The sequence below is a fragment of the Nitrobacter sp. CN101 genome (genome assembly GCF_055390255.1).
Window position 1 is genome coordinate 2751025 of record NZ_AP038833.1, and the last position, 112937, is coordinate 2863961.

General features: G+C 58.6%; 111 protein-coding genes, 3 tRNA genes and 1 pseudogene (2 of these 115 only partly in view). 53 read left to right on the forward strand and 62 right to left on the reverse strand.

Features of this window, described 5'->3' with window-relative positions:
* From ACZ5IL_RS13905 to ACZ5IL_RS13915, 3 genes are all read right to left on the reverse strand, one after another.
* Positions 1-1433, reverse strand: the beginning of a protein-coding gene (locus ACZ5IL_RS13905) for an efflux RND transporter permease subunit (protein WP_464592299.1). Its footprint begins 1690 nt before the window's first position; 1433 of the gene's 3123 nt are visible here — the first part of the coding sequence; it begins with the start codon at positions 1431-1433; the stop codon falls past the left edge of the window.
* A gap of 65 nt (positions 1434-1498) precedes the next feature.
* Positions 1499-2824, reverse strand: coding sequence for an efflux RND transporter periplasmic adaptor subunit (locus ACZ5IL_RS13910; RefSeq protein ID WP_464592301.1), 1326 nt, complete (start codon positions 2822-2824; stop codon positions 1499-1501).
* Entirely contained in the window at positions 2814-4229 is a 1416-nt protein-coding gene (locus tag ACZ5IL_RS13915; RefSeq protein WP_464592302.1) for an efflux transporter outer membrane subunit, read from the reverse strand. The genes ACZ5IL_RS13910 and ACZ5IL_RS13915 overlap by 11 nt, the downstream gene beginning before the upstream one ends.
* 517 nt (positions 4230-4746) lie before the next feature.
* Between ACZ5IL_RS13915 and ACZ5IL_RS13920 the strand changes: the two genes are divergently transcribed.
* Positions 4747-5787 carry a cysteine synthase A gene (locus ACZ5IL_RS13920; RefSeq protein ID WP_464592303.1) on the forward strand — a complete coding sequence of 347 codons (1041 nt, stop codon included), beginning with the start codon at positions 4747-4749 and terminating at the stop codon, positions 5785-5787.
* Positions 5788-5832: 45 nt separating this feature from the next.
* Here ACZ5IL_RS13920 and ACZ5IL_RS13925 read toward each other — a convergent pair whose 3' ends face one another.
* From ACZ5IL_RS13925 to ACZ5IL_RS13945, 5 genes are all read right to left on the reverse strand, one after another.
* On the reverse strand, positions 5833-6252 hold the full coding sequence (locus tag ACZ5IL_RS13925) for a hypothetical protein (RefSeq protein WP_464592305.1): 420 nt from the start codon (positions 6250-6252) through the stop codon (positions 5833-5835).
* 208 nt (positions 6253-6460) lie between these two features.
* Positions 6461-7204 carry an amino acid ABC transporter ATP-binding protein gene (locus tag ACZ5IL_RS13930; RefSeq protein ID WP_464592307.1) on the reverse strand — a complete coding sequence of 248 codons (744 nt, stop codon included), beginning with the start codon at positions 7202-7204 and terminating at the stop codon, positions 6461-6463.
* 15 nt (positions 7205-7219) lie between these two features.
* Positions 7220-8740, reverse strand: coding sequence for an amino acid ABC transporter permease (locus ACZ5IL_RS13935; protein ID WP_464592309.1), 1521 nt, complete (start codon positions 8738-8740; stop codon positions 7220-7222).
* Positions 8737-9942 carry an amino acid ABC transporter permease gene (locus ACZ5IL_RS13940; RefSeq protein WP_464592311.1) on the reverse strand — a complete coding sequence of 402 codons (1206 nt, stop codon included), beginning with the start codon at positions 9940-9942 and terminating at the stop codon, positions 8737-8739. The genes ACZ5IL_RS13935 and ACZ5IL_RS13940 overlap by 4 nt, the downstream gene beginning before the upstream one ends.
* Before the next feature lie 14 nt (positions 9943-9956).
* A complete protein-coding gene (locus ACZ5IL_RS13945) occupies positions 9957-10991 on the reverse strand; it encodes an amino acid ABC transporter substrate-binding protein (protein WP_464592313.1) in 1035 nt (344 codons plus the stop codon).
* A 422-nt stretch (positions 10992-11413) separates the two neighbouring features.
* Between ACZ5IL_RS13945 and metC the strand changes: the two genes are divergently transcribed.
* Positions 11414-12610: a cystathionine beta-lyase gene (gene metC, locus ACZ5IL_RS13950; RefSeq protein ID WP_464592315.1), complete on the forward strand. Its 1197-nt coding sequence runs from the start codon at positions 11414-11416 to the stop codon at positions 12608-12610.
* A 33-nt stretch (positions 12611-12643) separates the two neighbouring features.
* On the opposite strand, the gene ACZ5IL_RS13955 is transcribed toward metC, so the two are convergent.
* The 5 genes from ACZ5IL_RS13955 to ACZ5IL_RS13975 all read right to left on the reverse strand — a co-directional run bounded on the left by ACZ5IL_RS13955 (position 12644) and on the right by ACZ5IL_RS13975 (position 23143).
* Positions 12644-12967 carry a lipid-A-disaccharide synthase N-terminal domain-containing protein gene (locus tag ACZ5IL_RS13955; protein ID WP_464592317.1) on the reverse strand — a complete coding sequence of 108 codons (324 nt, stop codon included), beginning with the start codon at positions 12965-12967 and terminating at the stop codon, positions 12644-12646.
* Entirely contained in the window at positions 12960-13721 is a 762-nt protein-coding gene (locus ACZ5IL_RS13960) for a glycosyltransferase family 2 protein (RefSeq protein WP_464592318.1), read from the reverse strand. Before ACZ5IL_RS13960 ends, ACZ5IL_RS13955 begins: the two co-directional genes overlap by 8 nt.
* 287 nt (positions 13722-14008) lie before the next feature.
* The gene (locus ACZ5IL_RS13965; protein ID WP_464592320.1) at positions 14009-15751 is read right to left on the reverse strand and encodes an ArnT family glycosyltransferase; all 1743 of its coding nucleotides are present in this window, start codon (positions 15749-15751) and stop codon (positions 14009-14011) included.
* 52 nt (positions 15752-15803) lie between these two features.
* The gene (gene pbpC, locus ACZ5IL_RS13970) at positions 15804-17927 is read right to left on the reverse strand and encodes a penicillin-binding protein 1C (protein WP_464592322.1); all 2124 of its coding nucleotides are present in this window, start codon (positions 17925-17927) and stop codon (positions 15804-15806) included.
* Complete coding sequence (locus ACZ5IL_RS13975; protein ID WP_464592324.1) at positions 17924-23143, reverse strand: alpha-2-macroglobulin family protein; 5220 nt, start codon at positions 23141-23143, stop codon at positions 17924-17926. Before ACZ5IL_RS13975 ends, pbpC begins: the two co-directional genes overlap by 4 nt.
* 465 nt (positions 23144-23608) lie before the next feature.
* Here ACZ5IL_RS13975 and ACZ5IL_RS13980 point away from each other — a divergent pair.
* Positions 23609-23685: transfer RNA gene (locus tag ACZ5IL_RS13980), tRNA-Arg, on the forward strand.
* Here the strand turns inward: ACZ5IL_RS13980 and ACZ5IL_RS13985 are convergent.
* Positions 23644-24432 carry a tyrosine-type recombinase/integrase gene (locus ACZ5IL_RS13985; RefSeq protein WP_464596908.1) on the reverse strand — a complete coding sequence of 263 codons (789 nt, stop codon included), beginning with the start codon at positions 24430-24432 and terminating at the stop codon, positions 23644-23646. The two genes, ACZ5IL_RS13980 and ACZ5IL_RS13985, sit on opposite strands and share 42 nt — an antisense overlap.
* A gap of 21 nt (positions 24433-24453) precedes the next feature.
* Between ACZ5IL_RS13985 and ACZ5IL_RS13990 the strand changes: the two genes are divergently transcribed.
* From ACZ5IL_RS13990 to ACZ5IL_RS14005, 4 genes are read left to right on the forward strand one after another with little or no spacing between them, the layout of a single operon-like run.
* The gene (locus ACZ5IL_RS13990) at positions 24454-25074 is read left to right on the forward strand and encodes a terminase gpA endonuclease subunit (RefSeq protein ID WP_464592326.1); all 621 of its coding nucleotides are present in this window, start codon (positions 24454-24456) and stop codon (positions 25072-25074) included.
* A 35-nt stretch (positions 25075-25109) separates the two neighbouring features.
* Positions 25110-25277 carry a terminase gpA endonuclease subunit gene (locus tag ACZ5IL_RS13995; RefSeq protein ID WP_464592328.1) on the forward strand — a complete coding sequence of 56 codons (168 nt, stop codon included), beginning with the start codon at positions 25110-25112 and terminating at the stop codon, positions 25275-25277.
* The gene (locus ACZ5IL_RS14000; RefSeq protein WP_464592330.1) at positions 25261-25722 is read left to right on the forward strand and encodes a terminase gpA endonuclease subunit; all 462 of its coding nucleotides are present in this window, start codon (positions 25261-25263) and stop codon (positions 25720-25722) included. The genes ACZ5IL_RS13995 and ACZ5IL_RS14000 overlap by 17 nt, the downstream gene beginning before the upstream one ends.
* Before the next feature lie 5 nt (positions 25723-25727).
* The gene (locus ACZ5IL_RS14005; RefSeq protein ID WP_464592332.1) at positions 25728-26138 is read left to right on the forward strand and encodes a hypothetical protein; all 411 of its coding nucleotides are present in this window, start codon (positions 25728-25730) and stop codon (positions 26136-26138) included.
* Positions 26139-26154: 16 nt separating this feature from the next.
* On the opposite strand, the gene ACZ5IL_RS14010 is transcribed toward ACZ5IL_RS14005, so the two are convergent.
* From ACZ5IL_RS14010 to ACZ5IL_RS14020, 3 genes are all read right to left on the reverse strand, one after another.
* A complete protein-coding gene (locus tag ACZ5IL_RS14010) occupies positions 26155-26319 on the reverse strand; it encodes a hypothetical protein (RefSeq protein WP_464592334.1) in 165 nt (54 codons plus the stop codon).
* A 382-nt stretch (positions 26320-26701) separates the two neighbouring features.
* Positions 26702-26824: a hypothetical protein gene (locus ACZ5IL_RS14015; RefSeq protein ID WP_464592336.1), complete on the reverse strand. Its 123-nt coding sequence runs from the start codon at positions 26822-26824 to the stop codon at positions 26702-26704.
* A 93-nt stretch (positions 26825-26917) separates the two neighbouring features.
* A complete protein-coding gene (locus tag ACZ5IL_RS14020; protein ID WP_464592338.1) occupies positions 26918-27073 on the reverse strand; it encodes a LuxR C-terminal-related transcriptional regulator in 156 nt (51 codons plus the stop codon).
* Between the two features lie 398 nt (positions 27074-27471).
* Between ACZ5IL_RS14020 and ACZ5IL_RS14025 the strand changes: the two genes are divergently transcribed.
* Positions 27472-28640 (forward strand): IS3 family transposase gene (locus tag ACZ5IL_RS14025; RefSeq protein ID WP_464592339.1). Its coding sequence is split into 2 segments (ribosomal slippage): positions 27472-27736 and positions 27736-28640, totalling 1170 coding nucleotides; the frame shifts between segments, so codons are not numbered across the junction.
* A 166-nt stretch (positions 28641-28806) separates the two neighbouring features.
* Here ACZ5IL_RS14025 and ACZ5IL_RS14030 read toward each other — a convergent pair.
* Both ACZ5IL_RS14030 and ACZ5IL_RS14035 read right to left on the reverse strand, forming a co-directional pair.
* Positions 28807-29067 (reverse strand): hypothetical protein, encoded by a 261-nt coding sequence (locus ACZ5IL_RS14030; RefSeq protein WP_464592341.1) that lies wholly within the window; start codon positions 29065-29067, stop codon positions 28807-28809.
* A gap of 81 nt (positions 29068-29148) precedes the next feature.
* A complete protein-coding gene (locus ACZ5IL_RS14035; RefSeq protein WP_464592343.1) occupies positions 29149-29415 on the reverse strand; it encodes a hypothetical protein in 267 nt (88 codons plus the stop codon).
* Between the two features lie 190 nt (positions 29416-29605).
* On the opposite strand from ACZ5IL_RS14035, the gene ACZ5IL_RS14040 reads away from it, so the two are divergent.
* A protein-coding gene (locus ACZ5IL_RS14040; RefSeq protein WP_464592345.1) for an IS5 family transposase occupies positions 29606-30360 on the forward strand; the annotation gives its coding sequence in 2 pieces (ribosomal slippage) (positions 29606-29924 and positions 29924-30360; 756 coding nt in all).
* Between the two features lie 354 nt (positions 30361-30714).
* On the opposite strand, the gene ACZ5IL_RS14045 is transcribed toward ACZ5IL_RS14040, so the two are convergent.
* From ACZ5IL_RS14045 to ACZ5IL_RS14060, 4 genes are all read right to left on the reverse strand, one after another.
* Positions 30715-30915: a hypothetical protein gene (locus ACZ5IL_RS14045; RefSeq protein ID WP_464592347.1), complete on the reverse strand. Its 201-nt coding sequence runs from the start codon at positions 30913-30915 to the stop codon at positions 30715-30717.
* 89 nt (positions 30916-31004) lie between these two features.
* On the reverse strand, positions 31005-31199 hold the full coding sequence (locus ACZ5IL_RS14050; protein WP_464592349.1) for a hypothetical protein: 195 nt from the start codon (positions 31197-31199) through the stop codon (positions 31005-31007).
* 106 nt (positions 31200-31305) lie between these two features.
* Positions 31306-31521: a helix-turn-helix transcriptional regulator gene (locus tag ACZ5IL_RS14055; RefSeq protein WP_464592351.1), complete on the reverse strand. Its 216-nt coding sequence runs from the start codon at positions 31519-31521 to the stop codon at positions 31306-31308.
* A 334-nt stretch (positions 31522-31855) separates the two neighbouring features.
* Entirely contained in the window at positions 31856-32350 is a 495-nt protein-coding gene (locus ACZ5IL_RS14060; RefSeq protein ID WP_464592353.1) for a single-stranded DNA-binding protein, read from the reverse strand.
* A 389-nt stretch (positions 32351-32739) separates the two neighbouring features.
* On the opposite strand from ACZ5IL_RS14060, the gene ACZ5IL_RS14065 reads away from it, so the two are divergent.
* From ACZ5IL_RS14065 to ACZ5IL_RS14095, 7 genes are all read left to right on the forward strand, one after another.
* Positions 32740-33510 (forward strand): outer membrane protein, encoded by a 771-nt coding sequence (locus ACZ5IL_RS14065; protein WP_464592355.1) that lies wholly within the window; start codon positions 32740-32742, stop codon positions 33508-33510.
* A 288-nt stretch (positions 33511-33798) separates the two neighbouring features.
* Positions 33799-36774, forward strand: a complete 2976-nt coding sequence (uvrA, locus tag ACZ5IL_RS14070) for an excinuclease ABC subunit UvrA (protein WP_464592357.1) — start codon at positions 33799-33801, stop codon at positions 36772-36774.
* A 218-nt stretch (positions 36775-36992) separates the two neighbouring features.
* Entirely contained in the window at positions 36993-37544 is a 552-nt protein-coding gene (locus ACZ5IL_RS14075) for a BA14K family protein (protein ID WP_464592359.1), read from the forward strand.
* A 710-nt stretch (positions 37545-38254) separates the two neighbouring features.
* Positions 38255-41995: a vitamin B12-dependent ribonucleotide reductase gene (locus tag ACZ5IL_RS14080; RefSeq protein WP_464592361.1), complete on the forward strand. Its 3741-nt coding sequence runs from the start codon at positions 38255-38257 to the stop codon at positions 41993-41995.
* A 67-nt stretch (positions 41996-42062) separates the two neighbouring features.
* Positions 42063-42278, forward strand: coding sequence for a DUF2442 domain-containing protein (locus ACZ5IL_RS14085; RefSeq protein WP_464592363.1), 216 nt, complete (start codon positions 42063-42065; stop codon positions 42276-42278).
* A 377-nt stretch (positions 42279-42655) separates the two neighbouring features.
* Positions 42656-43609 (forward strand): AlbA family DNA-binding domain-containing protein, encoded by a 954-nt coding sequence (locus ACZ5IL_RS14090; RefSeq protein WP_464592365.1) that lies wholly within the window; start codon positions 42656-42658, stop codon positions 43607-43609.
* The gene (locus ACZ5IL_RS14095) at positions 43606-44178 is read left to right on the forward strand and encodes a hypothetical protein (RefSeq protein WP_464592367.1); all 573 of its coding nucleotides are present in this window, start codon (positions 43606-43608) and stop codon (positions 44176-44178) included. Before ACZ5IL_RS14090 ends, ACZ5IL_RS14095 begins: the two co-directional genes overlap by 4 nt.
* 121 nt (positions 44179-44299) lie before the next feature.
* On the opposite strand, the gene ACZ5IL_RS14100 is transcribed toward ACZ5IL_RS14095, so the two are convergent.
* The 3 genes and pseudogenes from ACZ5IL_RS14100 to ACZ5IL_RS14110 form a co-directional block, all read right to left on the reverse strand.
* Positions 44300-44455 (reverse strand): hypothetical protein, encoded by a 156-nt coding sequence (locus tag ACZ5IL_RS14100; protein WP_464592369.1) that lies wholly within the window; start codon positions 44453-44455, stop codon positions 44300-44302.
* Positions 44456-44614: 159 nt separating this feature from the next.
* A complete protein-coding gene (locus tag ACZ5IL_RS14105) occupies positions 44615-44974 on the reverse strand; it encodes a hypothetical protein (RefSeq protein ID WP_464592371.1) in 360 nt (119 codons plus the stop codon).
* A gap of 189 nt (positions 44975-45163) precedes the next feature.
* Positions 45164-45835, reverse strand: a pseudogene (locus ACZ5IL_RS14110) (ROK family protein); the annotation flags it as partial.
* A gap of 172 nt (positions 45836-46007) precedes the next feature.
* On the opposite strand from ACZ5IL_RS14110, the gene yghU reads away from it, so the two are divergent.
* From yghU to ACZ5IL_RS14140, 6 genes are all read left to right on the forward strand, one after another.
* Positions 46008-46880 (forward strand): glutathione-dependent disulfide-bond oxidoreductase, encoded by an 873-nt coding sequence (yghU, locus tag ACZ5IL_RS14115; protein WP_464592373.1) that lies wholly within the window; start codon positions 46008-46010, stop codon positions 46878-46880.
* A 48-nt stretch (positions 46881-46928) separates the two neighbouring features.
* Positions 46929-47609 (forward strand): 3-oxoacyl-ACP reductase FabG, encoded by a 681-nt coding sequence (gene fabG, locus ACZ5IL_RS14120; protein ID WP_464592374.1) that lies wholly within the window; start codon positions 46929-46931, stop codon positions 47607-47609.
* A gap of 164 nt (positions 47610-47773) precedes the next feature.
* Positions 47774-48301 (forward strand): bifunctional 3-hydroxydecanoyl-ACP dehydratase/trans-2-decenoyl-ACP isomerase, encoded by a 528-nt coding sequence (gene fabA, locus ACZ5IL_RS14125; protein WP_464592376.1) that lies wholly within the window; start codon positions 47774-47776, stop codon positions 48299-48301.
* Positions 48302-48350: 49 nt separating this feature from the next.
* Positions 48351-49028, forward strand: coding sequence for a DUF2161 domain-containing phosphodiesterase (locus ACZ5IL_RS14130; protein WP_464592378.1), 678 nt, complete (start codon positions 48351-48353; stop codon positions 49026-49028).
* A gap of 339 nt (positions 49029-49367) precedes the next feature.
* The gene (locus tag ACZ5IL_RS14135; protein WP_464592380.1) at positions 49368-49667 is read left to right on the forward strand and encodes a hypothetical protein; all 300 of its coding nucleotides are present in this window, start codon (positions 49368-49370) and stop codon (positions 49665-49667) included.
* 127 nt (positions 49668-49794) lie between these two features.
* Entirely contained in the window at positions 49795-50040 is a 246-nt protein-coding gene (locus ACZ5IL_RS14140; protein WP_464592381.1) for a DUF6719 family protein, read from the forward strand.
* 42 nt (positions 50041-50082) lie between these two features.
* Here ACZ5IL_RS14140 and ACZ5IL_RS14145 read toward each other — a convergent pair whose 3' ends face one another.
* Positions 50083-50604 (reverse strand): CreA family protein, encoded by a 522-nt coding sequence (locus ACZ5IL_RS14145; protein WP_464596909.1) that lies wholly within the window; start codon positions 50602-50604, stop codon positions 50083-50085.
* Between the two features lie 240 nt (positions 50605-50844).
* Between ACZ5IL_RS14145 and ACZ5IL_RS14150 the strand changes: the two genes are divergently transcribed.
* From ACZ5IL_RS14150 to ACZ5IL_RS14160, 3 genes are all read left to right on the forward strand, one after another.
* Entirely contained in the window at positions 50845-52293 is a 1449-nt protein-coding gene (locus tag ACZ5IL_RS14150) for a L,D-transpeptidase (protein ID WP_464592383.1), read from the forward strand.
* A gap of 180 nt (positions 52294-52473) precedes the next feature.
* Positions 52474-53403 carry a polysaccharide deacetylase family protein gene (locus ACZ5IL_RS14155; RefSeq protein ID WP_464592385.1) on the forward strand — a complete coding sequence of 310 codons (930 nt, stop codon included), beginning with the start codon at positions 52474-52476 and terminating at the stop codon, positions 53401-53403.
* Between the two features lie 23 nt (positions 53404-53426).
* On the forward strand, positions 53427-53978 hold the full coding sequence (locus ACZ5IL_RS14160) for a dihydrofolate reductase (protein WP_464592387.1): 552 nt from the start codon (positions 53427-53429) through the stop codon (positions 53976-53978).
* 113 nt (positions 53979-54091) lie between these two features.
* On the opposite strand, the gene ACZ5IL_RS14165 is transcribed toward ACZ5IL_RS14160, so the two are convergent.
* Both ACZ5IL_RS14165 and aspS read right to left on the reverse strand, forming a co-directional pair.
* The gene (locus tag ACZ5IL_RS14165) at positions 54092-56374 is read right to left on the reverse strand and encodes an NADP-dependent malic enzyme (protein ID WP_464592388.1); all 2283 of its coding nucleotides are present in this window, start codon (positions 56372-56374) and stop codon (positions 54092-54094) included.
* A 188-nt stretch (positions 56375-56562) separates the two neighbouring features.
* A complete protein-coding gene (aspS, locus tag ACZ5IL_RS14170) occupies positions 56563-58335 on the reverse strand; it encodes an aspartate--tRNA ligase (protein WP_464592390.1) in 1773 nt (590 codons plus the stop codon).
* A 388-nt stretch (positions 58336-58723) separates the two neighbouring features.
* On the opposite strand from aspS, the gene rnd reads away from it, so the two are divergent.
* Positions 58724-59872, forward strand: a complete 1149-nt coding sequence (gene rnd, locus ACZ5IL_RS14175) for a ribonuclease D (RefSeq protein ID WP_464592392.1) — start codon at positions 58724-58726, stop codon at positions 59870-59872.
* A gap of 40 nt (positions 59873-59912) precedes the next feature.
* Here rnd and ACZ5IL_RS14180 read toward each other — a convergent pair whose 3' ends face one another.
* The 5 genes from ACZ5IL_RS14180 to ACZ5IL_RS14200 all read right to left on the reverse strand — a co-directional run bounded on the left by ACZ5IL_RS14180 (position 59913) and on the right by ACZ5IL_RS14200 (position 66483).
* Positions 59913-61223: a hemolysin family protein gene (locus tag ACZ5IL_RS14180; RefSeq protein ID WP_464592394.1), complete on the reverse strand. Its 1311-nt coding sequence runs from the start codon at positions 61221-61223 to the stop codon at positions 59913-59915.
* Between the two features lie 99 nt (positions 61224-61322).
* The gene (gene ppx, locus ACZ5IL_RS14185; RefSeq protein WP_464592396.1) at positions 61323-62834 is read right to left on the reverse strand and encodes an exopolyphosphatase; all 1512 of its coding nucleotides are present in this window, start codon (positions 62832-62834) and stop codon (positions 61323-61325) included.
* A gap of 7 nt (positions 62835-62841) precedes the next feature.
* Positions 62842-65043, reverse strand: a complete 2202-nt coding sequence (locus ACZ5IL_RS14190; RefSeq protein ID WP_464592398.1) for an RNA degradosome polyphosphate kinase — start codon at positions 65041-65043, stop codon at positions 62842-62844.
* A gap of 151 nt (positions 65044-65194) precedes the next feature.
* Entirely contained in the window at positions 65195-65875 is a 681-nt protein-coding gene (locus ACZ5IL_RS14195; RefSeq protein WP_464592400.1) for a P-loop NTPase family protein, read from the reverse strand.
* Positions 65876-65940: 65 nt separating this feature from the next.
* Complete coding sequence (locus tag ACZ5IL_RS14200; protein WP_464592402.1) at positions 65941-66483, reverse strand: CDP-alcohol phosphatidyltransferase family protein; 543 nt, start codon at positions 66481-66483, stop codon at positions 65941-65943.
* A 170-nt stretch (positions 66484-66653) separates the two neighbouring features.
* On the opposite strand from ACZ5IL_RS14200, the gene purM reads away from it, so the two are divergent.
* Together purM and purN are read left to right on the forward strand one after the other, a co-directional pair.
* Positions 66654-67727: a phosphoribosylformylglycinamidine cyclo-ligase gene (gene purM, locus ACZ5IL_RS14205; protein ID WP_464592404.1), complete on the forward strand. Its 1074-nt coding sequence runs from the start codon at positions 66654-66656 to the stop codon at positions 67725-67727.
* A 26-nt stretch (positions 67728-67753) separates the two neighbouring features.
* A complete protein-coding gene (gene purN, locus ACZ5IL_RS14210) occupies positions 67754-68407 on the forward strand; it encodes a phosphoribosylglycinamide formyltransferase (protein ID WP_464592405.1) in 654 nt (217 codons plus the stop codon).
* A gap of 133 nt (positions 68408-68540) precedes the next feature.
* On the opposite strand, the gene ACZ5IL_RS14215 is transcribed toward purN, so the two are convergent.
* Positions 68541-69368 (reverse strand): YjbE family putative metal transport protein, encoded by an 828-nt coding sequence (locus tag ACZ5IL_RS14215; protein WP_464592407.1) that lies wholly within the window; start codon positions 69366-69368, stop codon positions 68541-68543.
* Positions 69369-69406: 38 nt separating this feature from the next.
* Positions 69407-69829, reverse strand: a complete 423-nt coding sequence (gene ndk / locus ACZ5IL_RS14220; RefSeq protein ID WP_425909393.1) for a nucleoside-diphosphate kinase — start codon at positions 69827-69829, stop codon at positions 69407-69409.
* A 276-nt stretch (positions 69830-70105) separates the two neighbouring features.
* Here ndk and ACZ5IL_RS14225 point away from each other — a divergent pair, with 276 nt between their 5' ends.
* Positions 70106-70453 (forward strand): DUF6481 family protein, encoded by a 348-nt coding sequence (locus ACZ5IL_RS14225; RefSeq protein WP_464592409.1) that lies wholly within the window; start codon positions 70106-70108, stop codon positions 70451-70453.
* Between the two features lie 158 nt (positions 70454-70611).
* On the opposite strand, the gene ACZ5IL_RS14230 is transcribed toward ACZ5IL_RS14225, so the two are convergent.
* The 4 genes from ACZ5IL_RS14230 to ACZ5IL_RS14245 all read right to left on the reverse strand — a co-directional run bounded on the left by ACZ5IL_RS14230 (position 70612) and on the right by ACZ5IL_RS14245 (position 76562).
* Positions 70612-72612 (reverse strand): acetyl/propionyl/methylcrotonyl-CoA carboxylase subunit alpha, encoded by a 2001-nt coding sequence (locus tag ACZ5IL_RS14230; protein ID WP_464592411.1) that lies wholly within the window; start codon positions 72610-72612, stop codon positions 70612-70614.
* A gap of 2 nt (positions 72613-72614) precedes the next feature.
* Positions 72615-74219, reverse strand: a complete 1605-nt coding sequence (locus tag ACZ5IL_RS14235) for a carboxyl transferase domain-containing protein (RefSeq protein ID WP_464592412.1) — start codon at positions 74217-74219, stop codon at positions 72615-72617.
* Between the two features lie 103 nt (positions 74220-74322).
* Positions 74323-74628: an ETC complex I subunit gene (locus ACZ5IL_RS14240; RefSeq protein WP_309773156.1), complete on the reverse strand. Its 306-nt coding sequence runs from the start codon at positions 74626-74628 to the stop codon at positions 74323-74325.
* 122 nt (positions 74629-74750) lie between these two features.
* Positions 74751-76562, reverse strand: a complete 1812-nt coding sequence (locus tag ACZ5IL_RS14245; RefSeq protein WP_464592414.1) for a carbamoyltransferase family protein — start codon at positions 76560-76562, stop codon at positions 74751-74753.
* Positions 76563-77026: 464 nt separating this feature from the next.
* Here ACZ5IL_RS14245 and ACZ5IL_RS14250 point away from each other — a divergent pair, with 464 nt between their 5' ends.
* Positions 77027-77386 carry a hypothetical protein gene (locus tag ACZ5IL_RS14250; protein WP_464592416.1) on the forward strand — a complete coding sequence of 120 codons (360 nt, stop codon included), beginning with the start codon at positions 77027-77029 and terminating at the stop codon, positions 77384-77386.
* A gap of 268 nt (positions 77387-77654) precedes the next feature.
* Here the strand turns inward: ACZ5IL_RS14250 and ACZ5IL_RS14255 are convergent, their stop codons facing one another.
* Positions 77655-78005, reverse strand: a complete 351-nt coding sequence (locus ACZ5IL_RS14255; RefSeq protein ID WP_079446617.1) for a hypothetical protein — start codon at positions 78003-78005, stop codon at positions 77655-77657.
* 486 nt (positions 78006-78491) lie between these two features.
* Here ACZ5IL_RS14255 and ACZ5IL_RS14260 point away from each other — a divergent pair, with 486 nt between their 5' ends.
* Positions 78492-78824 carry a hypothetical protein gene (locus tag ACZ5IL_RS14260; RefSeq protein WP_425909402.1) on the forward strand — a complete coding sequence of 111 codons (333 nt, stop codon included), beginning with the start codon at positions 78492-78494 and terminating at the stop codon, positions 78822-78824.
* A gap of 493 nt (positions 78825-79317) precedes the next feature.
* Here the strand turns inward: ACZ5IL_RS14260 and ACZ5IL_RS14265 are convergent, their stop codons facing one another.
* Positions 79318-79641 carry a hypothetical protein gene (locus ACZ5IL_RS14265; protein ID WP_464592419.1) on the reverse strand — a complete coding sequence of 108 codons (324 nt, stop codon included), beginning with the start codon at positions 79639-79641 and terminating at the stop codon, positions 79318-79320.
* 576 nt (positions 79642-80217) lie between these two features.
* Between ACZ5IL_RS14265 and ACZ5IL_RS14270 the strand changes: the two genes are divergently transcribed.
* The 5 genes from ACZ5IL_RS14270 to ACZ5IL_RS14290 all read left to right on the forward strand — a co-directional run bounded on the left by ACZ5IL_RS14270 (position 80218) and on the right by ACZ5IL_RS14290 (position 85187).
* Positions 80218-81492, forward strand: coding sequence for a tyrosine-type recombinase/integrase (locus ACZ5IL_RS14270; protein ID WP_464592421.1), 1275 nt, complete (start codon positions 80218-80220; stop codon positions 81490-81492).
* Between the two features lie 273 nt (positions 81493-81765).
* Positions 81766-81894 carry a hypothetical protein gene (locus ACZ5IL_RS14275; RefSeq protein ID WP_464596910.1) on the forward strand — a complete coding sequence of 43 codons (129 nt, stop codon included), beginning with the start codon at positions 81766-81768 and terminating at the stop codon, positions 81892-81894.
* Between the two features lie 136 nt (positions 81895-82030).
* Positions 82031-83026 carry a bifunctional DNA primase/polymerase gene (locus ACZ5IL_RS14280; RefSeq protein ID WP_464592423.1) on the forward strand — a complete coding sequence of 332 codons (996 nt, stop codon included), beginning with the start codon at positions 82031-82033 and terminating at the stop codon, positions 83024-83026.
* On the forward strand, positions 82947-84590 hold the full coding sequence (locus tag ACZ5IL_RS14285) for a DUF3987 domain-containing protein (protein WP_464592425.1): 1644 nt from the start codon (positions 82947-82949) through the stop codon (positions 84588-84590). Before ACZ5IL_RS14280 ends, ACZ5IL_RS14285 begins: the two co-directional genes overlap by 80 nt.
* Before the next feature lie 189 nt (positions 84591-84779).
* Positions 84780-85187, forward strand: a complete 408-nt coding sequence (locus tag ACZ5IL_RS14290; protein ID WP_464592427.1) for a hypothetical protein — start codon at positions 84780-84782, stop codon at positions 85185-85187.
* A gap of 674 nt (positions 85188-85861) precedes the next feature.
* On the opposite strand, the gene ACZ5IL_RS14295 is transcribed toward ACZ5IL_RS14290, so the two are convergent.
* Positions 85862-86380, reverse strand: coding sequence for a hypothetical protein (locus tag ACZ5IL_RS14295; RefSeq protein ID WP_464592429.1), 519 nt, complete (start codon positions 86378-86380; stop codon positions 85862-85864).
* A 253-nt stretch (positions 86381-86633) separates the two neighbouring features.
* On the opposite strand from ACZ5IL_RS14295, the gene ACZ5IL_RS14300 reads away from it, so the two are divergent.
* Entirely contained in the window at positions 86634-87716 is a 1083-nt protein-coding gene (locus tag ACZ5IL_RS14300) for a tyrosine-type recombinase/integrase (protein WP_464592431.1), read from the forward strand.
* Positions 87717-87793: 77 nt separating this feature from the next.
* On the opposite strand, the gene ACZ5IL_RS14305 is transcribed toward ACZ5IL_RS14300, so the two are convergent.
* Positions 87794-88354 carry a hypothetical protein gene (locus ACZ5IL_RS14305; protein ID WP_464592433.1) on the reverse strand — a complete coding sequence of 187 codons (561 nt, stop codon included), beginning with the start codon at positions 88352-88354 and terminating at the stop codon, positions 87794-87796.
* 315 nt (positions 88355-88669) lie between these two features.
* Between ACZ5IL_RS14305 and ACZ5IL_RS14310 the strand changes: the two genes are divergently transcribed.
* The 4 genes from ACZ5IL_RS14310 (at position 88670) to ACZ5IL_RS14325 (ending at position 91853) form a co-directional block, all read left to right on the forward strand.
* The gene (locus tag ACZ5IL_RS14310) at positions 88670-89470 is read left to right on the forward strand and encodes a thermonuclease family protein (protein ID WP_464592435.1); all 801 of its coding nucleotides are present in this window, start codon (positions 88670-88672) and stop codon (positions 89468-89470) included.
* An 18-nt stretch (positions 89471-89488) separates the two neighbouring features.
* Entirely contained in the window at positions 89489-89977 is a 489-nt protein-coding gene (locus tag ACZ5IL_RS14315) for a hypothetical protein (RefSeq protein WP_464592437.1), read from the forward strand.
* A gap of 259 nt (positions 89978-90236) precedes the next feature.
* Complete coding sequence (locus tag ACZ5IL_RS14320; RefSeq protein ID WP_464592439.1) at positions 90237-90407, forward strand: hypothetical protein; 171 nt, start codon at positions 90237-90239, stop codon at positions 90405-90407.
* Between the two features lie 277 nt (positions 90408-90684).
* Positions 90685-91853, forward strand: a protein-coding gene (locus ACZ5IL_RS14325; protein ID WP_464592339.1) for an IS3 family transposase whose coding sequence is annotated in 2 segments (ribosomal slippage) — positions 90685-90949 and positions 90949-91853 — 1170 coding nt in all. Because the reading frame shifts where the segments join, the coding sequence is not laid out codon by codon here.
* Here ACZ5IL_RS14325 and ACZ5IL_RS14330 read toward each other — a convergent pair.
* Positions 91850-92206 carry a LysE family translocator gene (locus tag ACZ5IL_RS14330; RefSeq protein WP_464592441.1) on the reverse strand — a complete coding sequence of 119 codons (357 nt, stop codon included), beginning with the start codon at positions 92204-92206 and terminating at the stop codon, positions 91850-91852. The genes ACZ5IL_RS14325 and ACZ5IL_RS14330 overlap by 4 nt on opposite strands.
* A 59-nt stretch (positions 92207-92265) precedes the next feature.
* Here ACZ5IL_RS14330 and ACZ5IL_RS14335 point away from each other — a divergent pair, with 59 nt between their 5' ends.
* Both ACZ5IL_RS14335 and ACZ5IL_RS14340 read left to right on the forward strand, forming a co-directional pair.
* On the forward strand, positions 92266-92583 hold the full coding sequence (locus ACZ5IL_RS14335; protein WP_464592443.1) for a hypothetical protein: 318 nt from the start codon (positions 92266-92268) through the stop codon (positions 92581-92583).
* Positions 92576-92812: a hypothetical protein gene (locus tag ACZ5IL_RS14340; protein WP_464592445.1), complete on the forward strand. Its 237-nt coding sequence runs from the start codon at positions 92576-92578 to the stop codon at positions 92810-92812. The genes ACZ5IL_RS14335 and ACZ5IL_RS14340 overlap by 8 nt, the downstream gene beginning before the upstream one ends.
* A gap of 133 nt (positions 92813-92945) precedes the next feature.
* Here the strand turns inward: ACZ5IL_RS14340 and ACZ5IL_RS14345 are convergent, their stop codons facing one another.
* The gene (locus tag ACZ5IL_RS14345; protein WP_464592446.1) at positions 92946-93872 is read right to left on the reverse strand and encodes a DUF2189 domain-containing protein; all 927 of its coding nucleotides are present in this window, start codon (positions 93870-93872) and stop codon (positions 92946-92948) included.
* Between the two features lie 583 nt (positions 93873-94455).
* Between ACZ5IL_RS14345 and ACZ5IL_RS14350 the strand changes: the two genes are divergently transcribed.
* Positions 94456-94872 carry a WbuC family cupin fold metalloprotein gene (locus ACZ5IL_RS14350; protein WP_464596911.1) on the forward strand — a complete coding sequence of 139 codons (417 nt, stop codon included), beginning with the start codon at positions 94456-94458 and terminating at the stop codon, positions 94870-94872.
* A gap of 161 nt (positions 94873-95033) precedes the next feature.
* On the opposite strand, the gene ACZ5IL_RS14355 is transcribed toward ACZ5IL_RS14350, so the two are convergent.
* Positions 95034-96509, reverse strand: coding sequence for a glycine-rich domain-containing protein (locus tag ACZ5IL_RS14355; RefSeq protein WP_464592448.1), 1476 nt, complete (start codon positions 96507-96509; stop codon positions 95034-95036).
* Positions 96510-97181: 672 nt separating this feature from the next.
* Between ACZ5IL_RS14355 and ACZ5IL_RS14360 the strand changes: the two genes are divergently transcribed.
* Complete coding sequence (locus tag ACZ5IL_RS14360; RefSeq protein ID WP_464592450.1) at positions 97182-97472, forward strand: hypothetical protein; 291 nt, start codon at positions 97182-97184, stop codon at positions 97470-97472.
* Positions 97473-97594: 122 nt separating this feature from the next.
* Here the strand turns inward: ACZ5IL_RS14360 and ACZ5IL_RS14365 are convergent.
* The 4 genes from ACZ5IL_RS14365 to ACZ5IL_RS14380 form a co-directional block, all read right to left on the reverse strand.
* Positions 97595-97671, reverse strand: a tRNA-Pro gene (locus tag ACZ5IL_RS14365).
* A 78-nt stretch (positions 97672-97749) separates the two neighbouring features.
* Positions 97750-98241 carry a DUF192 domain-containing protein gene (locus tag ACZ5IL_RS14370; RefSeq protein ID WP_464592452.1) on the reverse strand — a complete coding sequence of 164 codons (492 nt, stop codon included), beginning with the start codon at positions 98239-98241 and terminating at the stop codon, positions 97750-97752.
* Between the two features lie 129 nt (positions 98242-98370).
* Entirely contained in the window at positions 98371-99024 is a 654-nt protein-coding gene (locus ACZ5IL_RS14375; RefSeq protein ID WP_425909407.1) for a cold-shock protein, read from the reverse strand.
* Between the two features lie 657 nt (positions 99025-99681).
* Entirely contained in the window at positions 99682-100071 is a 390-nt protein-coding gene (locus ACZ5IL_RS14380) for a hypothetical protein (protein ID WP_464592454.1), read from the reverse strand.
* Between the two features lie 329 nt (positions 100072-100400).
* Between ACZ5IL_RS14380 and ACZ5IL_RS14385 the strand changes: the two genes are divergently transcribed.
* Both ACZ5IL_RS14385 and ACZ5IL_RS14390 read left to right on the forward strand, forming a co-directional pair.
* Positions 100401-100850, forward strand: a complete 450-nt coding sequence (locus tag ACZ5IL_RS14385) for a VOC family protein (protein WP_464592456.1) — start codon at positions 100401-100403, stop codon at positions 100848-100850.
* An 828-nt stretch (positions 100851-101678) separates the two neighbouring features.
* Positions 101679-101753, forward strand: a tRNA-Glu gene (locus tag ACZ5IL_RS14390).
* Here the strand turns inward: ACZ5IL_RS14390 and ACZ5IL_RS14395 are convergent.
* The 3 genes from ACZ5IL_RS14395 to ACZ5IL_RS14405 form a co-directional block, all read right to left on the reverse strand.
* Positions 101713-102867, reverse strand: coding sequence for a tyrosine-type recombinase/integrase (locus ACZ5IL_RS14395; protein WP_464596912.1), 1155 nt, complete (start codon positions 102865-102867; stop codon positions 101713-101715). The genes ACZ5IL_RS14390 and ACZ5IL_RS14395 overlap by 41 nt on opposite strands.
* The gene (locus ACZ5IL_RS14400; RefSeq protein ID WP_464592458.1) at positions 102797-103084 is read right to left on the reverse strand and encodes a helix-turn-helix transcriptional regulator; all 288 of its coding nucleotides are present in this window, start codon (positions 103082-103084) and stop codon (positions 102797-102799) included. Before ACZ5IL_RS14400 ends, ACZ5IL_RS14395 begins: the two co-directional genes overlap by 71 nt.
* A 121-nt stretch (positions 103085-103205) precedes the next feature.
* Positions 103206-103502: a hypothetical protein gene (locus ACZ5IL_RS14405; protein WP_464592460.1), complete on the reverse strand. Its 297-nt coding sequence runs from the start codon at positions 103500-103502 to the stop codon at positions 103206-103208.
* 281 nt (positions 103503-103783) lie between these two features.
* On the opposite strand from ACZ5IL_RS14405, the gene ACZ5IL_RS14410 reads away from it, so the two are divergent.
* From ACZ5IL_RS14410 to ACZ5IL_RS14420, 3 genes are all read left to right on the forward strand, one after another.
* On the forward strand, positions 103784-104041 hold the full coding sequence (locus ACZ5IL_RS14410) for a hypothetical protein (RefSeq protein ID WP_464592462.1): 258 nt from the start codon (positions 103784-103786) through the stop codon (positions 104039-104041).
* Positions 104042-104612: 571 nt separating this feature from the next.
* Positions 104613-104960 (forward strand): hypothetical protein, encoded by a 348-nt coding sequence (locus tag ACZ5IL_RS14415; RefSeq protein WP_464592464.1) that lies wholly within the window; start codon positions 104613-104615, stop codon positions 104958-104960.
* A 170-nt stretch (positions 104961-105130) separates the two neighbouring features.
* Complete coding sequence (locus ACZ5IL_RS14420) at positions 105131-105415, forward strand: hypothetical protein (protein ID WP_464592466.1); 285 nt, start codon at positions 105131-105133, stop codon at positions 105413-105415.
* Positions 105416-105734: 319 nt separating this feature from the next.
* Here ACZ5IL_RS14420 and ACZ5IL_RS14425 read toward each other — a convergent pair whose 3' ends face one another.
* Entirely contained in the window at positions 105735-105935 is a 201-nt protein-coding gene (locus ACZ5IL_RS14425; protein ID WP_464592468.1) for a hypothetical protein, read from the reverse strand.
* A 580-nt stretch (positions 105936-106515) separates the two neighbouring features.
* On the opposite strand from ACZ5IL_RS14425, the gene ACZ5IL_RS14430 reads away from it, so the two are divergent.
* The 3 genes from ACZ5IL_RS14430 to ACZ5IL_RS14440 all read left to right on the forward strand — a co-directional run bounded on the left by ACZ5IL_RS14430 (position 106516) and on the right by ACZ5IL_RS14440 (position 107379).
* Positions 106516-106680 carry a hypothetical protein gene (locus ACZ5IL_RS14430; RefSeq protein ID WP_464592470.1) on the forward strand — a complete coding sequence of 55 codons (165 nt, stop codon included), beginning with the start codon at positions 106516-106518 and terminating at the stop codon, positions 106678-106680.
* Between the two features lie 151 nt (positions 106681-106831).
* Entirely contained in the window at positions 106832-107008 is a 177-nt protein-coding gene (locus ACZ5IL_RS14435; RefSeq protein WP_464592472.1) for a hypothetical protein, read from the forward strand.
* Between the two features lie 104 nt (positions 107009-107112).
* Positions 107113-107379 carry a hypothetical protein gene (locus tag ACZ5IL_RS14440; protein ID WP_464592473.1) on the forward strand — a complete coding sequence of 89 codons (267 nt, stop codon included), beginning with the start codon at positions 107113-107115 and terminating at the stop codon, positions 107377-107379.
* A gap of 67 nt (positions 107380-107446) precedes the next feature.
* Here ACZ5IL_RS14440 and ACZ5IL_RS14445 read toward each other — a convergent pair whose 3' ends face one another.
* The 7 genes from ACZ5IL_RS14445 to ACZ5IL_RS14475 all read right to left on the reverse strand — a co-directional run.
* Entirely contained in the window at positions 107447-108049 is a 603-nt protein-coding gene (locus tag ACZ5IL_RS14445; protein WP_464592475.1) for a hypothetical protein, read from the reverse strand.
* A gap of 14 nt (positions 108050-108063) precedes the next feature.
* Entirely contained in the window at positions 108064-108702 is a 639-nt protein-coding gene (locus tag ACZ5IL_RS14450; protein ID WP_464592477.1) for an HK97 family phage prohead protease, read from the reverse strand.
* On the reverse strand, positions 108699-110180 hold the full coding sequence (locus ACZ5IL_RS14455) for a phage portal protein (protein ID WP_464592479.1): 1482 nt from the start codon (positions 110178-110180) through the stop codon (positions 108699-108701). Before ACZ5IL_RS14455 ends, ACZ5IL_RS14450 begins: the two co-directional genes overlap by 4 nt.
* Complete coding sequence (locus tag ACZ5IL_RS14460) at positions 110180-110386, reverse strand: hypothetical protein (protein ID WP_464592481.1); 207 nt, start codon at positions 110384-110386, stop codon at positions 110180-110182. The genes ACZ5IL_RS14455 and ACZ5IL_RS14460 overlap by 1 nt, the downstream gene beginning before the upstream one ends.
* Before the next feature lie 9 nt (positions 110387-110395).
* Positions 110396-112120 carry a phage terminase large subunit family protein gene (locus ACZ5IL_RS14465; RefSeq protein ID WP_464592483.1) on the reverse strand — a complete coding sequence of 575 codons (1725 nt, stop codon included), beginning with the start codon at positions 112118-112120 and terminating at the stop codon, positions 110396-110398.
* Entirely contained in the window at positions 112095-112670 is a 576-nt protein-coding gene (locus ACZ5IL_RS14470) for a hypothetical protein (RefSeq protein ID WP_464592485.1), read from the reverse strand. The genes ACZ5IL_RS14465 and ACZ5IL_RS14470 overlap by 26 nt, the downstream gene beginning before the upstream one ends.
* A gap of 171 nt (positions 112671-112841) precedes the next feature.
* Positions 112842-112937, reverse strand: the 3' end of a protein-coding gene (locus tag ACZ5IL_RS14475; protein ID WP_464592487.1) for a phage tail tape measure protein. It continues 2046 nt past the right edge of the window; only the last 96 of its 2142 coding nucleotides appear in the window; its start codon lies beyond the right edge, outside the window; the stop codon is at positions 112842-112844.

Below are 112937 nucleotides of genomic sequence, written 5' to 3' on the forward strand. Positions count from 1 at the left end.
GACACCACGGCGGACGTGACGACCGCGATTGTCAGTGTCAGAGCGAACTCGCGGAACATTCTTCCGACCAGCCCGGACATGAACAAAAGCGGGATAAACACCGCGATTAGCGAAACCGTCAGCGAAATCACCGTGAAGGCAATCTCACTCGCGCCCCGGAGCGAGGCCTCCATGACGCTCTCGCCGTTCTCGATGTGTCGGACGATGTTTTCGATCATCACGATGGCGTCGTCGACCACGAATCCGGTGCCGATCGTCAGCGCCATCAGCGACAGGTTGTCGAGGCTGAATCCGGCGAAATACATGATGCCGAAACTGGTAATCAGCGACAACGGCAGCGCCACGCCCGCAATCAACGTCGCCCGGAGCGAGCGCAAGAAAAGCAGCACGACAAGCGTAACGAGGACGATGCTGAGAATGAGCGTGAACTGCACGTCGTGGACCGATGCGCGGATTGTCACGGTCCGGTCGCTGACGACGGTCAGTTTGACACCGGCCGGAATTGCTTTCTGGACCTTCGGAATCTCCTCCCGGATCTGGCGGACGACCTCGATAACATTGGCGCCGGGCTGGCGCTGGATATCGATGATGACCGCCGGCGTTCCGTTATACCAGCCGCCGGTGCGCTCGTTCTCCAGTCCGTCGACGATCCGGGCGACATCGCCAATCGTGACCGGAGAGCCGTTGCGATAGGCGATAATGATCGGCCTGTACGCGTCGGCCGTTGTGATCTGGTCGTTCGCTGCGATCGTATAAGCTTGCTGTGCGCCGTCCAGCGCCCCCTTGGGGCCAGAAACGTTGGCGTTGGCGATCGCGGTCCGCAAATCCTCCATTGAAATGCCGTAGGCGGCCAGCCGCGAGAGATCGGCCTGGACGCGCACCGCAGGCTTCAAGCCTCCAAGCACGGAAACGCGGCCAACGCCTGAAATCTGACTGAGGCGCTGGCTCAGGATGGTGTCCCCAATATCGCTCAAGGTACGCAGCGAGACCGTGTCGGACGTCAGGGCGAGCGTTATCACCGGCGCATCGGCAGGATTCACCTTGGCATAAACGGGCGGGTACGGCAGGTTTTTCGGCAGTACTCCCGCGGCAGCGTTGATGGCCGCCTGCACGTCCTGTGTCGCGCCGTCGATGTCCCGATTCAGGTTGAACTGTAAGGAAATCTGACTGAGCCCGAACGAGCTTGTCGATGTCATCGACGACAGCGACGGGATCTGCCCGAGTTGACGTTCCAGCGGCGCTGTCAGTAATGACGCGACCACATCGGGACTGGCGCCTGGGAGCTGAGTCCTCACCTGCACTGACGGGAAATCGACTTGCGGCAGCGCAGAGACCGGCAACGCCCAATAGCCGAGCGCGCCTCCGATCATCAGCGCGATCCCGAGCAAGGAGGTTGCAATCGGACGACGAATAAACGGTTCCGAGACACCCATGTCTAAATCAACTCGTCTGGCAGCGCACTGCCGTGGGTTCGCTTCTCAGTGCCGTGCCTCCGGAATCATGGCCGAGCCTTCGATCCGCCGCCAGAACTCCGCTTGCCGCGACGCTCACTGTTGTCGCCGCCTCGGCGAGCGCCGTGCTCATCGTGCCGCTTCTGTGGCGCGAGATCGGCCGTCGGCGCCTGATCGTTCTGACTGATCGTCACCTTTGCTCCGTCGGAGAGATTGGTAAATCCAGCCGTGACCACGCGATCAGTAGGACCAACTCCCTTGGCGATCACAGCGTCCTTTTCGTCCTGCTGCTGCACCGTCACTGGTTTGGCCGTTACGATGTCGTCGTCTCCGATCACGTAGCTGAAGGTTCCGAGCGGACCGCGCTGCACCGCCGACGTCGGTATCACCGTCGCCTGTAATAGCGTTTCAACCTTGATCCGCACGTTTACGAATTGGCCTGGCCAGAGCTGAAAATGCTCATTTGGAAATTTGGCTCTCAGCCTCAACGTGCCGGTCGTCGGATCGACCTGATTATCAATACCGATCAGCTCACCCGTGTCGGCTACTGTTGTGCCGTCGTTTCCGAATACATCGACTTCGATGGCACCCTTGGCTGCTGCTGCATTCACCCGTGTAATTTGCTGTTGCGGAAGGCTAAACTGGACGGAGATAGGCTGAAGCTGCGTAATAACGACGAGTCCGGTCGTATCCGTGGTGTTGATGATGTTGCCACGATCGACCTGGCGCAAGCCGACGCGACCGGAAATCGGCGCGACGATCTTGGTGAAGCCGAGCATCGCTCCCGCGTTGTCGATCGCGGCCTGATCGGCCTTGACCAGCGCCTCCTGCTGAGCAACGACCGCCTTCTGGGTATCTGCCTGCTGCTTCGAACCGGCATTGGAGACGGCCAGCTGCTGGTAGCGTTTCAGATCGAGGAGCATATTGGCAAGTTGCGCTTCGTCCTGGGCCTTCTTCGCGACTGTCTGATCGTACTGGGCCTGGTAGATCACGGGATCGATTTCGCCCAGCACATCGCCCTTCTGAACATCCTGGCCTTCGGTAAAATTGACGGCGATCAGCTTGCCGTTGACCTGTGAGCGTACAGTAACGGTGTTCAGAGCCCGCACCGTTCCGACGCCGTCGAGGTAGACCGGCACGTCCTGGATCCGCGGCGTTGCAGCCAGTACGGGAATTGCACGATCGGAATGTTCTCGACCTTCATCACGCTTCGTTTGCTCAAACGCGATCCAGCCAAGATAGGCGAGTCCTCCGAGGATCAGAAGCGTAATGACGATCCACACCGGCCGCCGCCGGCCGCCGGCCGCCGCCTGGCCAGGTATCCTTTCGCCGGCTGCTTTCGCGGTTTCGTCGAGACCCGGTTTAAAGAGCATTGCCAGCCCTTTCGATCCTCGGCTCCCAACCGCCGCCCAGGGCTTGATAAAGGCTCACGATTGCCTGTAACCGCGCAAGCTGCGCTTGCGATAGGACGTCTGCCGCCTGAAACATTGTCAACTGCGTGTTCAGCACGATGATGATATCGGCGGTGCCAGCCTGAAGCTGCTGCTCGGAGAGCTCAAACGCCCTGCGCGAAGCTGCCACGACCTCCCGCTGCAGGCGCAGTCTTTCGGTGGTCTGACGCACAGCAGTCAGCGCAGTGTCGACATCGGCGAACGCCGAAACCACCGTCTTGCGGTAAGTCTGAAGCAGCTCGTCCTGTTTTGCCCTCGTGGTTTCGAAATTGCCGAGGATTCTGCCGCCGTCGAAGATCGGCTGCGTCAATCCGCCGGCGAGGTTGAAAAATGCCGCCTGGGGCTGGAACAACGCGACAAGCGCCGGGCTCTGGTAGCCGCCCTGCGCGGTCAACTGAATGCTCGGAAAAAACTGCGCCCGCGCACTGCCGACATTCGCGGTAGCCGACGCGAGTTGCGCCTCCTGACGGCGGATGTCCGGGCGCTGGGTCAACAATTCGGACGGCAGTCCCGGAGTCACACGTGGCGCGGTGATCTGGTTGAGCGAACCGCCCTTGACCTGCACGCTTTCCGGTGGGCGAGCCACCAGTGTTGCGAGCGCGTTGATGTTCTGTGCAAGCGTCTGCCGAAGCGGCGGAACGGTCGCGCGCTGATTCGCCAACACGCTTTCCTGCTGCGCCACGTCGAGGTCGGTTCCGGTACCGGCACTCAGCCGCTGTTTGAGTGCATCCAGGATACGCACGGCGCTGGCGATATTGCGCTCGGCGACGCGAATCCGGTCTTGTGAGGCAAGGACCTGAAAATAGGCATTCGCGACGCTGGCGAGCGTCGTCAGCGCGACCACATCGCGGTCAAAGTGGCTGGCGCTGGCCGTCTCGACCGCGGCCAACGCGGCATCGCGGTTTTTGCCCCAGAAATCGATTTCGTAGCTGGCGGCGCTCAACGTGCCTGAGTAGTTTACGATCTCCCGGCCCCGATTTGTCAGGCCGCTTAAGCTCGACCCCGACGTACGGAAATAGGATTCCTGTCCCCCGATGCTGACGCTCGGTAATAGCGCCGCACTCGCTATCCGGGCTTGCTCGTCGGCCTGGACGATCCTTGCCGCCGCCGCTGCGATATCGAGATTGACGGTCTGGGCTTCCTCCATCAGGCCGGTCAATTCAGGAGAACGAAAACCACGCCACCAGTCGAGCTTCGGCAGTGCGTCGGCCCTGGTCGTCTGCGCAGCCTTATACCCGCTAGGGATCTCCAGCGCCGGATCCGGAATATCCGCCGTCAGAATGCAGCCAGCCGACAACGCGGCCGCCGCCAACACAGGGAGAAGCATAGCGGAACGCCAAATCCACACCGCGCATCTCTGAGGATGGCTAAAGGCCGTAGCAGGCGAAAAAGTCACACCGGCCCCCTGGGGGAAGACAGAAACGGCGACAGGTATTGACATGATATCACTGCGCCGCAGTACCAACCTTTTCTGGAATAAAGCGACGCGGCCACCGGCAATCATACTTTCTCTGAGATCGTCCTTATTCTAGCTGTACGAACAGGCGACGGACAGTCCCGCCCAGCCAAGAACATTAGATGCGTTCCATAGGCGTCACTGCTCTGATTTATCAGAAAAGGCCCGATTTAAGGGCCTTTCTCGAAGTTCAGGCTACATACGTGTCCAACAATCTTACGAAGATTTCATGCGGCGTTGCGAGGGGCCGCCCGTTGGCGGCAGGGATTTTTCGGTCCGAGACCGTCTCTCTGTCGAGATGCGATTCTACGCTCCCTTGTACCTCCCTCGCCCCTCAACTAGGGTTGTCTTGAAATCCTCCAACAGCCCAATGAGAATTTTGCATCTCATGAGAATCGATAACGACGTCGTAGAAGCGATCGGCAATACTCCTCTTATCAAGTTAAAGCACGCCTCAAATGCGACCGGATGCACCGTTCTCGGCAAGGCCGAGTTCATGAATCCGGGCCAATCTGTCAAGGATCGCGCCGGCAAACAGATGATCCTGGAAGCTGAAAGGCGCGGCGATCTCAAGCCCGGCGGCCTCGTGGTCGAGGGCACGGCCGGCAATACCGGCATTGGTCTTGCCATTGTCGCCAGCGCGCGCGGGTATCGCACGATGATCGTGATCCCGGAGACACAAAGCCGCGAAAAGAAGGATATGCTGCGGCTGTGCGGAGCCGAGCTGGTCGAAGTTCCGGCGCTCCCCTACAGCAATCCGAATAATTATCAGCACATCGCAAAGCGACTCGCTGACGAACTGCGTAAGTCCGAACCCAACGGCGTCCTGTTTGCCGATCAATGGAATAACCTCGACAATCCCAAGGCGCACTACGTTTCAACGGGCCCCGAAATCTGGGAGCAGACCGGTGGCAAGGTCGATGGCTTCATCTGTTCGATCGGCACAGGCGGCACGCTGGCCGGAGTGAGCGCTTTCCTGCGGGAAAAAAAGAAGGATATCGTCATCGGTGTTGCGGACCCTCGCGGGGCGGCCATGTATGAGTTGTTCAAGAACGGCGTAGCCAAGCCGACAGCGGGAGGTTCGATTACCGAGGGAATCGGGCTCGGGCGGGTGACGCCGGTGATTGCCGACGCTAAAGTTGACGAAGCTTACCTCATCCCGGACGAGGAGGCCGTGCCCGTCATCTACGATTTGCTTGAACATGAGGGGCTTTGCCTTGGCGGCTCGACTGGTGTCAACGTCGCCGGCGCGATTCGTCTCGCGCGCCAATTGGGACCCGGTCACACCGTCGTGACGATCCTGTGCGACTCCGGCAACCGTTACCAATCGAAACTTTTCAACCCGGACTTTATGCGCTCCAAGGGCCTTCCCGTGCCGCAATGGCTCGAGAGACAAAGCACCGTAAAAATTCCCCTCGCACCGGGTTAGGCTGGGAGCGAATGTTCGTGCGACCAATACAATCCGAATAGACGACTATTCTTTCCCGGAGGCCGTCTGTCTTCTGAATATCGCTTTAACGTTGAGGAGTTCGCCATTACGGCCCGGCACCGTCATAAGCATAAGAAGTTCGTCTTCTTTCATCCCAAGATTGAGGAAGAACGCTTTTCCTCCATAGACGCCGCCGTAGTTTGGGGGCCAACTTCCTTCCCCCGCCACGAACGGCTTACCTTGAAAACTTGGTCGAACAATAGCTGACCATCCATTGTTCGCCTTCACGGTGAAATCCTCTCCGTTTCTTTCAATCAGAATGCGGCAATCAGCACATTTTCCGGCGTTTGAAGCTATCTGATACCATTCACCCGGTAGATATCTCAACGAAGAGGATTCGGCTTGAAGCAGGCTGGAGCAAATTGACAAGATAGCGAGAAGGAAAACGAAAACTGCGGTACGCATACTGGACCCCATGTCTTACAGCAGGGCATTGACCGCAGCCGATATGTCATCGCTACTTTAACAATCTCGCATCATTCTACGAAGACTCTTGCTCGCAACGGTTAGGAATTCATAATCTTGTCTAACACTCATGAGCACGGCAGTTCGAGTGTCCGTCGTCAGGGGTTTTGCGACAATCGACACGCTGATGAGATCACTCTCCTCAGATTTATCGCAAAATCTGGCTTAGAAAGAGCTGGCTTCGCGGGTGTCGCGGGTTGGCGAAGAAACTTGCCGGGGTATCGGACTCGATGATCTGTCCCTCATCCATGAACACGACGCGGTTAGCTACTTCTTTGGCGAATCCCATTTCGTGCGTGACCACAAGCATGGTCATGCCTTCTCTAGCCAGATCCACCATCGTGTCGAGAACCTCCTTGACCATTTCGGGATCCAAGGCGGACGTCGGCTCATCGAACAGCATGACCTTGGGGTTCATCGTGAGCGCGCGCGCGATCGCCACACGCTGCTGCTGGCCTCCGGACATCTGTCCAGGATATTTATTGGCCTGATCAGGTATCTTGACGCGTTCCAGAAACTTCATTGCCGCAGCCTCGGCATCTTTCTTCGGAGTATTGCGGACCCAGATGGGAGCGAGCGTGCAGTTTTCGAGCACTGTGAGGTGCGGAAACAGATTGAAACTCTGGAAGACCATTCCGACTTCGCGCCGCACCTCGTCGACGTGCCGCAAATTGGGGCCCAGCTCAATTCCATCGACGACGACACGACCCTCCTGAAACTCCTCAAGAGCGTTGATGCAGCGGATCAGCGTCGACTTTCCGGAGCCTGACGGCCCGCAAATGACGATGCGTTCGCCACGGGCCACGTCGAGATCGATGTCCCGCAGCACGTGGAAACTGCCGAACCACTTGTTGAGACCGATGATGGAAACGATGGCGTTCGCATCTGTCATTGATATTTCCAAAGCTTAGGTTCGTCGATGCGCGTTCAGTCGATGCTCCACGAATAGGGAATATCGCGACATGCTGAAGCAGAATGCGAAGTAGATGAGTCCGGTGAACGCGAACCCGGTGAACAGCGTGGTTGGCGTCGCCCACGCGGGATCTGCAAACGAAGCTCGCAAGCTCCCGAGCAGATCGAACAATGCGACGATCGAGACCAGCGAGGTATCCTTGAACAACGCGATAAAGCTGTTGACCAATCCTGGAATGACGTGCCGCACCGCCTGCGGCATTACGATCAGCCCGGTGGTCTTCCAATAGGATAGTCCAAGCGCATGGGCGGCTTCTGCCTGTCCGTTCGGGATCGCCGCGAGACCGCCGCGAATAACCTCGGCATTATACGCCCCGGCGAACAGCGCTATGCCGATTAGGACTCGAACCAGCCCATCGACGGTGAAGTTTCCGGGAAGGAAGAGCGGCAGCATGTAGGTCGCAAAAAACAATACGGTGATCAGGGGAACGCCGCGCCAGAATTCGATGAAAGCGATTGAGAACATCCGGATCAGCGGAAGGGTCGAACGCCGTCCTAGAGCCAGTGCAATTCCGATAGGTATCGACGATACGATGCCTGTCACCGACACCACCAGCGTTACCAACAGGCCACCCCAGAGACGGGTATCGACGACCGGAAGTCCGCCGCGATCGAGACGCATTGCCGCGATAACCAGGCCAATGCCGACAAATGTTGTCAGGCTCGCGAGTAACGCTCCCGAGCCTGCACGGAGGCCGCCGCTCAAAAGGAAGAGCAGCAGCGAAACGATCGCAGCAGTGCAACCGAAATCGTACCAGACCGGCTGATCAGAGCTCTGCAGCCAATCCCGGAGCGAGATCAGCGGTGACACCAGCCAGTTCAGTGCATCGCCAATCGATGCAACGGTATTTCCCAACAGTCGCAAGATCGAACCGAATTCGCCTACTTCCCCTGACGCGGCGAGCTGCCGCCCGGCATTACCAACGCTATCAGCCAAGCTGGACAGAATCCCCGCGGTCCAGCTCACGCCAAATCCCGTGATGCCTCCACCGTGGAGAAGAAAAAAAGCTGCGACCGGGAAAGCGATGAAGAACAGGCTGGCATTGAGACGTTTGGCCGGCAACCGAGGAATGAGAAGCGGCAGCAACAAGATGGCCGCCAGCAGAAACGTCAGATTTACCCGCCATCGTTCGGGTTCTGGATAAAAGCCGTAAATGAATTGGGTGATCTTCGCGTGGACGAACGGCCAGCACGCCCCGATTGATTGACTTGCATCGGTAACCAGACAAGACGTTCGATTCTGACCTTCCCAGACCGCATCAATGAAGAAAAACCGAACTGCTGGAACAAGGAAAAGCCATAGCAGCGCAGCTCCAGCTAACGTAAGTAGCGCGTTGCTCGGGGAGCTGAACAGACGGATCCAGAGAACGCGGGCTAGGCTCGTAGTCCTGATGGGTGCGTGTCGTTCCGGAACGAGAGCGGCGCGTACGAACGATGGTGCGGGCCGAACGCTCATGCACCCCCGCTCCGTGCAACGCGCCTGGAGTAGACGCTCATGATCCCGCTGCTCACCAGCGAAATCAACAGATACACGCCCATCGTGATCGCGAGGATCTCGATGGCTTGTCCGGTCTGGCTGAGCGTTGTTCCGGCGAACACTGAGAACAGTTCCGGATAGCCGATGGCGACAGCCAACGAGGAATTTTTGGTGAGGTTGAGGTACTGATTAGTCAGTGGCGGCAGAATGACCCTCATGGCTTGCGGGACCACGATTAATCGCAGCGTCGATCTGCGCGAAAGCCCGAGCGCGGCGCCTGCTTCCATCTGTCCCCTATGCACCGAAAGAATCCCGGCGCGCACGACTTCCGCGATGAAGGCGGCCGTATATGTCGAGAGCGCAACCGCTAGCGCGACAAACTCCGGGATCAGGCGCGCGCCGCCAGAGAAATTGAATCCCTGGAGAGTCGGCATTTCGAATGTGAAGGGAGTACCGAAAACGACCATCGCGGCGGCGGGAAGACCGAGCAGCAGACCAAGGGCGTATGGCCATACGACCAAAGCTCGCCCGCTCCGAAACAACTTGCGACGGGAATGGCTTCGCAGCAGCATGCCGCCGATGATCGCAACCACCACTGCGACGGCAAACGCGATTAGCCCCTCCTGCCCGACAGGCTTGGGAACCACAAGACCACGATTGCTGAGGAAGATGCCGTTGATGACCGAAATGCTTTGCTTTGGACTGGGAAGCGTCCTCAGCACCGCGAGATACCAGAACAGAATCTGAAACAGTAAGGGCAGGTTTCGAACCAGTTCGACATAGCCGCCGGAAATGCGGGATATCAACCAGTTCGGCGACAACCGGCCGAGCGCCACCATGAAGCCGATAATCGTTGCGAAGAAAATGCCGACTGCGGCGACCACGAGCGAATTCACAAGGCCGACAAGAAAAACGCGCGTATAACTGTCGGTCTCGGAGTATGGGATCAGGGTCTGGCTAACGCCGAATCCCGCGGTATTCGACATGAAGCCAAGCCCGGATGCGACATTCTGCGCTTCCAGATTTGCTTTTGCGTTGGCCACGATCTCATAGCCGATCCACATAAGGACGGCAACGAATAGAGCCTGCAATGCAAGCGCACCCCAACCGGCTCGTCCGCCAAGCGCACGTCGTAGCCTGAGAAAAAATTGCAGCGGCGGTTTCCGGGGGGCGACGGCCATTCCTGACGCTGACGCTAGCGGATCGGTGGCGCGTACTGAATGCCGCCCTGCGTCCAGAGCCTATTGAGTCCTCGTGTGATGCCAAGCGGGGATCCGGCGCCGACGTTACGATCAAACGCTTCGCCATAGTTGCCGACGGCCTTGATAATGCGCGAGACCCAATCTTTGGTTACGCCGAGCTGCTCGCCGAAATTGCCGTCGGTCCCGAAAATGCGCTTGAGTTCCGGATTCTCCGATTTTGCCATCTCGCCAACATTCTTCTGCGTGATACCGAGCTCTTCCGCGTTGATCATCGCAAACAGCGTCCACTTCACGAGATCGAACCACTGATCATCGCCTTGACGCACCATCGGCCCGAGCGGCTCCTTCGAGATCACCTCCGGCAGAACCGCATGATCGGCGGGATTAAGGAGTTTCAGCCTCTGGGCATAGAGCTGTGAAATATCCGACGTAAACACATCGCATCGACCGGTTTCGTAGGCCTTTATGGTTTCGTCGGCCGTGCTGAACGCGATAACCTCGTATTTCATCTTATTGCTTTTGAAGTAATCGGCGAGATTCTGTTCGCTCGTGGTGCCGGTCTGAACGCAGACGGATGCGCTATTCAATTCTAGCGCCGAATTAACCTTGAGAGATTTCCTGACCAGAAAGCCCTGCCCGTCGTAGTAAGTCACGCCGGTGAAATTTCCTCCAAGCGAGGTATCGCGTGAGAGCGTCCATGACGTATCGCGCGACAGCACATCTATGTCGCCCCACTGTAGAGCGATAAACCGGTCTTTGGCGGATAGTGGGACGAACTTGACCTTGCTCGGATCGTTGAGCACGACTGCCGCGATTGCGCGGCAGATGTCCACGTCAAGACCGGTCCAGTTTCCTTTGTCGTCAGGGGTGGAGAACCCTGGCAACCCCTGAGTCACGCCACACGACAGCACGCCTCGTTCCTTGACTACCTCGAGCGTGGTCTTCGCCTTCGCGGATTCCTGTGCGGATGCCGATTGTAATGAAATACCAGCGGCGATGGTGAAAATGGCAGCAAGTATGCATTTCATGGCAATGCCTTTCAAGAACGTCAATGGAATGTCAGTTCGTGCCGTTTAGTCGCTCGGTTGAGTGCGGCCAATCGATTCGTTTCTCCCACCAGAATCGGGCCAAAGACGGACTGCGTCGATCAACCGATGAGAGCAGATGGAAACTCGCAGCGGCTCTCCACCCTCGGTCGGCAGTGATTGAATTCCATCACGGAACGACTAGCGGTGGACTCTAGCGTCCGCATCCGTTCCGCGATCCGCCTTGCGAAGGTTGGAATCAAGGAGCCACTAGCAAATATATGTTGCTAGTGGGGTTTTAAATTTGACGTACAGCTCCGCGACACGTGGGGGTTGACGGGGGTCTTTCCCTTCCTGTTACTACCCGACCACTCCGGAACGGCCATCCGGAAAGCGCAAAATGCCTGGTTCAGCAGCGGGAAGATATGACCTTGTCGAAGGGCGACAAACCCACGGATTCGCTTCGAGCGGAAACCAGACTGGTCGTTTCCGGTCGAGACACGGCGTCCCAAAAAGGGTTCGTCAATCCTCCCATTGTTCGTGGCTCGACCGTGCTCTACCCGACTGCCAGCGATCTTTACGCCCACCGCGGAGAATTCCAGTACGGACGGCACGGCACCCCTTCAACCCGCGCGTTACAGGATGCGTTGGCGGCGTTGGAAGGCCCGCAATGCGCAGGCATAGGCCTCGTTCCTTCGGGGGTGTCTGCGATTTCTACGGCGCTATTGTCCGTGCTGAAGGCTGGCGATCATGTTCTGGTCTGCGATAACATTTATCGTCCTACGCGACAATTCTGCGATGGGATTCTGACGCGCTATGGAGTCGAGACCACCTATTTCGACCCACTGATCGGTTCGGGGATCGCCGCGCTGTTCAGGCCGGAAACCCGCGCGGTAATGGTGGAGGCTCCAGGCTCTCAGTCTTTGGAGATGCCCGACGTTCCGGCGATCGCTGCCGCCGCGCACGCCCGCGGCGCGCTTGTGATCGACGACAATACGTGGGCAACCCCCCTCTTCCGCCGCGCGCTCGAGCAAGGCGTGGACATAAGCATCCAGGCGGCGACCAAGTACATCGGTGGGCACTCCGACGTCATGTTCGGAACCATTGCCGCCAATGCCAAAGCCTGGCCGGCGATCGCCGAAACCATTCGCCTGCTCGGCCTATGCGTTGGGCCCGACGACGTGTTTCTGACCCTGCGAGGATTACGCACCCTTGCGGTGAGGCTCCATCATCATCAACAGGCCGCGATGAACATGGCGCAGTGGCTTGCACGGCGGCCGGAAGTTACGAGGATTCTGTATCCCGCATGGCCGGACGATCCCGGTCATGCGATCTGGAAACGGGACTTCACCGGCGCACCGGGGTTGTTCAGCATCGTCCTCAAGCCCGCGCCGCAGCAAGCGGTCAGTGCGCTGCTCGATACGCTGAAGCTGTTCGGCATGGGTTACTCGTGGGGCGGCTTTGAGAGCCTTATCATTCCCTTCGATTGCGCGTCGTATCGGACTGCGACAAAGTGGGCGCCGGGCGGACCCACGCTGCGACTACAGATCGGGCTTGAGAACGTGGACGATCTCAAGGCCGATCTCGATCGGGGTTTCGAGGCCTTCAACGCGAGGCAATGACGGAGGCTTCTGCCTCGCGCTTTTTGTTGTTTCTCACGTCGATGATTGGCGTCCATTGAGAATGATGAAGTACACGTTGCGAAAATAAACAATGAGACCGAGAGCCTGGCCGGCGATGAACACCGGATCTCGCCGGTAAAGGGCGTAAACCAAAAGAAGAATCCCGCCTCCTATCGAGAAGAACCAGAACGCCACGGGGATCACGCTCTTTCGTGCGCGTTCAGATGCAATCCATTGCACGACGAACCGCATGGTAAAGAAACCCTGCGCAACAAAACCGAGAACGACCCAGCCGTCGAAATTGGTTACGAACACGTCGTAGAAATAGCTCGTCAGCATCTCGAAGATGTCAGTCATGACGCATTACCTCGGTTGCAACGGGCGTCGATTTCTTGCGGCGGATCAGCCACCACACACCGGCGAGGTCAATGATTCCGATCCACAGGCGATCGAAGAATCCATAATTCGACACGCCTGAACGTCGCAGCCGGTCGATCACGTCGACATAGGTGATGTCATAGCCCTCTCGCCGCACCAGCGCCGGGAGGAAACGGTGCAGGCCGTCGAAATAAGGGAGGGACAGAAACACCTCCCGCCGAAAGGCCTTCAGCCCGCAACCGGTGTCGCGCGTTCCGTCGCTCAGCACTCGGCTTCGCACCTTGTTGGCGACTCGCGACTGGAGTTTCTTGAATCCGGTATCCTTGCGGCCGACGCGTTGGCCGGCGGCGAGACCGATGCGGCCCTCACCCTTCTCGATCGCCATTATGAGTTCCGGTAGAAATTCCGGATTGTTCTGACCGTCGCCATCCAGCGTCACAACGATCGAACCGCGCGCGGCCCGTACCCCGGTCCGAACCGCCGCCGATTGGCCCGATGACTTTTCGTGACGAATCTGGCGCACATTCTTCCGCCGCGTCATGATCGTAGCCAAACGCTGGGCGGTTGCATCGGCGGAGCCGTCGTCGACATAGACAATCTCGTAGTCCCACCGGCCGTCGAGCGCGGCAGAGATCTCGTCGATCAAGGGTGCGATATTGTCCGCCTCGTTGCGCACAGGCACAACTATGGAAATCGTCGGCGCAGTCGTGCTGGTGGACATGTCGTCGTTCATTGTCCGATTGGTCCGCTAATCAGAGCCCGCGAGAACTGGCCTATAGCGTTTTCGAGCGAAGTGAAATCCGGTTCGCGTGAAAAAGCGCGTCATCAAAAAGACAGAGTCTTTCACCGTTTCCGTGACGCGGTGAAGGACTCTAGCTGCGTCCGTTTCTTATGGCGCGTAAGCGTTGCGGGCAACACTTTTGAGATGAGAAGTTTCGGCGCGCGAAATTTTATGAACAATATCCGGCATATAAAAAGGCGAAGGTAGCTTATCGCCACGTCGTGTGGCCACCCCGATATCTAACGCGTTCCCTCAGAGCGGAAGATGGCGATCGAAATCGCCTTACCCCGTGAGAAATTGAAACCGTCGATGCGCGTTGCAACGTTATAGCGCAGGCCGATCGCCTCGGCGCGTTGCGCGAAGGCTCTTTCGGAACGGGATTCGACAAGCGCGAACCGGCAGCTTCCATAGCTGAGAAAATCGGCGGCCCCGGAGCCATCGGTCAGCAGCGTCGACGTCCCCGTCATGAACACCAGACTTGGCTCATGGTAGCCAGCCGCCGCTGCTTTCGGTCCAACACATTCGACATTTCGCAGCGCGCGCGCGACTTCGGGACTCGGGAATAATGGCGTCAGCGCAGCGACTATGATCCCGTAAACGGAAGTGCTCAGGAATAGCGCTGCCAAAATCGCATTCAGCAGGGAGCGTTCCGCGTTATAGTCATCGTAGAGCCACCAGGCGAACAGGCCGGAAATCAAAGCCGCCGCGGCGAACGGCCACGCCAGGAAGACCGGCTGACGCGTTAAGGTAATGGTCGCGACGATTGCGAGCACGAGGGTCATCGCAGGGATGACAAACCACCACGCCGTGCCTTTCGTCAGCCATGATCGGGACAGGACGTGGCGCTCCAGTGCCCAAACCGACAGGATTGCGACCGCGGGATACAGCGGCAGCACATAGTGCGGCAGCTTCGTCAAAACGAGTTCAAACACGATCCATGACGGAACCAGCCACGCAAGCAGAAACCGCACCTCCGGCTCTCGCCGCGTACGCCAGACCGCGGGCGCTGCCAGTCCTGCGAGCGGTGCGCCGGGCCAGAAGGTAATCCAGAACAGCAGGAAGTATATGCCTGGCGGCGCTCCATGTGATTCTTGAGCCGCAAATTTGCTCAGCATGTCGCCGCCGATCGACTGCGTGAAAAACGTGTCGCCTGCGCGGAGAAAAATCGCAACGAACCACGGCATGACGAGGACAAGCATCCACATTAGTCCCCAGACTGACCGTAGCCGCCAAAGCCATGACGCAGAGCGATCGAGTATGGCGAGGGTCCCGATGGTCAATCCCACGAACATCAGGATCAACGGGCCCTTGAGCAGGATTCCTCCGGCGAGCGCGGTCCAGAAGATCGCCGGATGTATCCAGGACGGATGCTCGGGGTTCTCGCGCCGTTGAGATGACAGATAGATTCGCGCAAGCGCACCCATCGCTGCAACGATTGTCAGCAACAGCATGGCATCAGTCTTAGCGAGCCGCGCTTCCACTCCGAGCAGGACCGAACTGCACATGATCAGTCCGGCCAAAACAGCGCCCCGTCGCGTTACGAAAGCGAACGCTGCCCAATAGGTCAGAAGCACCGCGCCAATCGCGCCGATCAGGGAGGGCACGCGATAGAGCCAGATGCGGATCTGCGCGCGCGGCAGGCCGAGAGATGACGCCGTCTCGACGGCTGCTGCCTGCAGCCAGTAAATGCCGACCGGCTTCTTGTAACGCACCTCGTCCTGAAAGCGGATGTCGACGAAATCGCCGGTCTCCACCATCTGTTTGGTCGCTTGGGCGAAACGGGCCTCGTCGCGATCGATTGGCGGGATGTTGAAGAAACCAGGCAGAAAGAACAGCAGGCCAACAATCGCCAGAAATAATACCGATCTGCCCTGACTGGCGGCGACAGAGTCGAGCACGTTCGCCAGCCCCCGTCCCCTACCCACCGGGGTCTTCGGCTCGCGCGGTTGTCCAAACTGGGGGTGGGGAAGGGTCTTGGCCATGGGATTTCCGCATACGCTGAACCCGAGGCAGGGACAACCGCTGAGCCGGCTGCTATTGAATTCTGACCGTAACTGTGTCCGCGGTGCCAGCCGCGTCCATCACGGTCAGCCGGACGAAGCCCGGCCCAGGAGGGTCGATCATCCGCTGGCGACGGCTGTCGATCGCTCCGACCGCTTTCCCGTTGACCAGCATGGTCATCGGCAGGCTGCCGCCCGTCACTTTCACCGGCAGCGGAGACAGCGTTCCCTGCCCTGCCCCGGCATCGATCCGCGAGCCATTCAACGGAAACTGGATATGGAGCCGGCGCTCATTGTTTTCCGGCCGGATGAGTTCATCAACAGAACGAAACCGGCGCAATGGAAGTGGAAGCTTTGCATTATTGGCGATGGTCAGAGTTCCGTGCGGAGCCTTGGGGAGCGGGGCAAGCAAGCTGCCGGTGCGAGCGAATGCATCGAACAGAATGGGCGCGGCCGCGACACGTCCGATAAGGCCGGGAACCGGGGCGCCGTCAGGGCGTCCGACCCAAACGCCGATCGTCATGCGGCCGTCGAAGCCGACAGACCAAGCATCGCGATAGCCGTAACTCGTGCCGGTCTTGAAAGCGATCCGGTTCCGGACTGCGTTTTCCGGTGGGGGTGTTCCCAGCAGGACATTGCCGACCTGCCAGGCGGCAACGGGGTCCAGCAGTCGCAAAGGCTCACGGACACCAGAGTCGCCGCGCTCGAACTCGCGCAAAGGCATTACATTGCCCAGCCGGGGAATGCCGGAATAGACTTGCACCAAGTCATGGAGCGTGACGCCGACCCCGCCCAGTCCCATCGCCAGACCCGGAGCTTCGTCCTTGGGGAGCACCAGACTGGCGCCCGCCTGTTTCAGTCGCGACGACAGGCGGCTGGCGCCGACACGATCGAGCAGTTCGATTGCCGGAACGTTGAGCGATAATTGCAGAGCCCGGCGCACCGGAACGGTGCCCTGAAACGTCATATCGAAGTTTTCCGGCGCGTAGCTGCCAAATCGGACCGGATGATCGTCGATCAGGCTATCCGGATGAACAAGCCCGTCTTCGAACGCTAGTCCATAGATAAATGGCTTCAGGGTCGATCCCGGCGAGCGCACCGCCCGCGTCATGTCCACCTGCCCGGCAAGCCGCTCGTCGAAATAGTCCGCAGAGCCGACATGGGCCATCACATCGCCGGTGGCGTTGTCCACTGCGACGATGCCGACCGAAATTTCCGGCCCGAGTGCAGCCGCGCGGTCGTGCGCCAGTGCTTCGAGCTGCCGCTGTAATCCGGACTCCAGCGTCAGCCTGATGAGGTTCGAATTCTTGTTCGTGGCCATCGCCTGATCCGCCGAATGCGGCGCCAGCATTGGAAACGGCTGGCGCATCCGCATGACAGGCACCGCCATCGCCCGCTTGGCATCGTCCGCATCGATGCGGGCATCCTCAACCATACGCACGAGCACGCGGTCGCGGGCCGCACGCGCTGCAGCAGGATGTCTGTCCAGGCGTCGCCGTTCCGGCGATTGGGGCAAGGCCACCAGCAGAGCCGACTCCGCCAGCGACAGCCGCTTCGGCTCCTTGCCGAAATAAGCAAAGGATGCCGCGCGAATACCTTCGAGATTGCCTCCGAACGGCGCGAGCGTCAGATACAGGTCGAGTATTTGGCTTTTGGGGAGTTCGTATTCGAGTTGGAGCGCACGGACCATCTGATGCAGCTTGGCGTATATCGAGCGCTGCCGGCGAGGCTCGATCAGTCTGGCAAGCTGCATGGTGATGGTCGACCCGCCCGAAATAATGTGGCCACGGGTCAAGAGTTGCAGCGCCGCGCGGCCAAGCGCGAGCGGGTCGACGCCAATGTGTGAATAGAACCGCTGATCTTCATAACCTAGCAGCAGGTTGAGATATCCGGGATCGACATCAGTGGTGGCATCGACCGGCAATCGCCACCGGCCGTCGGCCATTGCGAACGCGCGCAGCAATTTGCCGTTGCGGTCGAGCACCGTCGTCGAAACCTCGCGTGCGTTCGCCAGCGGCAGAGGTCCCAACGAGACGATCCAGCTCGCGACAGCGCCGGTGATGACCATAGCGACGATGGCGAGGGCTGACGCCGCCAGCTTCACCCGCCGCCAGCGACGCGACTGTACCTCCGTTGCTGGGATGTCAGGCGCGGTCATTTCGCGGAACGCACCTCCACACGGCTAGTGCCGGTGCGGCCGTAGCGCGATGGATTGTACATGTCTTCCACATACGCTTGCGGCAAAACGTATTTGCCCGGTGATACAGCGCGCACGACATAGGCCACGGTGAACACCGCCTTGTCATTTGCAGCGCGATCGATGGCTGCGGTGAACCGGTCGTCGCGGAATTCAGTGCTGACCGGTTCCTTGCCGTCCTCGATCCAGTCGAGCGTACCGGTGTCGCCGGACGAAACCAGATGAGGATTGTCGATTTCGAATCCAGCCGGAAGATAGTCGGCCACCATGATGTGGCCGTATTCCGGCTTGGCTTCGGTGATCCTGAGAACGACGGCGAACCGTTCGTTTTGCGTGGCCTGCGCCGGATCCGCGGGCGTTCCGTCGAGATTGAAATAGTTGCGCTCAATCACGAAGCCATTCGAAGCAGCCGGTTCGGGAGTGGCGGGCGCGCCGGCCACGGAAATCACCGCCTGCACCGGCGCCTCGCCCGTGTTGGTGATCTTGATCGGCTTGTCGGCCATCTCGGCTGCCTTGTAGCTGCGATAAAGCGCGGCATTAACAGGCGCGCCGCCGACATCGAGCGACATTGATTCTTTCGCAAGCGCTCGCGCCGCCAGGACCAGCCACGCGTTCTCTTGCGTTGAGATTGAGGGCGTCAACCCCCGCGCCGCCTCCACCCGTTGCACCGCTTGCGTGACCGTGGCTCGCGGCGCATTGCCCTCACTTGCGAGCGATACCAGCGCGGCAGCATCGCGCAGCGCCGAGCCGTAGTCCGTCCGGCCGAATTCGATAGCCGGTTTGAGCGCCAGACTTTGTACCGCCGCGGCATAAACGCGTTCCGCTCGCGCCCGGTCACCGACCAGCGCAAGCGCCGCGGCGAGTTGCGCCTTGGCGATGGGTGTCGCCAGATTGGTCAGTTTGGTATCGGCCAGATAACGCAAATCTCCGATCGGGGCAGCACCGTTCCTGGCGAGAACGTAAAGTCCGTAAGCCAGGTCGCGACCGCCGTCCTTCTCCGGCTCGGCTGCATTTACAACCGAGTTGCGGATGCGGTCGAGCGCGCTCTTGAACGGGACGTCAGGCACGGAGAAGCCTTTTTCCCGAGCGCGGGTCATGAAGTCCATGACGTAAGCGTCGAGCCAGGAATCCTCGCCGCCGGACGACCATAAGCCGAACGAACCATTGGAGCCTTGCCGGGCCAGCAGGCGCTCGATCGAGCTCTTGATGCGATCGTCGACATTGGTATCCATCGCGAGGTGTGCGTTGGCGGCGAGATCGTTGACATAGAGCAACGGCATCGCCCGGCTTGCGATCTGCTCGGAGCAGCCGAAGGGATAGCGATCGAGCGCCTTCAGGACACTCGCCGCATCCAGCGCCGAGGACAGTCCGACGGACACCGATACTCCTCCCGTCCCCGCCACGAGGTCGGAGAACATGTCCGAGGTCAGCGTCAGGCTCTCGCCTTTTGCCAGCGTCCGGACAGAGCGGCGCGCCAGGATTTGGGTCGCCGGCTTGACCTCGACATCATAGTGCCGCGCGACCGTCAGGCCGTTCGGCCCCTTGATATCGATGTCGAATTGGGCGGCGCCGGAAGAGCCGCCGGCACCAAGCGTCAGCGCCATCGATCTGCGCTGCTTGGCCGCCAGCTTGATCGTGGTTGTGGCGTTGCCCGCTACCTTCACGGGCCCCGAGGCCTTGACGTTGACGGTGTAGTCGCCGGGTGGTCCTTCGACATTGTCGAGGTCGAAAGTCAGGGTGCCCTGATCGCCGGTCAACAGAAAGCGCGGCAGCGTCGCCGTCAACACCACCGGATCACGCACCGTGACATCGACCGTCGCACGGCCGAGCTTGGTTGCACTCCAGGCGACCGCCATTAGTCGCGCAGTGCCAGCGAATTCCGGAATGTCAAAGCTGACTTCAGCCGTGCCGTCTGCTGCCACCGTGACGATGCCGGAATAGAGCGCGAGCGGCTTCTGCGTCGGCGGGCTGCCTTGCAACTCCGCTCCGGCCGAATCGCCGCCGGTCCTGAGTTGGCCGCGCGTCCCCTGCATGCCGTCGATCAGTTGTCCGTAAAGGTCTCGGATTTCAGACGTCATACGACGCTGACCGAGATAGTAGTCGTCGGGCGCGGGAGGCTTGTAGTTGGTGAGATTGAGAATACCGACGTCAACCGCGGCAACGACGATCTTGGCATCTTCGCCAGGGCTTAGGCCGCCGATCTTCACAGGTAGCCTTAGCGTCGTCGACGGCCGCACCAATGTCGGCGGCGAGAGATTGACCGAAAGGGTGCGCGCGGTCCTGTCGATGCCGAACCATTTGATGCCGATCGCGCGTCCGGGCATCCGCTGTGCTGCGACGTCGAGTGGCCGCCGAAGCGTTGCCACCACATAGGCCCCGGTGCCCCAGTCCTTGCCGATCGGAATTTTGACCTGCGACGTGCCTTCCTTGACGTCGGCGGTTTGGGTGGTCAACAGCCGGTCGCCGAGAACATTGATCGTAAGTTTGCCGGCGGTCCGGGCGTTGACCGAAACGACCATGGTGTCGCCGGACTGGTGATCTGGCTTGTCGATCGAGGTTTCCAGCAGGTCAGGCGTGTCGGCGCTGCCGTCGGAATACCAGCCGACGTCAAATTGAATGGATGTCAGCGGACCATCGGGATCGGACGATTTGACGTCGAGCCGGTAGCGTCCCGACTGTGGAGAGAGTTCGATCCGCGCAGGCTTGTCGGCGGCAATCGTCAGATCTCCGTCGGCCACCCGTCTGGTCGACTTCACCGGCTCGTATTCCCAATACGAATTCTGACGATACCACTGATAGCGACTATCCAGCTTGAGCAATTCGTAGCGGAGACCCTTGCGGGCAAGCGATGTTCCGTCTGGTGCAACAAAGACAACATCGAAGCTGGCCTTGTCTCCCTCTGCGACGTTCTTGTCGGCAAACAGCGGTTTGACGCCGATCATGGCGCTGGACGGTTTCACCGGAAGCACGATTTTCCGTTCGACCGCGCGTCCACCGGCCTCCGCCATGCGAACGAAAATCTGTGCTTCCTGCTGTCGGCTCGACGAGGATGGTGTTGCGAGGCTGACAGGGAACGTGGCGGCGCCGTTTGCATCGGCTTCGGGCAGGTTCTCGATCGGCGTGCGCTCGTTACTGGTCGCCTCGTCGCCGGGCACGCCGAATTGATATCCGGCATATCCTGGACGGCTTTCGGCAGGTGCCACCAGCAAATCGCCTTCGATCTGCAAGCCGGATGCGGGAGCACCATAAAGGAAATGGCCGTCGACCTTGAGTTCTACCGGAGCATCAGCGGCAATCTGTTTCGCCTTGGTTGTTAAGTCGAATTCAATCCGGTCTGGGACGTAGTCCTCGACCATGAAGGTGGTTTCGCCGACTGACGGTCCTTTCGGGTCCGTAAATGCGCGAACCCGCCATGTCCCGGTCGGGACAGCTGAATTGAGCGGCAGCGTCAGGCTTCGCCCGCCCGCGCCTTGATCGGCCAGGACGGCGCGGCGGAACTCGACGCCGTCGGGCCGTTCAACCACCAGCGTCAACGGTCCGCCGGTTACCGCGTTACCCTGCCCGTCCCGCACCAACGCCGTAAGATACACAGTCTCCCCTGAGCGATAGACGCCCCGCTCGGCATAAACGAAGGCATCTGCCCCAGATGGCACGGCGCGGCCCGAAACGCCGCGATCGGTTAAATCGAACGCATTCGACTTCAGGTTGAGGAACGCATAATCGGCCTTGTCGGTGCTGACTGTCAGCAGCGCAGGCGACTGCCCTCCTTCGCCTCGAGCCAACCCAGGCTCAAACAACGCGTGACCCGATTCATCCGTCTTTCGGGTTGCAAGAATTTCATTGTTGCGTGCGACCAGGCGGACTTCCGCTTTGTCCACAGCATCGGTTGTCGCCAGCGAATTGACGAACACGTGGATGCCGTCATTGCCTGAATAGGCGGTTAGGCCAAGGTCCGAGACGATGAACCATTGAGTCGCTAGCGAGCCGGACTCTTCGTCCTCCATCGAGGACGGCCCCTTTGGCGCGGCCGTCATCACATAAACGCCGGGTTGGAGGTTTCCGAGCGCTTCATCGACCGGAAACGCGGTCGTCACATCGGCGTTCAGCGTGGAGGCCGTCGCAACCTCGCCCGACCAGACCTTGATCCCGCGTTCGTTGCCGAGATTAAATAACTGATAGCCGCTGAGCGTCTTCTGAAAATCACTGTCGACAACGGCATTGATGAGATTGCGGTCGCCGATCCGGAACACCTTGACGGTCACCGTCTGGGTGTTGACGCTGACCAGCGGGATGCCGCGTTGGCCGACGCGCGGCAGCACGTAGGCCCGTCCGGTGAAGCGGACGAAGGGCTTACGGTCGCGCACATAGACGTTGAATTCAGCGGATTTCGGCAGACCCTCCTTCACGGTCGATGGCAGCCCGGAGCGCAGATGGATGTTGTATCGCTCACCGTGCTTGAGGCCCTCGACACAGAGCTGTCTGTCTTCCGAGGACAGCGCTGGCCGGTCGGCCCCGGCCAGCGTCACGAATGGTGAAAAGTCCGTCCTCTTGGCAAGATCCTCAGAGAACTGGAAACAGACTCGGGGCGATGCCGAGTCCGAATCCACGGTGTAATCGAGCAGCCGAAAGCCATGGTCGTCTCGCATTTTTTCGTACTGCGCGCGAACATCGGCGACCTCGCGCAGATCAAGCGAAAGCCGCAACGTGTCGAGGGCTGGCCGCCACAGCTTTCGATCCGAAAATGCGCGTCCGAGGACCGCTAATGCATCAGCCTCGACAGCAGAATCGTTCGTCCGCTGGTAGGCGAGATAGGCGGCGGTGGACGCTCGCTCGAGCAGGAAGGTCTGTTCCTGACTTGTGGTGGGTCTGATCTGGAAGATTGTCCGTGCCAGGCGCAGCCAGTTGCCGCTGTCGGTTGGTACGACCGTTGCGATCTGGCCGAGTATCTGAAGACCGCTGCGAAAATCGGCGCGTTTGAAGGCTGCGTCGGCATCGGCGCGCAAAGTTGGGGCCGATTTGGTGATAGTGCCCGCTTCGCTCTTGATCTGAGCCTCGAGCTTGATTGCCGCGTCGGCAAGATCATCCCGCTTGAAGGCTTTATCTGCCGCCAGGGCAACTGATCCAAGCCCGATTAGTAAGGTCGCACAGAGGGTTACGGCGCGAACCATCCTGGTCATAAAAAGCTCCTGCGCGCACAAATGTCGCTGGGGTGTTCCCGGGTCAGAGTTCTGCGTTGTGCGGGATCGAAATCGAATTTGACACTTGCGATCCATGGGCCGCGAGTCCGAAACACGATCACGGCCAAAACTCCACTAACAGGTTATACTTGCTGTTGGTCGTTCGTTTTTAACTTCGCGACACCGGCCTGAACGGGATGCGAATGTCAGAATCGAACCACTCGCGCCAGAAAATGCAGCAAGTTCATTGCCTTATCCCGTGTTGCTACAGTATAGGTCCAGCGCTAAGGAATTCCGATTCATCGTTCTCGGACTGCCCGTACGAGGCGTCTGTACGCACTCGAGACGAACGGATCGCACGTGTTTGTCGCCCGCCCGATCGAAATGGTTCGGATCGGACTTGGCGCGAAGGCGGTTTTTTCATATTGCGGTGAGATGAAGCTTCTGGGAGATGAAGCTTTAAACGGTCCCGTAGCTCAACTGGATAGAGTAGCGGATTTCTACTCCGCGGGTTGCAGGTTCGAATCCTGCCGGGATCGCCAATCGCTTATTGCTACCAATGATTTCAATAAGTTGTCGTCACTTTTGCCTAACTCCTCGGATGGGTTAGGCAATTTGACATCGAAGCCGCTCTGCAACTTTGCCATGGCGGAGGCCGCCAAACGCTTCCGCGCAGCGGCACGACAATACCGCTCAATCTCCCGAATATCGGTGTGGCCGGTGATAGACATAATTTCCAGCGCACTGCATTGAGTCTCGGCAAGCCGTCGGCAGGCCGCCTTCCGAAGACCGTGCGGTGACGATTTAGGAGGAAGGCCAGCCTCCTGAGCGGCCTCACTTATCCACGACGAAAATGCCTTTTCGCTGCGAGCGCGGCCATGCTTGGTTTCAATGAAGGCCGGTCCATTTTTCGGGCAATCGGCAATGTAGTGGGCCAAGTCGGTGTGCACCGGAATGCATAACTCGACATGGCCTTGGCTCTTTTGAGTCGAGATGACGAAGCCATCCTCTGTCAGGTGCTTCCACCCCAACCGCACGGCGTCGCTGCGACGAAGGCCGGTATGAAGCAGCAATTCCATGGCAAGGCGTAGGGGTGAGCCGACAGGCCAGCGCTTGCAAAATGCGGCGATATCTTCCTCTGTCCACGTGCGGTGGCCGGTGGTTTTAAGTTTCACACGTTTGGCCACGACCACCGGATTATCGGCGCGCATCCCAGCCGATACGGCGTAATCCATGATTGCCTTAAAGCGCTTGCGGAAGTTGCTGGCCGCAGATGGCGTATCGGCCATCTCATCAATTAGCTTGTTGACGTGCTTGGCTTGAATTCCAGCAATTGGCCCGTCGCCGTGCTTGAGGGACGCACCACCCAGTTCGATGACCGGAAGATTATCATCGGATCCACGCCGGTATTTGAGGAATCCTCCCTTGTGCTGGCCGCGTATTCAAAATCCGATCAGCGCATTTTTGAGGTGCCTTGCCCCGATCGCGGAGAACATCACGAGGTAAGGTGGAAAGACATACAGTGGCCTGAAGGCCAGCCTGATAAGGCGGCCTGGTGCTGTCCTGGCTGCGGATCGGTCGTGGAGGAAAGCCACAGGCCCGCGATGGTTGCTGCGGGCAGATGGCGTGCAACCAAGCCTGAAGTGAAGGGACACGCCGGGTTTCGCATTAACTCGTTGGTCAGTCCGCTGGCAAATGCGGCATGGGGGAAACTTGCCGCCGAATTCGTGGCAGCAAAAGACAAACCTGAGGAGTTGCAGACGTTTGTCAACTTGGTGTTGGGCGAAGGCTGGAAAGAGCACGGCGATGCGCTGGACGACGCGGCGCTAGCGGCTAAAGCAGAAGCGTTCAGCCTCGATATGCTTCCCGAGCCAGTGCTCGCCATTACTGCCGGCTGCGATGTTCAGCGCAAGGATCGTTTGGAGAGGTAACGTTCATCGGTTGGGCCGAGGATGGCACCGCCTATGTGCTTGGCCACCGCGTCATTTGGGGCGCTCCTTCGGACGATGAAACCTGGCGCGAGCTGGACGAATTACTGAAGCAGCGTTTCCAACATCCGTTCGGCGGCAAGCTCGGCGTCGATGCCGTTGCGATCCGACTCCGGCGACGGCGAAACGATGGAGGATGTTTATAAGTTTTGCTTCCCTCGGTATCGCCGTCGAATCTTCGCGATAAAGAGCGCGCCTGGCAAGCGTCCGTGGATCGAACGCTCTAAGCAGAAGACAAAAGGCGGGTGGCTGATGATCGTCGGCGTCGACGGAATCAAGTCTTCGCTGATGAATAGGCTCCGGCGCGGAAACACGATCCGGTTTTCGAACAGTTTGCCGGCTAGTTGGTACGAGCAGTTGGCAAGCGAGCAAGCCGTTGTTCGTTATAGCCGGGGCCAACCCGTACGAATGTTCGAGCGCATCAAAGGCAGGCAGGCCGAGGCGTTGGATTGCGTGGTGTATGCAATGGCCGTGCGCGATCTTGTGCATGTGAATTGGTCGGCGCGTGAGGAGCAGTTGAGGAATCCGACGATGGTGGCGCCGGTTGTGGCAAGGCCGCGCGTGATTGAGAGTGAGTGGTTGCGGAGGTGAGGATTATGGAAGACGAAGTTGCCAAGGTCGATCCTAAAAACTTAGAGATTCGGCTTGCTCGATTTGAGACGTTTCGCCCGAAGGACGGTTATGGAACGATTGCGATGTTCGATGTTGTGGTCGTCGACATTATTGAAATCCGGAATTTCAAGCTGCGAAGAGTTCCCGATCGCCGGTTTGTTCTCTCGACCGCGAGGCTAGAGAGAAACGGCGGATTTTCCGTTGAACTGCGCAATTGGTTGAATAGAAAAATTCGAAAAATGGCGATGGAGAGGCTGCGCGAGATCGCGCGTAATGATTTAGCGTTTTTGGAGGAAGCGGACGTCGACGATACGGAGACTGACGTACCGCCGCACGTTCCAGGTTTGGACGTGGCGTCCCTGCCGGCGCAATTATTGAGGGCGGTTCGGGTTTAGGAGATCTATGCACGAGTCATGCATACGTCGTTTTTCGAAACAGCATCGCGTTGCGGAGCTGAAGGCGCATCTCTCGGATATTTGCCATTTCAAGATCGAGTTTGTGCTGTTGAATGGCGAGTTGGGCGAGTGAAAGAGAAAGAAGGACCTGTCGTGCCTGGTCGATTGAGGGAATACTCATGCATTGCTCACTTCCGGCCCCCCGTTGGTGAGATTTACAAGCGCGCCAGGAAAGCACGGGGCTTCTGAATGTCGCCTGAATGCTCGCGGCGGTGAGACGGAAGCGGGCCGAGGTAAAGGCGGGAGCGCTGAGGCTTGCAAAAAGGCCCGCTGGACGGAGGGTCACAGCGGACCAATTTGGGTTCGGGTATCACGGGGGCTGTGGAGGCCCGTTCCGATGATTCAATGCGGATGGAGGGGAGTTTGTTCCGGAAAAGAAGCTAGCCGAGGATGGCGGGCTAGTCGGAGTGATGCGATAGACGGCACCCGCCCAGGGGATCGTCTGGGCTCTATAATGCGAGGGGTGGGGGCAGGTTTCCTAGCGTGGACGCCAGGTAGTTAGTCTAAAGAGTGACCGCCGCCACAATAAATCCGGCCCCGATGAATAATGCTAAAAATCCGAAACTGCCTAAGAAAAAGATTAGGTTGTCACTGGTTTCCTGAGGCACTGGATCATCTTCGTTCATGATAAGCACCTATTTCTAGGGTTTAGTTAACACCGACAATGTTCCTGGCGGCAGTTTAGCAGGACAAGTACGCGAGTCCGTACGTTGAACGAACTATCGGATAAGGTTCTGTCTAAGCGCAGTCGCGACGGTCTGGGTGCGGTTTGTGGCGTTCAGCTTGGAGCGAAGTTGACGCGCGATCTTGTCGACGAAATGTTCTGAAACATTCAAAATAACACCGATCTCCCAGTCACTTTTTCCTTCCGCCATCCACCGCAGGATATCCATTTCTCGCGGAGTCAAACTCACTGGAGCTAGGTGATATCTTTGCGCGAGGACTCGCGCGAAAGCGTGGTTAAGTGTCCTTCCCGACATCGCCCGTCCGCCGTCCCGTCATCGCGGGAACCATAGGTGCGCAGGTTCCGTTCCATGGATTCAATGACGTTGTTTGGAAAGTCGTTCCAGCAAGACAAGCGCGCAAGAAGCGAAGAAGCTACTTCCCAGATATGAAAACCAATCCGTTACTGCGCATTGTTTGAATCAATTTAATATGGTCGCCGAAATTACGATAAATCTCCGCAATCGCTGCTACTGTTTCCGCGCTGGTCTGCCCCCTGAAAAGTGGTCCTCCCTGAATTAGGCTATTAGCCGTTAGAGAGGACATTGGAATGCCCCAGAAGAAGCACAAGGCGGAAGAGATCGTCGCGAAGCTGCGCCAGGTCGATGTTTTGCTTTCACAAGGCAGATCGGTTGGCGAAGCGGTTCGTTCGATCGGCGTGACGCAGTTCACGTATTACCGGTGGCGCAAGGAGTTTGGTGGCCTGAAGGGCGATCAGGTAAAGCGCTTGAAAGAGCTTGAGAAAGAGAACGACCGGCTGCGCAAGGCAGTGTCGGACCTGACGCTCGAGAAGCTGATCCTGAAAGAGGCTGCCTCGGGAAACTTCTGAGCCCTTCCCGCCGTCGCCGCTGCGTCGACCATGTCATGGTGAAGTTCTCCGTCTCGGAGCGCTTTGCCTGCAAGGTTCTGGGCCAGCATCGCTCGACCCAGCGCAAGAAGCCGCAAAGCCGACCGGATGAAGAGGCATTGACGACCGACATCATCAGTCTGGCCTTACGCTACGGCCGCTATGGCTATCGCAGGATCACGGCGATGCTGCGGTCCGAGGGTTGGACGGTGAATGCCAAGCGTGTCGAGCGTATCTGGCGGCGGGAGGGGCTGAAGGTTCCTCAGAAACAACCGAAGAGAGGCAGACTCTGGCTGAATGACGGATCGTGCGTCCGGCTTCGGCCCGAGCATCCAAACCATGTTTGGTCCTATGACTTCGTCGAGGGCCGGACCCACAATGGCAGGAAGTTCCGCATGCTCAACATCATCGACGAGTTCACCAGAGAATGTCTGGCGATCCGGATTGATCGCAAGCTCAACTCGACCGACGTCATCGACGTCTTGTCGGACCTGTTCATCCTACGCGGCGTGCCCGGCCACGTTCGTTCTGATAACGGGCCGGAGTTCATCGCCAAGGCAGTGCGAGAGTGGATTGCAGCTGTCGGCGCCAAGACCGCGTTCATCGAGCCCGGAAGCCCTTGGGAGAACGGCTACTGCGAGAGCTTCAACTCGAAGCTTCGCGACGAACTGCTCAACAGTGAGATCTTCTACAGCCTCGCCGAGGCCAAGGTCATCATCGAGGCATGGCGGCGCTACTACAACACCGAGCGACCACACTCATCGCTCGGATATAAACCGCCGGCGCCAGAGGCCATCGCCTGGCCTTCAAAGCCAGCCGGATCGCTTCCGCCAGCAGCGCAAGCAATGGCCGAAAAGCCGATTATGCATTAAGACTGAAACCGGACCACCTCATAGGGGCAGGCCAGCGCCAGCTTTCACTTCCCCCACCTATGGCCCTTCTTGCCTTCCGGCAGAGGCGGGGCTTACTGTTTGCGATACGGCAACGCGCTCCTAACAGAGCACTATGCGGTCTCTCGGGTAAACCAGCCGCTTAGAATTACGCTCCGAAGATCGTTTCGGAGGGGTTTTCTGGCCCGCTCGGCAAAGCCTTATCCACGAGTATCAGGATCATCTCCATGTGCTTCCGCAGCAGGGTTGCGTCGTCGTTGTCCTGCGCAGCCCGAGCCAGTGTTCGGATGTGGAGTAGAGCTTTCTTGGGATCGAGGGGAGGCTCTTTATCCCCCTGTCGGGAGGGGACTTTCTGTCCACGCGACTTTATCAGTGTTCGGATGTGAGCCAAGTCCTTACGCTTGTTCATCAAACCCTCCTGAGCCGTGGTGGTTAAAAGCGGCTTTAGCTGAGCAGGCGATGAGTAGGCACATTGCTCGTCGTCAGTAGTTTAGTGTTTTTTCGATTCAGGCTGATCTCCTAGAAACGACCGGATGCCATCGGTTTCGAGCGTCCGACAAAATTCGGCGTATGCCTCTTTGTCGGTAGCAAACCGATCATCCCACACAGTCGATCCGCCTTCGTGGTCGATCACCTCAAGGGTCCAGCTCTCGTCTCCTTCGACGAGCCGATAAATTTCGACGCGAACGGTCATACCCTCACGAGTTACGATGCCGCCCAGCGGCGATTCTTCAATCTCGGGGTCTTCGTCGATCATTCTTTAAACTCTATTGCTAGCGCGCCTTCAATTCCAGCTTCGCGAAAAGGCAGGACCTGGGAAGCCACTCACTTACCTTACACTAAGGCTCCTATTTATGGGCTGCCCATCATCTAGGCCCAGGACCCATTAAATCTGTTGCGAGAGGACTGGCGGGTTGATTCAATGGCGATGTTTGGGGGACATCGCCATGGCCGATTTGTTGTTGCTGTCGGAGGCTCAGATGCGCCGGATTGAGCCGTATTTTCCGCTGTCGCACGGGATTGCGAGGGTTGACGATCGACGGGTGATCAGCGGCATCGTCTTCGTCATCAGAAACGGTCTGCGCTGGCGCGATGCGCCGCCCGGCTATGGTCCGCATAAGACGATCTATAACCGGTTCGTGCGCTGGAGCCGGCTCGGCGTGTTCAACAATATCTTTGCCGAGCTGGCACGCAAAGGTGGCAAGCCCTCTCTCCTGATGATCGATGCGACGCATCTGAAGGCGCATCGCACCGCCGCCAGCCTTTTAAAAAAGGACCTGTTCCCCGATGTATCGGGCGCACGAAGGGCGGCTTGAACTCCAAGCTGCACGCCGTCTGCGACGGTCAGGGACGCCCTGTCATCATGCTGCTCAGCGAAGGCCAGATGAGCGATTATAAGGGGGCGGCCTTGATGATCGATGCGCTGCCGCCCGGGAAGCAGTTGCTTGGCGACAAGGGCTACGACGCCAACTGGTTCCGCCAGCCGCTCGCGGCCCGCGGCATCACGGCCTGCATCCCATCGAAGGCCAGCCGCGCAAAGCCGATCGAACATGACCGCATGCTCTATCGCCAACGACACAAGATCGAAAATGCGTTCGGCAGGCTCAAGGACTGGCGCCGCATCCACACCCGCTACGATCGATGCTCACATACCTTCATGTCTGCCATCTGCATCGCTGCAGCCGTCATCTTTTGGCTCTGATCAATGAGTCCTGAGCCTAGGTTCATCACGGTTAGAGGTGTCGCCAGCAATACCGCTAGACGGAAAATCGAAATTCAGAGCGTATTCAGTCGGCCGAGTGCCCTGACCCTGGCGCACCATAGTGATTGCGCCGTTATCGGCTAAGCGCCTCAGTGAGGCGATGATATTCGGCCGCAATGCGCCGGTTGCTTGTTCAAGGTATCGCAGGCTGGCGCGACCGTTTCCATGTTTGGGATAATACCTGTCGATGACATGACGCGCGACTTTATGGTCAAGGCGGGGTTGCCCAAGGCGTGTCGATAATCGCGCCCAACAGCTTGTACTGGTCTAATAGACCTCCGGGAGTTGCGGCCTTCATACGCTTGCACCAAATTGGAATAGCGGATTCGGTACGTAGGTTGGTTCGCCTCCCGCGCCGCGCTGTTCAATCAGAGCGCCGTGGCGCACAAGCCGGTCCACAGATTGACGGATGGCTCGTTCAGAAGCGTGAGTTGATCGGGCTAGTTCGGCAAAGTTGATCGCGACGCCGCCATCATCGAAATTGGCATCGTTCATTGAGGGTCCAGATATTAGGCAATGGGAATATCTCGCTTCGGCACGTTGCCGGAGCGCTCAGGCAGTTTGGCGCCGCATGCCTGCGGCGCCTATTTCACCAGCGTGAGCTTGCCGTATCCAACCTGGACCCGCTCTGCGATTTCCACCGCCCGGGCTTCCATCAGGATCGTCAAGATTTTCTCTAAGGCACGATGTGGATCTTCCGTGCGGTATGGCTGGATGTGATCGGCTAAAACGCAGTCGATATCTAAAATAGCTTTGGCTAAAATTTCAGTGTTGGTCACCGGAGCCTCCTATCAGCACCGAGCCTCAAAGCCGGACTGCCCAAGAATTTGATTCAATTTCGCCGGATTAGATTGGTTCCAGCTCTGGCCGTGTGGTCGCGAAGACTCACGCCACCTCGCCGGCAGGCCGGTTATCGTTCGCGACCCAAGTGCTCGTGCGGCGGCGAGACGTAATCCAAGATTCGACGTCGGTGCGGTCGTATTTCACGGCCTTGCCTATTTTAAAATACACCGGCCCGGTGCCCGTGCACCGCCGCTTAGCGAGGGTTGACCGGCTGAGCCCGGTGAGCGCGGCTACGTCATCAATGGATAGGAAATTCACGTAATACTCCCGTTTTGGGAGGGAAGTTGCGCCCCGGCCAAGGCCAGTCGGCGGCCATCGGAATCCGGCGTTGCCGCTGAATTCCGAACGGTGCCGTTAGATAACGTTAGATAAGACGTGACCCGCGGAAAAGCTGGAAAAAAAACGAAAAAATTTACGGCCGCCAAAATGAAGTCCAGCCCGCGCTGTTAGGCAATCGCCAAAATTCCCTATGGAATACAATGCGACTGAAATTGCCTAACCTGGGCGTTAAGTGCCGATAATCATTGAAATCAATCAATCCTGCCGGGATCGCCAAAAACCGGCGCAGTAAACACCAGGTTATTTTCACTCGCTAAAACGGAATGTCGTCGTCCATGTCGCCGCGGTGGCTACTGGCGGCCGCGGTGCGGCGCGGCGTTCCGCCGCCTGACGGACTCCCGGACCCGAAGTCGCCGCCGGAATCGTCAGATCCGAAGTTGCCGCCACCGCCGCTGTTGCGGCCATCGAGCATTGTCAGAGTCGAATTGAAATTCTGTAGCACCACTTCGGTGGAGTATTTTTCGACACCGCTTTGGTCGGTCCATTTTCGGGTCTGCAACTGACCCTCGATGTAGACCTTCGAGCCTTTCTTCAGATACTGCTCAACAACCTTGCAGAGGCCTTCGTTGAAAATCACGACGCGATGCCACTCTGTCTTTTCCTTGCGCTCGCCGCTGGTCCTGTCGCGCCAGGTTTCAGAGGTTGCGATCCGCAGGTTGGCAATCGGCCGTCCGTCCTGGGTTCGCTTGATTTCCGGGTCGGCTCCGAGATTGCCGATCAGAATAACTTTGTTCACGCTACCCGCCATCGCCGTTCTCCATGTCCCCAATCCCCGATTGCTAGCTCAAAACCGGTGCTAACCCAACGGGCGTTGCCGCTTCAAAATCGAGCCGTGACGGCGTTCAAGCAGCCTACACTTCCCGCGCCGCGCCGAGAGGCTAATCGCCGGGTTATCCACGGATCGAGTGTGGGGTGGTACAATGTACTTTATTTGTTCTCAACAAATAAAACCGAAAGTCCGCGCGGACCTCTCACCGAGATACCTCCGCCCGCTGGACAAACAATTTGACCCAGAGTGTTGCATTTGAGAGACGGCAATTTGCTGCGCCGGAAGGTATACTGAATTCACAGATTTCGGGGTAACTACCAGCGCTCGCGCTTAGTTGTTGAAACTAAAGCAAAAATCCGGGGATTGAAATGAACAAGTTTCTGATTGGGGCCGTCGGTGCTCTCGCCATTGGCCTTGGTACCGCGCCCGCCACTGCGGCTGACCTCGCCCCGCGTCCATATACGAAGGCTCCTCCGATGGTGGCCGCGATTTACGACTGGAGCGGCTTTTACATCGGCGCGAACGGCGGCTGGGGATCGAGCAGGAATTGCTGGAACTTCACAACGCCCGCAGGTGCTGCCGTGGCAAGTGAAGGTTGCCATGACGCAACCGGCGGCACGGCTGGTGGCCAGATCGGCTATCGCTGGCAGACCAGCAATTGGGTGTTCGGCCTGGAAGCTCAGGGTAACTGGGCTGATATCAGTGGCCGCCGTGCCAGCCTCGCCTTCCCCGCCTTCACCAACGACAGCCATCTGGGTGCATTCGGCCTGTTCACCGGCCAGATCGGTTACGCCTGGGATGCCACGTTGCTTTACGTGAAGGGCGGCGCTGCCGTGACGTCTAACCGATACCGGAGCCTTGCTACCGCAACCGGCGTTCAAGTGACCAACAACGTCAACAACACCGACTGGGGCGCTACGGTCGGCGTCGGCCTCGAATATGGGTTTGCGCCAAACTGGTCGCTCGGATTCGAGTACGACCACATCTTTATGGGCGGCAATAGACTTACCTTCATCAACAATGGCGTTGCCGGGGCCGCCGGTACGCTGTTTGGAACCGACAATATCAGCCAGGACGTGGACCTCGTCACGGCGCGCATCAACTACCGCTGGGGTGGCCCAGCCATCGCACGGTACTGATCGCATCTGATCCGACGTTCTTGGAAAACTTGAAAGGCCGGCTTTTGCCGGCCTTTTTGTTTGAGGTACGGGCCGCAGGCAACCCCGCGAACGGCAGCATACTGAGCAGCATACTGATAAGCCGTCCTGCTTCTCCCGACGAAATCGGGGATGATCGCTGACGCCCTCTGGAAATTGCCCGCTGTTCTATCTACGTTCCATAGACTGCCACAGATAGCGCCTCTCCGGGGATTGGCCGGCGCGGCGCGCCTAAACGCGGTGCGGCTTCTGCACCCGGAAAAGCCTGTCATGGATGAAGTCATCAAGGCGAAGCGGCAACAATTGAGTCCCGCGAGTCGCGCCCTCACGATTCGCGGCGCTCGCGAACACAACCTCAAGAATGTGGATCTGGAAATCCCACGCGACAAGCTCGTGGTGTTCACCGGCCTCTCCGGCTCTGGCAAGTCTTCGCTGGCGTTCGACACCATCTATGCCGAGGGTCAGCGCCGCTATGTCGAGTCCCTGTCGGCTTACGCGCGTCAGTTTCTGGAGATGATGCAGAAGCCCGACGTCGATCAGATCGACGGGCTGTCGCCGGCGATCTCCATCGAGCAGAAAACGACTTCGAAGAATCCGCGCTCGACCGTGGGGACCGTGACCGAGATCTACGATTACATGCGGCTATTGTGGGCGCGCGTCGGCGTGCCCTATTCGCCCGCAACCGGCCTGCCGATCGAAAGCCAGACGGTGTCGCAGATGGTAGACCGGGTATTGGCGCTGCCCGATGGCACGCGGCTCTATCTGCTGGCGCCGGTCGTTCGCGGCCGAAAGGGCGAGTATCGAAAAGAACTGGCAGAGTATCTCAAAAAGGGTTTTCAGCGCGTCAAGATCGATGGCGCTTTTTACGAACTCGCCGATGCTCCCACTCTGGATAAAAAGTTTCCGCACGATATCGACGTGGTGGTCGACCGCATCGTTGTAAGGCCGGACCTGGGCCAGCGGCTGGCTGAGTCATTCGAGACTGCCTTGAAGCTCGCAGAGGGGCTGGCGGTGATCGAATATGCGGACGCGCCTCCTTCACCTCTCGCCGGAGAGGGCGAAAAGAAGAAAATCGCGAAGATCCACGACAAGAGCGGTCCTGAACGCATCCTGTTCTCGGAAAAGTTCGCGTGCCCCGTGTCCGGCTTCACACTCCCTGAGATCGAGCCGCGGCTGTTCTCGTTCAATAATCCCTACGGCGCCTGCCCGAAATGCGGTGGTCTCGGTATCGAGCAGCACGTCGATGAAGATCTCGTCATCCCGAACAGGGAATTGACGCTGCGCAAAGGCGCGATCGCACCGTGGGCAAAATCGTCGTCACCATATTACTTGCAGACCCTCACCGCGCTCGGCAAATTTTACAAATTCGCCCTGGATACCAAATGGAAGGACTTGCCGAAGAAGACGCAGGCCGCGCTTTTGCATGGCTCGGGCGACAGTGAGATCAAGTTCTCCTATGAAGACGGCGTGCGCTCCTACGAAACCAGGAAACCATTCGAAGGCATCATCCCCAACATCGATCGTCGTTATCGCGAAACCGAAAGCGAATGGGCGCGCGAGGAGCTTGGAAAATATTTCTCCGACGTGCCGTGCGATTCCTGCAAGGGCTATCGGCTCAAGCAGGAGGCACTGTGCGTCAAAATCGGGGGCAAGCACATCGGCGAGATCAGCGAACTGTCTGTTCGTCTTGCCGGCGAATGGTTCGAGACCGTTCCGATAATGCTCTCGGCGCAACAGAACGAAATTGCCGGCCGCGTACTCAAGGAGATTCGCGAGCGGCTGTCGTTTCTGCTCGACGTTGGCCTTAGTTACCTTACGCTGTCACGCGCTTCCGGCACGCTGTCCGGCGGCGAGAGCCAGCGCATTCGGCTTGCTTCGCAGATCGGTTCAGGCCTGACCGGCGTACTGTATGTGCTGGACGAGCCTTCCATCGGCTTGCACCAGCGCGACAACGCCCGCCTGCTTGAAACTCTGAAGCGGCTTCGCAATCTTGGCAATACGGTGATCGTCGTAGAGCACGATGAGGATGCCATCCGCCTCGCCGACCATGTGCTCGATATCGGACCCGGCGCCGGCGTTCACGGCGGCCATATCGTCGCGCAGGGCACGCCGGCCGATATCATGCGCAACCCGAAGTCGCTGACCGGCAAGTATCTTACTGGCGAACTGGCGGTCGAGGTGCCGGATCGGCGGCCGCCGAACCATCGCCGCACCATCAAGGTGGTCAACGCACGCGGCAATAACCTCAAGAACGTCACGGCGGAAGTTCCGCTCGGTCTGTTCACCTGCATCACGGGTGTTTCCGGTGGCGGGAAGTCGACACTGCTGATCGACACGCTTTACAAGGCGATCGCGCGGAAACTGAACAATGCGAGCGATCCCCCCGCACCCCACGACCGTATCGAGGGCCTGGAGCACATCGACAAGATCATCGACATCGACCAGTCGCCGATCGGACGCACGCCACGCTCGAATCCTGCGACCTACACCGGGGCCTTTACGCCGATCCGTGAGTGGTTCGCCGGTCTGCCCGAAGCCAAGGCCCGTGGTTATGCGCCAGGCCGTTTCTCCTTCAACGTCAAAGGTGGGCGTTGCGAGGCTTGCCAGGGCGATGGAGTCATCAAGATCGAGATGCACTTCCTGCCCGATGTTTACGTCACCTGCGATACCTGCAAGGGCAAGCGCTACAATCGCGAGACGCTCGAGGTGGTTTTCAAGGGCAAGTCGATCTCCGACGTGCTCGACATGACCGTCGAGGAAGCGGCCGAATTTTTCAAGGCGGTACCGCGTGTTCGCGAAACCTTCAAGACGCTGCATCGCGTCGGCCTCGACTACATTCATGTGGGGCAACAGGCCACCACATTGTCTGGCGGCGAGGCGCAGCGCGTCAAACTCGCCAAGGAACTGTCGAAACGCGCAACCGGCCGCACACTCTACATTCTGGACGAGCCGACAACTGGCTTGCACTTCCATGACGTAAAGAAGCTTCTTGAAGTGCTGCACGAGCTGGTCGCGCAGGGCAATACAGTTGTGGTGATCGAACACAATCTTGAAGTCATCAAGACCGCGGATTGGGTGATCGACCTTGGCCCCGATGGTGGGGACGGTGGCGGCGAGATCGTTGCCTGGGGACCACCGGAAGACATTGTGAAAGCGCCGCGCAGTCATACCGGAAATTTTTTGAAGCCGGTGCTGAAGAAGGCAGGAAAGCCGAAGCGACATAACGCGAGCGAAGCGGCTGAATGACGCACGAGACGCAAACTTGTGAACGATAAACTCATCTATAAGGATTTATTCTTATAAATATGATCTGAAACGATAATTTTTAAGTCATTTTTGTTGTGATGGATACCAGTTCCAGAGATGGAACATTTCCAAAAGCCCCGTTGCGGAACTCGCCACCTATCGCCACGTTTTGTTCGTGAGTGACAGCCTAAATTCGAATCCGACATGGAGTTCCGAATATGTTTAGTTTCAAACCAGTACTGGTGGCGGCCGTTCTGGCGGTTGCAGCCCCACTGGCCATTGCGTCGCCAAGCTGTGCACAGGAATTGGGAACAAAGGCCCAAGGATTCGCCGGCGGTGGCGGACACATTGGCATGGGCGGAGGTGGTGGCCGACACATGGGCGGTAGCGGCTGGCACGGCGGGCATATGGGCATGGGTGGGGGCTGGCACGGCGGCGGTGTTGGCTGGGCCGGCCGCGGCTGGCGTGGAGGTTGGGGTGGCGGGTTTTATCCCGGCTTTGTTGGTGGCGGCTTGTTGGGCGGCCCGTGGGGTTGGGGTGGAGGTTGGGGTTGGGGCGGCGGTTGGGGATCGCCTTATTACTCGTACTCTTCCCCCTACTACGGCTCCCCTTACTACGGGGATGACGGGTATTACGATGATGGCCCCACCGCGGTCCAAAGCAACGGCAGTGGCAGGGACGCTTCTTACTGCCAGCAGCGGTTCAAATCATACGATGTGCGTTCCGGAACCTATTTGGGTCGCGATGGCAAACGCCATCGCTGTCCGTAACTAGCTTGCCCCTTCATGGGCCTTATCGAGGAGCGGTGCCAAAGCGCCGCTCCTTTTTCTTTTTATCCTCTCCGCTTTGCCGCTCCCGGCACGCCGTAGCTATTTATCTGCTGAACGGTTGGGTCGCGCGTAGCGAGTCGCGCCTCTGAAGCAATCCCTCGCGTGCAATAAATAGCTGTCTTGTGAACAGCGGGCGAAATTCGTCGGTGGGACGACATCAAAGACTTTTTCCGTTTCGGAATCCGTGAACACTCACCGATACTTGAAGTCATCCAAGGCGCGATTCGACCCTTGGTTTTCCCTTCTTTCCACCATATTTAGTATTTGATTCAAGAATCTGCACTAGTCCTTGACGTGCGCAAGGGAGTCGTCCTAGCTTAGATTTCGGTTGGCGCGAGTATGTTTTGGGTTCCGCCGGTCGCTCCTGAAAGGTTCCAGAATGGGCACTTCGTCCGCCGGTTTGGGCAGCGGAGCGTGGATGTGTCTGCTCTGAGCCAAGGTATCAGGAACACCAAAAACCAGATCGAAACTGGCGCAAATGGGGATGTGAGGCGTTGAGTCCGAGATAGCCACGGGCCGCAGGTCCTCTGGTCGGAATCGGACTTCCAAACAGGGCCGGAACCACTGGCCGAACTGCGGGCGCAAGAGTCCGCGAATGGAAACCGCCAACGCCGCCGAAGCGGTGACGGACAGTTATGGGGCACGAAACAATGCGATTCGAACGGCGCTATACCAGGGACGGTCAATCACCCTATGCTGGGATCGATTTCCGGCTGACCACGAGCGAGATCCGTAATCCGGATGGCTCCGTGGTGTTTCGCCTCGAGAATGTGGAGGTGCCGGAACCATGGTCGCAGGTCGCTTCCGATGTGTTGGCGCAGAAATATTTCAGGAAAGCCGGCGTCGCGGCGCGCCTCAAGAAGGTCGAGGAGGAAACGGTCCCCTCGTGGTTGTGGCGTTCGGTCCCTGATACCGACGCGCTCGCCGCCCTCCCCGAGAACGAACGCATCGTCGGTGAAACCTCGGCCAAGCAGGTGTTCGATCGGCTCAGTGGATGCTGGACCTATTGGGGCTGGAAGGGCGGTTACTTCACCTCTGAAGAGGACGCGCGGGCTTTCAACGACGAACTGCGCTACATGCTGGCGTGCCAGATGGTGGCGCCAAACTCGCCGCAGTGGTTCAACACCGGCCTGCACTGGGCGTATGGCATCGACGGCCCCGGCCAGGGCCACTACTACGTCGACTTCAAGACCGGCAAGCTGACCAAGTCGAAGTCGTCATATGAGCATCCGCAGCCGCATGCCTGCTTCATCCAGGGCATCGAGGACGACCTCGTCAACGAAGGCGGCATTATGGACCTGTGGGTGCGCGAGGCGCGCCTGTTCAAATACGGCTCCGGCACCGGCTCCAACTTCTCGCGCCTGCGCGGCGAAGGCGAACGTCTCTCGGGCGGCGGCCGCTCCAGCGGCCTGATGAGTTTCCTCAAGATCGGCGACCGCGCTGCGGGCGCCATCAAGAGCGGCGGCACCACGCGCCGCGCCGCCAAGATGGTGGTGGTCGATGCCGATCATCCGGACATCGAGCAGTATATTGATTGGAAGGTGAAGGAGGAGCAGAAGGTCGCCGCTCTCGTCACCGGCTCCAGGATCAACCAAAAGCACCTCAAGGCGGTGATGCGCGCCTGCGTCAACTGCGAGGGCTCGGGCGATGACTGCTTCGTGCCGGAGAAGAACCCGGCGCTGCGCCGTGAGATCAAGCTCGCCCGCCGCGCGTTGGTCCCTGACAACTACATCAAGCGCGTTATTCAGTTCGCGCGACAAGGCTATAAGGAGATCGACTTCCCGGTCTTTGACACCGACTGGGATTCGGAAGCCTATCTCACTGTCTCCGGCCAGAATTCCAACAACTCGGTGTCGCTGAAGGACAACTTCCTGCGCGCGGTCGAGACCGACGGCGACTGGAATCTGATCGGCCGCACCACCGGAAAAGTGACGAAGACGCTGAAGGCGCGCGAGCTCTGGGAGAAGATCGGCTTCGCCGCATGGGCGTCGGCCGATCCCGGCTTGCACTTCAACACCACGATGAACGACTGGCACACCTGCAAGGCGTCCGGCGATATCCGTGCATCGAATCCGTGCTCGGAATACATGTTTCTCGACGATACCGCCTGCAATCTCGCCTCCGCCAACCTAATGACGTTTCACGACACCGCCTCGAAGCAGTTCGATGTCGATGCCTATGAGCACACCGTTCGTCTCTGGACCGTCGTGCTGGAAATCTCGGTGCTGATGGCGCAGTTCCCGTCCAAGGCGATCGCGGAGCTGTCTTACGAATTCCGCACGCTGGGTCTCGGCTTCGCCAATATCGGCGGCCTCCTCATGACGATGGGCCTGTCCTACGACTCGAAGGAAGGCCGCTCGCTGTGCGGCGCGCTGACCGCGATCATGACCGGAATCGCCTACAAGACGTCCGCCGAGATGGCCGGCGAGCTCGGCGTCTTTCCCGGCCACAAGAAGAATGCTGGCCACATGCTGCGCGTGATCCGCAATCATCGCCGCGCCGCGCACGGTCAATCCAACGGCTATGAAGCGCTCGCGGTCAATCCGGTGCCGCTCGACCATGCCTCCTGCCCGCAGCCCGATCTCATCGCCCACGCGACCAGGGCGTGGGACGACGCGCTCGCGCTCGGCGAACAGCACGGCTACCGCAATGCGCAGGTCACCGTGGTAGCGCCGACCGGCACCATCGGTCTGGTCATGGACTGCGATACCACCGGCATCGAGCCCGACTTCGCGCTGGTGAAATTCAAGAAGCTCGCGGGCGGTGGTTACTGGAAGATCATCAACCGCGCCGTGCCGGAAGCCTTGCGCGCGCTCGGCTATCGCGAGAGCGAGATCGCCGAGATCGAGGCCTATGCGGTCGGTCACGGCTCGCTGTCCAACGCGCCGGGCATCAACGTTTCCACCCTGAAGGCCAAGGGTTTCACTGACGAAGCCATTGCGAAGGTGGAGAAGGCGCTGCCGACCGCGTTCGACATCAAGTTCGCCTTTAATAAATGGACGTTTGGCGAAGACTTCATTCGTGACACGCTCGGCGTCGATACCGACGCCCTCGCCTCGCCGGCCTTCGACCTGCTCACGGCGATTGGTTTTAGCAGGCGCGAAATTGAAGCCGCCAACGTGCACATCTGCGGCGCGATGACGGTGGAAGGCGCGCCGCACCTCAGGGCCGAACACTATCCGGTGTTCGACTGCGCTAACCCCTGCGGCAAGATCGGCAAGCGTTATCTCTCGGTCGAAAGCCACATCCGCATGATGGCGGCCTCGCAACCGTTCATCTCGGGCGCGATCTCGAAAACCATCAACATGCCGAACGACGCCACGGTGGAAGACTGCAAGTCGGCCTACCTGCTGTCGTGGAAGCTCGCGCTGAAGGCCAATGCGCTCTATCGCGACGGGTCGAAACTGTCCCAGCCGCTCAACTCGCAGCTCATCGCCGACGACGACAGTGACGACGACGCGATCGAGGCGCTGATGGACAAGCCGATGGCCGCGCGCGCCACGCAGGTGGCGGAGAAGGTCGTCGAGAAATTGGTGGAGCGCATCGTGGTGCTGCGCGAGCGCGAGAAGATGCCGGACCGCCGCAAGGGCTACACCCAGAAGGCTGTCGTCGGTGGGCATAAGGTCTATTTGCGCACCGGCGAATACGACGACGGCCGCCTGGGCGAAATCTTCATCGACATGCACAAGGAAGGTGCGGCGCTACGCTCCTTCATCAACAACTTCGCCATCGCGGTTTCGCTCGGCCTGCAATACGGCGTGCCGCTGGAGGAATATGTCGACGCCTTCACGTTCACTCGCTTCGAGCCGGCAGGACCGGTGCAGGGCAACGACTCGATCAAGTACGCGACCTCGATCCTCGATTATGTGTTCCGCGAACTCGCGGTCAGCTACATGAGCCGCTACGACCTCGCCCATGTCGATCCGTCGGAGACCGGCTTTGACGCACTCGGCAAGGGCGTGGCCGAAGGCAAGACGCCGGAAGGCCAGCATGCCACGCGCTACGTGTCGAAGGGCCTTACCCGCTCGCGCACCGATAATCTTGTCGTTATGCGCGGCGGTTCACCCTCCTCCATCGCGGGAGAGAGTCGGAGCGCAGCGGCCAATGTCACTGCCCTCTCCTCCTCGCGCGTGGGCGACACGCTCGAAGGCGCAACCGCGCTGAAGCAGGAGACCGAGCACGACCTCTCGCCGACTGAGCGGCTGGAACAGCAGCAAAGAAGCAAGGTCGCTGCGCATGCAGCCGCACCGACCAAAGCCGAGCGCCGCGCGGAAGCGAAAGCAAGAGGCTATGAGGGCGAGATGTGCTCCGAGTGCGGCAACTTCACCTTGGTGCGAAACGGCACCTGCATGAAGTGCGATACGTGCGGAAGCACGACGGGGTGTAGCTAAAACAAATGGGGCGGACGCCATGACACAACCACCACCGGGAGAAGCCCGGCTATGATGGATGGATACGATGAGCGTTTCGCCGTCTAGTGTTCGTTTTGACGAAAAAACCATGTGGGTCGAATTATCCGACGGCCGCACGCTTGGTGTGCCGCTTGCTTGGTTTCCGCGCCTTCTGAAGGCCACCCCGGAGCAACGCGCCAACGTTGAGATCAGCCTCGTCGGTTTGCATTGGGACGAACTTGACGAAGCCGTTTCACTTGTTGGGCTTCTGGCCGGACGGTGACATCAGCATCGCGCGGACAAAGCGGCGTGATGCGTTGTGACGATCATGATGAGCGCCGCGCCGAAGCGAAAGCAAGGGGCTATGAGGGCGAGATGTGCTCCGAGTGCGGCAACTTCACCTTGGTGCGCAACGGCACCTGCATGAAGTGCGATACGTGCGGAAGCACGACGGGGGGCTCGTGATCTAGAGCGAACATCGTGGTGTGAATGCTCGCATAGGATGGGCAGATTCGGTCAAATTGCGCCGCAAATCCCCCTAAAGTTTAGTCGCACCCGATGCGGTGACGAAAAACCGCCGGAAACGGCGGTTTTTTACGATCAATAGTGCGTCAGGTGCAGCGCTAAATTCGGGAATATGGCTCGGTACCGAGGAGCGACATGGCCAAGCAACGAAATTTGTCCGATGCCGAAATCAGCATCGTAAAGGCGATGCTCCGAAAGGGCTGGCGAAATGACGTTATCCATTACTACTTCAACAAGCCGGATCGACTGATCAGCTCCGGACGCATTACGCAGATTAAGAACAGTAAGTACGGCGCGTCAGTAGAAGAAGCTCAACCGGAGGAACTCGAGGCTTTCCTATCCGCTTGGCAGGATCACAAGGCCAAAGCGCCTCCAGCGCCTTCTGCGGTCGACATGCGTATCCTTCGCTCCATGTTCGTCCGCGAAACCGGCACGTGGCGGCTGACCGGTGGCGAGACCGACCGCATCGAGTGCAAGGCAGGTTTCCGGCTTCAGCCCGAGGATCGGTTCTCGAAGGCGCTCCGCGCAATCGCTGGCCTGGCCAACAATAAGGGGGGCTACCTTCTATTCGGCGTCACGGACGCGACCTACCAGGCGGATGGGCTTGCCGACGACATCTTCACGAGGTCGGACATCTCGCTCGTCAATCGAATCCTTGCGGGCTCCTTGGATCCCGTGCCTCACATCACGAAAGCCCTCATCGAACTCGGTGGCAAGCAGGTGGGCGTGCTCTACGTGGAAAAGCACGATCATAGTCCCGTCATCGCCATCAAGAACGTCGGCCAAGACGTGAAGGAAGGAGGAATCTATTTCCGGTACGTCGGGGAGACCCGCTTGATCAAGCCAGGAGAGCTTAGGCAGATTATCGCCGCGCGCGAGCAGCGGGCGGTTGCCGAGTTCAGCGCTCGCATGAACCGCGTCGCAATCGGCAAGGAAGCCACGATCGATTTGGACTCCGGCGAAGTCGCCGGCACCAGCGGAAAATTCCTAATCGACAAATCCTTACTCTCGAGCATCCAGTTCGTGCGCGAGGGCGAATTCGACGAAAAGAAGGGGGCACCCGGCTCTCAAGCTGATCGGCGACGTTGAGCCAGTTTCGGAAGTGGAGGGAGCGAACGAAAGTCATCCGCGAGAACGTCACACCCGATGCAGTCGTCCGCAACTTCCTGAGGGACGAAAAGGTCGTAGAGCCGATGCAGTACATCCACTTCCAGGCTCACGCCCAGCGGAAGTGGTTTCCCGTATGGTTCTACATTGACCAGGTGCAGTCGACTGCCGCCGAGGTCGCCGACGATCTCCGCAAACAGGTCGCCACCTATCCGTCGTCCCGCAACGCTCTAGTCGACCGTCTCGCGGGGAAAGACGCGGCCTTCCGCCAATCGACCGGGAAGGCCGAAGCACTGCGCGGCAAACTCGCGCGAGGTGAGATCAAGACGCCGACCAACATCGAAGAAGACGTCGTTTTCGCTGGTGCAATCCAAGCTTTGCCTACAACGGTGAAGCCTAAGGATCTCGAGCGCATCCGGACGGTCCTTCTGGAGTGTCTCGATCGGGCTTTCGGATCAGACCCGCGGAGCAGCAACCGTCGGGGCGCCATCTATCGAGCGGCATGTCGGCTCGACGAACTACTCTACTCGAAGAAGAGTAGCCAAGCCTAGGCTGTTTCGGTGTCGACACCCTGAAACTGCGCCTTCTCACCCGGCCCCATCGTCTACAATCAGCTGCGTCCAATTTGGGCACGAGCCTGTAGCGCGAATTCCAACAGACCCAGCAGCCTCATCAAATGCCGAGCTGCTTGATAACCACCAACCCGGCGAAGAAAGCAACCAGCAGTAATGCGCCGCCGATCACGTAGATGTTCTTGCGGCGTTTGCTCATATTCGGCGCCCCGTTGTATTCTCGCGTCGAGCTGCGCCATTCCCGAAAATCATTCATTGTTCGTACCTTTGTTGTCTCGGCCCGTAAGCCCGGCGCGTCGTTACGCCTAGAGTCTGTTTCAGACTGCGTTGAGTCAGACTCGCTTATCTTTTTGTTTGAGCATGAGCTTTTCCGAAAACCGGTTTCCACTTTTCGGGATCATGCTCTAGCGCACACTCACCCGCAGGTCCACACCGGTCCGATCGGCGTCTGCGTCCAGCACGGGCCGATGCTGCCGCCGTTGTAGCGGCCGCGATAGAATCCGGGCCGGCCGAAATAATACGGTGTGCCATACCAGTAATAGTGCGGCGTTGGCCCGATATACCAATGACGCTGCTCACGGCGCGCATTGCGTAGCACCGATGCCTCCTGCTTGAACAGCGGAGCCGCGTTGTTCAGTGGCTGACGATACCCCGGCAGAAAGCCATAGGTGTGCGGGGGATGCGGGTTTTTTCCATGTCGGTGCGCCGCCTCCGCGGAAACCCACGGCAGCGGCAGAAGGAGGATGACAATCGATAAACACAGGAGGCGCGACATGACCCGATCATAAGCATTCGGCGGCGGCGGAACCATTCAAATCCTCGAACGCCGCGCCGCTGCGCCCTCACCTGCCCGCGTGCTCAAGCGCGCCACCCTTGCGGGCTGCGATGCGACCGGTCTGCTTTTGATTTTATATTGCGGATCGTCTTCGGATCCGCGGCGGGTGTGGCCCTTATCATCCTCTCCCCACAGCCTGAACCCGCCATCGAATGCATCGGCATTATCGCCACGGCGCGATTTCGGCGGCAGCTTGTCGAGATGCGCGACATTGCCGCCGCCGATCAGCACCTCGTCCGGTTCGAGCGCGGCCGTGAGTTGCATCACGATATCGGTGACGTGCTTGCGCCATTTCTTGTTGCCGCGGCGTTGCCGTCCGGCCTCGCCCGCATAGTCCTCGTAGGTCTTTCCCCTGCGATACGGCAGGTGGCCCAATTCCATCGGCTCCAGTTCGCCATCCACGATCATCGCCGAGCCAAGCCCGGTGCCGAGCCCCAGAAACAGCATCCGCCCGCCGCGATATCCGCCGAGCGCCTGCATCAGCGCGTCGTTGACGACCTTGGCCGGTTTGCCGAACGCCTTTTGAAAGTCGAATCCCTTCCACCCCTCGCCGAGATTGAAGGGCTCGCGCAGCGGGCGATTGCCGCAGATCGGGCCGGGATAGCCGATCGAAATGACGTCGTAGGACCAATCCTTCGTCAGCGCCTTGACCTTGCGCACCATCTGCTTTGCCGTGAGATCGGGTCCGGATTCAAATTCGCGTTTGATGCGGTCCTTGCTGGTCATCATCTTGACGTGGGACCCGCCGATGTCGATCGCGAGAATGGTTCGGTTCATCTGGCGGGAGCGTGCTGATTTCATTGGTTCGTCCTCAAAACACCTGATGCACGCCAGCGTTCCTTGCAGAATGCGGATCAAATGCGGCAGAGTTTTCCGGTTGCGCCCACCGCTTGCGGCCGTTCGCATTCGGGCCTAACTAGCTGCGGTATCCTGCTTTTTTCCTAGCATATTCGCTCTTCCGGAGTGCCTCTTGATGACCGACGCCCCCTATACGCCGCCCAAAGTCTGGACCTTTGACAAGGAGAATGGCGGCAGATTCGCGTCCGTCAACCGTCCGACCGCAGGCGCGACTCATGAAAAGGTGCTGCCCGTCGGCAAACACCCCTTTCAACTTTATTCGCGGGGAACGCCGAACGGCCAGAAGGTCACGATCATGTTCGAGGAGCTGCTCGCGCGCGGCCATCCCGGCGCGGAATATGACGCGTGGTTGATCCAGATCGATGGCGAGCAGTTCGGCTCGGGCTTTGTCGAGGTCAATCCGAATTCGAAGATACCGGCCCTGATTGATCGCTCGCGACCCGAGCCGCTCCGCGTGTTCGAGTCCGGCGCGATCCTCCTGCATCTAGCGGAGAAGTTCCGCGATTTCATTCCGAGGGCAACGGCGGCGCGCGCGGAATGCCTGTCCTGGCTATTCTGGCAGATGGGGAGTGCGCCCTATCTCGGCGGCGGCTTCGGGCATTTCTACAACTATGCGCCGGAGAAAATCGAATACGCCATCAATCGCTTCGCGATAGAAACGAAGCGGCAAATGGACGTGCTGGACCGGCGGCTCAAGGACAATGAATATCTTGCCGGTGCTGAATATACGATCGCCGACATCGCGGTGTGGCCATGGTATGGCGGCTTGGCCGAGGGCAAGCTCTACGGCGACAGCGCCACCTTCCTCGACGTCCAAAGCTACAAGAACGTGCAACGTTGGACCGCGCAGATCGCCGCTCGGCCTGCGGTGAAACGCGGCCGCATCGTCAACCGCACATCCGGTGATCCCGCAAGCCAGCTTCACGAGCGTCACGACGCCTCCGACTTCGCCACCCGAACGCAGGACAAGCTCGTGAAGCAGGGTTGACGCCCTGCCCTCCTCATTTACAGCCACTCCGAGCTCGAGGTTCCTTCAATGCATGGAAAGGTCATCGTCATCACTGGATGCTCCGGCGCACTTGGCAAGGTCGTCGCGGATGCCGCCATCGCGCGCGGAGCCAAGGTAGCCGGCATCGACCGCGCTGCTGTAAACGGCGGTGCTACCGCCGACCGGATCGAACTCGGCGGGGTCGATCTGACGGATCCAGAACAAGCCTTGCGGGCCGTCGATGCGGCGGCTGCGCATTTCGGCCGGCTCGACGTTCTGGTCAATATCGCCGGTGCGTTCGCGTTCGAGACGATCGCCGACGGCGACTCCAAAACATGGCAGCACCTCTACGCGATCAACGTGACGACCGCGCTGAATGCCTCGCGGGCCGCGATCCCGCATCTGGTTGCATCCGGCGCCGGACGTATCGTCAACATCGGCGCGACCGGAGCATTACAGGCCGGCGCCGGCATGGGCGCCTATGCTGCGTCGAAAGCGGCCGTGCATCGGCTGACCGAAGCGCTTGCCTCCGAGTTGAAAGGCAAGGTGACCGTCAATGCCGTCCTGCCCTCGACGATCGACACGCCAGCCAACCGCAGGGATATGCCCAAGGCGGATTTCGCGACGTGGGTGACGGCGCACGAACTAGCGAATGTCATTCTGTTTCTGGCCAGCGATGCGGCAAGCGGAGTCACCGGCGCGCTACTACCCGTGCGTGGACGCGTCTGAAGCGCGACCTTCTCCCTTTGCAAACGGTCTAACCGGTTTTTTAGTAACCTGCGGTTCTTCGACTCTTGCACTTCTCTTGTAGCGTGTAATCATGGTATTATGCTATCTATGGTAGCGACGACAAGAAGTTCCCAGCCCTAGAGTTTTTTTACAGGGATCAGCAGATGCCTGGCCGCAGCAGCTACTCCTACGAGGATTTGCTGGCTTGCGGCCGTGGCGAGATGTTCGGTCCTGGCGAACCCAAACTGCCGTTGCCGCCGATGCTGATGTTCGATCGCATCACGGAAATCACGGAAGGCGGTGGGAAATATGGGCGCGGGCTGGTGCGCACTGAGCTCGACATCAAACCGGACCTCTGGTTCTTCCAATGCCACTTTCAGAACGATCCGGTGATGCCGGGCTGTCTTGGTCTCGATGGGCTTTGGCAGATGGTGGGATTTTATCTTGTCTGGCTTGGCCGCGACCGGACTGTGAAAGCTCGTGCCCTTGGTCTCGGCGATTTGAAATTTACAGGTCAGGTTCTGCCGCATGCCCGCAGGCTTTCCTACACGGTGGACATCAAACGGGTGAGGCGCTCGAGGCTGGTGATGGCGATTGCCGACGGCACGGTAAGTGTTGACGGCGATGTGATCTATTATGCCAAAGATCTTCGGCTCGGTCTGTTCAAGAGCCTTCCAGGATCGCCGTCTTAACCGATCGACTGATAAGATCCGGGCTGTTGAGTCGGCCCGAGCATGCAACGTGGAAACCTCGCTTTATCTTCCGGTCAAACGTCATCTTGAAAGCCTCGGCTTCACTGTTAAGGGCGAAGTCGGCGGCTGCGATCTGGTTGCGCTCAGCGGTGATGATCCGCCGATCGTCGTGATCGGCGAGCTGAAACTGAGTTTCAATCTGGAACTCATTCTTCAAGGCGTCGATCGCGCGGGCGCATGCGATGAGGTCTGGCTAGCCGCCAGGCTGTCGATGAACGGCAAGGGACGCGAGAGCGACGCGCGCTATCGCAACCTGTGCCGGCGGCTAGGGTTCGGAATGCTTGGGGTGACACACCAAGGGCGCGTTGAAGTGCTGGTGGCACCCTCCGCTGTTAGTCCGCGCCGCAATCCCAAGAAGCGCTCTCGGCTGGTCATAGAGCACCAACGCCGCAAGGGTGATCCAGTTGCCGGCGGCAGCACGCGGACGCCGATCATGACAGCGTATCGCCAGCAGGCACTGATCTGCGCAGCCGCAATGGTTACAGGTCCATGCCGCGTGCGGGATCTCAGAGTGGAAGCTCCGGACGCCGGAAAAATCCTCCTTCACAATGTCTATGGATGGTTCGACCGCATTGAGCGTGGAATTTATACCTTGACCGACGCCGGCAGAACCGCGCTGAAGCGATGGCCTCAGGGGCCATCCGAAGTAGTACCGATCGCCGAATAACCCCCGCGGGCCGAGTCTGACCTTATGCAGGGTCTTTAAGGCAAAGCGCGGCTGCATGTCGCATGTTGCTTTGTGCGCGACTTGGCAATGTGCAAAGCGCGTCAAAATGCATAGCTGTTTTGCCACTTTGGATCCCGTATGAGGTGCATACCGAGTCTTCTGACCTAAAGCAGGATGAGGTTTGATTATACTTTCCGCTTCTTTTTGAATCGAAAAGTGCGGATGCCGGAGGCAATCGTTCGAAGAGCCGTCGTTCTTTGAACGAGTGTGGTCATGTCGCGTTGAGGCGTTTCACGTCAATTTTCATGGGCTGAGTTTGCCCAACCATTGAGGCGAACGATGAGCGAAGGCTGGCATACAAAATTTGGCATCCGGCGGGTTCGCCACGATCCTCCCACGTTGGAGGAAGCGATCTTCGCGGCGACCGGGATCACCGACGATCTCGACTCGCAGGCTGAGATTGCGGCATCGCTGATTGGAATGCCGTTCGATGTCGTTCACGCAGAGGTCAAGAAGACCGCTCACGCTGTTACGCGGTCGCCTACGACGCGCGTGATTGCGGGTGAACAGGGCGCTTTGCGCTCGGTCGTGGTCGAGCGCCGCGTAGTTCGCAGATTTGTCAACGACAGGCGATTATGACGCGAGTCGAGTCGAGATCAGCTTAGCTGCAAATCGCACTATTCTTCCGACTTCCTGCTAACGTTCTTCGCAGCGCTGAAAATCGTGTTACGAGAATGCGAATTGTCGCTGCTACGAAGGATACCAGATGCCGAAAAGTTGCGACCTGCTTCTTTTGATAGTTGTCACACTGACCATTGCGGCGCCCGCCGCACACGCTTCGCAAGTTGCGCGAGAGACCGACGTCGTCAATCTGCGGCTGGGCGAACGCATTCTTGTCGATGATGGATCTTGTCCGGCGGGGCAGATTAAGGAAATCTCCGGTACGAAACTGACTTCGGCCGGCGTTGTTCCGGCACGCAAGTGCATATCGCGGGTCGGCTCAAAGCGGTGAATGCGTACCTCCGTCGCACTAACATCGCCTTCGAACGGGACTCTAATCGGAAATGAAATCCCCGCATTTTTGGATGGTGGTGTCCGAGGCGCCCCAAGGCATGATCGGTACTGAGGACGTCGAATTCTGTGGTGAGCCCTCGATCACTCGATCGGAATAAACCATATAGACCAGCACATTTCGTTTCGCGTCACAGCCCCGCACGATCTGCATCTTCTTGAACAGCATCGAGCGCCGCTGCCGGAACATGTCTTCGCCCTGCTTCATCTTTTCCTTGAAGCGAATCGGCCCCATCTGGCGACACGACAGCGAAATATCCGAGACTTCCTCCGCCACTCCAAGCCACCCCTTGATGCCGCCCTTCTCGGGTAACGTGAAATGGCAAGCAACGCCTTCGATCTCAGGGTCGTCGACGCCATACGTCGCGAGCTTGTCATTCGGTGTCAGCAGCTTGAAAACCGTCGAGCGACGAAAGATCAGGTCGGGTTCGTCTGCTGCATGGGCGTATGTTCCGGCGAACACCGCCACCGTAAGGACGATGAAGGCCAAAAAGGTCCGAGCCATTCGGCGCTTCTCATCATGAATCTGAGCTCGAAATGTCATCAGGTAGCTCCGTTTGCTGGGTCCGGCCTATGTAAGTTCTCAAGTTCCCGAGAAAAGATCTCGACCGGCCAGCGAGCCGAGAATTAGATTCGTGTGAAGGATTTTGCATTATTTAAAGGAAGTCAGCCGGAAAACCGACACAGACCGGTAGGAAGTGAAGTCGGAAGCGCTAAATCTGAACCATGATTCGAGGGCGAAGGCGTGTGTGAATATTTGTCCTTCCTGCGCACGATGCGGTGGACCGCCAATGTTCCCTCGGTTTGCGTGGGTACATATCCGTGGTCGGTACGCCTCGGGATTGGGCTGCTGATCGCTGTCTTGACCGGACTTGGATCACCCGCGCATAGCCAGATCTTCTGGCAGGACGATTATCCGGACTTTTTTAACGAAGGGTCTCCCCCGCCGCCCGTCACGAGGCCGCAGTCGCATGGAGTCAAAGTTCGCCGGCTCCCAAAGCCAGAATCGGCGGCTAAAGTCACGCGGAAGCCAAATGGCCCCATCATCATTGCCATTTCAATCCGGCGGCAAATGCTCAAGGTCTATGACGCCAACGGCCTTTTCGCTGAAACCCCGGTGTCGACTGGAATGAGCGGCCACGGAACTCCAATGGGTGTTTTCAGCGTCATTCAAAAGCAAAAATGGCATCGCTCGAATATCTACAGCGGCGCGCCAATGCCCTACATGCAACGCATCACCTGGTCCGGCATCGCGATGCACGCGGGCGTGCTTCCAGGTTATCCTGCGTCGCACGGATGCATCCGAATGCCCTTGGACTTCGCGGTGAAGATGTGGAATTGGACCAGGATCGGCGCTCGAGTCATCATCACTCCTGGCGAGGTGACGCCCGCTGATTTTTCGCACCCTGTGCTGACAAGCCGTCGGCCAGAGCCCGTGCCGGCCGAGGTGAAAGCCGACGCCAGCGCCGCGATGTCGCAAGTCAAAGTTTCATCGCTTGCATCCGGTTTGTCTGCGACCGGCGGATCCATCACTGCGACGCCTGAGGCGGCGGCCGCCGAGCCGATCAAGGGAGATTCAGGCGACACGAGGGACACCGACGTCACGGTAACGGCGGCGGCCAACCCTGTCGGCGATACGGTGGCTTCCCCCGCCGAAATCCCCGCTGGGTCGAAGGATCAACCGCAAACCCCTCCTGCGAGTGCGGAGAAGGCTGAACTCGCGGCGATTTCTGCACTGAAGCGGAGCGGCCGGATCGCGGTCTTTGTCAGCGGCAAGGACAGCAAGATCTATGTGCGGCAGAATTTTACGCCGATATTCGATGCTCCCATCACGATCGCCGCGAGCGATCGGCCTTTGGGAACACACGTGTTCACCGCGGAAGTCGCCAAGGACAGCAAGGTTGACTTCCGCTGGTCGGTCGTGTCGCTCCCGGCGCTGGAGCGTCGCGCCGACCGAGTTCTCGTTCTTAAAGGTCGGTCCGGCCAGAAAACGACCGTAGTCAACGCAACGGTCAGGCCGACCCCTGTTCCGGATAGCGCCACCGACGCGTTGAACCGCATCTCCATCCCGGAGAGCGTCATGGCGCAAATCGCTATTGCCTTTTCAACGGGAGACTCCATCGTTGTCTCCGATCAGAGTATTGCAGGCAGCGAAACCGGTGAAGGCACCGACTTCATCGTCGGGCTGCGATAAAGTGGTGGTTCAATTGCTCGGGTTTTCGCTCGGCGATATTGCCATGGTCGCGCACACGGCGGTATCAGAGGAAGCAGCCCAGCTGGGGATAAATGCCGTTTCCGTGGAAGGGGTCGTCTTTAGCTGCGCTAGAATGAGGAAGCGGGCGATTCAACCGCGATAACCTTTGAGGTGATCGAGATGCGCATGACGACAGGGCTGATCTTTGCTGGCGCGGTTTCGTTGTGTGCGACCACGGTCGCCTGGTCGCAGACGCCCGCACCCAAGGGAGTCCAGAATGCGGCCGCGCCGGTTCCCGCGCGGGCAAGCGGAGCGCAGGTCGCCTGTAACGGAAGCCCCGACGCACTCGGTGTTGCCCGCGTGGTGCAAATTGATACGACCGGTGGTCCTGGCTTCGGATTCGAGCATTTCAAGCAACTCGACTTCCTACGCGACAAGGAAGTGGTGCTGACGTTTGATGATGGTCCGTGGCCCGGAAATACGCCTGCCGTGCTGAAGGCGCTTGCCGATCAGTGCACCACCGGCATCTTCTTCTCGATCGGCAAGCACGCGACCTACCATCCCGAGATCCTGCGGAATGTCGCCGCCGCCGGACACACGGTCGGCTCGCACACATGGTCGCACGCTAATCTCAACAACAAGAAGCTGTCCGAGGCGCAGCGCAAGGACGAGATCGAGAAGGGATTCAGCGCCGTCAAATGGGCGCTTGAGGCTGCTCCTGCCCCGTTTTTCCGTTTCCCTGCGCTACAGCATCCGCCGGAGATGGTGACCTACCTTGGCGAGCGCAGTATCGCGATCTTTTCCTGCGACGTCGACTCATTCGACTTCAAGTCGCACACGGCTCAACAGGTGGTCGACAACATCTTCAAGAAGCTCGACAAGGTCGGCAAGGGTATCATTTTGATGCACGACTTCCAGAAGCATACCGCCGAGGCGCTGCCGGAGGTTTTGCGCAGGCTGAAGGCCGGTGGATACAAAGTCGTGCAGATGAAGGCAAAGGCGCCGATCGAGACGCTCGCGCAATACGACGAGGAACTGAAGAAGGATACCAAGCTGCCGACCGTGAGTTCCCGGCCGGTCAACAGCGTCGTCCAGACGATCTCCGAATAACGCGCGACGATCCGGAAAGGCTTATGCTTCGCATCGAGGGTTATGTCATCGTGTCGGCGGACGGAATGCTCGCCGATGCGAGCCATGTGATGCCGGAAGCGCTGAAATTCAGAGGCGATCTTGAGTTTTTCACCGCAGGACTGGATCACGCGGACGTCGTCGTTCACGGACGTAATTCGTTCGAGGATCAGCCCAACTCGCCGCTGCGCAAAAGGGTTAGACTAACCCGCCGCGTAGCCGCTCTTGAACGTGATCCCGAAAACGAAAAGGCTACCTTATGGAATCCCGCTGGCGCGTCGTTCGAGGACGCCTGCGCTCATGCCGGAATGCGCGACGGAGTGGCCGCGATCATCGGTGGACCTTCAGTATTCGAAATGTTTCTCGATCGTTATGATACGTTTTGGCTGTCGGAAGCTCCGCACGTGAGGTTACCCGGAGGCGAAGGCTGCTTTCCTGGCGTCCCCGATAGTTCTCCGCAAGCTGTGTTGGCGGCACACGGACTTCAGCCTAGCGAGGTCCGGATTCTCGATGCGGAGAACGACGTTCGCGTTACAGCATGGCGCCGCGCACGCTAGCCTCTTGAATGGAACGGTCACGGTCGCGGAGGTCAATGTTATTTTGGTCTGACGCGATTTCTTCACGAGCGCCGGCATCCATCTCGCTCGAAAATGCTTCAGTCGAACAAGTTTTATTGCCGGATCGCGCGCTCCTGCGCCTCGACCACCGCAATGGCCGTCATGTTGAGGATCCCGCGCGCCGTCACTGACGGGGTCAAAATGTGGGCGGGATGCGCGGGACCGATCAGGATAGGCCCGACAAGCAGGCCGCTGCCGAGCACCTTGATCATCTGATAGGCGGCGTTCGCTGCATCGAGGTTTGGCAGAATTAGAACGTTGGCGACGCCGGTTAACCGGGAATGCGGCAAGATCAGTTGTCGTGCGGACTCCGACAAGGCGGTATCGCCCTGCATTTCACCGTCGGCCTCGATATCGGGATGACGGGCGATGAACAGTTCGGTCGCTCGACGTGCCTTGCGCGAGGATTCCGTATCGTAGCTGCCGAAATCGGAATGCGACACGAACGCGATCTTCGGCGTGATGTTGAAGCGCTGCACATGCACGGCGGCCTGGGCTGCGATGTCCGCGAGTTCGTCAGCGGACGGGTTTGGGCGCACCTGCGTATCCGCGATGAAATAGGCGCCCTTGCCGGTGATCATCAGCGACAGCGCGGCGAAGTCGCTCGCGCCGGGCAGATATCCGATGATCTCTCGAATGTGCCGGAGGTGCCGCATATAGCTGCCTTCAACGCCGCACAGCATCGCATCGGCTTCGCCTCGCACCACCGCAAGCGCAGCTATTACGGTCGCATTGGTGCGGATCGTCGTCCGCGCGACGTCCGGCGTCGCGCCGTGCCGGCCGGCGACATCGATGTAGGACTGCACATATGCTCGGTAGCGGGGATCGTCCTCGGGGTTGATCAGATCGAAATCCCTGCCCGCCTTGATCGCGAGACCGAGACGCCTGAGACGCGTCTCCACCACGGATGGGCGGCCGACCAGGATCGGGCGGGCCAGTTGCTCCTCAAGCACCTCTTGAGTTGCTCGCAGCACACGCAAATCCTCGCCCTCGGCGTAGATCACCCGAAACGGCTGCTTCTTTGCCTTCGCAAATACCGGTTTCATGACGAGGCCGGACCGGAAGGCAAAGCGTTCAAGCCGCGCGTGGTACTCGTCGAAATTCGTGATCGGTCGCGTCGCAACTCCCGAGGCCATCGCAGCCCTCGCGACGGCGGGCGCGATGCGCAGGATCAGGCGGGGGTCGAATGGACTGGGAATCAAAGAGCCCGGTCCGAAACCATGAGTTTCGCTGTCAAATCGGATAGCGGCGTCGGACGGCGGTTCGCGGGCGAGCCGGGCGATGGCATCGACAGCGGCTAGCTTCATATCCTCGTTGATCGCGGTGGCGCCAACGTCGAGAGCACCGCGGAAGATAAAGGGAAAGCACAGGACGTTGTTCACCTGATTAGGAAAGTCGGAACGTCCAGTGCAGATCATGGCATCGGGCCGCGCCTGGCGCGCCTCGTCCGGCATGATTTCCGGAACAGGATTGGCGAGCGCCAGCACCAGCGGCTTATCCGCCATCTGCGCGACCATCTCCGGCGTCAGCACGCCGCCGGCCGAGACGCCCAGAAACACATCCGCGCCCGCAATCGCTTCCGCCAGCTTGCGCTTGTCGGTCTTCTGCGCATAAACCGCTTTCCACTTGTCCATTCGGGTATTGCGGCCGTCGTAAACAACGCCGTCGATATCGCAAACCCAGATGTTCTTGCGCTGCGCGCCCATCGACACCAGCAGATTGAGACAGGCGATAGCGGCCGCCCCCGCGCCTGACGCGACGATCTTGACCTCTTCGAGCGCCTTGCTATTCAGCAACAGCGCGTTGGTGATGGCGGCAGCGACGATGATCGCGGTGCCGTGCTGGTCGTCATGAAAGACCGGAATCTTCATCCGGGCCTTCAGCCGCTCCTCGATTTCGAAGCACTCGGGCCCCTTGATGTCCTCAAGGTTGATTCCGCCGAAGGTCGGCTCCAGCGCCGCGACCGTCTCCACCACGCGCTCGATGGAATCGGCAGCGATCTCGATGTCGAACACGTCGATGCCGGCGAACTTCTTGAACAGAACCGCCTTGCCTTCCATGACGGGCTTGGAGGCGAGCGGTCCAATATTGCCAAGACCCAGCACGGCTGTGCCGTTCGATACCACGGCGACCAGATTGGCCCGGCCGGTCAGCGTTGCGGCTTCTGCGGGATCGGCGACGATCTCTTCGCAGGCTGCCGCAACGCCCGGTGAATAGGCCAGCGCGAGGTCACGCTGGTTGGCGAGCGGCTTTGTTGGCTGGATTTCAAGCTTGCCGGGACGCGGATTGCGGTGGAACGACAGTGCGGCGGAGCGGAGATCTTCTGAATACGACACGGTAACGCTCCCCGGAAACTTTGGTCGGCCGGTTGGCGGAGCGGATCTGACAATAGCGCGCCACCGGCTGCCAGTCCCAAACACGAATGCTAAAATCCAAGATTCGCCAGCAATTTGCCTGCGATTGCTCGATGCTACCCTCGCAGGGATGCCTGCGGAAAAGAGGTGCCGAAGTTAGAATCGAACCGTTAGTCTTTTGGCAGATTGAGCCGGATATGAAGCTCGCGCAACTGCTTCGGAGCGACGTCCGATGGCGCGCTCATCAGCAGATCCTCGGCCTGCTGGTTCATCGGAAACAGCGAGATTTCGCGCAGGTTGGTGGTGCCGCAGAGCAGCATGACGATGCGGTCGACGCCGGCCGCCATGCCGCCATGCGGCGGTGCGCCGTATTGAAACGCGCGGTACATGCCGCCGAAGCGCTCGACGACCTCGGTCTCACCATAACCGGCGATCTCGAACGCCTTCACCATCGCTTCCGGCCTGTGATTACGAATGCCGCCGGAGGCGATCTCGTAGCCGTTGCAGGCGATGTCGTACTGGAACGCCTTGATCGTCAGCGGGTCCTGGGTGTTGAGCGCGTCGAGCCCGCCCTGCGGCATCGAGAATGGATTGTGCGAGAAGTCGACCTTTTTATCTTCTTCGTTGTACTCATACATCGGGAAGTCGACGATCCAGGCCAGCTCGAACCTGTCCTTGTCGATCAGGTTCAGTTCCTCGCCGAGTTTGGTGCGCGCGAGCCCCGCGAACTTCCAGAATTTTGCTGGATCGCCAGCAACGAAGAAGGCCGCATCACCGGCTTTCAATTTAAGTGCCGCGCGAATGGCCTCGGTGCGCTCAGGCCCGATATTGTTGGCGAGCGGGCCTGCGCCCTCGCCTTCCTCGCGCCACATGATGTAGCCGAGGCCCGGCTGACCCTCGCCCTGCGCCCACGAATTCATGCGGTCGCAGAACGCCCGGCTGCCGCCGCCCGGTCCCGGAATCGCCCAGACCTGGTTCTTCGAATCCTCCAGCATCCGCGCGAACACCTTGAAGCCCGAGCCACGGAAATGCTCGGATACGTCCTGCATTTCGAGCGGATTGCGCAGGTCGGGCTTGTCGGTGCCGTACTTGCGCAAACTTTCAGCAAACGGAATCCGCGGCCAGTTCTTTGTGACCGGCTTGCCCTTGGCGAACTCCTCAAATACACCGGTGATAACCGGCTCAACCGCAGCAAAAACATCGTCTTGCTCGATGAAGCTCATTTCAAGATCGAGCTGGTAGAACTCGCCCGGCAGCCGGTCGGCGCGCGGGTCTTCGTCGCGGAAGCATGGCGCGATCTGAAAGTAGCGGTCGAAGCCGGACATCATCAAAAGCTGCTTGTACTGCTGCGGCGCCTGCGGCAGCGCGTAGAACTTGCCGGGATGAATGCGGCTCGGCACCAGGAAGTCGCGTGCGCCTTCCGGCGAGGAGGCCGTCAGGATCGGGGTCTGGAACTCGAAGAAACCCTGTTCCTTCATGCGCCTGCGCATCGAATCGACGATGGCGCCGCGGGTCATGATGTTCTGATGCAGCTTCTCGCGACGAAGGTCGAGGAAACGGTACTTAAGCCTTATATCCTCGGGGTATTCCTGCTCACCGAATACCGGCAGCGGCAACTCGGCGGCAGGGCCGAGCACCTCGATTTGCGTGATATAGATTTCAACGCCACCGGTCGGCAGTTCCGGATTTTCGGTGCCGGCCGGCCGGCGGCGCGCCTTGCCGTCGATCCGGACCACCCATTCGGAGCGTAGCTTTTCAGCGTCGGCGAAAGCCGGCGAGTCCGGATCGGCTACGCACTGGGTCAGCCCGTAATGATCGCGCAGGTCGATGAACAGCACCCCGCCGTGGTCGCGAATGCGATGGCACCAGCCGGACAGGCGGACCGTCTGGTCGATGTGGCTGTCGCGGAGAGCGCCGCAGGTATGGGACCGATAGCGATGCATGGAAATCCTGCAGGAATGCTTCAGAGGGCGGAATCAGAGGTCGGACCGGGCCGAATGGTTGAGCGTCAGGGGTTTACCCGAGCGGAAGGAGCGCGGCAACCGGATGGCGGAACCTGAAAGAGCGGCTAGCGGTCCGATTCTAACATTCGCACCTCTTTTTTGGACGCGGCTTCTTGCGAAAGTTAGAATCGAAAGACCATTAGCAAACATAAGATGTTAGTGGAGTTTTTGAGTTTTGACGTTCGCGTCAGGTGCACGTTCAAGTGGCTTGCGAATGTCAAATTCACTCTACTAAAAGCATTTTTTGACCGCAGAAGCCTGCAAAACCAAACGCAGTGCGCGCCGAAAGCGGGGCGACAAGGGCAAAGAGACGGGCTATGGAGCGTTCATGGACCTGATTACGACCACTGCGGAACTGACCTCCGTCTGCGCTCGCTTTGCCAAGTACCCGGTTATCACCGTCGATACGGAATTCCTCCGCGAGACCACCTATTATCCCCTGCTCTGCGTCATTCAGCTGGCGAGCCCCGACGAGGCCATTGCGATCGACGCTCTAGCAGCGGGAATCGATCTGAAGCCTTTTTTCACTTTGATGTCGAACGAAAGTGTCCTGAAGGTCTTCCACGCAGCACGTCAGGACATCGAAATTATCTGGCACCAGGCCGGCATTATTCCCCATCCCGTCTTCGACACACAGGTAGCTGCCATGGTGCTCGGATACGGCGATTCTATCGCCTATGACGCGCTGGTCGAACGCGTCACGGGGCATCGTCCGGACAAGACCCATCGATTCACCGACTGGTCGCGCCGGCCCCTGACCGCGGAACAACTCGAATACGCTGTAGCGGACGTCACTCATCTCCGCGACGTCTTTGCCGCTCTCGATGCCGATCTCAAGAAGCGCGGCCGCAGTGATTGGGTCAGCGAGGAGATGGAGGTTTTGACTTCGCCAAAAACCTACGACTTCCACCCCGAACGTGCATGGGAGCGATTGAAGACCCGCGTTCGCAAGCCGAAGGATCTCGCCATTTTGATGGAAGTGGCGGCGTGGCGCGAACAGGAAGCCCAGAGTCGGAACATTCCGCGGTCGCGGGTGCTGAAAGACGACGCCGTCGGTGATATCGCGACCCACGCTCCCGCCAGCGCGGAGCGGCTGGCGACGCTGCGCTCGCTACCAAAAGGTTTTGAAAAATCCCAGTGGGGCGTCGATATCGTCGCGGCCGTCCAGCGCGGGCTCGCACGAGACCCGCACACGCTGCCGAAGATCGAGAAACCGCGCAACAATTCGAACGGCGCCGCTACGGTGGAGCTTCTCAAGGTTCTTCTGCGCATGACGTCCGAGCGCCATGCCGTTGCGAGCAAGGTGATCGCGACCGTGGACGACCTGGAACGGATCGCAGCCGATGACGAGGCCGATGTCGGTGCGCTGCACGGCTGGCGGCGCGAACTGTTCGGCGAGGCCGCCCTCGCGCTAAAGCACGGCCGGCTGGCTCTGGCGATCGAAAAGGGCCGTGTGGTGCGTGTCGAGCGAGCTTAGAGCGCACCTCGAGTTTCGCACAACAAGTTCAGAACGCACATCACTGGACCGACCTCCGGGCGACCAGTTTGCTGATCCGCGGACCGTCCATTTCCTTGATCCGGAACGACCATCCCTCCCAGGTAAACTCGTCACCGATAGCTGGTATTCGACCTAGCAGTTCAATCGCGCAGCCTGCCACGGTATGAAAGTCTCCATCGGGCTTGCGAGCGATGTTCAAGTGTATCATCGCTTCGTCAATCGGCATTTTTCCATTGATGATAAGCTGGCCGTTGTCGCCTTCCTGTATGTCCGCCTCCTCGCCGGCGTCCGGCAATTCTCCCGCAATAGACTCCAGAAGATCGGTGCGAGTAATAATTCCCTGCAATGTGCCGTACTCGTCAACGACAATGCCAACGCGAACGGGTTGCGCCTTGAAACGCTCGATAGCCTGCAGGATCGGCGTGAACTCCGCGAATACTAGTGGTTGTTGCAGAACCACGAGCGGATCAACTTCAGCGCCTTCAAGCGCCTGATCGAGCAAGTCCTGTTTTCGCAGCACGCCGACGATCTCGTCGATACTCCCCTGCCCGATCACGACGTGCTCATGCGGGCAGTCACGGACCACATTGAGAATTTCGTCCCGGTTGTCATTTGCGTCCGCCCAAACCACACTCGTTCGCGGCGTCATGATGTCGCTCACATCGCGACTCGTGAGGCTGATGACCCGCTCGACGACTTCCCGCTGGGTTCGAGCAAGCAAGCCAGCTCGTTCAGTCTCTGCAACGAGAAGTCTGATCTCGTCAGGCGAATGAAGCGATTCCTTTTCGCTGGCTGCGCTGAGGCCGAACAAGCGCAAGACACCGTTGCCGAGCCCGTTCAGTGACACGATCGCCGGCTTCAACAAAAGCCCGAACAGGAAGAGCGGACGCACGATAATCAACGCAGTGGTCTCGGTTCGCTGCAAGGCAAAGCTTTTGGGAGCGAGCTCGCCAAGCACGATATGCAGAATCGTAATGATCGCGAAGGCGGCGATGATAGCGGTGGCGTGAGCGCCGATTTTGGCTCCGGTACCGAATGGCAGAACCAACAGCGGCTCGATCAGGTGTGCCAACGCAGGCTCCCCGATCCAGCCGAGAGCCAATGATGACAGCGTAATCCCGAGCTGGCATGCTGCGAGATTATAATCCAGGTGTTCGATGGCCTTCTGTAACGCACGGGCGTTTACACGTCCTGCAGCAACCAGCTGCGCGACGCGGCTGCGGCGCATGGCCACCAGCGAAAATTCGGATGCGACGAAAAAACCATTCGCCACGACAAGAATGATGACTGAGAGAACTCCGGCTAGACTGGCTGAACTGCCATCACCCACGGCGACATCTCCTTATGAGTGTTCCAGCACGATAGTATTACGAGGCGGATGGCCGATGCGCGCAGAGAAAACGCCGCAGGCGGTGTCCCCGTGAACGGGCTAGCGGAGGACGATCGAGCCCGAGCGGCCAACAAGGCGCGCCAGTTGTTTGAACCGGCCACTCACACGATCCGCGACCAGATCGATCAGCTGGTGTTCGAACACAAGCGTCAGCTTGCGGCCGCTGCTTTTAAAATGGGTAGCGGACAACACACCTGGCCGAGCCGCGGAAATCATATGCGCGATGCGAAAGGCTGCGCCCAGAATGCGCGCTCTCTCATCCATAGGCGGAGTTACCAATTCGCATATCACCGGGGACGGTTCGTTCACCCCATTTAACCCGGCATAGCGGTAATATACCGACAGCGCGACGAACGCTCGTCCTTGATGGTCTATGCTGCCAAAATTGCCGTGCATGACCGAATCGAGTGTCTGCTCGCTGCGGTAGTCCGGATGTATGCGCCAGCCGATATCGGAAAGCAGGCAAGCGGCGTGACGCAGTCGACGATCGTTTTCGGTCTCATGAAGTTTCGCAATCCGGAACAGTCGATCGGTCCATTGGATCAATTCTTCTGCATGGTGTGCGGAACGCGAGAGCAAGCCGTTCAGCGACTGCGCGGCGCAGATCAATCCATCCCGCGAGCGGTCGGCGGCCGGCAGCATCGAATAAAGCAAACCTTCGCGGACACCATAGGTCGAGAACACGATGGTTTTTGGCTTCGCAATCCGGATTATATGTTCCAGGACGAGAGCGGCATAAGTCAGCAGCGGCTGGCGCGCCTCGGCAACGGCTTCGATATCTGCCAGCGTCTGGGAAGCCGCTAGACGACGCAGCCGCCGGACGAAATCGAGCGCGTCTGCTGCGGGAATGGAATAGCCGTGCATGACACGAAGTGGATAACCGCTCTGAATGATGTGAATGCGAGCTAACGCTCGCCACGTTCCACCGATCGCGTAAAAGGTACGGCCATGTCCAGTCTTTAGCGGCACCGCGTCGGCAAGCGCGGCTTTTACGATTCGGTCTGCGCGCTTCAACGATTTCTTCGACGCATCCTGCAATGCGAGACTGCCCAGCGGGAGCGTTATTCCACGACCGATGCGATGACCGCGCACGTCGGTCAATTCCAACGAACCGCCACCGAGATCCCCCACGATCCCGTTCGGTTTGTGGACGCTGGAAACCACGCCTAGCGCTGCGAAATAAGCCTCCCGCGATCCCGACAGGATTTCGATCGGCACACGGCAGATGCGCTCAGCCTTGGCTATGAAATCAGGGCCATTGGTGGCATCGCGGCAAGCGGCGGTTGCGATGGCGTAGACGCGACCGACCTTCATGACCCTGCACAGGGCGTGAAAACGCCGCAGGGAGGTCAGTGCCTTGTTGATCGGATCCTGCGCGAGCAGCCCGGTGGATTGCACCTCGCGCCCGAGCCCGCACGATGCTTTCTCGTTGAAAATCGAAACGAGGCTCCGCTGCAACGCTTCATAGACGACGAGACGTACGGAATTGGAGCCGATATCGATAACAGCGACGCTGGAGCCAGGCTTGCTTGGGCGCGGATATTCTCGCACAGGCCTCCTATGCGGGTGACTGCCGCTCTGCGCGACGCGTGAGGCGGCGCGGCGAAGATTCCTTGAGCGACTTTCCACGGCCGGACAGACTCGGATTCGTCATGAAATAGTTATGCAGGTTGAAGGGCTCCTCACCCTTCGCGGCCTTCATACGCGTTGATGATCCATCCGGCAACAACTGCCAACTCTGTTCGGTATCCTTCAGGTTTGCGACCATGATCTGCTCGAGAACCTGCTGATGCACCGTCGCATTTTGCAAGGGGCATAGCACTTCGACGCGGCGGTCGAGGTTGCGCGGCATCATGTCCGCAGACGAGATATACACAGCAGCTTTGGGGCCGGGCATCGGTTGCCCCATTCCAAAGCAGTAAATTCGTCCGTGTTCCAGAAACCTGCCGATGATTGATTTGACGCGAATGTTTTCCGACAATCCGGGAACTCCGGGTCGAAGGCAGCACATGCCGCGCACGATCAACTCGACAGAAACGCCGGCCAGGGATGCTTCATACAGGGCGTCGATGATATCGGGATCGACCAGCGCGTTCATCTTCATCCAGATCGCGGCCGGCTTGCCGTTACGGGCAAACGTGGTTTCACCTCGAATATGATCGAGAATCCGGTTTCGCAATGTCAGAGGCGATACGGCCATTTTTTCGATATCGCTCGGCTCTGCGTAGCCCGTGATGTAATTGAATACGCGCGCCGCATCACGGCCGATAATCGGATCCGATGTAAAATAGGACAGGTCGGTATAAATGCGCGCGGTCACGGGGTGGTAGTTGCCGGTGCCGGTGTGGACGTAAGTCGCGAGACTACCGCCTTCCCGGCGCACAACCAGCGACAGCTTGGCGTGCGTCTTCAGCTCAAGGAAGCCGTAAACCACTTGGGCGCCGGCGCGCTCGAGATCGCGCGCCCACCGGATGTTGGCCTCTTCGTCAAAACGCGCTTTGAGTTCAATGAGAGCCGTGACCGACTTACCAGCCTCCGCGGCCTCCACCAGCGCCCGCACGATCGGCGAGTTGTTGGAGGTGCGGTAGAGCGTCTGCTTGATCGCGACCACGTCAGGGTCGCGCGCAGCCTGCTGCAAGAACTGCACGACGACGTCAAACGATTCATAAGGATGATGGACAATCAGGTCTTTCTGCCGGATTGCAGCGAACACGTCGCCGCCGTGATCGCGTACCCGTTCCGGGTGGCGCGGGACGTACGGCACGAATTCAAGGTCTGACCGATCGAGCCGTGTGAGTTGCGACAGCTCGTTCATGGCCAGGACGCCATCCACCAGCAATACTTCGTCGTCGGCAGCCGATAACGCTCGCTGAACGAATGCCCGAAGCTCGGCCGGCATAGCGGCTTCGATCTCAAGCCGGATGACGGAGCCGCGGCGGCGGCGCTTCAAGGCGGTCTCGAACAGGCGAACCAGATCCTCCGCCTCCTCCTCGATCTCCAGTTCGGAATCCCGGATGATGCGAAACGCGCCCTGTCCCTTGACGGTGTAACCCGGAAACAGCCGGTTGATGAACAGGCTGGTAGCGCCTTCAAGCGTGATCAGTCTGACCGGGTCGTCTTTGCTGGCCGGTGGTAGCCTCAGAAACCGGTCGATCTTGCCCGGCATACGGATCAACGCATTCATCGGCTTACCGTCAGAGGTGCGCGCGAGCTGTAGCGCGATGGTGAAGCCGAGACTTGGAATGAATGGAAAGGGGTGAGCCGGATCGATAGCGAGCGGCGTCAGTAAGGGGAAAATATTGTGCAGAAAGTGATCCGAGATCCAGCTTCGCTCGGCCTTGGTGACGTCCTTGCCATCGATCAGGACGATCCCGACTTCGGTCAGTACATTACGGAGATCTCGCCAGATCGCCTGTTGATCGCTCGCGAGCCTTGAGACCGTCTCGTTGATGAGAATAAGTTGCTCCGACGGCGGTAGCCCGTCCGGGCTGCGCTCGGTAATCCCTTCCCGGACCTGCGCCTTGATACCGGCAACGCGAACCATGAAGAACTCGTCAAGGTTATTGGCGGAAATCGACAGGAAGCGGACGCGTTCGAGTGCGGGGTGGCCGGGATTGACGGATTCCTCAAGTACGCGACGATTGAAATGCAGCCAGGACAGCTCCCGATTGATGAACCGCTCCGGGCTGGTGCGGATTGCGGAGTCCAGTTGCGGCTCCGGCTTTTTTTCTTCGGTAGCAATAGTTTGAACTGAATCCATTGATATGACGGTTCCGTATCTCGTTGGTCGTGCGGGCACGGCGGCGCAGCTGCAAACCATGGGCCAGCTCAATGACCTTTCCATGACATTTGATGTTACGGAAGGTCGTGGCGTCAAGGGTGAGCCGGAGGGGATGCCGAGCCTTATGGCTTCAGTCGTGATTACGCAGCAGTTCGGCGGCGAGCGCGCGAGTCACAGGTCTGCCAAGCCGTAACGATTCGGTATCGAGTTGTTCGACGGCGAGGCGAGCGGCAGCGAATGATCGTTCGGTCCGGGTTGCGATATAATTGACGACCGCTTCGTCGATGTTCATTTGGCGGTCCGCGGAGAACTTCACGATCAGCGCCCGGAATAGCTGATCGTCAGGCGGCATCAACGTCACGACCGGCACCGCGCGGAGTCGCGAACGGAGGTCACGCAACCTGATCTCCATCGCGGCCGGAGTGACTCGCGCCGTGATCAGCACGAACGCTGCCTCTTCACGGGCAAGATTTATCAGGTGAAACATTGCAAGCTCGTCGAAGGCTTGCGGATTAATGTCCTCCACGACGAGCGCCCCTGTCGCCAAAGCAGCCGGTACGGTCGCCGCAGTCAGGCTTCGCGCGCTTATGGAGCGCGCGCCCGCCTGCTCCGCCCAGATCGTCGCGAGATGGCTTTTGCCGCAACCTTCGGGACCGGCCAGCAACATGATCCTGTTCGGCCACTCCGGCCAGCTCTCAATCAGCGATAGCGCCGCCGCGTTCGCGTGACCTTCCAGAAAGTCGTCCCGCGAAAAGCTTTCAGCGTGCGGCAGCGCGAATGCGAGCTGACGGGAGGGAGGACGGCCTGCCAAGCATCTACTCCACTACAAACGCCACACCGGACTACTAGCACCAACTGGAGCGCGCCGTGCCATCTTCATTTCGGATCGATGGTGCTCATGTGACGCACCCACTCAACGAGATAGAAAGAGACGGAAACCAGGGTCAAGATCGCGATGGCGGCCATCAGAAGGGTATCGTAGGGCGAGGAATCAAATCCGAATCCCAGCGCCGCCAGCACCAACGCCGCGAACCCGACCTGTGCCCCCGTATTGAGCTTCGAAACCAGCAGCGGCTTCATGGGCACCGGCTTGTTGAACAGCCATGACACGATCACGGCCCCGACGATCATGATGTCGCGCGAGACCACCAGGATAACGAGCCAAATGGGAACGGCCCCCAAGATGCCGAGCGTCACGAAGATCGAGACCAGCAGCGCCTTGTCGGCCAGTGGATCCAGAAGCGCGCCCAGTTCACTTGCCATATTGAAGCGCTTGGCTAAAAACCCGTCCACCGCATCGCTGACGCCGGCAACCACAAAGATGGCAAACGCGATTTCCATCTGATTGGAGGCGATAGCCCAGATAATGACTGGCACGAGCAGAATGCGGCCGAGCGTAATGATATTTGGAATACTCACGCGACGTTTCCCAGGCTCCGGATGGTTTCCGCACAAAACCTTCGGGAGACAAGGCTTTGCCGAAGGGATCGGCCCTTGTCTACATAGTATATGCGGACAGCCCGTGCGAGCCATTGCGCAAGTCCGCAATCCGACGTAACCAGCCGGAAAATGTCTTCGGGCGCTGCTGCATGACCGACAAGAACGATGGCCTTACCTATGCCGGGGCAGGTGTCGATATCGACGCCGGCAACCGGTTGGTTGACCTCATCAAGCCGATGGTTCGCGCGACCGCTCGCGCCGGCGCGGATGCTGAGATCGGTGGGTTCGGCGGACTGTTTGATCTCAAGGCCGCCGGATTTACGGACCCGATTTTGGTCGCGGCCAACGACGGGGTCGGAACCAAGGTCAAGATCGCAATCGAAACCGGTATTCACGACACCATCGGCATCGATCTCGTCGCCATGTCCGTCAACGATCTCGTCGTGCAAGGTGCGGAGCCGTTGTTCTTCCTTGATTATTTTGCCTGCGGCAAGCTTGATCCCGAAACGACCGCGGCGATCGTGGCCGGTATCGCGGAAGGTTGCCGGGAGGCGGGTTGCGCCCTGATCGGCGGAGAAACGGCCGAGATGCCGGGCCTCTACAAGGAGGGTGACTATGATCTTGCTGGCTTCGCAGTCGGAGCGGCGGAACGCGGCGCCCTGTTGCCAAGCCGCGATATCGCTGCCGGAGATGCGGTGATCGGACTTGCGTCGTCCGGCGTGCATTCTAATGGCTATTCGCTGGTCCGCAAGATTGTCGAAGTTTCGGGAACCGCCCTCGCCGCTCCAGCGCCTTTTGCCCCGGTTACGACCTTGGGAGGCGCGCTGCTAACCCCTACCCGGCTTTACGTCAAATCCTGCCTGCGCGCGATCCGCGAAACCGGCGCGGTGAAAGGGCTTGCCCACATCACCGGAGGCGGTTTCACCGACAACATTCCTCGCGTACTGCCCGAAGGACTCGGTGTGCGGATCGATCTCGCCAGGTTGACGGTACTTCCGGTATTCAAATGGCTGGCGCATCAGGGCAGCATAGCCGAACGCGAAATGCTTCGAACCTTCAATTGCGGTATCGGCATGATCGCGATCGTGCGCCGTGATGCGGTTCAGCAAGTCGTAGACGTATTGGCGCAGGCCGGTGAACGCGTTTCGTTGCTCGGTGATGTGATCGTCGCCGGTGATGATGGACGTGTCATTTACGACGGCCACCTCGATCTCGCGATGTAGAACGCGCGCCCGCAGGGAATGAGAGCATGAAACGCCGTGTCGCCATCCTGATTTCCGGACGCGGATCGAACATGATGGCGCTGGTGGAAGCCGCCGAAGCCCCGGACTTTCCGGCTGAAATCGCGGTCGTCATTTCCAATAAGTCCGACGCGGCGGGCCTCGCCAGAGCTAGAGCAGCCGGCATCGAGACCCTCGTCATTGAAAGCAAGCCATTTGGCAAGGATCGCGTGGCGTTCGAGGCCAAACTGCAATCCGCTCTGGACGACAAGCGCATCGAATTCATCTGCCTCGGCGGTTTCATGCGGCTGTTCACTGCTGAGTTCGTCCAACGTTGGCATGGGCGAATGCTCAACATTCATCCCTCGTTGCTTCCATCATTCCGAGGACTCGACCCCCACGGTCAGGCCCTGCGCGCAGGCGTGAAGATCTCTGGCGCCACGGTTCATTTCGTTGTTGCGGAAACAGATGCCGGCCCGATCATCATGCAGGGCGCGGTGACCGTCCGCGACGACGATACAGCTGAGATACTGGCCGCACGCGTGCTGGAGATCGAGCATCGTATCTACCCGGATGCGCTGCGGCTGGTCGCGGGTGGTGGCACGCGACTGGATGGCGACATCTGTAATACGTCGGCAAAGGCCAGTTTGGACGATAGCCTGATCTCGCCGTTGGTGATCTGACCACGTTCGGTCAGGTCAAAACTGGTCCACCGCCCCTCGCGACCGGGGAGCACTTCGCCGAGCCGATCGCGGGATCGCGCCCAGTTACGCCGGAGACCGGCTCACGCTGCGCGCCAAATCGATTCATCACACTTTAGAAGCTCGTATCGGCGGGCCGCATGCGATTGCGCCAGATCGATCCTGCGATCAGCACGATCATAACCCCTAGTACGCCACACAATACCTCGCCTCCGGGTCCGCCGGAGGCAAATTGCGGTGCGATGCCAAGCCATCCCAAGACCGCATCCAGAAAAGTACCGGCGCCCGTGTCGAAGAATTGATGCAGCTGTGGCGCAACCGCCGGATCGGTCGCGATGACTTCGCCGGCGACCCAGCCCAGCAACGCAGATCCGGCCCAGACCAGAAAAGGAAAATGTGTCAGAAGCATCATGATCAGAGCGGCGCCCGTCACGATCAGCGGCACGCTGATCGCCAGCCCGATGATCAACAGCGGCACGCTGCCATTTGCCGCCGCTGCGATCGCAATCACATTGTCAAGACTCATGACGAAGTCGGCGACTACCACCACCCGAACGGCAGCCCAGAGATGGCTGGTCGCCGGGATTCCCTCTTCGCTCTCTTTTTCCGGCGCCAGCAATTTGGCGGCAATCACCAGCAGCGCGAGCCCTCCTGCTAACTTGAGGTAGGGCAGCCCCATCAAGGTCGTGATGATCCCGGCGAAGATGATGCGGAGGCCGACCGCCGCGCCGGCGCCGAGCACCACTCCCCAAAAACGCAGTTGGGGAGGCAGCCCGCGACAGGCAAGCGCGATTACCAGCGCGTTGTCGCCGGACAGGACAACATCGATCCAAATGATCTTGCCGACGGCGAGCCAGAATGCCGGATCATCTACATCGTTTCGAAACTGGTCGAAGGCCGATGCGATCGTTGTTAGATCGAAAGCCTGCAGAAGCGAATCCAACGCCAGCTTCCCTTCGATCGAACGCCGCCAGATCTGGCCTAGCCGACTATCTCGTTGCCCGAGAAAAACTGGGCGATTTCGATAGCCGCGGTTTCGGCTGCGTCCGATCCATGAACGGAGTTTTCACCGACCGATTTCGCATGGAGCTTGCGGATGGTGCCATCGGCCGCCTTGGACGGGTCGGTCGCGCCCATGATCTCGCGATGCTTGAGGACCGCATTGTCGCCCTCGAGCACTTGCACGACCACCGGCCCGGAAATCATGAAGTCAACGAGTTCTCCGAAGAAGGGACGCGTCTTGTGCACGGCGTAAAACGTCTCGGCCTGCTCACGGGTCATGCGGATGCGCTTTTGGGCCACAACTCGCAGTCCAGCCTTTTCTATCAGGGCGTTGATCGCGCCGGTCAGGTTTCGCGCGGTCGCGTCCGGCTTGAGAATCGAAAAGGTGCGTTCAATCGCCATGATATCGTCCTTGATTCAGCGGTCGTGGGAATTGCGGCGCTTATATCGGCGTGCATCATTCACGGCAAGCGCGCTCGGCGGGCCGCCGGAGGGCTGGTAATGCGGCAAAACAACCCGCGTCGGGAATGCTTGGTACTGAAAATCGCACGATTTTCGTGAAAATGAGCAACAATGATGGATAACAAAGCGCGCAGGCGTTTTTCACAACGCATGCGATGGCGAAGGCTGCTATAAGCCCCGCACCTGCTATTGCGATGAACGAACAGGCCTCGATAGATGAGTGGATTCAAGGAACCGGGCTTCGCGGACCGCCAAAAAGCGGCGCTGGAGGCCCGGAAAAATATTCTCGACAAGTTTCGCGCGCGGCCCGGTCTTGACGATCCCGCCGTAAAGCAAAGGCAGGCCGAGCGCGAGGCCCAGGCGGCCGCCCGCGAAAAGGCGCGGCAAGCCCGCGAAGTCGAGAAGGCCGCGCAAAAAGCCCGTGAGGCAGAGGCCGCTGCGGCCGCCGCCGCGCAACTCGCCCGGGAGAAAGAAGAAGCCGCCGCCGCCGCCGCGGCGCTTGAGGCCGAGCGCAAGGCGGCGCGCGATGCCCGCTATGCCGCCAGAAAGGGGCGGAAGAAGTAGCCAGCAATTTAGTGGACGTTGGTCACGAACCATTGCCGTATACCGGGCGGTGGCAAACTGTCGGGGACGAATCGGCCTGATGACGTGTCTGGTCCCTACTTGAGAATAGACCCTGACGGAAAAGTCACGGGGACGGAAATTCCGGGTCGTGAGACAGACTAAGCCGCGGGCTCGATGTCGGCGAGTTCGGCGCCTTCCTGCACGATATCGCCGACCTTGCATTTAAGCTCTTTCAACTTACCGGCGTAGGGCGCGCGCAAGGTCTGCTCCATCTTCATGACTTCCAGCGTGAGGATGGGTGCACCCTTCTCCAACAGCGCCCCCTCTTCCGCGAGCAGCGCGACCACTGTGCCCGGAAGCGGTGCGACGATGCGATCTTCGCCGGTCTGCTCCTCATCGTCTTCGCCAAAGGGATCGACCCAGTGCAACTCGAACCGCCCATTGCGTGTCCGCAAGTAGAGTTCGCGTCCGTCGACGACGAAGACAACATGGCTTCGTATTCCATCGAGCGCGAGGATCATGCCCTCTCGGTCGTCCGCAGCAAACGCGAATGCGAGATTCTTTTCTCCTAGCCGGATTTCATACGGGCCACTGCCATAGACGAACGTGACCTCGTGCTCGGCCTGACCTTGACGGAATACGAACCGCCGCTGACGTCGGCCGACCACCATCCAGCCCGCCGTTCGCCAGGGCGATGCTCGGTCCGTTGGAGACATCTTGCTTTCCGCCAGCAGGACAGCAGCGACGGATGCCGCGAGTTCAGTCTCGCTCGGTGCCGCTGAAGGCTGGGTCAGGTCTTGAAGATGACGCTCGATAAACCCTGTGTCGACCGCGTTGGCGCGCACGTCCGCGTGCGTGACCAGCGCGGATAGAAACGGAATGTTGGTCACGACGCCGCGGACATCGGTTTCTTCGATGCCGCGCTTGAGCCGGCAGATCGCGGCTTCGCGGGTTGGCGCCCAGGCGATTATTTTGGCGAGCATGGCATCGTAATTCGGCGGAACCGCATCGCCTTCACGGTAGCCGGCATCGATGCGCAAGCCATCCACCTCCGGGGGCGTGCGCCACGTCTTGATGCGGCCGACAGATGGCATGAAGCCCTTATTTGGGTTCTCGGCGTAGACTCGCGCTTCGATGGCGTGGCCGTTCAGTCTGATCTGGTCCTGCATCAGCGGCAGTTTTTCACCGAACGCGACCCGAAGCTGCCATTCCACGAGGTCGATTCCGGTGATGAGTTCGGTCACGGGATGCTCGACCTGCAGCCGGGTGTTCATTTCGATGAAGAACACGTCCTTGCCGTCAGATACGAACTCGACGGTGCCCGCGCCGATATAACTTACCGCGGCGGCGGCCTTGCGCGCGGCTTCGCATACCTTATCGCGCTGCGCGGCGTCGAGCGTCGGCGACGGCGCTTCCTCGATCACCTTCTGGTGCCTACGCTGCAAGGTGCATTCACGCTCGAACAGAGACAGCAGATTGCCATGGCTATCGCCGATCACTTGCACCTCGATATGCCGAGGGCTCTCGACGTATTTTTCGATTAGCATCCGGTCGTCGCCGAATGCCGCCTTGGCCTCCCGCCGGGCGCTGACGATAGCCGGGGTCAGTTCCGCAGCCGAACGCACGATCCGCATACCGCGGCCACCGCCGCCAGCGGACGCCTTCACCAGAACCGGATAGCCGATCTGGTCCGCAGCGCTCCGCAAAGTGGCTTCGTCCTGCGCCTCGCCATGATATCCCGGCACCAGCGGCACGCCCGCCTTCTGCATCAGCGCCTTGGCGTCCGACTTCGCCCCCATGGCGGTCATCATCGCCGCTGTCGGTCCGACGAACACGAGGCCGGCATCGGCGCAGACTTGCGCGAAACCGGCATTCTCCGACAAAAACCCGTAGCCCGGATGGACGCCTTCCGCGCCGGACTTGCGGGCCGCGTCGATCACTTTCTCGATGTTGAGATAGCTGTCGCGTGCGGGCGCGGGTCCAAGCAGCACGGCGTCGTCGGCCATCCTAACATGCAGCGCGTCGCGATCCGCCTCCGAATAGACGGCAACGGTGTGCAGACCCATGGCTCGGGCGGAACGGATTACGCGGCACGCAATCTCGCCGCGATTGGCGATCAGGAGCGTGCTGAAACGGCGATAATGCGGACGCCTCGCCATGATCACATCCTGAACAGCCCAAACGTCGTCGGCTCGATCGGCGCGTTTGCGGCCGCCGACAATCCGAGTCCCAGCACGAGGCGCGTGTCGGCAGGATCGATCACCCCGTCGTCCCATAGCCGCGCGGTGGCGTAATAAGGATTGCCCTGGTTCTCGTATTGCGCGCGGATCGGTGCCTGGAATTCGCGCTCCTCCTCCGCAGACCAGGTGCCGCCTTTGGCTTCGATGTTCTCCCGGCGCAGCGTACTGAGAACCATCGCGGCCTGTTCGCCGCCCATCACCGAGATGCGCGCGTTCGGCCACATCCACAAAAATCGGGGCGAGAAGGCGCGGCCGCACATGCCGTAATTGCCGGCGCCGTAGGAGCCGCCGATCACCACCGTGAACTTCGGCACGCCCGCGGTTGCAACCGCCGTGACAAGCTTGGCCCCGTCGCGCGCGATGCCGCCCGCTTCGTATTTCTTACCGACCATGAAGCCCGTAATGTTTTGCAGGAATACCAGCGGAATACCGCGCTGGCAGCACAGCTCGATGAAGTGCGTCCCCTTCAGCGAGCTTTCGCTGAACAGGATGCCGTTGTTGGCGACGATGCCGACCGGATATCCCCAGATATGAGCGAAGCCGCATACCAGCGTCTGGCCGTAAAGCTTCTTGAATTCATCAAACTCCGAACCGTCAACGATGCGGGCGATGATGTCGCGCACATCGAACGGCTTTCGACCGTCCGCCGGCACCACGCCGTAGATTTCCTCCCGTGCGAACAGCGGCTCGCGCGGTTCATGCATGTTGAGCGCAGCGCGTTGCGGCGGCTTCAGGGTGGAAACGATACGGCGCGTAATCCCGATCGCATGGGCGTCGTTTTGCGCATAATGATCGGTGACGCCGGATTGGCGCGAATGCACATCGGCACCGCCCAGTTCTTCAGCGGTAACGACCTCGCCCGTGGCTGCCTTCACAAGCGGCGGACCGCCCAGAAAGATCGTGCCCTGATTGCGGACGATGATGCTCTCGTCCGACATCGCAGGCACATAGGCGCCGCCCGCGGTGCATGATCCCATCACGATTGCGATCTGCGGGATGCCTGTCGCCGACATGTTGGCCTGGTTGTAGAAGATGCGGCCGAAGTGACGCTCGTCCGGAAAAATTTCGTCCTGCTGCGGCAGGAAAGCGCCGCCGGAATCCACCATGTAGATGCAGGGTAGATTGTTCTGCCGCGCGATCTCTTGCGCCCGCAGATGCTTCTTCACGGTCATCGGATAGTAGGTGCCGCCCTTAATGGTCGCATCGTTGGCGACGATCACGCACTCGCGGCCCGAGACGCGCCCGACGCCGGTGATGATGCTCGCCGAATGCACGTCGCCGCCGTACATGCCATTCGCCGCCAGCGGCGATAACTCAAGAAACGCGGTGCCGGGATCGAGCAGTAGGTCCACACGGTCACGGGCCAGCATTTTGCCACGCGAGGTGTGGCGGGCGCGCGCTGTCTCGCCGCCTCCGCCCGCGACGCTCGCGAGCTTGTCGCGCAACTCGTGGACCAGAGTTTTCATCGCCTCGACGTTGAGCGCGAAATCTGACGACGTTGGATCGACACCGGAACGGAGCGCCATGACAGTCCAGAATGCTTGGCAGGCGTGAAGCGCGCGCCTTAATCCGGCTAGGGTGCCCGGCCCTTCCGGGTAAGGTCAACCTTGGTTCGGTCCATCCTCCCGCTTAATGGGTCCAGGGTTCGATGCGACGAAACGCAAAATTGTCCGCGTAGGCGGCTTTTCGCTCCGGCTTCACCTTTGGTTCTATCACTTGATAGGGGATGCCTTCGCGCTCGCAATAGGCGATCGCATCCTCCTTGGTCTCGAAGCGAAGCGTGATCTGCTGCTTCATGTCGCCGGAACTGGTCCAACCCATCAGGGGCTCGATCACCCTTGCCTGCTCGGGCTCGTAGTCCAGTTGCCATTCCTTCGTTCTGGCAGCGCCCGACTGCATCGCATTCTTGGCGGGCTTAAAGATACGTGCCGTCATGGATCACTATAACCTGCTGCTAGGGCCGATCCGGCAGAAAAGCCGGCGGACACCATCGGATATAATCGTTATGTCGCGGCCTGACAATCTGGTGTTCTCGCGGCGCAATGGCGCCGCCGGCCTTAGGCTCGCCTGAGGTTCGACATGACAACGGTGCCTACGTCGGTGTAGACGCCGACGAGCGGTCCCACGATCCGGTGCAAGCCTGTCTTGGAAACCACCGTGTCATGTAACACCAGATGATCGATGCCCGTGGTCAGGAAACAGCGCATGGCATCGCGCGGTGTCTCCACGATCGGTTCGCCCTTGACGTTGAATGATGTATTGATCAGCACGGGAACGCCGGTCAGCTCCTCGAATTCCTTCAGCAGCCGATAGAGTGCGGGGTTCGTGCTCTCGCGCACGGTCTGCACTCTCGCCGTGCCGTCGACGTGAACCACCGCCGGAATCCGGTCGCGCCATTCCGGCCGAACCGCCTTGGCGATCAGCATGAACGGCGAATCCTCGTCGCCCTCGAAGACATCGGTCATGCGCTCGGCCAACACGATGGGCGCGAAAGGGCGGAACGGCTGACGGTGCTTGACCCGGCTGTTGAGGATATCCTTCATATCGGCCTTGCGCGGGTCGGCGATCAGGCTGCGATTGCCGAGCGCGCGGGGGCCGAACTCGGAACGCCCCTGAAACCAGCCGATGACTTTCTGATCCGCCAGAAGTTTCGCGGTTTCGGCGTAGACATTTGAGCTTTTCACTGCCGCCGTCTGGACCTTGACGATCGAGCGCTGGGTTGCGGCCTCGACCTCGGCGTCGGAATAACCGCGACCGACATAGGCGTGCTCCATCACGAAGCCGCGCTGCTGCTTCTGCACTTCGAGCCAACCGTAGAGAGCGCAGCCGATGGCGATGCCGTCGTCACCCGCCGCTGGCTGAATCCAGACGTTCTCGAATCCGGCTTCCCGCGCGACGCGTCCATTGGCCACGCAGTTCAGCGCCACGCCGCCGGCAATGCAGAGGTTTTTCGCACCCGTGGTTTCCCGCAACCAGTTGGCGCGCGCAAGTAGCACCTTTTCGGTGTCGTCCTGCACCCGCCAGGCAAGATCCTCCCAATGCCGCATGGAGGGGCTGCTGTCCCATTTTCCGCCACCTTCAGCGATGTAGGGCTGGTTAAATTCGGCCGACCAGCGCGGGACCGTGAGACGATTGTCGGTGATGTCCATCAGCGACTTGATCTGCTCGCGGCGTCCGTACGGTGCGAGCCCCATCAGCTCGCCGCATTTATTCCAGTCGCCGAATACATAAGTCGAGGCGCGGCTGTAGAGCGCACCGAGGCCCGGCATGTTGTAGAATTCGTCGCTGAAAAATCCGCGGTCCGGCTCCATCCAGACCTTCTTCAGGCATTCGAGCGACTTGCCGCTGAACTGGTAGTAGCTCTCCGACTCGCGCGCGAGCGGCGATGCGGTGTCACTTTCCGGATAGGTCTCGCTCACGTCCGAACGGTAGCTGCCGACGCCGTCGACGATCATGATCGCGCCCTCGTCGAACGGGCAGGCCGCAAAGGCGCTGTAGGCGTGCGCCAGATGGTGTGAGATCGACACCACCTTGTCGGAACGCGAGCGGAAATACGGATGGTCGTGCGCGTCCGCGCGTTCCTCTGAGGGAAGGAATCCCGGCATGTCCTGATAGATCAGCCGCTCCTCCATTTCCGGAACGGGAAGGATGTAGCAATTGCGGACCACCAGATCGATGTCGCCGATGCCGATGCCTTCGGCCGCTAGACAATAGTCAATGACCTCCTTGAAGAATCCGCTGGCGTGCTTTTCGCGCGTGATCCGTTCCTTGGCGATGGCGAAAGCAACGGCGCCGTCTCGAAGCAGGCAGGCGCTCACGTCGTGATCATAGGTGTTGAGACCGAGAACATAGGTGTGCTTTTTTGACATGAGCCTCTGCGGAGCAATCTCGAGGGAGGATTCGGGCGCCGCCTCGTATTCGCGAAGCCCAACCTGGGGTGATGCGGCTAACATGACGCCATCAAGGGAGCCACGTTATGCCTGCCCTTTTGCGTCGCTTCTGCGGCACAGGAAGTTCACGACGACTCGACCAGAAAACTTGGACTAAAGATGCGCGCAACTAAAAGTTGTTATATACAACCATTGATTGTTATATCGTGGTATCGCGTCTTTTTCGCCATCGTTGCGTGAACCCTAACACGTTAGCTGCCGACCCTTGACTGAGCGGAAGCCGACCCTGGTCTCGATTAGCGGCAACGCTCAAGTTCGTTGGAAATGTTATTTTATCATGCACCAAACCAAGGCAAACTGATTGCCTTATATTCGCGACAATGGTTGTTCCGAATACGAGGCCTGCTTCACGACGGTGCCAAACAGAGTTGGAGATTCACTTGATGATTCAAAAAAGTTCGAGCGCGCAACGTAGCATCATCACTCGCGTCCTGGCGGCAGCGGCGATGGTTGGCGTGTACTTTATCAGCGTTGCCGGCGTGTCCTCGGTTCTGGTCGCCGGATCGACCACCTCGGCGGAAGCGCGCGGTGGTGGTCGCGGCGGCGGCGGCCGTGGGCGCGGCGGCGGCTGGGGTCGTGGCGGCGGCTGGGGTCGTGGCGGCGGCTGGGGTCGCGGTCGCGGCTGGGGCTACGGCGGCTTGGGCTACGGCGGCTTAGGCTATGGCTTGGGCTACGGCGCTGGTATGGGCTATGGCGGGTGCTACTTTAGCCCGCGCTGGGGCCGCACGATCTGCCCATACTGATCGTCGCTCAGGCAATATCAACGGGGTGCGCCGGTTGGCGTGCCCCTTTTTTTGAAAGCGGATGCTTTCAAGACAAAGTATGCGTCGCCTGTGTCTGACGCATGAATGCGATCCATGCCGCCTTGGAGCCTTTCCGCTTCTGATGGAATCAAGGCGGAGCTCTCAGATCTTAATCTGACGCGTTTTCTTCACGCGAACCGGTATCATCCGCACGCATCGGTGGTTCGTTCAACACCTTCGCGAACTAGGTCTGGTTCGATCTCCCTCATCAAGGAACGGGAGTACCTAGCGGATCTTCGACAGCGCCTGAATCGGTAAATTCAGTGCCTCTGCCTGCCAGAAGTTCTTTTAGGTGGCTGCGAAGTAGCTCCGCCTTTTCATATCTCAGCGATGCAACCGTGATCTTATCGATTGCAACGATGATTTGGGTGGCTGCGTTCACGCATGAAATTCGGCCGGATGCGTTATCAATGCCCGCGAGTGTTTTGCCCAACCCAGTTTCCAGAATCTCGGCTTCGACCGCGTCCAACGTGAGCGGATCGCCACCATCAATCGCAAGGTCGATCTCGATGCCGTTGCCTTCGAGCGGCTTCCGAGCACCTAGCACCCAACTGCTCATTGTTTCGTCCTTCCCAACATCGTGAACGCCTCATCAGCCTCGCTGATCCGGATCGATCGTCTCCAATCGACAGCCCTTATCATGTCTCGGCTTTCCCATCTCTCATCTGGTCCTTCTGGGAGGTTTCGTCGATCGAAATTGCTCTGAGATACCGATTGATGGTCGGGGCAACTCTACTCTATCCGTGGTCCGGTGACGAACGGAAAGCGACCCTTATTCGCGAATGCCGTCGCGTTTCTTTGCGGGCTACTTTAAGAACATTGGCGTCAAAGAGGACAAGAGCCGGAACTTCCTAGCTTCCGGCATAGCACCGCCGATGCCTTCCGCCGGGGTGGGTATATGGATGAACCGTTCGTCCCCCTACTCGATCACACCAAAGCGACGACTGCAGGAACCTATGGTGTGTTGCCGCAAGGTGTGTTGAGTGAGCGCCAGAAGATCATTGAGGCGATCATACCCACAATCTCTCAGAAGGCTGCTTAAAATATGTCTCCTCCCCGAACCTATGTTGACCCGAGCCAGGATCAAACGGCCGAAGAAATCGAGTGCTACTATCGCAACGCCAAGATTGGTGATCGAGCAGCGATTAGAAACAGCCAACATGGACGCCTTGAAATCAAGATCACAACTGTGAGCAACATCAATCCAGAAGTTGGAAGCATACATTTGAATGACGAGGCCGTCTGGGGGGGCGTCGCTTATTCTATGAAGAGTGGAAAGAGCTTTTACGCGCCCAGCAGCCCGTCATCGCTTGTCGTTCCAAATGAAGCGATTACGACTTGGGCCAAGGAAAATCCGCGCGGCACACCTGATTATTGACTGTTGCGGGCGATGCGCCGTCATGCGTCGGCAAAACGGTTATCCTGATTTCCCCGAAATTGATCATTCATACGCTTTGCGACGGAAGCTGCTATTTCCATACGATAGTCGGCTTGCACGTGGAGCTCACGGGTCACTGACGGCGGATGATCACGAAATATTGCATCCTTATTTCTCGACGCTTTACGCCTAGACATCCTTAGGTTGCCTACGCTATATTTATATGGAAATAACGTGTGGAGCATCACAAATGTCCGACCATGCTTCCAAGTCTATCACTCCGACAACCGTCGCTTGTGCTCTCAAAAAGATTTGTCGGCTTTCACAGGAATTGGAGCGACACCCAAAGCTAAAGGTAATCTGGCAGACCGATAACGCTATAAAGTGGGTCAATTCACCGGAGTTGCAGCGGCCAAAGTAACGGGCCGCAACCCGCTCGGATCAATCTTCCGGATCAAGACGCAGGATGATCTGCTCAAGCCTCAGCACATGTCTATTCGACGGCACCTGAATCGATAAATTCAGTGCCGTTGCCCGCCAGAAGCTCTTTCAACTGGCTGCGCATCAGCTCTGCCTTGTCATGCGTAAGAGTAGCTATCGCTGTCTTATCGACCGCGATGACGATTTGCACGCCTACGTTTACGCATGAAATTCGGCCGGACGCGTCATTAACGCTCGTAAGCGCATTACCCAATGCGGCTTCTAATCCCTCAGCTTCGACTAAGCCCAGTGTCAGCGGATCACCGCCGTCGACCGTAAGATCAACGGCCACATCCCCTTTGGATGGCCTCTTGGCTACAAGCGTCCAACTGCTCATTTGGCCATTCTTCCTCTGCTATTTCCCGGATGCTTTTAGGCCAGATGATGTCCAGTTTCGCCCAAGGCCAGTTTGATCCCGTCTTTGGTCACGCACTCGGCGAATGGGCTTCATTCGCTTTGGACTGATCCAAAGCTGCTTCCCCGGCCCCTTCCTTCTGAGCGGCGTTCAGCCGTTGCTTCAGTTCGCGACGGCTCTGCCCTTCGTTGCCTTGAAACGTCGGGAGCTTCAAACCCCGAACCGGGTCAAAGCTACGGAAAACTGCCCCGGGCTGTTACGGATTGCAATTTTTGCTATCCGAAAGTCATCGTAAGTTATTGATTTATTTTGATAAATATAAAAATGGTCGGGGCAGCTGGATTCGAACCAACGACCTGCAGTACCCAAATCTCTTTCCGTCCAATCTCATAAGCCATCATTGGCCGTCAACCCCGCAGATTACGGCGCCTTCGGCCCCGTGGATTTAGGGCGGGTGCAACATCAGCCGTCAACAACTGGCCTCCGCGTTGTTCCCCGGTGCTTCCCCGGGGTTGGGAGGCTAAGACAATGAGAGACCAGACAATTACAAAGTCCCTAGTGGACGGCCTGGCGGTCACCGGCAAAGAATACGCCGTTTGGGACGCGAAACTGCCCGGGTTCGGGGTCAGGGTCCGACCCACCGGTGCCAAGACGTTCATAGTCGTTTATCGCGCCGGCTCCGGCCGCCGCGCGCCATTTCGTCGGTACACGATCGGTGCCGTGGGGAAGATTGCACCCGATGCCGCCCGGATTCGTGCCAAACAGATCCTCGGCGCAGTTGCGCACGGCAAAGACCCTGCCGCTGACCGTCGCGAGGAGCGGAACACGAAGACGGTCGGCGAGCTGGCCGATCTATTTCTTACGGAGCACGTCGGCAAAAAGCTGAAGACCAGTACCGCGGATTTTTACCGGATGCTCGTCGACAATGTGATTAAGCCAGCGGTCGGCACGATCAAGGCAGATCGACTGCAGCGGCCAGCAGTGCAAAAGATGCATTCGGACTTAGCTAGTCACGCCGTGACGGCGAACCGAGCTCTGGCCCTGCTCAGCTCCGTGTACAATTTTGCTTCTGGACTGGGCGAGATCCCAGAAGGACTCAATCCCGCTCGCCGTGTGGCGCGCTTCAAAGAAACAGCCCGAGAGCGTTTTCTCGGCATCGAGGAGCTCGAGCGACTGGGCCAAGCGATTCGTGAGGCAGAAACGATCGGACTGGAATGGGACGTCGACGAAACTTCGCCCAAAGCAAAGCATATCCCGAAAGCAGTCCGAACTACCAAGGTGAGTAAATCAGCTGCGGCCGCAATCCGGCTGCTCATTCTGACCGGCTGCCGGCTGGGCGAAATCTTGACCCTGAAATGGGAATACGTCGATTTCAATCGAGCCGCGTTATTCCTGCCGGACAGCAAGACGGGTAAGAAAACCGTTATTCTGAACGCCCCTGCCCTCGCGGTGCTAAGTGGACTCGACCGCGTCGGTCCCTACGTCATCCCAGGCGACAATATTGAGAAGCCTCGATCTGACCTTAAGCGCCCATGGGCTGCAATCCTGAAGCGCGCCGGACTCTCGGCAGTTCGGCTTCACGACCTGCGGCACACCTATGCGAGCTTCGGCGCCGGGAGCGGCTTAGGACTTCCCATCGTTGGGAAATTGCTCGGGCATTCGCAACCGTCGACAACGGCTCGATATGCGCATCTCGACAATGATCCGCTTCGCAAAGCTGCTGAAAGGATCGGCGCGGAGCTCGCGACAGCGTTAGGTGAAAATTTTTCTCACGGCGCGGAAGTTGTCTCGTTGGTAGATGCAAGCAACGTACCCCGCAAAAACAGGGCTTAAGATTAGGGGCTCGCCTGCTTCGCTGCGTCTAGCCGCAGCGGGCCGGCGACCGTTGAAGTTTTTCAAAAGTGTAGTATGATCGCGGTTGATGGTTGGCGCGTTGTGTATTGGCCCATTGAGTTTTTGAGAGAGTCGCCATCTCGATCAATCCCGTCGAGAAAGTTGCCGTCTCAGCTCCACAACTCAGATGAGGCCAGCGGAATGCAAAGTCCGTTTCTAAGCACCAAGCAGGCGGCCGACCGCCTTCACCTATCTTACGTCACGCTTGAACGCATGCGGGTGCGCGGCGATGGGCCGCCGTTTCTGCGCGTCTCGCAAAAGCGCGTCGTTTACGATTGCGAAATGCTCGACCGTTGGGCGCGCAGTCGCGCCCGCACTTCGACATCAGAACGAGCCGCCTGAACCGGGATACCGGCACGCGAGACCGCCGACGCGCGTCGTAGCCTCAGGACGTAGGGGCAGCAGCCAATCTATTGATCAAAATAAAAAACCCCGTCGACTTGCAGGTCGACGAGGCCAATCAAAGGTCTTTTGTACGATGAGTATTAATATCACGAACGCCGATGGCGTTCAACGTTCTCCCCTTGTCAAAAATCCTGAACTGGTAACGAGGAGCGCCAACAATCCGCGAAAGCCCGACCGCCTGAGTGGCGAAACAAACATCCGCCTCGCCGCGGCGCTGGACCTCGCACGGCGCGGCTTCAGAGTTTTTCCAGTCATTCAGAACGACAAACGTCCGCTCCTCGAGAATTGGCCCGAAAAAGCATCGTCTGACTCAACGCAGATCAGCAAGGTATGGACCGAGTATCCTGACCTAAACGTCGGATGCTTCAACGATGATCTGATTTCGATTGACGTTGACACAAAGGCGGCAAAGCAGGGTGCGAAGTCGCTAGCGTTGCTTGAGGCGATCTATGGGGGGTTGCCTCTAACCTACACGCAACGATCGGCGAGCGGTGGATACCACTTCACTTACAGGGCTCAGCCGCAAATCGTCGCCACTATCAAAACATGCGCCAACAAGATTGTCGGCTTCCCTGACATCGATATCCGCGCGGGCCGTACCGGCTACATCGTCGGCGCGGGTTCGGCCACAGGAATCGGCGAATACACGGTCGAAAATGACCTGCCGATCGCCGAAGCGCCGCAATGGCTGATCGATCTCCTGCCGAAAGTCCATGATCGCAAGACGACGAGGAATGGGGACGGCCACACTCCCCTCGTCGAGTTGGATTCAGAAGCGGCTATAGCACGAGCAACCGACTACCTCGTTCGCCATGCCCCGGAAGCTATCGAAGGCGCCGGCGGTGATGCCGAGACACTCAAAGTGGCAATGCGGGTCAAGGATTTCGGTGTCAGCCAAGGGCGGTGCTCTGAACTGATGCTGGATTTCTGGAACGATACCAAGGCGCAACCGCCTTGGGATGCTGACGAACTCGCCGTCAAGGTGGCCAATGCTTACCGCTACGGCCAGGAGCCTCCGGGCATCGCCTCAGCCGAAGCCGAGTTCGACGCTGTCGAGGGTCGACGCTAAGCCGGCGCCGAGCGACTGGCACGACCCCGCGGACCTTTGGGAACGTGAAAACGCGCCGCGGGCGCTGCCGCGAGGTGTGGCTCCCAGTTACGTCAAATGGTTTGCCGACGACCGGGCGCGCCGCCTGGGCGTAACGCCGGGCGCCATGGCTGCAGCAGCCATTACGACGCTGGGCAGCTTGGTGCCCGCCGAAAACAACCTCCACCTTCGCCAATATAGCGATTCCTGGTCGGTGAAGTGCACTCTATGGACCGCGCTTGCCGGAGATCCGGGCGCCGCAAAATCGCCGGCGCTGAGCGCCGCAATGGCTTTTCCGAAGGCTGTCGAGGCCGAGTGGCGCGCCGATTTCAAGAAGGCATGCGAGGCCAACGAATTCAGCTCCGGCGACGTCAAGCGAAGGCGAACGCGGCCGTCGGATATCAAGGCGAAACCGGATTCTGATCTGGCAGACACGGCTGACGTCTTTTGCGAGGATCCGCTTCAGCCCAAGCCCCATCTCCGCCGAAAAATTGTCAATGACGCGACCACCGAGGCCATCGGAGCCGTACTTGCGGCCGACGGCACCGCGGCCCCTGTGCTTTTGCACTCAGACGAGCTCGCCGGATTCATCAACAGTATGGACGCCTATCGCGCGAGGGGCGGCAAAGATCGGCCTTTCTTTCTTCAAGCCAAAGACGGCGGGCCGTACGCGATCGACCGCAAGGCAACCGGCACCTTATTCATACCTTCACTTGCCGTGTCGATCGCCGGCACCATCCAGGACGCAAAACTGGCGAAGATCGCCCCTGAACTGACAGACGACGGTTTGCTACAGCGCTTTGCATTGATCGCGATCGAACGAACCGGAAGGGGTGAGGACTTTGCGGACGACGTTCGGCTGAACAAGTCCATCAGCCGCGTGGCAATGGCCCTCGCCGATCTCGAATCGCACGATTACCGCCTGGCGCCCGATGCCATGTCGGAACTCGCGCGCATTGAAGATTTCAGAGATCAGGAAATTCGTCGGTCGGACATCGCGTTTGGACTCAAAACCTGGCTCGACAAAACACCGAATGAGTTCGGAAGGTATTGTCTGGCCTTTCATTTGATCGAATGGGCTTCCAGCGTCGACCCCGCGTTGGAGAAACCGCCAGCCGGCATTGTTTCGCTCGAAACCGCGCGCCGCGCCCGGCGCTATATCGAGGAGTTCCTATACCCTCATACGGCCTACGTTTACAGCACCGTCATGGCCAGGGGGACCGATGACGAGGAAGTGCGCTGGGTTGCGGGCTACATACTCACCCGCGATCTCCAGACCATCACAGCCCGCGAAATTGGCCGCGCCTATCGCTCTCTCCGCGGATCGCAACATAAAGCGAAGCTGCGCGCCGTGATGGCAACGCTGGCCATGCAGGACTGGGTGAAGATTGCGAACGAAACTCAAGGAAAGTGGAAGATCAACCCCGCGGTGCATGACGGCCGCTTCGCAGCCATCAAGCACGACGAAACGGAACGGCGGGCGGCGGTGAAGGCCGAAATCGCCACGACCGTTTCGGAAATTCGTTCAGCCAGAGGGAATCTTTAATGAGCACTGTCACCGCTGTCACTTACGCGCGAAAAGAATACGTGTTCTTTCTTCTTTTATATCCCCTCCTCTGGCTGTTCCTTTCTTCCCAGCTTGCCTTAAGTGACAGCGGTGACAATTTTCAGTTCGAATCCGCAAAAACCAGTCTCGCATGTCGCTTTTATAGTATTTCCCACGGGAGGATCGCCCATGGCTGAACTCCCGAAGAAAGTTCAGATCGGCTGGCAGGTCTTCCGGCGTCGCGAAGCCACGTCCGAGTACATCACTCGGTTCGGCACGTGCATCGACCTTGTTCGCTTTGATGCCTTATGCGCGACCTGCGGCCAACCCTTCATAGCCAAGGCGACAAAAAGCAACTGGCGCAGCAGGCAGCTTGCGCGGCGCTGCGAGCGACACCGACGGCCCGGTGTCTGGGTGAATAACGACAAGCCACCTATCCCGATCGCAGAGATGCCCTGGTGGGCCAAGCCAGCCCCGTGGAGCAAGAGTCGTCCCAGCAAGGTAAGCAAGGCGCCCAAGAGGCCCGTAGCGCAGCGGATGCGCCTACAGCAGCCCGCAGAGATGCCAGAACCGCCGCGCCCCTCCTTCCTCGACTGAAGGCCGACACTTCACAGGTCTCGAACGGTGCTCCGGTTAGGTTGAAGCCTTGGCCCGTAGCCACCGAAGCCTTTCACCGCCTTGCGCGAACTTGAGGCGAACTTACGGCGGCTTGAAGCGACAAAACGACAAAAGGCTGCGGTCTCTGTTTCCCGATTAGCGGGGTTCACGGCTAAAACTGAGACGCATGTACCCCGCGATTCTAGCGGTTTTCCGCGGAGCCTGACCGCTTGCTATGATTTGTTCGTTCCGTTCGAATAGCCAGAAGTATGCGCAGCACGTTGCAACGCATCGTCGATAGCTATTGATCTACCGCCACCCCCCGGGCCTTGCGCCCGGGGTTCTTCGCCTTCCAGGCGTCCGCCGCCGCGCGAAACTGTTGTGGGGAATATACAACGAGCCCCGCCGCCGATACACAGGACGAATATAAGCGCTCCCGGTCACCAGGTGGAATGCCCCCGCTCAAAATCACCATGCGGTTGACCTCCCACGTGCAGCGCGCCCTTATCTGGCTGACACCCGCGGTAACCGCATCATCCGACAACTTCGCCCACGCCCCTAAATCCCCAGGTGCAAAGATAACCGTCTCGGCCTTCGCTGCGCCAATCAAGAACACCGCTCCCAAAACCGCAGCCGCACCCAACCGCATCCGAGCCTCCATTAAAAACGCCGTATCAAGCCATAAACGACACGCTGGCGCGTTTTGCCTCTCCGGCCGGTGTCAACCTGTATAGCCACCTAATATCGCACCCACGACGCTGCCAATCGATCGACACTCCCGCCTGGTACACCGTCGGCTCATACACCGGGTTTTCCGCGCGCTCGACCCACCCGCGTTTCACATAAAGCATTACCCTAGCCTTCACGCTGTCGTACTTCGCCCCGCTCAAATCCCGGATATCGACGCGGGCGTACCAATGCCCTGGCTCCATCGCGCACAGAATACGCGCGTCGATAAAACGCTCCCTTGCCGGGCGCCGGTCAGCTTCAATAGCAACCCATTGCCGCGCGCTCGCCTCCTCCTGCCGCCGCCGCACGTTCGCGGCTCGAGCAGCCATTGCTTTCTCGACATCTGCGCGCGGTCGCTTGTCGCCTTTCTTCGTCCACCGACATGCGTCGCGCTTCCGTTCAGCCAGCGCTGCGAAATCGATCGGCGGAAGTTTCGCGATGAGATCTAGAATTCCTTTCGGCATGGCGCAGCGTATCCCATAACGACAGCGAGTGACAGCGAATCAAAGCGCACAAGACTTTGTGCATTTTTCTCTCACCCAAAAAACTATCCACAGCACCGCTAAAACCAACAAAAACGACATCCCCCGAACGATCGCATTCAACGAGCATCGAAATTTTGTTGACTTTATCGGCGCGAAAACACCGCGCAAATCCAAGATTGACTGACGGCCATAAGTTGACGCGACCTGATGCTCCCAACCACAGGAGCAACAAATGGGACGACAGCTTCGTGAACTGCCGTGGATCGCCAAACGATCGAATGGAATTTGGTACGTTCACTGGTACGATAAGCGCGCCCGTCAGACGCGCCGCTGTAGCCTAAACACCAAAGATCTTGCCGACGCGTACCACATGTTTGAGCGTTATCTCGCTAAGTGGCGGGCGACTCCAGCGGAGAAGCCTCGTGGCATGAATGTCACGCACGTCACCGTCACCAAGATTGTGGACTTCTACATCACTCAGCGCATAGACCGCGAATGTATCGATGTGAAGCGGCCGCGCTCCGCACGTCCCTATATCGAGATGTTCTTCAAAGACACGCCGCTGAACCGGATCCGGCTCCAAGCCTGCGCTGCTTACGTAGATGCCCGCCGGGCTGGCCAGGTGCGGCCCGCTCTTCGCAGGCGCTCCACGTTCATTGGCCGCGATGGTTCGATCCGCCGCGAGCTCCTGATCCTGCGCACCGCGGCGCGCTACGCCCTCAAACACGAGTTGATCTGTCACAGCGACATGCCTCTGATTGAGGCGCCGCCAGAGCCGCCATCTCGAACTGTCTATCTCACCAAGGCCGAATTTAAATTGGCCCACGAGACCGCCGAAGGCGAGTTGAAGGATTTCATTACCCTCGCCTATTACACGGGTGCGCGCCGGGGCGCGATCGAGAACCTGACAGCGGGCCAAGTGGATTTCGACGGCGGCCATATCCATCTTCAACCGGACAATGCTACCGCGAAGCAGCGCCGCTCAAAGAAGCGCAAGCCAATCACGCCAATCCTTCGCCCTCTGCTTCCGGTGCTAACCCGCCTTACCGCCGGCCGTGGCCCAAGCGAACGTCTGTTATCGAAGAAGGACTTTTATGTGCCGTTCAATCGGCATCTGAAGCGGCTGGGCCTCGCCGCCAAAGGCTTTCCGCACATCCTGCGGCACACGCGGGCCACTCACCTGCTCCAGGCCGGCGTCTCGATCTACGATGTCGCAAAGCTGCTCGGCGATACGACCGCGACGGTTGAGCGCGTGTACGGCCACCATAGCTGCGAGAGTTTAGGCAAGAAGCTGGACCAGTTAGAAGACGCGTGAAGCTCCAGCCTTGGGAGTCGTCACCGAAGTGGGGGGAGCTTCGCAAGTCGCCGACCGCCGCTGACTGCGGCAGGGAATCAATTGCCGAAGAAGCTAGTCGGCCTCACCGGTTCGGCGCCGTCATCGAAAGCTAACAAGCCAAACGGTCCCGCGGGTTTACGTGCCTGTTGGCGTTGTTCTTGTGCTTGCTGCTCGAGCGCTGCTTCTTGCTGCGCCTTCTTCTCTACGTATCGCTTATGGCGGTCGCGTTCGGCGGCCTTCTTACGGCGTTCGGCAGCCTCGGCCTTCTTTTCAGCTTCCCGCCGGTGCTCTGCCTGTCTTGCGCTTTCAGTGCCATTTACCGAAGTAACGTGAGAATGATCGTGTGGAGATGTCGGTTGTGGCTCGAGAGTGGTTGTAATTGCTGCCTGTACGAGGGGCGCCGATGCCGACGCGGGGGGACTCGGCGCCATTTCCGTAGGCGCTGGCAGAACAACTCTTGCGGGGGGAAGTGATTTCGCCGCCAACTTGGGTTGAGACGCCTGCTGAACAGGTTCGAGCGCGGCTCGTCCAAGCAATATGCCACCGCCAAATCCAATTCCAATCAGCAGGGCTGCTGTTGCTACACCCGAGAAAAAAATCCGTTCCCTTGCCGCCATGGTCGCCTCCCGATGCATCGCGAAAGGCAACGCTGAAGCCTCGCATTGGTTCGAATGAGACCTGCGGTTCTTACCGCTCGGGCGGTATTTACACCTCGCGGTGTCAACATAGTGGTCCCCGAAGCGATTCGGTCAGCGCTTCCTGCCTTGCTCACCCGGTCGACGGATTTCCCCTCATCGGGCGGTCCGATACCCGTTAAAAGCCGGAGCGGAAAGAAACCCGTTATAGGTAACAGGAGACTTTGATGCACGAGACGTCGGGACATTTCAAAGACTGCCATTGCCGGAGTCGACTCGGCTTTCTTAAATTTTCTGGTGCTCGGCGCTCCAGTGCGCGCGCCTTCTAAAGTTTCATTCGTTCACCAGCGACCGACACCTATGTTCACCCTCTCACACATGGTCGCCGCCACTAGTTTGGCGGGATTGCTCTTTTTAGCCAGCCTCTCAACCCACGCTGAAACTATCCTAGGCAAGCCGCGCATTGTAGACGGCGATACCGTTGAGATTGGTGAAAAGAAGATCAGACTTCTGGGTATCGACGCGCCGGAGACGGAGCAGTTGTGTCTGGATGCCAAGGGTGAGAAATGGGCGTGCGGCATCGCCGCGCGGGACGCACTTACGACTTTCGCCAAGAACCGGCCGTGGTTTTGCAATGTGTCTGGCAAGGATCGCTACGATCGTTTTCTCGCGTCATGCTCAATTCCCGGCCAGAACATCAATCAATGGATGGTCCGGTATGGATGGGCGCTCGCCTTCGTAAAATATTCCCACCGCTATATCGGTGATGAGGCGAAGGCCCACGATGCCAAAGCCGGAATATGGGCCGGCGCATTTATCGCCCCTTGGAACTGGCGATCACGCAGCAAACAGACCGTTATTCTCGGAGCAGCATCGGTACCAGCTAACGCTCAAGAACTCTTGCTCGGAGCGGTGTCGTCGCAGGAAGCACCGGATCGAGCCTGCACCATCAAGGCCGGTGTGAGCCACGGCAAGTGTATCTATCACCTCTCCGGTGATCGGTGGTACGCGAAGATGAAAATGGATAAGCTAGATCGGCGTTGGTTCTGCTCTGAGCAAGAAGCTGAAGCCGCCGGATGCAGGGCGCTGAAGCGTTGATAGGGAGGAAGCCCAGCGATGAAATGGGCATTGGTCATGATGGCGATGGGGACGACGCCAATTCAAACAAATCTGGTCTATGATGACTTACAGGCCTGCTATGCCGCTGAAGAAAAGATCGCTGCTGAGTATGCCGATGTTTTTAATCAGTGGCTCAAGACGAGCGGCGACACCAGCCTCGTTCCTCCATACGTAAAACAGCGCGTTATGCGCGGAATATGCACTCCTCATCAAAGTATCGTTTCCGCACAGAGTATGGAAACTCCTCCAGCGCTGCGTTTGGAACCGAGGCAGCCGGACGCAATGGGCCAAAGCGATGGAGGCGACGTCGGCGACCCCACCATGCAGAAGCAGGTTACGAATCTGGTCGCAGCTCTGAAGAACATTAAAACGCTGGCGCAGGCGGCAAAGGACAGCGAAGATGTAGACGCGCTGCGGAAGAACTTCGAGATGACCCTAACGCTCGTGAACAAAACCTTGCCGAGGAGGCGCAAGAGGATGCGATGAGTGATGTCGACAGCAAGGACCAACCTGACGCAGAGCCAAGCTCGCTCCACGATCTTCCCATCGATACCGCGATAAGGCTTCGCTGGATGCTGAGAGGCATTCGAGCGGGTCGCTTAAAGCTGCTCGCGTCACCGAGCGATGATTTGAGATCGCTTGCAGAGCTCGGTTTGGTCACCGTGGATGACGATAAGCATGTCCTGACGGAAGCCGGATATTCAGCGATTGGCAGCCCCAGATAGAAGCCCAGCCGGAGCGGCTCATGTTGACCAAATCAGAACAGTACAGAGAAAATGCCCGCAATTGCGGTGAGCTCGCCGACGAGGCGAAGGATTTTCCGTCGAAGAACCGCTACAGGCGAATGCAGGATGCCTGGCTGGCCCTTGCCGAGGAGCAAGACTGGCTGGACGGGACCTCGAGCAAGGACAAATAGAAAGCCCCGCCAGAGCGGCTGTTATATCGAATAACGCCGAATCGGCGGGATGCAGGCGTCGAAGCGGCAACCGCCGCATCACAAAGGTCGAATCCATTAGTGCTTGCCTGAGATCATGTAGCAGCGCGAGTTGGAGATCATTATCCTTCCTCCATGTAGACCCGCAAGGCTTCGGGCATTTGGCCTCGTTTCAGAGCACCATTTTCTTGAATTGGTCTGCCCCCTGAAAAGTGGTCCTCCCTGAATTAGGCTATTAGCCGTTAGAGAGGACATTGGAATGCCCCAGAAGAAGCACAAGGCGGAAGAGATCGTCGCGAAGCTGCGCCAGGTCGATGTTTTGCTTTCACAAGGCAGATCGGTTGGCGAAGCGGTTCGTTCGATCGGCGTGACGCAGTTCACGTATTACCGGTGGCGCAAGGAGTTTGGTGGCCTGAAGGGCGATCAGGTAAAGCGCTTGAAAGAGCTTGAGAAAGAGAACGACCGGCTGCGCAAGGCAGTGTCGGACCTGACGCTCGAGAAGCTGATCCTGAAAGAGGCTGCCTCGGGAAACTTCTGAGCCCTTCCCGCCGTCGCCGCTGCGTCGACCATGTCATGGTGAAGTTCTCCGTCTCGGAGCGCTTTGCCTGCAAGGTTCTGGGCCAGCATCGCTCGACCCAGCGCAAGAAGCCGCAAAGCCGACCGGATGAAGAGGCATTGACGACCGACATCATCAGTCTGGCCTTACGCTACGGCCGCTATGGCTATCGCAGGATCACGGCGATGCTGCGGTCCGAGGGTTGGACGGTGAATGCCAAGCGTGTCGAGCGTATCTGGCGGCGGGAGGGGCTGAAGGTTCCTCAGAAACAACCGAAGAGAGGCAGACTCTGGCTGAATGACGGATCGTGCGTCCGGCTTCGGCCCGAGCATCCAAACCATGTTTGGTCCTATGACTTCGTCGAGGGCCGGACCCACAATGGCAGGAAGTTCCGCATGCTCAACATCATCGACGAGTTCACCAGAGAATGTCTGGCGATCCGGATTGATCGCAAGCTCAACTCGACCGACGTCATCGACGTCTTGTCGGACCTGTTCATCCTACGCGGCGTGCCCGGCCACGTTCGTTCTGATAACGGGCCGGAGTTCATCGCCAAGGCAGTGCGAGAGTGGATTGCAGCTGTCGGCGCCAAGACCGCGTTCATCGAGCCCGGAAGCCCTTGGGAGAACGGCTACTGCGAGAGCTTCAACTCGAAGCTTCGCGACGAACTGCTCAACAGTGAGATCTTCTACAGCCTCGCCGAGGCCAAGGTCATCATCGAGGCATGGCGGCGCTACTACAACACCGAGCGACCACACTCATCGCTCGGATATAAACCGCCGGCGCCAGAGGCCATCGCCTGGCCTTCAAAGCCAGCCGGATCGCTTCCGCCAGCAGCGCAAGCAATGGCCGAAAAGCCGATTATGCATTAAGACTGAAACCGGACCACCTCATAGGGGCAGGCCACTACCGCTACGTAAAACACCCCGGCCTTCGGATTAAGCAGGTTCGTAACGAGACCCCGTAGAAAGTACCTGCCCTTTGCGACCCGGCTGTTGGCCGAACTAGTGCTCGGCGTCTTCCAACCATCCCAAGCCAGATACAGTAGGAAAAGAACGCCTGCCCAACGCAACACCTCGTAAAGCAGAGTTGATGCCTGGATCAATTCCGCGACACCAATTGCAGCGATCGCACCGACAACTGCCAATCCGATCGCTACACCTAAAACAGTAGCGAATCCCGCGCGCCTTCCGTCGCTCGCAGAAACCAATGCCAGATATGTCATGTTTGGCCCTGGCGTCATTTCGATCAGAAATGACGTGAGCAGAAACGACGCGAGCGTCGATGGCAGGATTATCGGGCTATCCAACATTGTCCGCTGATAGCTCTTTGCGCCACGCTTTGAAAGCGAGGGCAGAGGACGACCTCCCCATTGATACCGCGATCAGACTTTGTTGGGTATTGCGTGACATCCGAGCGGGGCGCAAGCTGCTCGCGCCATCGAGCGATGATTTGACGTTGCTTGCAGAGCGCCGCTCGATCAGCGTGGATAACGGTAAGCTCATGCTGACGGACATCAAACTCGGTAATTGGCAGCCCCACTTAGAAAACCCACGTCAATGCATCAGCGGAGCCGCAACCCTGGAGGCGAAAAGTGCCTGACCTTGACCCGCTCGAATCTGTTGCCGCGTCCGAATTGGTTTCGTCATCGCTGCTTGCGTCGCTCATTCCTGCGCTGGTCAATCGCGGCGTCCTGACTCAGCAAGATGCCACTGAGATTTATGAAAACGCCCTGATGTTGCTTGAAATGCAACAGGGTGCCGATCCTGCTGTGCAACATGTCTACGAAACAGCTCGTGAGTTGATCGAAGCGCATTTGCGGCCGGAATAGAAACCCCGCCGGAGCGGGGTTTTCCAAGACTATTTGAAGACGATAATCGGTTGGAGTCTGTGTTGAGCGATCCGCGCGCGCCGGCCGCCTCGATTTCCATCGAGACGGCCTTGCGAGAGCGAACCTTTTTCCATCAATCCGAACTATCGAAGAACCGGTGCTTGCGCCCGTAAGGGGGCAACAAGACCGACGGGAAATCGGCCGCGTAGCGCTTTTCTCTCTCAATTTGCTCGGGCTCGTGCGATGACGACATCAACGGGCTCTCGATCGCTTTGCGATAGAGATGCCACGTCGCATGACCCAGAAGCGGCATGACGATCGTGAGACCGAGGAAGAAGGGAATCGACCCGAGCGTCAGCAAGACAGCAACTATCAGACCCCATTCCACGGCTGCGATTGGATTCTTCGCCACCATGCGCATCGACGTCTGAATGGCATCGGTCATGTCGGCGTGTTGATGAAGCATCAGCGGGAACGATACAATGCTGATGCAAAGCGCGACGGCCGCGAACAGGAACCCGACGCCGACGCCGATCATGATCATGCGCCAGCCCTCGGACGTGGTGAAGACCTGCGTGAAGAAATCGGGAATTGCCGCTGCCGGGGTGTTACCGAAGGTGGACACGTAAATCGCGTGCGCCGATACCACCCAAGCGACAAAGATAGCAAACAACAGCGCGCCCAGCCCAAGCATCGACCCAAACGACGGTGCCCGTAGCACTCCAAACGCATGCCAGGCGGAGGCTTCCTGGCCGAGCTCGCGCCGATAGCTCAGTTCATAAAGTCCTAGCGCCGCAAATGGCCCGATCAGGGCAAAGCCTGCGGCGATCGGAACCAGCATCGGCAAGACCGAGTAGCCGAGCACCATACGCCACAGCAGAATTCCGATTATGGGATAGATAACGCAAAGGACGATGGCGTGGCTGGGAACCGCCTTGAAGTCTTCCCAGCCCAGCCGCAAGGCGTCAAGAAGGTCGGAGGAACCGATGTGACGGACCACAGGTCCGTCTGCACCGGCCATTCCCGAGTGTGACGTGATGTCAACAGGATAACTGGCCATGTTCGTTGTCTCCCTTTCGCGGGGTCGATCTCTGGCGAGTTCGCCCCTTCGGAAACGATCACGATCAAGACCAGACGCGAGAGCGCAACCACTGATCTTGCCGTGACCTGTGAGGTAATCCTAATCCCGATGTCTGATGTTGGTTGCTTCACTCTTCAGTGAGTTTGTGCTGCGGGATGCATCGGTTAATATTTGTTCGGATGGGGTGCGCGGCTAGGTTCATCCGGGATTGGCTGCGGATCTCCGACCAAAGACCCGCCGGTGGGTCTCCCTTGCCGGCGGGTTTTTGTCCTAGCCTGGTCGGTCACAAGCCCCCGCCGCGGCACTCATCAAGTGTTTTAGCATCGCCTCATAGGCAACTTCGGCCTCATCGAAAGTCTTTAATGGTGAGCCGATTATCTTGATTGCATCACGCTCCCGATAAAACGGACGCCGTGAAGCCACATAGCCTGATCTGCCAATCCGGCTGTCACAATCATGGATTTGGGTAGACTTGATGAAGTTCTCCGATTGGACAACCAACGTCGACGGATTCGCGTCAGTCGAAACCAGTACTTGCGACAGGCTTCTCAGCGACGCGAAAATGTCTCCGCGCAGGCGATCACACCTTCTCCTCCACGAAAGTCATGCTGATCCGACCCAACGGTTGCTCGTTGCTTTCGATCAAGGCACCTATATGCGACCACATCGGCATCCTGAGCAGTGGGAAATGATTGTCCCGATGCGAGGAACGCTTGTCGTGCTGTTGTTCTCCCATGACGGCCATGTCGCTGACAGAATCGAACTCACCGCAGGATCGATACCGATCTCGCAAATCACTGCAGGGGCATGGCATACGGTCATCGCCATGACGTCTTCGGCGCTCATGCTCGAGATCAAACCGGGGCCGTTTCGAGTTGCGGAGTTTCATGAACGATATCCCACCGAGCATTCGCCAGATGCGGGACGAGCAGCGAGTTGGCTAACCTCCGCTAGAATTGGAGATCGATGGCGCCCTTGACATCGCACTCGTGCAGCGCCGCCTACCCCAGTTCTCTATCGTGGAATCTCAATACCCGGTGTTCAATGCTCTCGCTAGAGTGTTGGAAGCGCTTTCGTTCGGTTGCTTAGCGGAGAACTAGACGAAATGGCGCAAGGAAACTTGGATAGCAGGCGGGAGATTTAAAGCACCCAATCTATAATCACGATACCTGCCGTTCCGGCGCTGCCTGCACCAGTGGCACCAGTGCCGCCGCCACCGCCTGCGCCATAACCGGTAGCTGCTGACAGCGCCGCCGCGCTAGCTCCGACGCGACCACCAATGCCGCCATTTCCAAACATCGAGCTAGAACCATCGCCGCCAGCTATTGATGCTGCCGCCGCGACTCCGGGACTGCCGACCCGTCCTGCTATCGAAACGATATTCGGACTTCCTGTGACTGTCCCACCAGCACCGCCTGCCGTCACGGCTGAAGTTGATCCTAAAGCGCCAGCGCCGCCGCTGCACGAAATGGATACTGGGCTACCAATCAACGAGGTGGTGCCTGCCGTGCCAGCCGTGCCTGAGCTTGCGCCAGCTGCTCCTGCAGTTCCGACTGTAACGGTGATTCCTGTTGAAGGAGCTACGCCGGTAAAAGTACCTTCAGCATAAGCGCCATTTCCCCCGCCGCCTGCACCAGCAGCAGCGCCATTTGATCCGCCACCGCCGCCGCCAGCTTGAATGCGATAGTGGTAAACGGTTGATGTTTTCGAATTGGCAGGAGTCGTGAAGGTGCCTGAAGATGTAAAAGTCTGAGAACCTCTGGCGCTAAGGCCACCGAGATTAGCGAGCGCAGTTGTCGCGTTGGCCACATCGCTCAAATTATTCGACTTGAGCATGTCCCCGGCGGTCGGCGAAAACAACTGCCAGTCGGCGCCATCGTAGACTTTCAGTGCACTCTCAGTCGTGCTCCAGTAGAGTGCCCCGGTAAGCAAGCCGTCACCATCGTTGTCAAGAGTCGGGTCTGCCGCCTTCGCGCCGAGGTAACGATCGTCGAAGCTGTCGAACGATGCAGCAGCCGCAGCAGCGCTGCCGCTCGCTGCTGTCGCGCTGTTCGAAGCGTTGGTCGCCTGGGTGGACGCCGTCGTGGCGGAGCCAGAAGCGGCCGTTGCGGAGTTAGACGCTGCGGTGGCGCTGGTGGAAGCGTTGCCGGCTTGCGTCGTAGCTGTCGACGCCGAGCTCGATGCTGCGTTCTGCGAAGCCAAGGCCGCGGAAGCAGATGCCGCCGCAGCCGTCGCCTGCTCGCCAAAATCAACGATCAGATCCCACTTGCTCTCGTCGAAGCCATCGGTCGACGTGTGCGCGACGTTCGCAATATAGAACTTGTTGTCATAGAGGACGGTGCTGTCGGTCGTGTAGTCGACGCCCGGCTCCCACATCGTCGGAAGACTGAAACCAAGATTGAACGTCGCGTCCAACTGGTTGACGCCAACGCTGCCGTTGGCCAGTCGGCCATCGGCGCGGATCGACGTTTTCAAGAAATCGATTGTTTCGGCCAAAGACTGCTTGACCGCGTTCAAATCGACGTTGACCTGGTTGCCAGGCAACGGCCGGGTCGGATTGCTGACCTGATAGCTCTGGAAATCGTACTGGCGAGTGTATTTTGTCGGATAGGGCATGCCGGCGACACTTTTGAAAGGCGCGTCTAGCGCAGTGCTGCCGGCGGAGCAGCTGTGTCACCCAGCCACTATACTATCATGAATGAGGAGAGTTGGAAGCGCATTGTGCTCTGAGCATTCGAGCGTAAGGCATTCTACGGCTCGTTCATCTATTCCAATTCTTCTCAAGCGACGCCAGCTCTGCGCTTGTCCTGGCCCGAGGGATTCTGAAACTAAAAAAATTAGCGCCGGGGCGTTCCGACGTTTGGCGGCGACGCCATCGGCCCCCCGCCAGGGGTGACCCCCACCCGCCTGCCCCCACTCCTTCGCTGGCCACGACGCACGGCGCACGGCTAAGCGTTCGTGTTGACTTTGTCGCATTCCTGCGGCGTGCAAAATAATTTTCGCCAGCAATAGCGCTCAGCGTTCAAAGCGCTGCGTGTTGACTTATGCTTGCAACAGCAGATTCACAGCGATGTGCCTCTTGCGCTTCTGATTTTTTGGCGCATCATCACGGTGGGTCGAAAGCCCAAACGTTAGCCGAATGTCGTTTCCGGTCAGTCGGCGATCATAATTTCTAGTCCAGGGGCCGCACGCGCATGTCCAAGGCGCGAGCCCAAAGGCGTGCGGGGCCGTCTAACGTCGGTCATTTCGCCCCTGGATTTTCTCTCTTTGCTCGAAAGGCAAAACGTTATGAACGCTTTGAAGAAAATCTCCGCCGATCAAATGCCCACCGACCGCATCACCGATATCGTCGACCGCCTTAAGGCCCGAAACGTACCGATATCCCTGATCCTTGATGATGGTTTAGCAATGATTCAGGCCCACGTGCCGTCCGGCCAAGCCGCCCGCATGTTGAAGCCGCTGGGCCGGAAAGCCGTTGGGCAATTCTATGCGATGCCCGGCAATATGGTGGTGATTGACGCAATCCTCACGTACGGCCAGGCAGAGCGCATGCTGGCGGCCGGGAGGACAACGGCCTAGAAACCGCTACACGGGGCGCCCAAAAAAGCGCCTCGTGTTTCCCCGGTGCTTCCCTGAAGCGCCGGAAGCCGCCGCGATAGAAGGAGCTAAGAAATAATATGCTGAATTTTCAATCAGTTAAATGGTCGGGGCAGCTGGATTCGAACCAACGACCTGCAGTACCCAAAACTGCCGCGCTACCAGGCTGCGCTATACCCCGATCTGCTGGGAAACGATGTCGTTACATGCTTCCGGCCGGCCCAGCAAGTCGCTCAGAGCCTTTCCGCTATTGACGGAATCAATGGCCGTTAAAGAGCGGATGCGAGACCCGGTTGCCGCGTGCGATGCCGTACTTTTTCGCAGTTCCTCCGATCACCTCGAGCACAGCCTTGGCCGGGCCGCGTGAAGAGATGATCCGGGTCGATAGTGGCTCGGTATTCTCGGCGATCCGCAGGATGCGACCATTCTGGCCGATAAAGATCATGTCGAGCGGGATGTAGGTGTTCTTCATCCACATCGACACCTCCTGCACGGGAGAAAAATCGAACAGCATACCCTGCCCGTCCGGTAGATGCTTTCGATACATCAATCCGGTGGTCTTCTCCTCGGGGGTTGTCGCCATCTCAACCAAGAACGTCCTTACGCCGGCTTGGGTTGCGATTTCGAGCGGCTGGAGTTCGGCTGCGTGGACGTCGGAGTCGTCTGGCGCGACCATGACAATCCAGGAAAACAGGGCGATCCATAAACCGGCACGGAGCCACCCTAGACCGATATTCCGCAGTCGTAGCATCGGGCACCCTGTCAGAACTGTGATCACAATGCGTGTCGCCGCAAACAGCAGGCTTGTTGCGGGCGGAAGCACGATTTCCGGAAAGTCAGATCTCAAGCACAACGCAGTTTTGGCGATAGCTCCGCCGGATCAGTGCGAGGACACGCTGGGAGAACCGGTTTCCGGCTGAACTTCCGCCGCCATCATACCCTTGCTACCCGGCCCAAACCGGACCAGAACGAACTGTCCCGGCCGAAGCTCCGTTATGCCGAAGCGTCGTAGCGTTTCCATGTGGACGAAAATATCCGGCGTTCCCTCGCCGCGCGTCAAGAACCCGAAACCGCGCAGCCGATTGAACCACTTTACCTGCGCCCTCTCTAAGCCGCTGGTAGGCGTTATGCTGACGTGGGTCCGCGGCGGCAGCATCTGCGCCGGGTGAATCGCGGTGGACTCGTCCATCGAGGTGATCCGGAACGCCTGATAGCCCCTCGCCCGCTGCACGCAGTCACAGACCAGACGGGCCCCCTCATAAGCCGTCTGATAGCCGTCGCGACGAAGCACGGTGACATGCAAGAGCACGTCCGGCCAGCCATTATCAGGGACGATAAATCCGTAGCCTTTTGAAGCGTCAAACCATTTGATGACGCCGCTGATCTCGACGATGTTGGCGGGAGATTCCCCAAGCCCGGCGAAAGGCCCGGCACCCGACTCTCGATCTGTTGTTCCCGAAAAGTCCTTTGACCCTAAGTGATCGCTCACTGTCGGTCCCGCAAACTTCCTGGATTCAAAACCATCCGACCCCATGACGCAGGCCCCCACACATTTTACTATGGTTGTCGTCTGCTCGACGACGTTATACACAACTGTATATAGCCAAGCGAATCTTAGGAATCAAAAGATAACACTCTCGTTGGCGTCGCAAGACAAAAGATAAATTGACGACACCTATAAACTGCCTTGCACACGCACGAATCAGTTACTCACGGGTTTTTGATCCTCATCTGATTGCCGATCAGGTTCGGCCTTAACGAGCATCCAATCCGGTGTGGGCAGTTTTCATCTATGAATAAGAAGCCAGACGTTTTGCAGAAACATCGCATGATAATTCACTGAATCGATGAACGCGCGAACGTTCCTGCGCCAAGACGTTTCCAAATAGCCACAAGTTGGCCCCGTGTCCGTGATTGTTTTGAATCTTTTTTTGGAAATTCTCCAAATCCAAGGCACGCTCAACGAAGATCCAAATGCACACGCACGGGAAACCGATAGAATAATATCGGCTCTAAAATAACAGCGGCTCAATGAAGGGCATCGCAGCACGTCCGGCGCAATTTCATTCGCGAAGAGGCCGCGAATGAGCGCTGCGCTGCGCAACAACTAACCGCCAAAGGGACGAAATACTGCGGTGCATGCGTGTCCCGGAGAGATTCCATCTCGATCTCTCCGGGGGGTCAACTCAGATCACCAGCGTCGACGACCACCCCCATAATACCCACGACCTCCATAGTATGCGCGGCCTCCGCCCCAACCACGGCGATAGCCCCAACCACCGCCATAATAACCTGGTCCCCATCCGCCATAATAGGCCGGAGCATAGCCGCCACCCCAACCGCCGCCGTAGTAGGCCGGTCCATATCCGCCATAGCCGTATCCACCATAATATGGGCGCGGCCCATAATAGCCCCCGTAGCCGTACGGTCCGTAATACGAATTCGCCATTGCGCCCGCTGCCAGAGCGCCGACGGCAAGACCGACTCCGAGGCCCGGTCCAAATCGTTGAGCCTGAGCTGGCAGCGATATAACGGCGCTGCCGAGCGTTGCCACGGTCGCAATCATGATCAACTTCTTCATGTCGCTATCCTCTCACCAAAAATCGACGCAATAACGCGCGTCTATTTGACTTGGTTCTATTTAACTTGGTTGCAATGGCGCTGGGCTTGGACACATCCTAATTCTCAGGAAATATGGTTTATGCCGTTTTTGCGTTAGCTAACGAGCAAGCCGCCGAAAGAGTTCCACTGCCGTGGAAAAAGGGCGCTTAATTGGCGCTCCGCTCATCGGAAATTGCGCGCAAAAAGCGACCGCCCCGATCTGGTATTGCTACGATGTATCAACAAGCAGGCACCCGCCTGCTGCCGGACCCACCGCTCATCTTGTACGTCTTCAGGAGACAGTCACACATGCGCTACCTTCACACCATGCTGCGCGTGCGCAATCTCGAGGTCGCGCTGAAGTTCTATGTCGAAGCGTTGGGACTGAAAGAAGTCCGTCGCGTCGATAACGACAAAGGCAGATTCACGTTGGTTTTCTTGTGTGCCCCCGAGGACGAGGATCTGGTGAAACAGTGCAGAGGCCGCGGCGCACCGCTGGTCGAATTGACCTACAACTGGGCCGAGGAGACGTACGGCGAGGACCGCTTTTTCGGTCACCTCGCCTATGAGGTCGACGACATCTATGCCACCTGTGAACGATTGATGAAGCTCGGGATCACCATCAATCGCCCGCCCCGGGATGGCCAGATGGCGTTCGTCCGCTCCCCAGACCTGCACTCGATCGAGCTGTTGCAAAAAGGTGATGCTCGCCCGTCGGCCGAACCGTGGAGCTCGATGCCAAACACCGGTCATTGGTGAGAAGCTCAGAGCGGCGCTACTGTGCCTGCTCGCGCTTTCGTGCGATTGCAACGAAACATCACCGCACGACCTCGTACCGCCCTTACTGTTCGGCCCTGTAGCAGGCGGGAACGATCGTGCGCAGTTCACGTTCTCCTTAACGTATATGACATTCAAGGAGACGGCGGATGGGAAAAGGACTTTTGCTCTGGCTGATTGGCGTACCGATACCGGTGATACTTCTGCTGTGGCTATTCTTCGGTAGTTGAACGCGCACGCCAGACATTGGTTGAAGGCCTCGCTTTAGCGAGGTTTTTTTTTACCGTATGCCGTGACGTCGCGACTCCAAATGCGCTTCGCAACGGCGCCCCCTTACGACGCAGCACCAGCACCATATGGATGCCGATCCTGTTGCCGCTGACATATGCGCAACTCGACGACCCCTCGATCCTGATAACCCCTGCGCGTATCCTCGGCACGCTTTTCGCGCGCGGATGGTCTCGACTTCTTGATCGGCTATCGCGGTTGGCGATAAGCGAGCCGCGCCCTGCGCCCACGTGGAAAAGCCAATGCCCGACACCCCCGCCCATCATTTTGGATGCTCCATTGGACGGGCAGGCTCGTGTGGGGCTCGCCTTTCAGTCGAAGTGAGACCCGGCGCAACCCGGTCCCACGGTGGAGATGCTTGCTCCTCCGGGAAAACGCCACTATACGTTTCGCGACTGCAGCCGGTCGGTTCATGTCGGCCGGAAACTCCGTCTGATCAAATCAATATAGGATATTGATTTGACGGTAGTATCGCAGCGGATTGAGTCTGAAACGACGTGCAATTTGCCGCCGAAAAGTTCAGCTCCCTTCGTCTATCGGTTAGGACGCCACCCTTTCACGGTGGAGAGAGCGGTTCGATTCCGCTAGGGAGCGCCACGCTCGAAAAATTCTCTAATATCTTCAAATCGTTAGCGTCTGGATTGGCTAACCCGTCCGAGCGGTTAGCCAATGCTGACATCGCAATCTGTGCCAGCCGCTTCTGGTTCGCGGCCTTCGTGTACGTTTCGATCTCCTTCAGATTCTTATGCCCAGTGACTGCTTGAATCTGGTGCGGGGTACACCCTACGTCAGCAAGGTTGCCGCAGATCGCGTGACGCAAGCCGTGCGGGCTCGAATCGTTTGGTAGGCCAGCCTTGTGAGCGGCGTCGCGAATCCAGTTTGTTGTGCCCTTGGCGCTGCGGTCCTTATTCCATTTCGTGCGCAGGAAGGTGGGCTGATCACGAGGGACGTCTTTGAGGTGCATCCAGAGCGTGGGATGGATTGGGACGTTGAGCGTCGTCTTGTGCCGAGACTTCACGGTGGTGATTGTAATCCAGCCGTCGTTGATGTGCTTCCAACCCAGCCGCACGGCATCACTGCGGCGCAAGCCGGTGTGCAAAAAAATCTCCAAACCAAGGCGCTGTGGTGTGTCTGGTGTCCAGCGTTTCCGATAAGCATCGATATCGGCTTCTGTCCACGATCGATATGATTTCTCGACGTACCTCACATGCTTGGCACGGCTGATCGGATTATCGGCAATCAGGCCGGCGCCGATTGCGAATTCCATGACGGTGTGGAGTCGCTTGCGTAGGCCGTTCGCTGCGGCGGGCCGGTCCGCCATCTTGTCGATGATCGCGTTGATATGTTTGGTCTCCAGCTTCGCTAGAGACTTCGCGCCATGCTCTTCGCGAAAGCGCTCCAAGATGCGGCGGTAATTGCTGCGTGTGGATTCGGCCAGCGACTTGTATTCGGCCGAGCCGTAATAACCCATGATGGCAGCCGACACGCTGCCCTGAGGATTGCGCTCTGGCTTCGCTACAGGCTGGGCTGCTTCGGCCGCGTGGTAGGCCTTCCAAAACTCGTGGCTATACAGCGGCCCCGGTAACGGCACGCGCTTCTCACCGGGCTTGCGCAGGTATATCCGCTGCTTGCCGTGCCGATCAGTGTAGGCGTGAACGTGCTTGGGTGGCTTCGTCGTCATGGTGCAAAACGCTATCCCATTCGTTGTCATTATTGACCTGAGGCACGCCGTCGAAAAGCACGTCCAAGGCAGTACGATCCCAGAGATTTACTCCGAACAATTGAAGCGGCGCAGGAATAGTCCCTGCCCTTACCTGTTTGTCGAAATGCGTCGGCGAAATGCCGATATAGCGTGCAGCATCAACCCGGCGAAGGCCGCGGGGAACGATGCCCCCGCGCGTGTTATCGTTGGCGTGCGTTGTAGTCATGCGGCGGCTCTAGTTGAGTGGCGACGTAGTTGCGGGTCCCCATTATAACAGGTGCTTGCAACTGCGGCCCGCCGACGTGTTGGTGGCGGGTCCGCGGAGATGAGCCTGCTGCGGGTAGTGGCTATCTCGCAGCTTGTGCAGATTTGGCGTTTGCTCGATCGACGCGGTCCTCGTTGAACTCGCGCAGGACGGCCTGGGCGTCATTATTGAGGCGCCGCGCAAGCCATTGCGCCATTATACAGGCGTCCATGACTTCGGCGCCTTCGTCGATGTCGAGTCCAAGGCCAGCGTCAAAGATCCGATCGAGACTATCAATCATCAACTTTGTGCCGGTCGTAAGGTCGCGGATATCTCCTTCAAGATCCTTGACGCGATCGTCGGTGGTGGGTGTGGTAGTGTCGTTGGTAGCCTGAGCCATGGCCCGTATCCTTGGTTTGGGTTAGGGCCGGGACAAGGTTGCCACCTTGCTCCGGCCTGCCTTTTCTGATATCAGGTAAGAATGGCCAAGTCAATGGTTTCTAGTATCAGAAAACGTCCTCAAGGAAGACCGCGCGTGGACGCTGTGCCAGTGATGGTGCGGATGCCCCCGAACGAGATGCAGGGCGTCGATAAGTGGATTGAGAAACGACCTGAGCCAAAGCCATCACGGCCTGAAGCTATCCGCCGCCTAGTGGAGTTGGGTTTGAGGGGGAAAGGGAAATGAGCGACGACCCGAAGCTCATCGACTCTCCGCTATCCGGCTCGTTTACGCGCGACGAAATCACGGTCCAGGTTCAGATATATCGTCTCGAAGAGGACTCCCACTGGGTGCTTGAAGTCGTCGACAAAGATAACACCTCAACCGTTTGGGATGAGAAATTCGAAACTGACAAAGCTGCCTATGATTTCTTTTTAGCGAGCGTGGAGTCCGAAGGGCTCGCGCAAGTTATCTCAGATGATTATCCGACGCTGCATTGAGCCACTCGCCAGCCGGATAAGCCATCGAGATCGGAAGCGATCAGGCGGTTGGTTGAGATGGGATTGAAGGTGAAGCACAAGTGACAGTGGGCGAACTGCTAGTCGCGACGTTCGCGGCAGCCAGGGCTACAGATCCAGCGCTTTAGCTAGTTGGATGCGCGCCCTAGTTAAACTCAGTGGACTTCCTATATAGAGAATATCGTAGGCACGATACCAACAGGCGCCAGCGACAGAGAGACACTCCAGTGCTCCCGCCCACAAAAGGGAGCTCGCTATGTACGCCATGGTCTACCCGAAACATCTTCAGAAAAGTTCTGAGCGCAGATGGGCAAATCGTGTTGCTCGTGAACTTCCTGTTCGATGGTCGCGTCCCGAGGGACCCAACACCTGCTTTTGCGCAGCATCGGTGAGTTCGCAATATTCGTCCGATGTCGTCACCAACAAGCGGCACTGTTCTAAATGTAATGCCCGGTGGACGACGGAAGCATCCGCTCGGTGCGGCTGACCCGCCCAGATTTCCGCACCCTTCTCTCTCGCCGGCTCAAGTATTTGTCTAAGAATGGAGGCACCCATGCGGCGGACCACGACCTATACAGAGTGTGGCACCCGAGAGATGGGAAAGGCGCAAGATTTCCTCACAGAGAAACAAGCAGGAAGCGGCGCAGTCGCGATCGAAGAAGTGCAGGACGAATTGGCTCGTGGCGATTGGGGGCGGATCGCCACCGAAACGTTTGGTGAACACAAGTCATACTGGTTTGATGACGGTTCGCGGCTGGTATCCGGAAAGTTTAATGAAGAGGAATTTATTATTCGAGCAGATCCGTCTTATTCTGAAGAGGATTTTCAGAAGATGACGCCGGATGAAGTCGAGGATCATCGCGCTATGATTGAGTCATTGAATGAATCGAACAATCAGTGAACCCCTGAAATACAAGCACGCCGCTTTGCAGATCGGGACGCCGCCGCCCGCAAGCTGCTCGGGCTGAAGGCGAAGCGGTAGTCGTGACCGGAGCGCGTGCCTCACGGCTTTTTGGTGGTTGCCCGCCGATCCGCTTGAGCAATTCCCTGGCAGGGCCGTATGGTAGCGCCATGACTACAGCAAAAGAGTTCGTCGACTTCTGGCTCGACGTAAGCGTTCACGCGGACGAACAAGAGGGCGCTCGTCAGGGTCAAGCCGCCGTTCAGCGCTTGGCCGATAACCTGCTTAATGCTGCGCGCGAACAGGGGTTCTCAAAGGAGCAGGTCGAAGCCGAGCTTGGAGACGACCTCGAGGCTTACATCCGCGCCAGCATTGATCGCCAGAACGTTGCTGAAGGTGTCCGCCTCCGCGATGAACCCGATCTGCTAGAGACGAAAGCTCGTACAGAAAAATAATCGCAACTAGGGGTGTAAAAACCGACCGCCCGAACGTCTCACTATTAAGGAACGCTCTTCCGCCCTCCGCATTGAATCGCCCGGAACGGGATCGAAAACCGCAATCCGATCTTGCACCCGAATTGGCCCGCCGTGACACCCATCCGGCGGGCCTTTTTGATGGTCGCAGTTTCAAGCTGCGACCGGAAAGAAGAGTACGCCCAGCAGCAGCGCGATCAGCACGACAAGTCCGACCGTAATGGCGAAGACGGAAAATTGATGCATACCAACGCGGGCGCGGCCTGTTCGTTTCTAATGCGCCTCGGCTATGAGGTCGCAGCTATGTTGGCGGCTGAAGGCCAGTTGAACTCAGCCAGTCCTCAATACTCGCGGCCGTCTCAGCTTGGCGCGCCTTATGCTCCAGCTCTTCTCTCTCGCGACCTGGGGGAAGCTTTTCGGCTTCCTTCCGCAGGCGTTCTGCCTCTTCGGAGCACCGTTCAAAGAAAGTCTTCGTTTGTTTGAAACGGCGGCGCTGTTGCATGACCACCTCCTGCTACGGGTCCTAACCGTAAGGTTCTGCAGATAGCGTAATAATGTGCGGACACGATCTCTGTTCAAGAGTGGACTGAAAGCGAAACTGTCGGGAACAACTTTCATCCAATCGCATTGCGCCTTCACCGAGCGAGCTCAGGCTCGTCGTCATTATCGACGTCTGGTTGAAGGGTCGAAATCGGTCGCCAAACGGTTCGAACTAGGATGGAGGGAGAAATGGCGACACAAGAACAGAAGGATGCATCACGGAGGGTGATGCAAGCCGTAACGGCTCTCAATACCGCACTGCGCAATGCAGGCAGTCTCCGGCTCCATGTTGAGTTAAGGGATGTCCGCCCAGAGGACACGATTGTTCCGCAATACCAAGTATCGGTAATCGAGACACGCGAAACCGTCTTGCCATGAACTGGCAATCCAAAATCCGGTAGGGGGTCATCCCGTCGCGATGTCGATAATCGACTTAGCGAGCCGGTTGGGGTCGTCCCTAGGGCGTTTGGGATGGGGCATCAAATTAACTTCCGAACATCACCGGGTCTGAGCTTCAATCGGGCGACGTGATCGGGTGGCAAATGCTGGTCCGTCAGTTCGGCCGTGCAGCCCTGCGGGACGGCAGCCAAAACAGCATCAACCGCCTTGTCACGAGCGAGAGCCGCAGCCCAAAGCATTTTGGCTGGCCGACCTTCAACCGTATTGCTGGGGTCGAAAACTCGGACGACCTGAATGCCGCCTGCTAAATCCTGTGCCATATCCCCAATATGCGATGCGGTACGTCAACATTCCAGCCCGTCCCGTTGCCATAATCGAGCTGCCCCACTACCCAAAATCCTGGACGAACCCCGTTGACGAACAACTAGGATTCTGCGCCTGCCGACTTAGGATGGAGAGATGGACTACCTGCTCCGCCAACCGTCATCGCCCGGCGATCCGGCCGTGGGTGAGTTCACCGACGCGGTGGTGTTGAAAGCGTTTGGCGAAGTGCCGGTCATACACCCAGCATCGCGGTCGCGGATGGTTGGCGATGGTAATGTGAATGGTCAGTCACATCGTCGTGTGACCATGTGACACAACCTGTCCGAAGTTTAATTCGCTCGACTCATCGTCGTCAGAGTTCCGCAGTACAGCCGTCATCGATGCATGTTACAGCGCTGCCAAAACGGAGATTCAACATGTTTGATGCAGAGCTAATTGCGGTTATGCGAGGCGCGCTTGCGCAAGCCACACTCGACGTTCGCCCGGATCCATCAACTCAAGCGTTGATGGCCGAACGGATTCTACAGTCAGCCGCGAATGGCACCCGCTCGCAGGAAACATTTCGGATCGTTGCGACCGAAGCCGCCGCAGACAGCGAGCGACTACTAATTCTTAACCCGCCTCATTCGCGACACGTGGAGCAGTGCCCCGTCGACCTCGAAGAAGAGAAAGAATTTTGGTGACCGCTCGCCTGTGCCGATCAGCACCCATGTTTGCGCGGTGGATGTGTTGCTCCCTCCCCTCACCCCCTCAACCGCTTAATTTCTCATGCCATCGCGCAGCATCCCCGACGCCCTGGAACGTCCCGATTGGCGGCAACGATACCGACCCACCGAATTTGTGGTGCGACGAAAACTTCTCCGCCCAACCCAAATGGTCGTGAACGAACTTAACGAGTTCGAGGCTCTCATAATTGCCGCCACGGAATATTTCGTCATTGACCGCATGCACCGCCGAGTCGGCAGCAACAGCCTCTTGAACCAAGGAGGCGATTGCGCTCGCGTGGATTTCATATTCGCTCTGAATCCTCTTGATCGCCTTGTCTACGGCCGCCACGGCGTCAGCGCGGCTCTTGACCGCCGCCGCACGCGCCTCTGCCTTCCGAGCATCCACGAGCCGTCGATTCAATTCGGCTACGGAGGCATGGGCGCGATCCAGCGCGAGGCGTGCTTTCGTTGCAGCATCCTCAGCGGCAAGGATTTCAGAATCGCTTCCGGTGAGTAACAGATCCGTACGACGCTGTTGAGCGGTGGCTAGACTGGCCTCAAGGGTAGCCACGTCATACTCAGCGAGCGAAGCTTCGATATCCGCTGCGGTGCTGATGTCAGCGAATTTCTTCTTCCGGGCAATCATTTCGTGAACTCCTTTCAATTGAGGCCGGCCATACGCTGTCGGCATCGCATACGTGCCAACACCGCCTCATTACGGCTTGTGGCCGCTCCGCTAACGAACTCACAAGGCATCTGCGCCCTGTCATCGTTCTTGCGAATCTGCGAACCAGCGTCTGCCGGAATAGGAACAGCGCTAATTTCTAACGGCTCCCAATCCACCACACGCCATTCATCATCTGCGCCATCACCATCCGCCTCGGTCTTAACGACCTTGTGGATTGCGTAACCAACGCTGATGTTTCGGATAATGCCGTCGCGAATCTTGGACACAGTGTCCGCATCGCCTGCAGCATTTGATAATCTAACGCGCGCTGTACCTTTGCCGCCCTCAAGTTTGGCAGATCCAGGCACAACGCTGCCGATAACCGAACTCAGAGACCAATCATCGTGCGTATCAAGCAACGGCGCGCCAGCGTTCAAGCGATCGAGGCGAACAGCGGCTGGTGTGACAACGAGCACTTCGGAGTAGAAGCGATCAGTGCGCCAATCGAAGCGACGCACTGCCGCGCCCGTAGTCCAAACGACCTCGACGCTATTGTCTTTTTGGTTGAAGCTCGCAGCGCGAACCTCGGCTGCGCGCCCGAACTTTGGCAGGCTCGTGATGTTTTCGCTCATACGTCTTGTTCCTCTCCAGGCGTGACACCGCCTTCATCCGCAGCAGCTAACTGCGTTTGACCAGCCTGCGACATGTGCCGCGGATCGCTATCGAAAATCAGCTTATGCTTATCGAGCAACGCATTCCACTCGACGTAGCCAGCAATAACCTCGTCTGGCGTAAAGCCAGTCTCGGCAATCGCGGTCATCGGGTTGAGAAGGCCGGCGCGCATTGCGCTAACGCGAGCTGAAATGTCCTTTGCCTCGTCAGCGCTCGGAAAACGAGGTGGAGACCATTCAACGGCAACCTTCTTCGTCCTGATTTTTCCAGCGAAGAACGCCTCCTCGCAAAACCAGTCCCAAATCGGCTGCAGAAGCATCGGGATAACGATCTTCCACTGAATCTCTTCAATGGTGCGCTTGTACGTCTCAAGGCCCAACTTTCCGGATGAATAGTTCACCTTCGATAAGTTGCCGCTCAACAGCACGTAAGGAACGCGAAATCCCGTCGCGATCGTATGCAGCATCGACACCTTGTAGGAGTCGTAGGATCCTGATGTGGCAGGCTGCGTGAACTTGATGTCCCGGCCGCCCCGTGCGTGGTAAAATGCGCCAGGCTCAAGTCGCTCGACGACTTGTCCGTCAGCATTATAGACGCCAGCAGGATCGCCATCGCTCAGTGGAAGGCCAGAGACACCCTCGCCAACGTCGCCACCAGTGACAACGCCAACGACGCAAGCCTCAATCTTCTTGCGAAGGATCTCCGCGGTCTCGTATTCAGCGAGATCGCGCAAGGATGGTATAGCGGCGACGCCCCACGGTTCACCGCGGGCCTGCGTTCTGCGCTTTTCAAAGCAATGCGCGATATCCTCAACGGAAACGGCAACGGACTGGTTTGAAAAGCCCGCAACGCCCTTTAATAAGGCTGTCGGCGCACCTGGATGCCTCGTATAAAGCCAGTATTGTGCCGGCCGTTGCTCGCCATCGAACCCGATCCCCTCAAACACATCAAGACCATTAATGACTCCGGTCTTGTGCGTGTCGATGTGATCGACTTCAAGCACCTGCAACTGCAATGGTACAGGCAAATCATCCCTACCATGGCGCCTGCGCTTAAGAACCAGGCCATCGCCCGACTCCAGCATTCCGCGAACGGCAAGTGCCTGAATTCCATAGAAACCCAGATGCCCTACAGCGTCGCACTGCTTGGCCCACTTCGCAAAAAGCTTGTTTACCCGAGCATCTTTTGCCCGCGGCACGATTCCAGAGCCGATAGCGTGCGTTACAAGATTGTGTATTGCGTTAGCAGCGTAAGGATTATTGCGCACCAAATCGCGCATAACGTCGCGTAATGAGCCACCAGCACGACTTAACTCTGCATCTGCCGACGTGCCGCGAGAATACCACGGATCGCGGTTGCGCCCCTTGGTTACGGCGTCGTATCCGCGCCTTGCGGGCACGGGATCGCCGTACTGATCCAAGATGTTTGGCTTCGCCACTATCTGCGCGTCCTAAAGGCCACGAACGTCATTGCCGGAGTTGGGTTCTGCTGCTGCTCTAGCCACTGCAGAGCTTCGCGCACATCTTTCAGCGAGTGGTATTCCACCTCGCGGCGCGTTCCGCCCGTATGAAAAACAACTTTTCTGGCGCCTGTAAGCAAAGCTTCACGTAATGCGGCAATCAGCTCGCTATTGTCTACAGCCATTCGTGTTCCTTAAAGCCAACTCGACTTCGCCTTGCGAGGCCCGCTCGGCTTATTTTCGGTATCTATGACTCTAGATAAGACATGACCCGACGAAAGCTGCTCACGTCGTTGCTGCCAATTTATCGGCACCAATTCTTTGACCGCGATTCCGTAGACGACGCAGTCCAACGCCTCGTTTCGGCGCCCTTGAATAGGGATCCACCTTCGGATTGGCTGCCCGCGGTCCATCTTGATAACCGCTTGCTCTCCAGTGAATTGCTCGTACCAGACCTCGGGCAAACTCTTGGAGAACCGGAAAATCTTGCCAGTCCGAACGCGGTTTAAGATCGCGTCCTTGATGCTATCGACACCAACCAACCAGAGCGGATCCTTCTTCATCGTCTTGGATCGCTCGATAAACTTGCGACGACCGCCCTCACCCTTGATGGCAATCACTCGTCGGTTTAGGCGCGCTCGGCAGAAACTATAAACGTGCGCCATATGCGATCCGGACGACGAGTCCACCGCAACCGCATCTATGCCAATCTCGCCGCCAAGCGGATGTTTCCACTTGCGCTTAATGAGGGAGTCGATATCAGCCCAGAACTCGGTGTCTTCATATCTGCCGTAAACAACGTCATGGTCTAAAACGAATATCTGGCCAGTTTCGCTGTGCCCTAGATACGTCAGCTCGCCGCGGTCGTCCTGCATGTCGACGCCGACCGTTACCGCAAGAACCTCCTCCGGGAATGGATATGAGCCCTCTACGCCCGTTGCATCCGGCAGCCCCAAGCCAAACGGCTCAGCGCTCTGCATAAGCTCGTATTCGTCAACCCGTTCGCCATCAATCCGCCAGCCTTCGCCGAGGACAAGGTTGACAAACTCCTGCAGCAAAGCAGGATCGTTTTTGGCGGCCAGGAACTCTGTTGCCAACATGCCCCAATCGGCAGTCGGTAACGGGCTGCTTAAGCTGTTGATGCGGAAGCCTGCGTGGCCAACGACTTCTGGCTTTGTTATCCGCCACCGGCCTCGCGCCACCATCGTCGACTTGTGCTTATGCTCGACAACGCATCCGCACTTAGGACAACACCAGGCGGCCTTTTCAGGCTCGTTTTCCGGCCAGTGGATATCCTTCCACCTTACCTCGCTGAAATCGTCGCACTCGACGCAACGGATTTCAAAAACACGCTGATCGGATTTCTCATACTGAGCGATGATCCGGCTGGTTTCCAACTCCACCGGAGTTGAACCAAGGATAATCTTGCGATCATCAAACTGAGCGGTACGGCGGATGGCCAACGCGATCGGGTCACCATCCTTCGTCGGCTTCATGCCGTCGATTTCGTCTAGGATGACGACGCGAGCGTTGTGACCTCGAAAGCTTCGCTCGGTTTCAGCCGACAGGATCTTAAGTGTTCCGCCAGTAAACTGGCGCATCAGCATCGTTGTGCGGACCTTGCCGCTCGTCTTAACCTGATCTCCGGAAAGAACGCCGTTCAGAACTGGCGAGTATTCAAATGTCGGCTCCATGTCCGACACCACGAACGACTTCGCCATATCCTCGTTAGGCAGGTAGACCAGAATTAGCGAAGGATCATTGACAACGAAGTGAGCGACGGCACCGTTTAGAACAGTCGTGTATCCAATGCGCGCGCTCTTAAGGACTGACACCCTCTCAATGGTTGGATCGCCAATGGCGTCCGCAATACCTTTCTGAAACGGATAAAGCTTAATCCGTCCCGGCACCGCCGACACCGTCGACGGTAGCCTGATTTCCTTTTCCATCCACTCCGAGATGTGGATTTTCTGCGGCGGCCGAAAGGTCGCCATCACCTTCTTCAGAGTCGCCAGCGTCGGCGTCATAGATATCAATCCCGTCCGCAAGCTTTGTCATCGCCTCGCGGATTTCCCCATCCAGAACAACCGCATCCTCTGCTGAGAGCGAAACCTTTTGACGTACTCGCGAAACCACCGCCAACATGCCGCTACGCACTTCGGAAATCTGTTCGGACCAGACGCGAACAACCTCGTCGATCGGCAACAACTCTTTGCGCAGCTTGGCGTTTTTTAGTTCGAAGTTGTCGGCCTGCTCCTTCTTGAGGCGGGCCTCTTCCCGTTCCTTGTTGATCGCCTCTTCGCCGTCCTTAACTCGGTTGGCGATGCTCGCGACATAGTTCTGAATGCTGGCCGGCCCATCGAACTCACCGTGCTTGGTGCGGACTGTAATCCCGTCCTCAGCTAGTTGATTTACCCGCCGCGTCGTAAGCCCTAAGAGCAAGGCCAGTTGCGCGGTCTTCAAAATCATCAACAATCTCAATAGGAAGGAAGCGACCTACAGAAAAATTTGCAGCGAGCGAAATATCGGGGTGGCGCGCCCCCGCTCCCCATACGGGTAGGAAAAAGAACCTAATGGAGGAGGGGGCCTACCAGCCTATCGAGCGCGCACCAGCGGCCAACGTCGTGGCCGTGAGAGGCATCAGTAGACTCCGTCGCTGAACGCACCACGCGACATCGCGCTGAGCTTTTCAGATAGCCTTCGCTCAACCGCAGCAGCTATCGCTTCAGGCGATTG

Coding starts and splice junctions, on each gene's coding strand:
- ACZ5IL_RS13910 (WP_464592301.1), bottom strand. CDS start 2,824: ATGCTCTTTAAACCGGGTCTCGACGAAACCGCGAAAGCAGCCGGCGAA.
- ACZ5IL_RS13915 (WP_464592302.1), bottom strand. CDS start 4,229: ATGCTTCTCCCTGTGTTGGCGGCGGCCGCGTTGTCGGCTGGCTGCATT.
- ACZ5IL_RS13920 (WP_464592303.1), top strand. CDS start 4,747: ATGAGAATCGATAACGACGTCGTAGAAGCGATCGGCAATACTCCTCTT.
- ACZ5IL_RS13925 (WP_464592305.1), bottom strand. CDS start 6,252: ATGCGTACCGCAGTTTTCGTTTTCCTTCTCGCTATCTTGTCAATTTGC.
- ACZ5IL_RS13930 (WP_464592307.1), bottom strand. CDS start 7,204: ATGACAGATGCGAACGCCATCGTTTCCATCATCGGTCTCAACAAGTGG.
- ACZ5IL_RS13935 (WP_464592309.1), bottom strand. CDS start 8,740: ATGAGCGTTCGGCCCGCACCATCGTTCGTACGCGCCGCTCTCGTTCCG.
- ACZ5IL_RS13940 (WP_464592311.1), bottom strand. CDS start 9,942: ATGGCCGTCGCCCCCCGGAAACCGCCGCTGCAATTTTTTCTCAGGCTA.
- ACZ5IL_RS13945 (WP_464592313.1), bottom strand. CDS start 10,991: ATGAAATGCATACTTGCTGCCATTTTCACCATCGCCGCTGGTATTTCA.
- metC (WP_464592315.1), top strand. CDS start 11,414: ATGACCTTGTCGAAGGGCGACAAACCCACGGATTCGCTTCGAGCGGAA.
- ACZ5IL_RS13955 (WP_464592317.1), bottom strand. CDS start 12,967: ATGACTGACATCTTCGAGATGCTGACGAGCTATTTCTACGACGTGTTC.
- ACZ5IL_RS13960 (WP_464592318.1), bottom strand. CDS start 13,721: ATGAACGACGACATGTCCACCAGCACGACTGCGCCGACGATTTCCATA.
- ACZ5IL_RS13965 (WP_464592320.1), bottom strand. CDS start 15,751: ATGGCCAAGACCCTTCCCCACCCCCAGTTTGGACAACCGCGCGAGCCG.
- pbpC (WP_464592322.1), bottom strand. CDS start 17,927: ATGACCGCGCCTGACATCCCAGCAACGGAGGTACAGTCGCGTCGCTGG.
- ACZ5IL_RS13975 (WP_464592324.1), bottom strand. CDS start 23,143: ATGACCAGGATGGTTCGCGCCGTAACCCTCTGTGCGACCTTACTAATC.
- ACZ5IL_RS13985 (WP_464596908.1), bottom strand. CDS start 24,432: ATGGCCGATACGCCATCTGCGGCCAGCAACTTCCGCAAGCGCTTTAAG.
- ACZ5IL_RS14000 (WP_464592330.1), top strand. CDS start 25,261: ATGGAGGATGTTTATAAGTTTTGCTTCCCTCGGTATCGCCGTCGAATC.
- ACZ5IL_RS14005 (WP_464592332.1), top strand. CDS start 25,728: ATGGAAGACGAAGTTGCCAAGGTCGATCCTAAAAACTTAGAGATTCGG.
- ACZ5IL_RS14010 (WP_464592334.1), bottom strand. CDS start 26,319: ATGAGTATTCCCTCAATCGACCAGGCACGACAGGTCCTTCTTTCTCTT.
- ACZ5IL_RS14015 (WP_464592336.1), bottom strand. CDS start 26,824: ATGAACGAAGATGATCCAGTGCCTCAGGAAACCAGTGACAACCTAATC.
- ACZ5IL_RS14020 (WP_464592338.1), bottom strand. CDS start 27,073: ATGGCGGAAGGAAAAAGTGACTGGGAGATCGGTGTTATTTTGAATGTT.
- ACZ5IL_RS14030 (WP_464592341.1), bottom strand. CDS start 29,067: ATGAACAAGCGTAAGGACTTGGCTCACATCCGAACACTGATAAAGTCG.
- ACZ5IL_RS14035 (WP_464592343.1), bottom strand. CDS start 29,415: ATGATCGACGAAGACCCCGAGATTGAAGAATCGCCGCTGGGCGGCATC.
- ACZ5IL_RS14045 (WP_464592347.1), bottom strand. CDS start 30,915: ATGAACGATGCCAATTTCGATGATGGCGGCGTCGCGATCAACTTTGCC.
- ACZ5IL_RS14060 (WP_464592353.1), bottom strand. CDS start 32,350: ATGGCGGGTAGCGTGAACAAAGTTATTCTGATCGGCAATCTCGGAGCC.
- ACZ5IL_RS14065 (WP_464592355.1), top strand. CDS start 32,740: ATGAACAAGTTTCTGATTGGGGCCGTCGGTGCTCTCGCCATTGGCCTT.
- uvrA (WP_464592357.1), top strand. CDS start 33,799: ATGGATGAAGTCATCAAGGCGAAGCGGCAACAATTGAGTCCCGCGAGT.
- ACZ5IL_RS14075 (WP_464592359.1), top strand. CDS start 36,993: ATGTTTAGTTTCAAACCAGTACTGGTGGCGGCCGTTCTGGCGGTTGCA.
- ACZ5IL_RS14080 (WP_464592361.1), top strand. CDS start 38,255: ATGCGATTCGAACGGCGCTATACCAGGGACGGTCAATCACCCTATGCT.
- ACZ5IL_RS14085 (WP_464592363.1), top strand. CDS start 42,063: ATGAGCGTTTCGCCGTCTAGTGTTCGTTTTGACGAAAAAACCATGTGG.
- ACZ5IL_RS14090 (WP_464592365.1), top strand. CDS start 42,656: ATGGCCAAGCAACGAAATTTGTCCGATGCCGAAATCAGCATCGTAAAG.
- ACZ5IL_RS14100 (WP_464592369.1), bottom strand. CDS start 44,455: ATGAATGATTTTCGGGAATGGCGCAGCTCGACGCGAGAATACAACGGG.
- ACZ5IL_RS14105 (WP_464592371.1), bottom strand. CDS start 44,974: ATGTCGCGCCTCCTGTGTTTATCGATTGTCATCCTCCTTCTGCCGCTG.
- yghU (WP_464592373.1), top strand. CDS start 46,008: ATGACCGACGCCCCCTATACGCCGCCCAAAGTCTGGACCTTTGACAAG.
- fabG (WP_464592374.1), top strand. CDS start 46,929: ATGCATGGAAAGGTCATCGTCATCACTGGATGCTCCGGCGCACTTGGC.
- fabA (WP_464592376.1), top strand. CDS start 47,774: ATGCCTGGCCGCAGCAGCTACTCCTACGAGGATTTGCTGGCTTGCGGC.
- ACZ5IL_RS14135 (WP_464592380.1), top strand. CDS start 49,368: ATGAGCGAAGGCTGGCATACAAAATTTGGCATCCGGCGGGTTCGCCAC.
- ACZ5IL_RS14140 (WP_464592381.1), top strand. CDS start 49,795: ATGCCGAAAAGTTGCGACCTGCTTCTTTTGATAGTTGTCACACTGACC.
- ACZ5IL_RS14145 (WP_464596909.1), bottom strand. CDS start 50,604: ATGGCTCGGACCTTTTTGGCCTTCATCGTCCTTACGGTGGCGGTGTTC.
- ACZ5IL_RS14155 (WP_464592385.1), top strand. CDS start 52,474: ATGCGCATGACGACAGGGCTGATCTTTGCTGGCGCGGTTTCGTTGTGT.
- ACZ5IL_RS14160 (WP_464592387.1), top strand. CDS start 53,427: ATGCTTCGCATCGAGGGTTATGTCATCGTGTCGGCGGACGGAATGCTC.
- aspS (WP_464592390.1), bottom strand. CDS start 58,335: ATGCATCGCTATCGGTCCCATACCTGCGGCGCTCTCCGCGACAGCCAC.
- rnd (WP_464592392.1), top strand. CDS start 58,724: ATGGACCTGATTACGACCACTGCGGAACTGACCTCCGTCTGCGCTCGC.
- ACZ5IL_RS14190 (WP_464592398.1), bottom strand. CDS start 65,043: ATGGATTCAGTTCAAACTATTGCTACCGAAGAAAAAAAGCCGGAGCCG.
- purM (WP_464592404.1), top strand. CDS start 66,654: ATGACCGACAAGAACGATGGCCTTACCTATGCCGGGGCAGGTGTCGAT.
- purN (WP_464592405.1), top strand. CDS start 67,754: ATGAAACGCCGTGTCGCCATCCTGATTTCCGGACGCGGATCGAACATG.
- ndk (WP_425909393.1), bottom strand. CDS start 69,829: ATGGCGATTGAACGCACCTTTTCGATTCTCAAGCCGGACGCGACCGCG.
- ACZ5IL_RS14225 (WP_464592409.1), top strand. CDS start 70,106: ATGAGTGGATTCAAGGAACCGGGCTTCGCGGACCGCCAAAAAGCGGCG.
- ACZ5IL_RS14230 (WP_464592411.1), bottom strand. CDS start 72,612: ATGGCGAGGCGTCCGCATTATCGCCGTTTCAGCACGCTCCTGATCGCC.
- ACZ5IL_RS14235 (WP_464592412.1), bottom strand. CDS start 74,219: ATGGCGCTCCGTTCCGGTGTCGATCCAACGTCGTCAGATTTCGCGCTC.
- ACZ5IL_RS14240 (WP_309773156.1), bottom strand. CDS start 74,628: ATGACGGCACGTATCTTTAAGCCCGCCAAGAATGCGATGCAGTCGGGC.
- ACZ5IL_RS14245 (WP_464592414.1), bottom strand. CDS start 76,562: ATGTCAAAAAAGCACACCTATGTTCTCGGTCTCAACACCTATGATCAC.
- ACZ5IL_RS14250 (WP_464592416.1), top strand. CDS start 77,027: ATGATTCAAAAAAGTTCGAGCGCGCAACGTAGCATCATCACTCGCGTC.
- ACZ5IL_RS14255 (WP_079446617.1), bottom strand. CDS start 78,005: ATGAGCAGTTGGGTGCTAGGTGCTCGGAAGCCGCTCGAAGGCAACGGC.
- ACZ5IL_RS14260 (WP_425909402.1), top strand. CDS start 78,492: ATGTCTCCTCCCCGAACCTATGTTGACCCGAGCCAGGATCAAACGGCC.
- ACZ5IL_RS14265 (WP_464592419.1), bottom strand. CDS start 79,641: ATGAGCAGTTGGACGCTTGTAGCCAAGAGGCCATCCAAAGGGGATGTG.
- ACZ5IL_RS14275 (WP_464596910.1), top strand. CDS start 81,766: ATGCGGGTGCGCGGCGATGGGCCGCCGTTTCTGCGCGTCTCGCAAAAG.
- ACZ5IL_RS14280 (WP_464592423.1), top strand. CDS start 82,031: ATGAGTATTAATATCACGAACGCCGATGGCGTTCAACGTTCTCCCCTT.
- ACZ5IL_RS14285 (WP_464592425.1), top strand. CDS start 82,947: ATGCTTACCGCTACGGCCAGGAGCCTCCGGGCATCGCCTCAGCCGAAG.
- ACZ5IL_RS14290 (WP_464592427.1), top strand. CDS start 84,780: ATGGCTGAACTCCCGAAGAAAGTTCAGATCGGCTGGCAGGTCTTCCGG.
- ACZ5IL_RS14295 (WP_464592429.1), bottom strand. CDS start 86,380: ATGCCGAAAGGAATTCTAGATCTCATCGCGAAACTTCCGCCGATCGAT.
- ACZ5IL_RS14300 (WP_464592431.1), top strand. CDS start 86,634: ATGGGACGACAGCTTCGTGAACTGCCGTGGATCGCCAAACGATCGAAT.
- ACZ5IL_RS14305 (WP_464592433.1), bottom strand. CDS start 88,354: ATGGCGGCAAGGGAACGGATTTTTTTCTCGGGTGTAGCAACAGCAGCC.
- ACZ5IL_RS14315 (WP_464592437.1), top strand. CDS start 89,489: ATGAAATGGGCATTGGTCATGATGGCGATGGGGACGACGCCAATTCAA.
- ACZ5IL_RS14320 (WP_464592439.1), top strand. CDS start 90,237: ATGTTGACCAAATCAGAACAGTACAGAGAAAATGCCCGCAATTGCGGT.
- ACZ5IL_RS14330 (WP_464592441.1), bottom strand. CDS start 92,206: ATGACATATCTGGCATTGGTTTCTGCGAGCGACGGAAGGCGCGCGGGA.
- ACZ5IL_RS14335 (WP_464592443.1), top strand. CDS start 92,266: ATGGCAGGATTATCGGGCTATCCAACATTGTCCGCTGATAGCTCTTTG.
- ACZ5IL_RS14345 (WP_464592446.1), bottom strand. CDS start 93,872: ATGGCCAGTTATCCTGTTGACATCACGTCACACTCGGGAATGGCCGGT.
- ACZ5IL_RS14350 (WP_464596911.1), top strand. CDS start 94,456: ATGTCTCCGCGCAGGCGATCACACCTTCTCCTCCACGAAAGTCATGCT.
- ACZ5IL_RS14355 (WP_464592448.1), bottom strand. CDS start 96,509: ATGCCCTATCCGACAAAATACACTCGCCAGTACGATTTCCAGAGCTAT.
- ACZ5IL_RS14360 (WP_464592450.1), top strand. CDS start 97,182: ATGAACGCTTTGAAGAAAATCTCCGCCGATCAAATGCCCACCGACCGC.
- ACZ5IL_RS14370 (WP_464592452.1), bottom strand. CDS start 98,241: ATGCTACGACTGCGGAATATCGGTCTAGGGTGGCTCCGTGCCGGTTTA.
- ACZ5IL_RS14375 (WP_425909407.1), bottom strand. CDS start 99,024: ATGGGGTCGGATGGTTTTGAATCCAGGAAGTTTGCGGGACCGACAGTG.
- ACZ5IL_RS14380 (WP_464592454.1), bottom strand. CDS start 100,071: ATGAAGAAGTTGATCATGATTGCGACCGTGGCAACGCTCGGCAGCGCC.
- ACZ5IL_RS14385 (WP_464592456.1), top strand. CDS start 100,401: ATGCGCTACCTTCACACCATGCTGCGCGTGCGCAATCTCGAGGTCGCG.
- ACZ5IL_RS14395 (WP_464596912.1), bottom strand. CDS start 102,867: ATGACAACGAATGGGATAGCGTTTTGCACCATGACGACGAAGCCACCC.
- ACZ5IL_RS14400 (WP_464592458.1), bottom strand. CDS start 103,084: ATGACTACAACGCACGCCAACGATAACACGCGCGGGGGCATCGTTCCC.
- ACZ5IL_RS14405 (WP_464592460.1), bottom strand. CDS start 103,502: ATGGCTCAGGCTACCAACGACACTACCACACCCACCACCGACGATCGC.
- ACZ5IL_RS14410 (WP_464592462.1), top strand. CDS start 103,784: ATGAGCGACGACCCGAAGCTCATCGACTCTCCGCTATCCGGCTCGTTT.
- ACZ5IL_RS14415 (WP_464592464.1), top strand. CDS start 104,613: ATGCGGCGGACCACGACCTATACAGAGTGTGGCACCCGAGAGATGGGA.
- ACZ5IL_RS14420 (WP_464592466.1), top strand. CDS start 105,131: ATGACTACAGCAAAAGAGTTCGTCGACTTCTGGCTCGACGTAAGCGTT.
- ACZ5IL_RS14425 (WP_464592468.1), bottom strand. CDS start 105,935: ATGCAACAGCGCCGCCGTTTCAAACAAACGAAGACTTTCTTTGAACGG.
- ACZ5IL_RS14430 (WP_464592470.1), top strand. CDS start 106,516: ATGCTGGTCCGTCAGTTCGGCCGTGCAGCCCTGCGGGACGGCAGCCAA.
- ACZ5IL_RS14435 (WP_464592472.1), top strand. CDS start 106,832: ATGGACTACCTGCTCCGCCAACCGTCATCGCCCGGCGATCCGGCCGTG.
- ACZ5IL_RS14440 (WP_464592473.1), top strand. CDS start 107,113: ATGTTTGATGCAGAGCTAATTGCGGTTATGCGAGGCGCGCTTGCGCAA.
- ACZ5IL_RS14445 (WP_464592475.1), bottom strand. CDS start 108,049: ATGATTGCCCGGAAGAAGAAATTCGCTGACATCAGCACCGCAGCGGAT.
- ACZ5IL_RS14450 (WP_464592477.1), bottom strand. CDS start 108,702: ATGAGCGAAAACATCACGAGCCTGCCAAAGTTCGGGCGCGCAGCCGAG.
- ACZ5IL_RS14460 (WP_464592481.1), bottom strand. CDS start 110,386: ATGGCTGTAGACAATAGCGAGCTGATTGCCGCATTACGTGAAGCTTTG.
- ACZ5IL_RS14470 (WP_464592485.1), bottom strand. CDS start 112,670: ATGATTTTGAAGACCGCGCAACTGGCCTTGCTCTTAGGGCTTACGACG.